Source organism: Micromonospora saelicesensis (assembly GCF_900091575.1).
In the GTDB taxonomy this organism is placed as follows: domain Bacteria; phylum Actinomycetota; class Actinomycetes; order Mycobacteriales; family Micromonosporaceae; genus Micromonospora; species Micromonospora saelicesensis.
Map to the genome: position 1 here is coordinate 453390 of NZ_FMCR01000003.1, position 114141 is coordinate 567530.

Annotated in this window: 100 protein-coding genes and 1 pseudogene (1 of these 101 cut by a window edge); 58 read left to right on the plus strand and 43 right to left on the minus strand. The window is 69.9% G+C overall.

The features are described 5' to 3' along the window. Window positions 1–369, minus strand: the 5' portion of a protein-coding gene (locus GA0070561_RS15190; protein ID WP_091400951.1) for a response regulator transcription factor. It extends 279 nt beyond the left edge of the window; the window shows 369 of its 648 coding nt (coding positions 1–369); the start codon lies at window positions 367–369; its stop codon lies off the left edge, out of view. Beyond that, complete coding sequence (locus tag GA0070561_RS15195) at window positions 366–1472, minus strand: sensor histidine kinase (RefSeq protein WP_141710378.1); 1107 nt, start codon at window positions 1470–1472, stop codon at window positions 366–368. The genes GA0070561_RS15190 and GA0070561_RS15195 overlap by 4 nt, the downstream gene beginning before the upstream one ends. Before the next feature lie 138 nt (window positions 1473–1610). Here GA0070561_RS15195 and GA0070561_RS15200 point away from each other — a divergent pair, with 138 nt between their 5' ends. Together GA0070561_RS15200 and GA0070561_RS33605 are read left to right on the plus strand one after the other, a co-directional pair. Then, window positions 1611–2204: a CDP-alcohol phosphatidyltransferase family protein gene (locus GA0070561_RS15200; protein ID WP_091400957.1), complete on the plus strand. Its 594-nt coding sequence runs from the start codon at window positions 1611–1613 to the stop codon at window positions 2202–2204. Continuing rightward, window positions 2201–2677, plus strand: a complete 477-nt coding sequence (locus tag GA0070561_RS33605) for a hypothetical protein (RefSeq protein ID WP_167362412.1) — start codon at window positions 2201–2203, stop codon at window positions 2675–2677. The genes GA0070561_RS15200 and GA0070561_RS33605 overlap by 4 nt, the downstream gene beginning before the upstream one ends. An 8-nt stretch (window positions 2678–2685) precedes the next feature. Here GA0070561_RS33605 and GA0070561_RS15210 read toward each other — a convergent pair whose 3' ends face one another. Together GA0070561_RS15210 and GA0070561_RS15215 are read right to left on the minus strand one after the other, a co-directional pair. Then, entirely contained in the window at window positions 2686–3348 is a 663-nt protein-coding gene (locus GA0070561_RS15210) for a response regulator (protein ID WP_091402135.1), read from the minus strand. Further along, the gene (locus GA0070561_RS15215) at window positions 3336–4496 is read right to left on the minus strand and encodes a sensor histidine kinase (protein ID WP_244166238.1); all 1161 of its coding nucleotides are present in this window, start codon (window positions 4494–4496) and stop codon (window positions 3336–3338) included. Before GA0070561_RS15215 ends, GA0070561_RS15210 begins: the two co-directional genes overlap by 13 nt. Window positions 4497–4627: 131 nt before the next feature. Between GA0070561_RS15215 and GA0070561_RS34250 the strand changes: the two genes are divergently transcribed. Then, the gene (locus GA0070561_RS34250) at window positions 4628–5029 is read left to right on the plus strand and encodes a DUF6069 family protein (RefSeq protein ID WP_091400959.1); all 402 of its coding nucleotides are present in this window, start codon (window positions 4628–4630) and stop codon (window positions 5027–5029) included. After that, the gene (locus GA0070561_RS15225) at window positions 5026–5481 is read left to right on the plus strand and encodes a hypothetical protein (RefSeq protein WP_091400962.1); all 456 of its coding nucleotides are present in this window, start codon (window positions 5026–5028) and stop codon (window positions 5479–5481) included. Before GA0070561_RS34250 ends, GA0070561_RS15225 begins: the two co-directional genes overlap by 4 nt. A gap of 10 nt (window positions 5482–5491) precedes the next feature. Here GA0070561_RS15225 and GA0070561_RS15230 read toward each other — a convergent pair whose 3' ends face one another. After that, window positions 5492–6754: an MFS transporter gene (locus tag GA0070561_RS15230; RefSeq protein ID WP_091400964.1), complete on the minus strand. Its 1263-nt coding sequence runs from the start codon at window positions 6752–6754 to the stop codon at window positions 5492–5494. Between the two features lie 129 nt (window positions 6755–6883). Next, window positions 6884–7753 carry a fructosamine kinase family protein gene (locus GA0070561_RS15235; RefSeq protein WP_244166239.1) on the minus strand — a complete coding sequence of 290 codons (870 nt, stop codon included), beginning with the start codon at window positions 7751–7753 and terminating at the stop codon, window positions 6884–6886. A 97-nt stretch (window positions 7754–7850) separates the two neighbouring features. On the opposite strand from GA0070561_RS15235, the gene GA0070561_RS15240 reads away from it, so the two are divergent. Together GA0070561_RS15240 and GA0070561_RS15245 are read left to right on the plus strand one after the other, a co-directional pair. Beyond that, a complete protein-coding gene (locus tag GA0070561_RS15240) occupies window positions 7851–8888 on the plus strand; it encodes a serine hydrolase domain-containing protein (RefSeq protein ID WP_091400967.1) in 1038 nt (345 codons plus the stop codon). Window positions 8889–8930: 42 nt separating this feature from the next. After that, on the plus strand, window positions 8931–10343 hold the full coding sequence (locus GA0070561_RS15245) for a serine hydrolase domain-containing protein (protein WP_141710379.1): 1413 nt from the start codon (window positions 8931–8933) through the stop codon (window positions 10341–10343). On the opposite strand, the gene GA0070561_RS15250 is transcribed toward GA0070561_RS15245, so the two are convergent. Together GA0070561_RS15250 and GA0070561_RS15255 are read right to left on the minus strand one after the other, a co-directional pair. Next, complete coding sequence (locus tag GA0070561_RS15250) at window positions 10302–11153, minus strand: DUF4253 domain-containing protein (protein WP_091400971.1); 852 nt, start codon at window positions 11151–11153, stop codon at window positions 10302–10304. The two genes, GA0070561_RS15245 and GA0070561_RS15250, sit on opposite strands and share 42 nt — an antisense overlap. A 17-nt stretch (window positions 11154–11170) precedes the next feature. Further along, window positions 11171–11761, minus strand: coding sequence for a DinB family protein (locus tag GA0070561_RS15255; RefSeq protein ID WP_091400973.1), 591 nt, complete (start codon window positions 11759–11761; stop codon window positions 11171–11173). Between the two features lie 139 nt (window positions 11762–11900). Between GA0070561_RS15255 and GA0070561_RS15260 the strand changes: the two genes are divergently transcribed. Then, window positions 11901–12398, plus strand: coding sequence for a YcxB family protein (locus GA0070561_RS15260; RefSeq protein ID WP_091400975.1), 498 nt, complete (start codon window positions 11901–11903; stop codon window positions 12396–12398). Between the two features lie 32 nt (window positions 12399–12430). On the opposite strand, the gene GA0070561_RS15265 is transcribed toward GA0070561_RS15260, so the two are convergent. Continuing rightward, the gene (locus GA0070561_RS15265; RefSeq protein ID WP_167362413.1) at window positions 12431–12946 is read right to left on the minus strand and encodes a GNAT family N-acetyltransferase; all 516 of its coding nucleotides are present in this window, start codon (window positions 12944–12946) and stop codon (window positions 12431–12433) included. Between the two features lie 187 nt (window positions 12947–13133). Between GA0070561_RS15265 and GA0070561_RS15270 the strand changes: the two genes are divergently transcribed. From GA0070561_RS15270 to GA0070561_RS15280, 3 genes are read left to right on the plus strand one after another with little or no spacing between them, the layout of a single operon-like run. Next, window positions 13134–13508, plus strand: a complete 375-nt coding sequence (locus tag GA0070561_RS15270; RefSeq protein WP_091400980.1) for a cupin domain-containing protein — start codon at window positions 13134–13136, stop codon at window positions 13506–13508. A gap of 18 nt (window positions 13509–13526) precedes the next feature. Then, window positions 13527–13778 carry a CGNR zinc finger domain-containing protein gene (locus GA0070561_RS34735; protein ID WP_244166242.1) on the plus strand — a complete coding sequence of 84 codons (252 nt, stop codon included), beginning with the start codon at window positions 13527–13529 and terminating at the stop codon, window positions 13776–13778. Window positions 13779–13828: 50 nt separating this feature from the next. Further along, window positions 13829–14245: a VOC family protein gene (locus tag GA0070561_RS15280; protein WP_091400983.1), complete on the plus strand. Its 417-nt coding sequence runs from the start codon at window positions 13829–13831 to the stop codon at window positions 14243–14245. Between the two features lie 83 nt (window positions 14246–14328). Here the strand turns inward: GA0070561_RS15280 and GA0070561_RS15285 are convergent, their stop codons facing one another. Then, a complete protein-coding gene (locus GA0070561_RS15285; RefSeq protein WP_091400985.1) occupies window positions 14329–15783 on the minus strand; it encodes an alkaline phosphatase PhoX in 1455 nt (484 codons plus the stop codon). A 179-nt stretch (window positions 15784–15962) separates the two neighbouring features. Here GA0070561_RS15285 and GA0070561_RS15290 point away from each other — a divergent pair, with 179 nt between their 5' ends. Genes GA0070561_RS15290 through GA0070561_RS15300 form a run of 3 tightly spaced genes read left to right on the plus strand, consistent with a single transcriptional unit; the run spans window position 15963 to window position 18344 of the window. Beyond that, the gene (locus GA0070561_RS15290) at window positions 15963–16760 is read left to right on the plus strand and encodes an ABC transporter ATP-binding protein (protein ID WP_091400987.1); all 798 of its coding nucleotides are present in this window, start codon (window positions 15963–15965) and stop codon (window positions 16758–16760) included. Continuing rightward, complete coding sequence (locus GA0070561_RS15295; protein ID WP_091400990.1) at window positions 16757–17518, plus strand: ABC transporter permease; 762 nt, start codon at window positions 16757–16759, stop codon at window positions 17516–17518. Before GA0070561_RS15290 ends, GA0070561_RS15295 begins: the two co-directional genes overlap by 4 nt. Before the next feature lie 46 nt (window positions 17519–17564). Next, a complete protein-coding gene (locus GA0070561_RS15300) occupies window positions 17565–18344 on the plus strand; it encodes a MerR family transcriptional regulator (protein WP_091400993.1) in 780 nt (259 codons plus the stop codon). 36 nt (window positions 18345–18380) lie between these two features. Here GA0070561_RS15300 and GA0070561_RS15305 read toward each other — a convergent pair whose 3' ends face one another. Next, window positions 18381–18977, minus strand: a complete 597-nt coding sequence (locus tag GA0070561_RS15305) for a VanZ family protein (protein WP_091400995.1) — start codon at window positions 18975–18977, stop codon at window positions 18381–18383. A gap of 299 nt (window positions 18978–19276) precedes the next feature. After that, entirely contained in the window at window positions 19277–20752 is a 1476-nt protein-coding gene (locus GA0070561_RS15310; RefSeq protein ID WP_208603773.1) for an arabinofuranosidase catalytic domain-containing protein, read from the minus strand. A 205-nt stretch (window positions 20753–20957) separates the two neighbouring features. On the opposite strand from GA0070561_RS15310, the gene GA0070561_RS15315 reads away from it, so the two are divergent. Beyond that, window positions 20958–21971, plus strand: coding sequence for a LacI family DNA-binding transcriptional regulator (locus GA0070561_RS15315; RefSeq protein WP_091401000.1), 1014 nt, complete (start codon window positions 20958–20960; stop codon window positions 21969–21971). A gap of 10 nt (window positions 21972–21981) precedes the next feature. On the opposite strand, the gene GA0070561_RS15320 is transcribed toward GA0070561_RS15315, so the two are convergent. The 4 genes from GA0070561_RS15320 to GA0070561_RS15335 all read right to left on the minus strand — a co-directional run bounded on the left by GA0070561_RS15320 (window position 21982) and on the right by GA0070561_RS15335 (window position 26797). Next, window positions 21982–23694 carry an amylo-alpha-1,6-glucosidase gene (locus GA0070561_RS15320; protein WP_091401002.1) on the minus strand — a complete coding sequence of 571 codons (1713 nt, stop codon included), beginning with the start codon at window positions 23692–23694 and terminating at the stop codon, window positions 21982–21984. A 56-nt stretch (window positions 23695–23750) separates the two neighbouring features. After that, window positions 23751–24575: a carbohydrate ABC transporter permease gene (locus GA0070561_RS15325; RefSeq protein ID WP_091401005.1), complete on the minus strand. Its 825-nt coding sequence runs from the start codon at window positions 24573–24575 to the stop codon at window positions 23751–23753. Continuing rightward, entirely contained in the window at window positions 24572–25411 is an 840-nt protein-coding gene (locus GA0070561_RS15330) for a carbohydrate ABC transporter permease (protein ID WP_244166244.1), read from the minus strand. The genes GA0070561_RS15325 and GA0070561_RS15330 overlap by 4 nt, the downstream gene beginning before the upstream one ends. Before the next feature lie 147 nt (window positions 25412–25558). Next, window positions 25559–26797, minus strand: coding sequence for a sugar ABC transporter substrate-binding protein (locus GA0070561_RS15335; RefSeq protein WP_091401010.1), 1239 nt, complete (start codon window positions 26795–26797; stop codon window positions 25559–25561). 298 nt (window positions 26798–27095) lie between these two features. Between GA0070561_RS15335 and GA0070561_RS15340 the strand changes: the two genes are divergently transcribed. Beyond that, complete coding sequence (locus tag GA0070561_RS15340; protein WP_091401013.1) at window positions 27096–28931, plus strand: RICIN domain-containing protein; 1836 nt, start codon at window positions 27096–27098, stop codon at window positions 28929–28931. Between the two features lie 184 nt (window positions 28932–29115). After that, window positions 29116–30690, plus strand: a complete 1575-nt coding sequence (locus GA0070561_RS15345) for an arabinofuranosidase catalytic domain-containing protein (RefSeq protein ID WP_208603774.1) — start codon at window positions 29116–29118, stop codon at window positions 30688–30690. Between the two features lie 80 nt (window positions 30691–30770). Here the strand turns inward: GA0070561_RS15345 and GA0070561_RS15350 are convergent, their stop codons facing one another. Further along, window positions 30771–32123, minus strand: coding sequence for an extracellular catalytic domain type 1 short-chain-length polyhydroxyalkanoate depolymerase (locus GA0070561_RS15350; RefSeq protein WP_091401016.1), 1353 nt, complete (start codon window positions 32121–32123; stop codon window positions 30771–30773). 250 nt (window positions 32124–32373) lie between these two features. Between GA0070561_RS15350 and GA0070561_RS15355 the strand changes: the two genes are divergently transcribed. The 3 genes from GA0070561_RS15355 (at window position 32374) to GA0070561_RS15365 (ending at window position 37116) form a co-directional block, all read left to right on the plus strand. After that, a complete protein-coding gene (locus GA0070561_RS15355; protein WP_091401019.1) occupies window positions 32374–33381 on the plus strand; it encodes a PaaX family transcriptional regulator in 1008 nt (335 codons plus the stop codon). Between the two features lie 444 nt (window positions 33382–33825). After that, complete coding sequence (locus GA0070561_RS15360) at window positions 33826–35292, plus strand: endo-1,4-beta-xylanase (RefSeq protein WP_091401021.1); 1467 nt, start codon at window positions 33826–33828, stop codon at window positions 35290–35292. Window positions 35293–35718: 426 nt separating this feature from the next. Next, window positions 35719–37116 (plus strand): RICIN domain-containing protein, encoded by a 1398-nt coding sequence (locus GA0070561_RS15365; protein WP_091401023.1) that lies wholly within the window; start codon window positions 35719–35721, stop codon window positions 37114–37116. A 73-nt stretch (window positions 37117–37189) separates the two neighbouring features. Here GA0070561_RS15365 and GA0070561_RS15370 read toward each other — a convergent pair whose 3' ends face one another. After that, complete coding sequence (locus GA0070561_RS15370) at window positions 37190–37960, minus strand: FadR/GntR family transcriptional regulator (RefSeq protein WP_091401025.1); 771 nt, start codon at window positions 37958–37960, stop codon at window positions 37190–37192. 147 nt (window positions 37961–38107) lie between these two features. On the opposite strand from GA0070561_RS15370, the gene GA0070561_RS15375 reads away from it, so the two are divergent. The 8 genes from GA0070561_RS15375 (at window position 38108) to GA0070561_RS15410 (ending at window position 46161) form a co-directional block, all read left to right on the plus strand. Further along, window positions 38108–39370, plus strand: coding sequence for an ABC transporter substrate-binding protein (locus tag GA0070561_RS15375; RefSeq protein WP_091401027.1), 1263 nt, complete (start codon window positions 38108–38110; stop codon window positions 39368–39370). A gap of 4 nt (window positions 39371–39374) precedes the next feature. Further along, window positions 39375–40355, plus strand: a complete 981-nt coding sequence (locus tag GA0070561_RS15380) for a carbohydrate ABC transporter permease (protein ID WP_181539246.1) — start codon at window positions 39375–39377, stop codon at window positions 40353–40355. Continuing rightward, window positions 40355–41182, plus strand: a complete 828-nt coding sequence (locus tag GA0070561_RS15385; protein ID WP_091401030.1) for a carbohydrate ABC transporter permease — start codon at window positions 40355–40357, stop codon at window positions 41180–41182. The genes GA0070561_RS15380 and GA0070561_RS15385 overlap by 1 nt, the downstream gene beginning before the upstream one ends. A gap of 1 nt (window position 41183) precedes the next feature. Next, window positions 41184–42407, plus strand: coding sequence for a mandelate racemase/muconate lactonizing enzyme family protein (locus GA0070561_RS15390; RefSeq protein ID WP_091401032.1), 1224 nt, complete (start codon window positions 41184–41186; stop codon window positions 42405–42407). A gap of 106 nt (window positions 42408–42513) precedes the next feature. Further along, complete coding sequence (locus tag GA0070561_RS15395; RefSeq protein ID WP_091401035.1) at window positions 42514–43539, plus strand: zinc-dependent alcohol dehydrogenase; 1026 nt, start codon at window positions 42514–42516, stop codon at window positions 43537–43539. A 5-nt stretch (window positions 43540–43544) separates the two neighbouring features. Beyond that, the gene (gene kduD, locus GA0070561_RS15400) at window positions 43545–44297 is read left to right on the plus strand and encodes a 2-dehydro-3-deoxy-D-gluconate 5-dehydrogenase KduD (protein WP_091402145.1); all 753 of its coding nucleotides are present in this window, start codon (window positions 43545–43547) and stop codon (window positions 44295–44297) included. Continuing rightward, entirely contained in the window at window positions 44294–45172 is an 879-nt protein-coding gene (locus GA0070561_RS15405; protein ID WP_091401038.1) for an amidohydrolase family protein, read from the plus strand. The genes kduD and GA0070561_RS15405 overlap by 4 nt, the downstream gene beginning before the upstream one ends. Then, window positions 45169–46161: an aldo/keto reductase gene (locus tag GA0070561_RS15410; protein WP_091401040.1), complete on the plus strand. Its 993-nt coding sequence runs from the start codon at window positions 45169–45171 to the stop codon at window positions 46159–46161. The genes GA0070561_RS15405 and GA0070561_RS15410 overlap by 4 nt, the downstream gene beginning before the upstream one ends. 89 nt (window positions 46162–46250) lie before the next feature. Here GA0070561_RS15410 and GA0070561_RS15415 read toward each other — a convergent pair whose 3' ends face one another. Beyond that, window positions 46251–49799: a ThuA domain-containing protein gene (locus GA0070561_RS15415; RefSeq protein ID WP_091401042.1), complete on the minus strand. Its 3549-nt coding sequence runs from the start codon at window positions 49797–49799 to the stop codon at window positions 46251–46253. A 521-nt stretch (window positions 49800–50320) separates the two neighbouring features. Between GA0070561_RS15415 and GA0070561_RS15420 the strand changes: the two genes are divergently transcribed. The 6 genes from GA0070561_RS15420 (at window position 50321) to GA0070561_RS15445 (ending at window position 58552) form a co-directional block, all read left to right on the plus strand. Continuing rightward, a complete protein-coding gene (locus tag GA0070561_RS15420) occupies window positions 50321–51832 on the plus strand; it encodes a sugar ABC transporter ATP-binding protein (protein ID WP_091401044.1) in 1512 nt (503 codons plus the stop codon). Window positions 51833–52064: 232 nt separating this feature from the next. Next, window positions 52065–53036 (plus strand): ABC transporter permease, encoded by a 972-nt coding sequence (locus tag GA0070561_RS15425; RefSeq protein WP_091401046.1) that lies wholly within the window; start codon window positions 52065–52067, stop codon window positions 53034–53036. A 2-nt stretch (window positions 53037–53038) separates the two neighbouring features. Then, window positions 53039–54022 (plus strand): ABC transporter permease, encoded by a 984-nt coding sequence (locus GA0070561_RS15430; protein ID WP_091401048.1) that lies wholly within the window; start codon window positions 53039–53041, stop codon window positions 54020–54022. Between the two features lie 13 nt (window positions 54023–54035). Next, window positions 54036–55220 (plus strand): substrate-binding domain-containing protein, encoded by a 1185-nt coding sequence (locus tag GA0070561_RS15435; protein ID WP_244166246.1) that lies wholly within the window; start codon window positions 54036–54038, stop codon window positions 55218–55220. 6 nt (window positions 55221–55226) lie between these two features. After that, entirely contained in the window at window positions 55227–56078 is an 852-nt protein-coding gene (locus GA0070561_RS15440; RefSeq protein WP_091401052.1) for a sugar phosphate isomerase/epimerase family protein, read from the plus strand. A gap of 80 nt (window positions 56079–56158) precedes the next feature. Further along, window positions 56159–58552: an RICIN domain-containing protein gene (locus GA0070561_RS15445; protein ID WP_208603775.1), complete on the plus strand. Its 2394-nt coding sequence runs from the start codon at window positions 56159–56161 to the stop codon at window positions 58550–58552. A gap of 63 nt (window positions 58553–58615) precedes the next feature. Here GA0070561_RS15445 and GA0070561_RS15450 read toward each other — a convergent pair. Together GA0070561_RS15450 and GA0070561_RS15455 are read right to left on the minus strand one after the other, a co-directional pair. Then, window positions 58616–59575: pseudogene (locus GA0070561_RS15450) on the minus strand (family 43 glycosylhydrolase); the annotation flags it as partial. Between the two features lie 54 nt (window positions 59576–59629). Further along, window positions 59630–60655 (minus strand): LacI family DNA-binding transcriptional regulator, encoded by a 1026-nt coding sequence (locus GA0070561_RS15455; protein WP_091401056.1) that lies wholly within the window; start codon window positions 60653–60655, stop codon window positions 59630–59632. A 372-nt stretch (window positions 60656–61027) separates the two neighbouring features. Here GA0070561_RS15455 and GA0070561_RS15460 point away from each other — a divergent pair, with 372 nt between their 5' ends. From GA0070561_RS15460 to GA0070561_RS15495, 8 genes are all read left to right on the plus strand, one after another. Beyond that, window positions 61028–62383, plus strand: coding sequence for an ABC transporter substrate-binding protein (locus GA0070561_RS15460; protein WP_091401058.1), 1356 nt, complete (start codon window positions 61028–61030; stop codon window positions 62381–62383). Continuing rightward, on the plus strand, window positions 62380–63333 hold the full coding sequence (locus tag GA0070561_RS15465) for a carbohydrate ABC transporter permease (protein WP_091401060.1): 954 nt from the start codon (window positions 62380–62382) through the stop codon (window positions 63331–63333). Before GA0070561_RS15460 ends, GA0070561_RS15465 begins: the two co-directional genes overlap by 4 nt. Further along, entirely contained in the window at window positions 63330–64154 is an 825-nt protein-coding gene (locus GA0070561_RS15470; protein ID WP_091401063.1) for a carbohydrate ABC transporter permease, read from the plus strand. The genes GA0070561_RS15465 and GA0070561_RS15470 overlap by 4 nt, the downstream gene beginning before the upstream one ends. A gap of 3 nt (window positions 64155–64157) precedes the next feature. Further along, on the plus strand, window positions 64158–65312 hold the full coding sequence (locus GA0070561_RS15475) for a serine hydrolase domain-containing protein (RefSeq protein ID WP_091401065.1): 1155 nt from the start codon (window positions 64158–64160) through the stop codon (window positions 65310–65312). Window positions 65313–65597: 285 nt separating this feature from the next. Further along, entirely contained in the window at window positions 65598–68063 is a 2466-nt protein-coding gene (locus GA0070561_RS15480; RefSeq protein WP_244166248.1) for a glycoside hydrolase family 43 protein, read from the plus strand. A 202-nt stretch (window positions 68064–68265) separates the two neighbouring features. Next, entirely contained in the window at window positions 68266–70686 is a 2421-nt protein-coding gene (locus tag GA0070561_RS15485; protein WP_091401067.1) for a family 43 glycosylhydrolase, read from the plus strand. Window positions 70687–70713: 27 nt separating this feature from the next. Beyond that, window positions 70714–71346, plus strand: a complete 633-nt coding sequence (locus tag GA0070561_RS15490) for a hypothetical protein (protein WP_091401069.1) — start codon at window positions 70714–70716, stop codon at window positions 71344–71346. Between the two features lie 60 nt (window positions 71347–71406). Then, window positions 71407–72486 carry a hypothetical protein gene (locus GA0070561_RS15495; protein ID WP_091401071.1) on the plus strand — a complete coding sequence of 360 codons (1080 nt, stop codon included), beginning with the start codon at window positions 71407–71409 and terminating at the stop codon, window positions 72484–72486. Window positions 72487–72547: 61 nt separating this feature from the next. Here GA0070561_RS15495 and GA0070561_RS15500 read toward each other — a convergent pair whose 3' ends face one another. After that, window positions 72548–73861, minus strand: coding sequence for a hypothetical protein (locus GA0070561_RS15500; protein WP_091401072.1), 1314 nt, complete (start codon window positions 73859–73861; stop codon window positions 72548–72550). A 488-nt stretch (window positions 73862–74349) separates the two neighbouring features. On the opposite strand from GA0070561_RS15500, the gene GA0070561_RS15505 reads away from it, so the two are divergent. After that, the gene (locus GA0070561_RS15505; RefSeq protein WP_091401075.1) at window positions 74350–75912 is read left to right on the plus strand and encodes a pectate lyase family protein; all 1563 of its coding nucleotides are present in this window, start codon (window positions 74350–74352) and stop codon (window positions 75910–75912) included. Between the two features lie 144 nt (window positions 75913–76056). Here GA0070561_RS15505 and GA0070561_RS15510 read toward each other — a convergent pair whose 3' ends face one another. From GA0070561_RS15510 to GA0070561_RS15530, 5 genes are all read right to left on the minus strand, one after another. Next, window positions 76057–77367: a radical SAM protein gene (locus GA0070561_RS15510; RefSeq protein ID WP_091401077.1), complete on the minus strand. Its 1311-nt coding sequence runs from the start codon at window positions 77365–77367 to the stop codon at window positions 76057–76059. 61 nt (window positions 77368–77428) lie between these two features. Continuing rightward, the gene (gene sodN / locus GA0070561_RS15515; RefSeq protein ID WP_091401080.1) at window positions 77429–77833 is read right to left on the minus strand and encodes a superoxide dismutase, Ni; all 405 of its coding nucleotides are present in this window, start codon (window positions 77831–77833) and stop codon (window positions 77429–77431) included. A 100-nt stretch (window positions 77834–77933) separates the two neighbouring features. Continuing rightward, on the minus strand, window positions 77934–78746 hold the full coding sequence (locus tag GA0070561_RS15520) for an inositol monophosphatase family protein (protein WP_091401082.1): 813 nt from the start codon (window positions 78744–78746) through the stop codon (window positions 77934–77936). Between the two features lie 67 nt (window positions 78747–78813). Then, window positions 78814–79329 (minus strand): hypothetical protein, encoded by a 516-nt coding sequence (locus GA0070561_RS15525; RefSeq protein WP_091401085.1) that lies wholly within the window; start codon window positions 79327–79329, stop codon window positions 78814–78816. Window positions 79330–79446: 117 nt separating this feature from the next. Next, the gene (locus GA0070561_RS15530; protein ID WP_091401087.1) at window positions 79447–79893 is read right to left on the minus strand and encodes an iron chaperone; all 447 of its coding nucleotides are present in this window, start codon (window positions 79891–79893) and stop codon (window positions 79447–79449) included. 209 nt (window positions 79894–80102) lie between these two features. Here GA0070561_RS15530 and GA0070561_RS15535 point away from each other — a divergent pair, with 209 nt between their 5' ends. Both GA0070561_RS15535 and GA0070561_RS15540 read left to right on the plus strand, forming a co-directional pair. Further along, window positions 80103–80864 carry a GNAT family N-acetyltransferase gene (locus GA0070561_RS15535; RefSeq protein WP_091401090.1) on the plus strand — a complete coding sequence of 254 codons (762 nt, stop codon included), beginning with the start codon at window positions 80103–80105 and terminating at the stop codon, window positions 80862–80864. Window positions 80865–80904: 40 nt separating this feature from the next. Further along, window positions 80905–81624: a hypothetical protein gene (locus tag GA0070561_RS15540; protein ID WP_091402151.1), complete on the plus strand. Its 720-nt coding sequence runs from the start codon at window positions 80905–80907 to the stop codon at window positions 81622–81624. Here the strand turns inward: GA0070561_RS15540 and GA0070561_RS15545 are convergent. The 3 genes from GA0070561_RS15545 to GA0070561_RS15555 are packed head-to-tail and all read right to left on the minus strand — an operon-like array spanning window position 81621 to window position 84435. After that, window positions 81621–82337, minus strand: coding sequence for an NADPH-dependent F420 reductase (locus tag GA0070561_RS15545; RefSeq protein WP_091401092.1), 717 nt, complete (start codon window positions 82335–82337; stop codon window positions 81621–81623). The genes GA0070561_RS15540 and GA0070561_RS15545 overlap by 4 nt on opposite strands. Before the next feature lie 27 nt (window positions 82338–82364). Beyond that, entirely contained in the window at window positions 82365–83393 is a 1029-nt protein-coding gene (locus GA0070561_RS15550) for an LLM class flavin-dependent oxidoreductase (protein WP_091401095.1), read from the minus strand. Then, on the minus strand, window positions 83386–84435 hold the full coding sequence (locus GA0070561_RS15555; RefSeq protein ID WP_091401097.1) for an LLM class flavin-dependent oxidoreductase: 1050 nt from the start codon (window positions 84433–84435) through the stop codon (window positions 83386–83388). Before GA0070561_RS15555 ends, GA0070561_RS15550 begins: the two co-directional genes overlap by 8 nt. Before the next feature lie 109 nt (window positions 84436–84544). Between GA0070561_RS15555 and GA0070561_RS15560 the strand changes: the two genes are divergently transcribed. After that, a complete protein-coding gene (locus tag GA0070561_RS15560; RefSeq protein WP_091401099.1) occupies window positions 84545–85036 on the plus strand; it encodes a MarR family winged helix-turn-helix transcriptional regulator in 492 nt (163 codons plus the stop codon). A 16-nt stretch (window positions 85037–85052) separates the two neighbouring features. On the opposite strand, the gene GA0070561_RS15565 is transcribed toward GA0070561_RS15560, so the two are convergent. After that, entirely contained in the window at window positions 85053–87485 is a 2433-nt protein-coding gene (locus tag GA0070561_RS15565) for a DUF4132 domain-containing protein (RefSeq protein WP_091401101.1), read from the minus strand. A 1-nt stretch (window position 87486) separates the two neighbouring features. Further along, the gene (locus GA0070561_RS15570; RefSeq protein ID WP_091401103.1) at window positions 87487–87879 is read right to left on the minus strand and encodes a hypothetical protein; all 393 of its coding nucleotides are present in this window, start codon (window positions 87877–87879) and stop codon (window positions 87487–87489) included. Between the two features lie 305 nt (window positions 87880–88184). On the opposite strand from GA0070561_RS15570, the gene GA0070561_RS15575 reads away from it, so the two are divergent. Genes GA0070561_RS15575 through GA0070561_RS15585 form a run of 3 tightly spaced genes read left to right on the plus strand, consistent with a single transcriptional unit; the run spans window position 88185 to window position 91899 of the window. Beyond that, a complete protein-coding gene (locus tag GA0070561_RS15575; RefSeq protein ID WP_091402152.1) occupies window positions 88185–90053 on the plus strand; it encodes an ABC transporter ATP-binding protein in 1869 nt (622 codons plus the stop codon). A gap of 53 nt (window positions 90054–90106) precedes the next feature. Beyond that, on the plus strand, window positions 90107–91240 hold the full coding sequence (locus tag GA0070561_RS15580) for a sensor histidine kinase (RefSeq protein WP_091401106.1): 1134 nt from the start codon (window positions 90107–90109) through the stop codon (window positions 91238–91240). After that, window positions 91237–91899, plus strand: a complete 663-nt coding sequence (locus GA0070561_RS15585) for a response regulator (RefSeq protein WP_091401108.1) — start codon at window positions 91237–91239, stop codon at window positions 91897–91899. Before GA0070561_RS15580 ends, GA0070561_RS15585 begins: the two co-directional genes overlap by 4 nt. A 99-nt stretch (window positions 91900–91998) precedes the next feature. Here GA0070561_RS15585 and GA0070561_RS15590 read toward each other — a convergent pair whose 3' ends face one another. Then, the gene (locus GA0070561_RS15590; RefSeq protein ID WP_244166250.1) at window positions 91999–92316 is read right to left on the minus strand and encodes a DUF6223 family protein; all 318 of its coding nucleotides are present in this window, start codon (window positions 92314–92316) and stop codon (window positions 91999–92001) included. 523 nt (window positions 92317–92839) lie between these two features. Here GA0070561_RS15590 and GA0070561_RS15595 point away from each other — a divergent pair. After that, window positions 92840–93220, plus strand: a complete 381-nt coding sequence (locus tag GA0070561_RS15595; protein WP_141710381.1) for a hypothetical protein — start codon at window positions 92840–92842, stop codon at window positions 93218–93220. Here the strand turns inward: GA0070561_RS15595 and GA0070561_RS15600 are convergent. Together GA0070561_RS15600 and GA0070561_RS15605 are read right to left on the minus strand one after the other, a co-directional pair. After that, window positions 93199–93708 (minus strand): nitroreductase/quinone reductase family protein, encoded by a 510-nt coding sequence (locus tag GA0070561_RS15600; RefSeq protein WP_091401115.1) that lies wholly within the window; start codon window positions 93706–93708, stop codon window positions 93199–93201. The two genes, GA0070561_RS15595 and GA0070561_RS15600, sit on opposite strands and share 22 nt — an antisense overlap. Before the next feature lie 173 nt (window positions 93709–93881). Next, a complete protein-coding gene (locus tag GA0070561_RS15605) occupies window positions 93882–94637 on the minus strand; it encodes a hypothetical protein (RefSeq protein WP_141710382.1) in 756 nt (251 codons plus the stop codon). A gap of 341 nt (window positions 94638–94978) precedes the next feature. Between GA0070561_RS15605 and argS the strand changes: the two genes are divergently transcribed. Continuing rightward, on the plus strand, window positions 94979–96697 hold the full coding sequence (argS, locus tag GA0070561_RS15615) for an arginine--tRNA ligase (protein ID WP_091401122.1): 1719 nt from the start codon (window positions 94979–94981) through the stop codon (window positions 96695–96697). Between the two features lie 21 nt (window positions 96698–96718). On the opposite strand, the gene GA0070561_RS15620 is transcribed toward argS, so the two are convergent. From GA0070561_RS15620 to GA0070561_RS15635, 3 genes are all read right to left on the minus strand, one after another. Then, window positions 96719–97060, minus strand: coding sequence for an ArsR/SmtB family transcription factor (locus tag GA0070561_RS15620; protein ID WP_091401124.1), 342 nt, complete (start codon window positions 97058–97060; stop codon window positions 96719–96721). 189 nt (window positions 97061–97249) lie between these two features. Next, window positions 97250–98443 carry an endo-1,4-beta-xylanase gene (locus tag GA0070561_RS15625; protein WP_091401127.1) on the minus strand — a complete coding sequence of 398 codons (1194 nt, stop codon included), beginning with the start codon at window positions 98441–98443 and terminating at the stop codon, window positions 97250–97252. Window positions 98444–98831: 388 nt separating this feature from the next. Further along, the gene (locus GA0070561_RS15635; RefSeq protein ID WP_091401129.1) at window positions 98832–99668 is read right to left on the minus strand and encodes a PIG-L family deacetylase; all 837 of its coding nucleotides are present in this window, start codon (window positions 99666–99668) and stop codon (window positions 98832–98834) included. A 189-nt stretch (window positions 99669–99857) separates the two neighbouring features. On the opposite strand from GA0070561_RS15635, the gene GA0070561_RS15640 reads away from it, so the two are divergent. After that, window positions 99858–100763 (plus strand): alpha/beta fold hydrolase, encoded by a 906-nt coding sequence (locus GA0070561_RS15640; RefSeq protein WP_091401131.1) that lies wholly within the window; start codon window positions 99858–99860, stop codon window positions 100761–100763. 4 nt (window positions 100764–100767) lie between these two features. Here GA0070561_RS15640 and prfH read toward each other — a convergent pair whose 3' ends face one another. Continuing rightward, window positions 100768–101397 (minus strand): peptide chain release factor H, encoded by a 630-nt coding sequence (gene prfH / locus GA0070561_RS15645; protein ID WP_181541050.1) that lies wholly within the window; start codon window positions 101395–101397, stop codon window positions 100768–100770. Next, on the minus strand, window positions 101394–102581 hold the full coding sequence (locus GA0070561_RS15650; RefSeq protein WP_091401133.1) for an RNA ligase RtcB family protein: 1188 nt from the start codon (window positions 102579–102581) through the stop codon (window positions 101394–101396). The genes prfH and GA0070561_RS15650 overlap by 4 nt, the downstream gene beginning before the upstream one ends. Window positions 102582–102753: 172 nt before the next feature. On the opposite strand from GA0070561_RS15650, the gene GA0070561_RS15655 reads away from it, so the two are divergent. Then, window positions 102754–103284 (plus strand): P-loop NTPase family protein, encoded by a 531-nt coding sequence (locus tag GA0070561_RS15655; RefSeq protein WP_091401135.1) that lies wholly within the window; start codon window positions 102754–102756, stop codon window positions 103282–103284. A 199-nt stretch (window positions 103285–103483) separates the two neighbouring features. On the opposite strand, the gene GA0070561_RS15660 is transcribed toward GA0070561_RS15655, so the two are convergent. Together GA0070561_RS15660 and GA0070561_RS15665 are read right to left on the minus strand one after the other, a co-directional pair. Then, on the minus strand, window positions 103484–104587 hold the full coding sequence (locus tag GA0070561_RS15660) for an ice-binding family protein (RefSeq protein WP_244166252.1): 1104 nt from the start codon (window positions 104585–104587) through the stop codon (window positions 103484–103486). Between the two features lie 316 nt (window positions 104588–104903). Further along, window positions 104904–105557 (minus strand): class I SAM-dependent methyltransferase, encoded by a 654-nt coding sequence (locus GA0070561_RS15665; RefSeq protein WP_244166254.1) that lies wholly within the window; start codon window positions 105555–105557, stop codon window positions 104904–104906. A 119-nt stretch (window positions 105558–105676) separates the two neighbouring features. On the opposite strand from GA0070561_RS15665, the gene GA0070561_RS15670 reads away from it, so the two are divergent. Next, window positions 105677–106432 (plus strand): SDR family oxidoreductase, encoded by a 756-nt coding sequence (locus GA0070561_RS15670; RefSeq protein ID WP_091401139.1) that lies wholly within the window; start codon window positions 105677–105679, stop codon window positions 106430–106432. A gap of 9 nt (window positions 106433–106441) precedes the next feature. Here GA0070561_RS15670 and GA0070561_RS15675 read toward each other — a convergent pair whose 3' ends face one another. After that, complete coding sequence (locus GA0070561_RS15675; RefSeq protein ID WP_091401141.1) at window positions 106442–108667, minus strand: hypothetical protein; 2226 nt, start codon at window positions 108665–108667, stop codon at window positions 106442–106444. 238 nt (window positions 108668–108905) lie between these two features. On the opposite strand from GA0070561_RS15675, the gene GA0070561_RS15680 reads away from it, so the two are divergent. The 5 genes from GA0070561_RS15680 (at window position 108906) to GA0070561_RS15700 (ending at window position 113382) form a co-directional block, all read left to right on the plus strand. Next, complete coding sequence (locus GA0070561_RS15680; RefSeq protein WP_091401142.1) at window positions 108906–110054, plus strand: FUSC family protein; 1149 nt, start codon at window positions 108906–108908, stop codon at window positions 110052–110054. 91 nt (window positions 110055–110145) lie between these two features. After that, entirely contained in the window at window positions 110146–110670 is a 525-nt protein-coding gene (locus tag GA0070561_RS15685) for a hypothetical protein (protein ID WP_091401144.1), read from the plus strand. A gap of 73 nt (window positions 110671–110743) precedes the next feature. Then, a complete protein-coding gene (locus GA0070561_RS15690; protein ID WP_091401146.1) occupies window positions 110744–111586 on the plus strand; it encodes a DUF4097 family beta strand repeat-containing protein in 843 nt (280 codons plus the stop codon). Between the two features lie 33 nt (window positions 111587–111619). Next, window positions 111620–112597, plus strand: a complete 978-nt coding sequence (locus tag GA0070561_RS15695; protein WP_091401148.1) for an ATP-binding cassette domain-containing protein — start codon at window positions 111620–111622, stop codon at window positions 112595–112597. Next, entirely contained in the window at window positions 112594–113382 is a 789-nt protein-coding gene (locus tag GA0070561_RS15700; RefSeq protein WP_091401151.1) for an ABC transporter permease, read from the plus strand. Before GA0070561_RS15695 ends, GA0070561_RS15700 begins: the two co-directional genes overlap by 4 nt. The last annotated feature ends 759 nt before the right edge of the window (window positions 113383–114141 follow it).

Sequence of the window (114141 nt, forward strand, 5' to 3'; positions counted from 1 at the left end):
CTCGCCGGCCGCGACGGTGCGCACCGCGGCGATCAGGTCACGGGCGCTGGAGCGTTTGAGCAGGAACCCTCGTGCGCCGGCGGCGATGGCGTCCAGGACGTAGGCGTCGTCGTCGAAGGTGGTGACGACGATGACGGCCGGGGCGTGCGGGATCGTGGCCAGCTCGCGGGTGGCTTGCAGGCCGTCGAGCACCGGCATCCGGATGTCCACGAGGGCGACGTCGATGCGGGAGTCTCGACGTACGGCGTCGAGGAACTGTCGGCCGTCCGCCGCCTCGGCCGCGACCTGGATGTCGGGTTGGGACCGCAGGATCAGGCTGAAGCCGTCCCGGACCAACTCCTGGTCGTCGGCGATCGCGACGCGGATCATCTGTTCGCCACCGGCAGGTTGGCCTGCACCACGGTGCCGCCGCCGGGGCGCTGGCTCAGCTCCCAGCTCCCGCCGCGCGCGGAAACGCGTTCCCCGATGCCGAGCAGGCCCGAGCCGCTCGTGGGGGCGCGGGGCGGCCCGATGCCGTCGTCGCTGATCCGCAGGTGGGCGTGGTCGCCGACGCGGACCAGTTCGACCCAGGCCGCCGTGGCTTTCGCGTGGCGGGCGATGTTGGTGAGAGCCTCCTGGGCGATGCGGTAGGCGGTCAACACGCCGATCTCGTCCAGGCCCGGCTCGGGGTCCAGCTGGACCCGCACCGTCACGCCCTGCTGGCGCAGCGGCTGGGCGAGCAGCTCGTCGATGTCGGACAGGCGCGGTGGCGCGCTCACCGCGATCGACGCGTCCGGATCGCGCAGGTGCACGACGAGCGTGTCCAGCTCACTCAGTGCGGTGCGGCCACTGCCCGCGATCGCCCGCAGCGCCGCCCCCGGGTCGTCACTGAGCTGGCCCGCCTCGGCCTGCACCACCATCGCTGTGACGTGGTGGCCGACCACGTCATGCAGTTCGCGGGCCAGGTTGGTGCGCTGTTCGAGCCAGGCCGCCTGGCCGCGCAGGTCGTCTGTCTCCCGGGTCAGGGCGCGACCGCGTGACCACGACCGCAACAGGATCGCCAGGAGATAGCCGGCCGTCACGAAGAAGAACGGCTGCTCGTACAGCCCTCGTCCGTTGAGCAGCGCGGTGGTGAGGGCACCGGCCGCGCCGACCAAGCCACCCACCCACCCCAGCCACGGGTGGCGGGCCGGGTCCTCACAGACCGAGACGAACACCAGGCCGGCGGCCGCGAGGCCCAACTGTACCGACTCGCCGGTGCTCACGATCGCCACGAACCCCGCGCAGACCGCGAAGACCAGGGTTCGGTAGCGGGGGCGCAGCGCCGTGGCCCCGAGGCCGACCGGCAGCACCAGCCACGCCCAACCCGACGGCACTGACACGCCGTCCTCGACGGTGGTGACCACCGCGGCGATGATCAAAACCACCGCAGCGTACGCGAGCCGGCGCACTCGCTCGGGGTCGCGCAAACGTTCGCGGATTCCAGTCGTCACCCGCATAGTCTCCGTGACCAGCCGGAAGACCGGCCAGTACCCAGGTACCGGATCGGCCGGCACCCCGGTACCGCCCTCGGGACCAGATCGGCACCCCGGCACGTTCCGCGAAAACGCCCGCCGGACGACTCTGCGGAGGTGACTCTCGTCGACTCCCGCGCCGCCATCACCGTCGGCCCGCTTCGTACGGTTCCCAACTACATCACCGCCGTTCGCACGGTCGCCGCTGTGACCGTCGGTATCGTCGCCCTCGTCTTCGGGTCGGTGGCATTGATGGCGGTATCGTACGGTATCTACTGGATCGGTGACGTGCTCGACGGCTGGGCAGCCCGCCGGCTCGGACAGGAGACCCGGGCCGGGGCCGTCTTCGACATCGTGAGCGACCGCGCGTGCACCGCCGTACTCTGCGTGGGCCTGGTCTCCCTCGTGCCGGACGTCGCGGTCGTGGCAGTGGTCTTCCTGCTTTCGTTCCTGGTGCTGGACACCATGCTGTCGCTGGCGTTCCTGTGCTGGCCGGTGCTGAGCCCCAACTACTTCCACCTGGTCGACCGGCGGGTGTGGGCGTTGAACTGGTCGCCAGTGGCCAAGGTCGCCAACACCGCCGGGGTCATCGGCGCCATCGCGTTCGGGCAGTACCTCCTCGCGCTGGCCGTCGCCGTCGCCGTCGTCGCGGTGAAGCTGTGGTCGGTCGCAGCGGTGGTCCGGCTGCTCGAACGGGACGGCCTGGCATGAGCAGCCTCGCCGAGACCGTGGTGGCGCTCGGCTACGGTGTCGCCTCGGCGCTCGTCCCGATCGTCAACGCCGAGGCCTACGCCGTGGTCGCCGGGCAGCGTGGCGGCGGCCATGCTCTCGTCGCCGTGGTGGTCGCCCTGGCGCTCGGGCAGACCGTCGGCAAGCTGCTGCTGTTCGAGTCGGCGCGTCGCGGGTCGGGGCGACTGGCCCAGAAGGTCGCGAAACCGGGAAAGTCAGGTCGCGCGGCGGCTCGGGCCGCGCGGTGGACCGAGCCGATCCGCCGCTGGCTCTCCCGCCGCCGCACCGCTCTGCCGACCGTGCTGGCCTCCGCCGCGGTCGGGGTTCCACCGTTGGCCGTCGTCAGCCTCGCCGCCGGCACCGCGGGCCTTCGACGCTGGGAGTTCGCCGTCGCCTGCCTCTCCGGGCGGGTGATCCGTTTCGCCCTGCTCGTCCTGCCAGCGGTGCTGGCCTGACCCCGGCGTCAGAGGAGCCGACCGTCGTGGGCGAGCAGGGCGATCTGGGTGCGGTTGTCGAGATCCAGCTTGGTCAGGATGTGCGAGACGTGGGCCTTCACCGTCGTCACGCTCATCAGCAGCTCGCTGGCGATCTCGGCGTTGGAGCGACCCTGCGCGATGGCCAGCACCACGTCGCGTTCCCGGGGTGTGAGCAGGGCCAGCCGCTCGTGCGCCTGCTCGTAGGACTCGGCCCCCGACGCGACCCGCTGCATGAGGCGGCGCGTCACGCCCGGCGACAGCATCGGGTTGCCGGCCGCCACCGAGCGGACCGCCTGACTGATCTGCTCGGGCGGGGTGTCCTTGAGCAGGAAGCCGCTCGCGCCGGCTCGGAGGGCCCGCACCACGTGCTCGTCGGTGTCGAACGTGGTGAGCACGATGATCTCGGGTGGTCGGTGGCGGCGGCGCAGGCGCTCGGTGGCGGTGATGCCGTTGACGCCGGGCATCCTGATATCCATCAGCACCACGTCCGGCAGGTGCCGGTCCACCGCCGTGATCGCCGTGGCGCCGTCGGCGGCCTCGCCCACCACGACGATCCCGTCGGCGCCGTCGAGCATCAGCGTGAGCATTCCCCGTACGAGGGGATCGTCGTCGACGATGACGAGCCGGATCGGACCGGTCACGTCGGCCACGGCAGCCACGCGGTGAGGTGGAACCGGCCCGCGGCGTCGACGTGGTGGGCGACCCGACCGCCGGTGAGCGCAGCCCGTTCGGCGAGGCCGATCAGGCCGGTACCGGCGCTGTCGGTGGCACCGCTGTCGGGCGTGGTCGGGTTGCTCACCGCGATGCTCAGGCCGGAGCCGGGCGCGCCGCCGAGCACCAGCCGGACCGGCTGACCGGCGGCGTGTTTGCGGGCGTTGGTCAGGGCCTCCTGCGCGATCCGGTACGCGGTGCGGCCAACCGTCGCGGGGATCTCGACCGGCGGGCCGAGCGGGTCGTCGACCTCGATCTGCTGCCCGGCGGCCCGCGCCTCGTCGACCAGGCGCGGCAGGTCGGCGAGGGTCTGCCCGGGTGGCGCGTCGGTAGTTGACTCGGCGTCGTCGCTGCGCAGCAGGGTGATGACCTCGCGCAGCTCGTCGAGGGCGTGGTGTGCGCTGGCCCGGATCACTCCGGCGGCGGCGCTGAGCCGCTCGGGCGGCGCGTCCGGCCGGTACTCCATCGCGCCGGCGGCCGCCGCCAGCAGGGACAGCCGGTGGGCCAGCACGTCGTGCATCTCCCGCGCGATCCGGTTGCGCTCCGCCGCCCGCGCTTCGTCGACCCGTCGTTCCTGCTCCTGCTCGGCGCGCCGGGCCCGGTCCCGCAGCGCCGCCAGCAGGGCGTTGCGGGCCTGCGCCCAGGTGCCCCAGCCGAGCAGGGCCGCGTAGGCGATCGTCATCAGCACCAGCCGCCACCCGTACGGCAGGCTCGGCACCGGCCGCCAGAGCGCCTGCACCGCCTCGCCAGCCACGCCGACCGCCGCCACCGCCGCCGCTTGCCGAAACGGCCGGTTGCGGGCGATGAACAGCACCGCGAAGCTGGCCACCGGCGTGGCCACCGGAGACAGCGCGACGAGCAGGCCGGCCAGCACGCCACCGATCCACGGTCGGCGGAGGACCACCGGAACGAGGGCCAGGGCGGCCACCGCCAGCGCGACGTCGACGCCGACCAGGCCGGCGGAGCTGGACCGGGTGGCGGACCACAGCATTGTCGCGATGAGGACGCCGACCGCCACGGTCGTCACGACCACCGGGAGGGAACGCCACGTCCGCGGCGGCTTGACCTCGCACGTCGCCGCATCCACACCGCGCACGCTACTGGGCTCGCGGCCGGCCGGACCACCTCCTTTGGTAGTACGCCGAGCCACCGGCGGACGTACCCGCCGCGGCTTCTGGACCGACGCGTCCGACCCGGCCCGGTCCACAGACTCAGACCATGACGAACAACCTTCTCCTGGGACGGGCCGCGGTGGCGGCCGGCGCGATCGTGGTGGCGGTGGTCGAGTTCGCGCTCCTGCACTCGGCAGCCGGTGTCGACCTGGCGGTCAGGTCCGCAAACTCGACCCGGCAGATCACGGTGGCCGCAGTCATCGTGGCCGCGGCGGTCGCGGCACTGGCCGGCTGGGCGCTGCTCGCGGTGCTGGAACGCCGCACCAACCGCTCCCGCGTCTGGTGGACCTCGATCGCGGGTGCCGTCCTGCTGCTGTCGCTCGTGGTCGGGCCACCGAGTGGCGCCGGCGGGGGAGCGAAGGCCACCCTCGCGCTGCTGCACCTGAGCGTCGGCGTCATCCTCATCCTCGGCCTGCCCCGGTCGCGCCCGGAAGGGGCGAACCGATGACCACGCTGACCGTGCGCAAACAGGACGGAGCCTTCGTCCTCGACTCCGGGGCGCGCGCCTCGCTGCGTACCGGCTGGACCTGGCGGTGCGGCGAGATCCGCACCGGCACCGGCCACTGGACGGTCACACCGACCGACCGCCGACGCATCGGGTTCGCCGCCCGGGGCGAGCACGGCGTGCCGGTACGGCTCGACCCGGGCCGGTCGCACGTGCCGGGGCCGGGCGGGGTGGCCCGCTGGGCGCCCGGTCGCTGCGGCGGTGAGCTGGTACGCGACGGGCACCGCCTCGCGGTACGCCTCCACGGCCGACGCGGCGGGCCGATCCGGGTCGACGTCACCGGCGAGTGGGCCGAGCTGGAGCTGGTGGTGCTCACCGCCTGTTTCGCGCTGATGAGTCAGCGGCGGCGACGCACCCTGATCATGATGGCGGTCGTCAGCGCGGGCAGTGGGTGACCGCTCGGCGTCACGCCGGGCGCGTACCGGAAGGTTTTCCGACCGCAGGCACGTCGGACCGGCGCGTAGCCGGGGGACTGGTGGAGGGGCAGGCGACGGTCGGCTCCGGCGCGACGACGCGGCCGCGACGCGCGTCCACGGCGAGCAGCGTGAGGGCGGCCAGCGTCAGCAGCCCGCCGGCGAGCGCCAGGGGGCGTGCCCCCGAGGTGGGCAGGAGGGCACCGCCGAGCAGTGATCCGCCGGCGATGCCGGCGTTGAAGGCGGTGCTGACCCCGGCCGACGCGATGTCGGTGCTGCCCGGGGCCAGTTGCAGCATCCGGTTCTGCACGGCGGAGCCGAACGCCGCGTAGGCGAGGCCGATCCCGGCGAGCAGCGCGACCACGCCCGGCTTGAGCGCGCCGAGCGCGTAGAGCCCGAGCAGCGAGGCCGTACCGATGGCCAGCGGCGTCAGCAGCGAAGCGATCGGTCGGGTGTCCAGGGTCCGGGCCGCGACCAGGGTGCCGACGACGCCCGCCGCGCCGGAGACGAACAGCAGCGGCGCCAGCACCGCGTCGGCGAAGCCGCTGACGTCGAGCAGGAACGGTGTCACGTAGGTCTGCAGGGTCATGAAGCCGCCGATGCCGAGGGCGGTGGCGATCAGCAGGACGGCGAAGCGCCGCCCGTCCGGTGCACTGCCCCGGGCGGCGCCACCGGCGGCCGGGGGATAGGAGGGGAGAAGGAGCAGCACCGCGGCGGCGATCGCCACACCGATCCCGGCCAGCACCGCGAACGCCGCTCGCCAGCCGGCTTGCTGCCCGAGCCAGGTGCCGAGGGGGACGCCGAGCACCGGGGCGAGCGTCGCCCCGGTCGCGAACAGCGCCACCGCCCGACCGCGCACCGCGACCGGGAACGGCCCGATCACTGTCGCCGTGGCGACGGACCAGAACAGCGCCTGGGCGAGGGCGGTCACCAGGCGGGAGCCGGCCAGCACGGCGTACGTCGGCGCGAGCGCGGCGGCGGCGTTCGCGACGGCGAACAGGAGCATCGTGACGCCGAGCAGGTGCCGCCGGGGGACCCGCTGAGTCAGTCGGGTCAGCGGCACGGACGCCAGCACCACCACCACGGCGTACCCACTGACCAGCAGACCCACCTGTGAGCGGGACCGGTCCAGATCGGGTGCCATGCGGGTCAGCAGACCGACGGGCAGAAGCTCGGTCGTGATGAACGCGAACGCGGCGAGGGAGAGCGTGACCAGCACGGCCCTGGCCCTTCGCGGCGACACCTCCGGTGCCATGGCCCACCCCCATTCCAGTGGGTCACCGTAATCGAGGACCCGACCCTCGCTCCGCGCGCGGGTCTCGGCCGCCGTCAACAGGATCAGCTGGCCGGGCCGTCCTCCGCGCTCGGCGGCCGGCCCTCCGTGTCAGGATCGCGTCCGGAACGGGGCCAGGACGGCGCGGATCTGATCGGCCGCACCCCAGTCGTCGTCGAACTGCGCCAGCACGGCGAGGTGTTGGCGCAGCTGGATGACCGGCATCCGGGCCTCCCAGCCGGCGTCGAGCGAGGTCAGCTCCGCGTAGACCTCGAACATCCGTCGCGCCTCGGGCGGGGGCGAGGTGGACCACACGTGCGCGAGGTCGACCTCGGCCCACAGGTACGACACGGCCGGGTCGATCAGCGCCGGCTCTCCGTCCGCGGTGGCCAGGACGTTCTGTGCCCACAGGTCGCCGTGCGTCAGACACGCCGGACGCTCCGGCAGCAGGTCGGGCAGCCGGTCGCAGAGCCGTTCCAGCGCCGAACGGTCCTGGGCGTCGAGCGCCGCCTCGACGCGGGGCTCGTCGAGCCAACGCAGCAGCCGGTGCTCTGCGAAGAAGGCGAAGCCGTCGTCGTTCCACGTGTTGACCTGGCGGCGACGGCCCAGCCAGTTGTCGTGGTGCCAGCCGAAACGGGGATGGGTCGTATTCAGGTGCAGGCGGGCGAGCAGGTGTGCGAACTGTTCCCAGAAGGCCTCGCTGCGTGGCCTCTCGCTCAACACCGACAACACCAGGACGTCCCGATCCGCCAGGATCACCTCGGGTGTCGCCACACCGCCCAGCTCGCGCAGGGCGGCCAGCCCTTCGGCCTCGGCGGCGAAGACGTCGTCGGCCGGCGGGTCGGCGAATGCCTTGACGAACACCGGCGGGGCATCCTGGCGGGTGGCGATGCCCGCGAGGGCCGCGAGCCCGCCGGTCACCGGCTGCACCGCGACGACCTCGCGCATACCGGCCAGGTGCAGACGCTCCAGCAGGGTCACGGGACACTCCTCAGGTCCGGCGTACGAGGTCGCCCGATCCTATGTGGCTGGTCACGACTCGCCCTGGCGGTAGCGGGGGTGTTGGACACTGCGGGGCATGGGTCACGTGTCGGTGAATCAGCAGCGGCTGGAGCGGACCGTCCAGGAGTTCGGTGCTCGGTGGACCAGAGACGCCGCCGACATCGAGACCTACCTGGCCGCACAGGTCTCCGACGCCAGCCATCGTGAGGTCGTCGGCCCGCTGCGCGCCGCCAGTGGAGCCAGTGGTGTCGTCCGGGTGAGCGGTCGAGAGGTCGCGGCCTGGGGCGACCCGGACGTCCCGGAGATGGCGTTCAGCGTCACCAAGTCGGTCGTGTCGGTGGTGGCCGGCCTCGCCTTCGACGACGGGCTGTTGATGCCGGACCAACCGGTGCACCAGGTCGTCGACGTTCCCGAGCTCCGGGGGCCGCACAACGAGCAGATCACCTGGCGTCATCTGCTGCAGCAGTCGAGCCAGTGGGAGGGCGAGCTGTGGGGCAAGCCGGCGAGCGTCGACGCGCAGAGCTTCCGCGAGCGGACCGAGGTGCACGGCACACCGCCGGGACAGGGGTGGGCGTACAACGACGTACGGATGAACCTGCTCGCGTACGCGCTGACGCTGCTGTTTCGCCGGTCGCTGCCGGAGGTGCTGCGGGAGCGGGTCATGGATCCGCTGGGTGCCTCCGACCGGTGGTCGTGGCACGGGTACCGGACGAGCGTCGTCGACCTCGACGGACGCCGGGTCGAGGTGGTCTCCGGCGGCGCGCACTGGGGCGGCGGACTGATCGTCCCGGCCCGCGACCTGGCCCTGATCGGGCAGCTCTTCCTGGACCGGGGGACCCATGCCGGGACCCGGCTGCTCAGCGCCGAATGGGTTGACCAGTCCTGGGCTCCGTGCCCGGTCAAACGGGAGTACGGCTATCTGTGGTGGCTCAACGACGAGCAGGTGCCGTGGCCCGGAGCGCCGGCGACCGGCCGCAGCGCCCGGGGCAACGGTGGGCGACACCTGCTGTGGGTCGACCCGGCCCGGGAACTCGTCCTCGCCTCCCACTGGACCGAAGAACCGCTCGATCTGATCCGTGAGGTCTCTCGTACCGTCGTGAGTCCCGCCGGTTGACGGGTGTTGATCCACCGGTGGGCGCGGTCGAGAATCGACGTCGTGGATTTGCCTCAGGACTGGGTCTCGCTGCTGGGCGAGCTTGACCGGCAGGTGTCGTCCGGGCTGCTCTCACCGGACACGGCGGCGTTGCCCGAGCTGATGAGCAGCTATGACGTGCCGGGAGTCAGCATCGCCGTCGGCCACGTGAGCGGGCAGGTGTGGGCGGCAGGGTTTGGCGTCATGGCGGTCGGGACGTCGGCTCCGATAACCACGAGCACCGCCTTCGCGGCCTGTTCGATCAGTAAGCACGTCGCGGCGTTCGGTGCACTGCGACTGGTCCAGGCCGGTGTCCTGGACCTTGACGCCGACATCGGCGAGTACCTCACCTCGTGGCACCTGCCCGGCCGCGAAGACCAGCAGGGAGTCACGGTACGACAGCTGCTGGCGCACACTGCCGGGCTGTCCGACACCTGGTACCGCGGCTACGCCGCAGATCGGGCCCCGTCGCTGTTGCAGGTCCTGGAAGGCGGCGGCGCGACGACTACCGCACCGGTTCGGCCGACCCTGTTGCCGGGTAGCCGCTTCCGGTATTCGGGCAGCCACTACTCGGTGCTCCAGCAGCTGATGGTGGACGCGACCGGAGCCCCGTTCGAGGACCTCCTGCGAACTCTGGTGCTGGAACCGCTGGCCATGGCCGACAGCAGCTTCGACCAGCAGTTTCCGCATCAGCGACCGGATCGGGTGGCGCATGGCCACCACGGCGGCGGCACCAGGATTCCTGGCGGCTGGCGAACGCAACCGGAGCTGGCCGCGGCCGGACTGTGGAGCACTCCGACCGACCTGCTCCGGCTCGACCTCGAAATCGCCCGAGCCGTCTCGGGAGGTTCGAAGCTGCTCGACCGGGACCTGGCCACCCAGATGTGTACGCCGCAGATTCCTGGCGGCACCTACGGCCTCGGTACCGAACTCGACGACCGCGCCGAGCGTCGGCGTTTCGGACACACCGGGTTGAACGTCGGCTATACCTGCTTCTCCTACGTGTGGCCCGACAGCGGCACCGCGGTCGCGGCGATGACCAACTCCGAGGATGGCTGGGAGCTGCTGGTCAGCATCCGTGCCGCCGCGGACCGTCGCTACGCCACCACCAGAATCACCGCCGCGCCGCCTGCCGATGTCGCAGGCCGCTACGTGCTGCGCGACGACTACCCGATCGACGTCGCGCTCACCGACGGCCAGCTGACCTTCGCCGCCGCGACCCAGCAACCGGTTGTCCTCCTGGCGGACCCGGACGGTCGCTACCGACACCCGGACCTCGATCTGGAGGTCCGGTTCGTCCGGACCGACGACCAGCCCTACGTCCTCGAACTGCGCCAGGAAGGGGTCACGCAGACCGCGAGGCCGGCAATCCAGCAACCGGAACAGCCAGGTCTGTCAGGGTCGGTTGTGGACGAACCACGCGTCACCGGCGGGTAGGGCGACGGCGACCTCCCATCGGCTCAGTTCGAGGTTCGGAGCGAGCGCCTTGAGTTGACCGGCGGCGGCCCACGCCTCGTCGCCCGGCGTCGGGCGACGATCCACCTGAAACTGGAGCATGGTGCCCCACGATGCGACCAGGCGGGCGTCCCACCGGTGCCGCCACTGCGCCAGCACCTCGGCGAGCTGCTGCCGATCCTCCTCGGTGAGCGCGCCGTAGAAGTCCACCCAGTACGCCGAGCCGCGGACGTCGCTGGTGGGCAGCAGCATGAGCAGGACGCTGTCCGGCGTGTACCAGTAGTCGGTCTGCGTCACGAGCCGCACGTTGCCAAGCACCTGGGCGTGCAGGTCGGCATCGGCGAGCAGCCGGTCGTACAGCGTCCGCTCCAGCACCGGGCGTGGTGTCGGCAGCACCACATCCGGCACCAGGTCGGTCAGGTCGACGCCGGTCGTGCCACGCGCGTAGAACCCGATCTCGTCCTCGTCGACCTGTTGGTCCTCGCTGTAGTGGCGGTGGGCCAGCCAGGGTTCGGAGGATGCTGCCGCCTCGACGAACGCGCGCAGCTCCGACTCCGACGGACCCTGCTCGGGCTCGGACCGGATCGTCAGGTCGTCGAAGTCGTCGGTGACCATGACGGGCCGGCGTCCGATGACCGGCACCAGCGCCTCGGCGGCCTGCCAGACCTCGTGCAGACGGTCGGGGTCGACGTCGGCGACGAGGATGGTGCCCGATGGGCCGTGCCCGATCGGCAGGCCGGCCAGTGGTGTTCCCAGGAAAGCCGCTTCGATCTGGTTGAGGTCGTCTCGCACGTCCGCAGCTTTCCCGGTCACCCGAAGTGGTCGGCCAGCTTCGTCAGCTTGCTGACGTACGCCGGCCAGTCGTAGTCGTCGGGGATGTTGCTGTTGTTCCGCCGGAGGCCGACCGCCGTGTCGTGCTGTTCGCGCATGATGTCGGCGTGCCCGGCGTGCCGGGCGAGATCGCAGGTCACGTGGATGATGATCCGTTGTAGCGTCACGTCCTGCCGACCTGGCTGCCACCACGGCACCTGCCCCGGCGCGTCGAGCGGTAGCTGGTCGATCGTCTGGTCGGCGAACGCGCCGACCCGGCGATACAGGTCGATCAGCCCGTCCTTCGTCTCGTCCTCACGGGCGTACCAGTCTGCCTGCGGGTCCTCGTCGAACGCCGTCAGGGGGACCAGTTCGTCGGGCGTCGGGAATTCGCGGCCGAAGGTGGGCCCGAAGTAGCCGGCTTCGACATTGAGGCAATGCTTGACCGCACCCAGCAGGTTGTTGCCGGTCGCCGTCCGGGGCAGCCTGACCTCCCGCTCGCTGAGCCCGTCGAGCTTCCAGATGAGGTCTTCGCGGTTCTCCCGGAGGTAGTGGTGCAGCGCGGCCTTCGCATCGCTCAGATCAGCCATGCGCGCCAGTCTTCCCTATCCGCCGTGTCTCGGCGGGCCGGTGCCGGGCCGCAGACTGCCGCACCCGGATGCCCGCGGCTTGTCAGGTGGGGCGGGGCAAGGCGACTTCAGGGGCGGCTGGAGGCACTATCGTTCTGGCGTGCACATCCGTTTTGACGTCCCCGCCGATCCCGCCTACCCGAGCCGGGTGGCCGCAGCGCTCGGCAACGTCCGGCTCCGCAGATTCGGCTACATCGGAGCGGTCCTGACGGCGGTCGGTGTCATCGGTCTCGTTGTCTCGCGGGGGTTCGGGTGGGGCGAGCGGAGTTCGCCGCTGTGGACCGCGCTGGTCGTGGCCGGCGTGCTGTCGATGCTGTACCGGCCGTGGGTGCTGGCGCGCGCCCGACGCCGTTCCGGTAGCTACGCCGTCGAGGGTGCCTACGACATCACCGAAGACAACATCATGATGCGCAGCGGCTCGGAGTCCGGCGGCATCGCCTGGGACGGGGTTGCCCAGGTGCGGGACGCCGGAGATTTCTGGGTCGTGTACGTCGGCCGAATGCCGGCGACCGTGATCCCCCGCTGGCTGATGTCCGCCGAGGATGCCGAGGCGTTGCGCGCCCACATGACCGAACGAGGGCTGCTGCCCCGTCGCTGAGCTCGGCTGCCGCAGGCGGCCGGGGGATCGGACTACCGCGTCCGAGTCGGTCGCGAGGGGGCGCCGAGGAGTACCTCGTACTGGTGGAGATCATCGTTGGTGCCGGTGTGCTGGAAGCCGGCACGTTCGAGGGTCCGCCGGGAGGCGACGTTGTCGCCGGTGGTCTCGGCGACGACGCGGGACAGTCCGTGTGCGGTCGCGAGGTCGAGCAGGGCGGCGAGGGCCTCCGCCGCGTAGCCGTTTCCCCGGGCTGACGGGGCGAGGCCGTAACCGACCTCGATGCGTCCGTTCTCCGGCTGACCCTTGAAACCGATTCCTCCGATGGCCTTTCCGTCGGCGGTGCGGGTGATCCGGTAGTGCCCGAATGGACGTCGGTCGCCGTAGGCGGCGGTGGCAGTGAGAAAACCCCGCACGCCGAGGATGTCGCCGTCGAAAGGGAAGTCCTCGGCCCAGTCATCCCCGGCCCCGGCGCGCCGCCCGACGATGCGTTCACCCTCTGCGGTGTCGATGGGGTGCAGGCGCAGTCGCGGCGTACGAAGCTCGGTCACGGGCAAGAGCGAAGCAGCACTCAGGAAACAGCACAAGTGGATTTCCGCGCCCGGCACAGGCCGGCTTCGCCGAATCGAACCTCCGTGTCGGCGTCCCCGCCCCTAATCGTCCGCGGCTACCTATCCTCGACGGGGATGCACCAATTTGAGTAATGGCCGTCGGCCCGACGGCTCACAGGAGGCCGTCATGAGCACCAAGGATCGACCGGAGGGGATCAGCCCCACTGCGGTGGAGTCAGCACCAGGGCTGTGGCGGATCGATCTGCAACGGCACGACCTCAGCATCCCTGGGCGAGAGGTCATTCAGACCCGGGTGGAGTTCACTCCGGATTCGCCACCGTTCAAGCATTTCCACCCCGGCGAGGAGATCATCTGCGTTCTGCAGGGAACGCTCGAATATCGGCTGGAGGGCCAGCCACCCATGGTGTGCAATCCCGGCGACGCGCTCACCGTCCCGTACGGTGTGCACCACCAGGCCCGCAATGTTGGCGACGGTATCGCTGTCGAACTGGCCACGTACGTCGTCGAGAAGGGGAAACCACTTCTCACCAAGGTGGAGTGAGATCTCCACGACCGGCCGTTGATCACCGTCGGCCGGGCTGACAGCGGCGGCCGGGCCCACGCCGCACCGTTTACGCGAGCGCTCGGGCGCAGCGGCGACACCGAGGCCGCGGAGCACGCACTGACGTCCGCGGGGATCATGGTCGCCGGGGTCGACGGCGCCTTCTACGACACGTCGCGCAACGGCACCCGACGCTGGTGCTCGATGGACGGCTGCGGCGCTCGCGCCAAGGCCGCCCGCCACTGCCAACGCCAGCGCGTCACCTCCTAGCGCCTGGGGTGCGACGACAGCGGCGGCAGCGCGACTCATAAGGTGAACGGATGTCGGTCAAGCAGGTCCAAGTGACATTCGACTGCGCCGAGCCTGTGCGCGTCGGTCGTTTCTGGTGTGAGGTGTTGGGGTACGTCCCGCCGCCGCCCCCGGAGGGGTGCGCCACCTGGGACGATGTCAATTTCGAGCAGGGTTCGTGGTTCGCGTGCAGTGACCCGTCGGGGGTGGGCCCGCGGCTGTACTTCCAGCGGGTGCCCGAGGGCAAGGTCGTCAAGAACCGGGTGCACCTCGACGTGCGGGTCGTGACCGGGCTCGTGGGCGAAGAGCGCCTGGCCGCCCTTGAGGCCGAATGCGCGCGGCTGATCCCGCTCGGCGCGGTACGCGGGCAGTTGCTGCTCGCCGACGGTGAGAACGAGTCGTGCCTCAACATGCAGGACGTCGAGGGCAACGAGTTCTGCCTCGACTAGTGCCGCCTGCCGCGCGTCTCCTGAGCGCGGCCGAACCTGATGGGGGCCAGGCGAAATCGCCTGGCCCCCACGTGTGGGCTCGGTCAGCCCAGGTACTTCTCCCACGGGCCGGTGATGGCCAGGGTGAGGCCCGGGTCCTGCATGTTGACGAAGAGCACCTTGCCGTCCGCGCTGAAGGTCGGCCCGCAGAACTCCGAGTCGTTGAGCTGGTTGCGGGCGATCGCGTAGGTAGGCCCGCCCGGGATCGTGCTGAGCACGTGCGAGGCGCCCGTGCCGTCCTCGGCGAGCACGAGGCTTCCCCACGGGGTGACGGTCACGTTGTCCGGGCCGTCGAAGGTGAGGTCGGTGTACTTGACCGGCGCACCCTCCTCGGAGGCGGTCTGGTGCGGGAAGTACGTCACCAGTTGGATGGTCTGGTTGCTGTAGTTGTAGAACCAGACCATTCCGTCGTGCGGCGCCGCGTCCGCCGGCAGGTCACCCTCGTCCCAGGCGTAGGAGTTGACGACGTACACGCCCTCGTCGGTGGCCCACACGCCCTCGAACTTGCGTCCGCGGGTGACCTGGCCGTCGGCGAACTGCTCGCGCACCGACCTGGTGCGCGCGTCGCGGTCCGGCACCTCGATCCACCGGACCGGGAAGGGGCGGCCCAGCTGGGCGGAGGTCAGGTAGGCGACGTCCGGCAGCACCGAACCGTCATCCATGATGATCTGCATCGCGGCGAGGACGCCGGCGTTCGGTGCGAGGCGGGTGAGCACGCCCGGGCCCAGCTTGACGCCGTGTGGCGCCGTCCAGCGGTAGAAGAGGCCGTTGGGCTCGTCGGCGTCCTCGGAGAGGTAGATCCGGGTGCGGTCCTTGTCGACGGCCAGGGCCTCGTGGGAGTAGCGGCCCAGGCACTTGATCGGCTTCGGGTCGGCGCTGCCGTCGGCCCACACCTCGAAGACGTAGCCGTGGTCCTTCTGGTAGACGCCGGACCGGCCGCCCTCTTCCCACGTGTCGCCGGCCCGGTCCTCGGTCTCCTCGCAGGTGAGCCAGGTGCCCCAGGGGGTCGGTCCGCCGGCGCAGTTGGAGATGGTGCCGGAGAGCGCCACGAACTCACCCAGGTTGCGGCCCGCGAGGTCGGTCTTGATCACGGTGCAACCGCCGGCGTCGACGGCGCCCGCGTCGTAGACCGTTCCCTTGACGTGCGGCACGCCGAACTCGGCGCCCGGGTCGATCTCGTGGTTCTGGATCAGGGTGTACCGGCCGTGGCCGGCGTCGTACACGGCCATGCCGTCGTGGTCCGACGGGGTGGTGCCCTGGCCGCGGTCGAGCCGGGTGACACCGGTCCGGGTGATCACGGTGTAGCTGAAGCCCCTGGGCAGGGCCAGGATTCCCTTGGGGTCGTCCACGAGCGGCGGGAAAGGCGCGTTACCGGGCTTCACCGGCGGGTGCGGCCGGGCCGGGCTGGCCTGGGCCAGGGACGGCAGGCCGCCCGCGACGGCAAGGCCGACGCCGGCGGCGGCGCCACTGGCGAGGAAGGTACGACGAGAGGAAGGCACGTGGATCAACTCCTGGTCAAGACAAGTGCGACGACTGGCAGCCAACTCCCTCGGGCGGACAGCGACACGTCACCCGTGGGATCGGGCGGTGACATCGGCGTGAAGAGTCAGGGTCGCGCACGCGTCGCCGAGCCGGTCGGCTTGACCTTGACGCTGCGTCAACCCTCCATGCTGCCGCCATGAGCAATTCGCACACAACAGCTCAGGCCGAGCAACCCGCGATCCACGTGCACGGCCTGGAGAAGTCGTTCAAGCAGCTGAAGGTGCTGCGCGGCGTCGACATCGACGTCGCGCGGGGCAGCATCTTCGCCCTGCTCGGCTCCAACGGTGCCGGCAAGACCACAGTGGTGAGGATCCTGGCCACGCTCCTCAGGGCCGACGGCGGGACGGCCCGGGTCGCCGGCTTCGACGTGGCGACCCAGGCCGCCGACGTACGGCAGTCGATCAGTCTCACCGGGCAGTTCGCGGCGGCCGACGAGATCCTCACCGGGCGGGAGAACCTCGTCCTGGTCGCCCGGCTGCGGCACCTCAAGGAGCCCGGTGCGATCGCGGACGACCTGCTGAGGCGCTTCTCGCTGACCGAGGCGGGCGCCCGGAGGGTGCGGACGTACTCCGGCGGCATGCGTCGCCGTCTCGACATCGCGATGAGCCTGATCGGGGACCCGCCGGTCATCTTCCTCGACGAGCCGACGACCGGGCTGGACCCGGAGGCGCGCATCGAGGTGTGGCAGGCGATCAGGGAACTCGCCCGTGGCGGCACGACGGTGCTGCTCACCACCCAGTACCTCGACGAGGCCGAACAACTCGCCGACCGGATCGCGATCCTCCACGAGGGACGGATCATCGTGAACGGCACCCTCGACGAGCTCAAGCAACTCCTGCCACCCGCCGAGATCGAGTACGTCGAGAAGCAGCCGACCCTCGAGGACGTCTTCCTCACCCTCGTTGGCGCCAAGACCGAGAAGGAACAACGATGAGCAAGCACTTCCTCGGCGACACGACAGTTCTGCTGGGACGCTCACTGCGCCACATCGCCCGCAGCCCGGACACCATCATCACGACCGCCGTCATGCCGATCGCCTTCATGCTGCTGTTCGTCTACGTCTTCGGCGGAGCGATCGAGACCGGCTCCGACTCGTACGTGAACTATCTGCTCCCCGGCATCCTGCTCATCACGATCGCCTCGGGCATCTCGTACACCGCCTTCCGGCTCTTCCTGGACATGCAGGGCGGCATCTTCGAACGGTTCCAGTCCATGCCGATCGCACGATCCTCGGTGCTCTGGGCGCACGTGCTGACCTCGCTGGTCGCCAACCTGGTCTCGTTGGTCGTCGTCGTCCTCGTCGCCCTGCTCATGGGCTTCCGCACCGGCACGAGCGTGCTGGGGTGGCTCGCCGTCGCTGGCATCCTGGTGCTGTTCACCCTGGCGCTGACCTGGATCGCCATCATCCCCGGCCTCACCGCTCAGTCCGTGGACGGCGCGAGCGCCTTCTCGTACCCCCTGGTCTTCCTGCCGTTCGTCAGCTCGGCCTTCGTGCCCACCGCGTCGATGCCCGGCCCGGTGCGCGCCTTCGCCGAGCACCAGCCGGTCACCGCCATCGTCAACGCGATCCGGGACCTCTTCGCGCAGAAGCCGGTCGGATCGGGCATCTGGACCGCCCTCGCCTGGTGCGTCGGCATCCTCGTAGTGGCCTACCTCTTCGCCAACCTGACCTACCGCCGCAAGATCTCCTGAGCTGGATCCGAGTGGGGCCGAGCGTCTCGAGGGGCAGGATCAGGGCATGCTGACGATCAGTCAACTCGCGGCGTACGCCGGCGTCACGGTGCGGGCGGTACGGCACTACCACCAGATCGGTCTGCTGCCGGAGCCCGAGCGGGACGCCTCGGGCTATCGGCGGTACAGCGCGGGGGCGGTGGTGTCCCTCATCAGGATCCGGATTCTCGCCAACGCCGGCGTGCCGCTGTCCCAGATTGGTCAGATGCTGGAGGCCGACGCGTCGACCTTCGCGGCCGCGATCGAGGAGATCGACAGGCAACTGGACGACGAGATCGCACGGCTGGAGGCCAGCCGGAAGCAGATCGCGCAACTCGCGGCCGGGGATCGGCTGGCGCTCGCACCAGAGGTGATCACCTACCTTGACCGGCTCCGGGACATCGGCGTCTCCGAGCGGGTGATTGCGGGTGAGCGGGACAGCTGGATCCTGATGTCGGCTCGCTGGCCCGATCGCGTCCGCGAATGGATGCCCGGCAAGATCGCGCAGCTCGACGACCCGCAGCTCATACGGCTTTACCGGATCCTGTCGGAGATCTTCGAGAGCGACACCAGCGACGACGCGCGTCTGGTGGAGGCCGCCGACATCTTGGCCAGCCTCGCCGAGCAGGCATACCGCTCTGGCGAGATCGACCTCGGTGAGGTGGCGCGGGACGATCTGCCGTTCGACCTGCTGGACGCGCTGGCCGTCGAGGCGGACCCGCGGGTGCAGCGACTGCTGGATCTGATGCGCGAGCGTGGCTGGGATGGTCTGGCGCGGCTGGAGCGGTTGGCAGAGCCGCCCACCTGATCGACTGTCAGCTCTGTTGGTAGTTGACCGCGGCGCTCAGCGTCCCACTGCCGGGGCCGGCTGAGGTCGACGATCCGTGGACGTGTCGGGTGTGTCGCGCCACCAGCGGCGGGACACCAGCGCCGCCAGCCCGGCGCCGGCGGCGTTGAGCAGGACGTCGTCCACCGACGACACCCGGTCCAGCCGCAGGACGTACTGCGCGGTCTCGACCAGGACCGAGCAGCCGGCCGCGAGGACCAGGATCCGCGGCACCGATGCCAGCGCCGGGAACCGCAGCGGCACGAAGAACCCCAGGGCCGCGAAGACCAGCAGGTTGCCGACGACCTGGACCGTCGCCGTCAGCGGCCCTCCGTCGGAGAAGATCGTGAGCAGGTCGCGCAGCGGCACCACTGTCACCCGGCCGGAGACGGCGCCGGCCTGTTCACCCGGCAACATGATCATCCATACCCACGGCACGGTGCCGTAGACGATGCCGACGTCGGCCAGCGACGTCCGCCACGCCGACGTGGTACCGGCGGCACGTCGGCGGCGCGCCAGGGCCCACACCGCCAGCGCGGCCAACGGCAGGACGACCACCGTGATGAGGACGACGCCGTTGAACGTACCGAGCCAGCCGTGCCAACCCCTGACCATGCGACCCCCGCCATTCGCCCGGCCCCGAACCTACCCGGCGTGGGTAGTGGGCAGTCGCCCGTTCGTGGCACCCGCACGTCAGGCACACACGCCGGCGACCGTCGGTCATCTTCGTCAGGGCGGATGCGGTTTGAGCGGTATACCTCAGAGGCATATTTATACCTCTGAGGTATACCGCTCCTCGGCAGATCGACAAGGCAGGCCAGCCGAGCGCAGGGCGCGGGCCGCCAGGTAACTCACGGTCGTGCCGCCCCCGGCGGCGCTGTTGGGGCGGCACGACCACTCGATCGTGCGGTCGGTCAGCTGCGGGTGGACCACCGCTGGTTGGTGCCGCCGTTGCAGGCCCAGAGGATGAGCTTGGTGCCGTTGGCGGTGGCGGCGCCGTTGGCGTCGAGGCAGAGCCCGGCCTGGACGCCGGTGATGGTGCCGTTGGAGTTGAGGTTCCACTGTTGGTTGGTGCCGCCGTGGCAGTCCCAGATGATGGCCTGGGTGCCGTTGGTGGTGCCCTGGCCGGAGGCGTCGAGGCACTTGTTGCCGTACACCTGGAGTTGTTTGCCGGCCGTGTAGGTCCAGCGCTGCGCGGTGTTGCCGGTGCAGTCCCAGAGTTGCACCTGGGTGCCGTTGGTGGTGCTGCCGTTCGGTACGTCGATGCAGCGGCTGGACTGGGCGCCCACGACCTGGACGTTCTGTTGCGGGTTGCCGCCGCCGGCCGGCGCGTAGGCGGCGGCGTTGATGTTGGCCTGGACGGCGTTCTCGGTGGCCGCCGTCGGGTAGCCGGAGGTCAACACACCCTCGAAGAACGTGCCGCGACCGGTGATGCTGTTGTCGCCGCCGATGCCGAGCAGGATGGCGCCTTCCTTCTTCATCGGGTGGTAGCCGTTGGGGCGCGGCCCGTCGAAGTAGGTCGTCAGGCCGCCCGCCTGGGCGTTGCCGCCCCGGATCGCCCAGTGGTTCGGCTCGCCCTTGACCATGGCGGTGACGAAGCGGTGGTTGATCGACGCGATGTTGTTGTAGCCCGCGTTGACTCCGGAGAACAACCCCCACTCCAGGTCGGCCATGATCCAGGGGCCGGCTCCCGCCCCGTAGCCCCACTGCTTGTTGGCGCCGAAGTAGACGGTCTCCATGATGGCGCGTTCGTCGGCGAGGTTGTTGGTCTGCGCGTTGCCGTAGTCGAAGCAGCACCACTGGTTGTAGTGCGTGCCGTCGACGACCGCGTAGATGCCCTCGGGCTGGTCGCCGGTCGCGACACCGTTGGTGTTGTTGTTGCGGTAGCCGGTGCCGGGGGCGATGTAGACGCCGTACGCCTTCTGGCCGCCGACGGTGACCGGTGCCGCCTTCGCGTCGGCGAGGTTGTCGAACCCGCCGGGAGCGGGGCCGACGAAGTAGCCGGGGGGCGCCTGGGTGAGGCGGTTGTTGCGGCCGGACTGGTCGTAGATGATCGTGATGACGCAGGTGGTGTTGGCGCAGAACGTGTCCTGGGTGGCGGCGTTGGCGTAGCCGCCCTCGCTGAGCACACCGACGTCGCGGGTGGTGTTGTCCGACGATCGTCGGACCTGGTAGAGCGGGCCGTTGTACGCGCCGTACAGCGCGCGGGTGGTGCTGTGGGCGGCCACGCACGGGGTGCCGCCGGAGGCGTAGATGTCACACGGACCCGTGCCGGCGGCGTGGGCGACGCCCGGCGCGTCCGAGACCACATAGGCGCCAGCGCCGACGACGAGGACGAACAGGGTCCCGGCGGCGGCCATCAGGCGGCCCAGTTTTCTCTCCACTTTCATCGGATCCTTCCGGGTGCGTGGTGGGGGTGGGGTGCGGCGATGGAATTGACGTAACACGTCATACCTGTGACATTAATGCTCGTCCATCTATTAGCGCTAGTTGGCACGCGTTGGTCATCGATCGATGAGCCTGAGGACAGATATGCTGGTCGGCGGAGCAAGGTGCGTCCCCGTGTCGGGGCAAAAATCGATTCGAGGGCGATTGATGAACATCGGGGAAATCGCTCGCCGGGCGGGGGTGTCCCGCAGCACCGTCTCCTACGTGCTCAGCGGAAAACGCAGCGTGTCGGAGGCGACCCGGCAACGGATCCAGTCGGTCATCGACGAGCTGGACTACCGGCCGAACGCCAGCGCCCGTGCTCTCAAGGAGGGGCGCACCCGCACCCTCGGGCTGGTCATCCCGCCCGCGAGCCAGCGGTTGACCGACATGCAGCTGGGCTTCGTCGCCAGCGTCGTCGAGGCCGCCGCCCGCCACGACCTCGACGTGCTGCTGTCCCCCTCCGGTGGCGACCATGACCGGTCGTTCGAGCGGATCGTCACCGGGCGTCGGGTGGACGGCGTGGTCCTCATGGAGATCCGGTTGGCGGACGACCGGGTGACCCGGCTGACCAAGGCCGGCCTGCCGTTCGTCACCATCGGCCGGACCGCCGAGCCGCACGGGATGAGCTGGATCGACATCGACTACGCCGGGCTGATCGCCCGGTGCGTGCAGCACCTGGCCGACCTGGGGCACCGGCACGTGGCACTCGTGAACCGGTCCGCCGAGTTGGTGGCCGCCGGCTACGGCCCCAGCCATCGCGCGCTGACCGGCTTTCGTGCGGCGGCGGCGGAGCGGGGGTTGACCGGCGTGGAGGTGTGCAGCGGCGACGACACCGCCTCCGGCGAGGCGTGTATGGAGCAACTGCTCGCGACGCACCCGGAGGTCACGGCGGTGGCCACCATCAACGAGGCCGCACTGCCCGGAATGCAGCGTGCGTTGACCGGCGCCGGGCTGTCCGTGCCACGCGACTTCTCCGTCACCGGAGTCGCCGCGCAGCACTGGGCGGAGGATTTCCGCCCGCCGCTGACCGCGGCCGACGTGCCGATGGTCGAGATGGGGGCCGAGGCGGTGTCGCTGCTTCTGGAGATCATCGCGGCTCCCGGCGCCGTGCCCCGACACCGCCTGTACAGCCCGCCCATCTCGTTGCGTTCCAGCACCGGCCCGGTCCGGGGCCGCTGATCCGACAGGGCTACCCGCCCCTGACCCGCCGTTCCTCCTGGGCGGCGGCGAGGATGAGATAGCTGCTGGCGGTCCAGGTGTAGGCGCGGTCCCGTAGCCCGGTGCCGGTCTCGGCGTCGAAGTTCTCCGCGAAGCCGGACTTCTCGCACAGGGCGAGGAACCGCCGGCTGATGTCGTCGGCGATCCTGGTCTGCCCGGCCCGGCGCAGGCCGTCCTCGACCAGGACGGTGGAGGGCGCCCAGATCGGGCCACGCCAGTAGCCGTCGGCGAGGTAGTGAGCCGAGTCCGTCGGCTCGGTGGCCAGCCCGTGCGTGGTCAGGTGGGTTTCGACGCCGCGCGCCAGCGCGGCGGCGACCGGGGCCGGCAGGTCGGCCCCGAGCGCAACGGGCATCAGGTCGAGCAGGCTGCGGCTGGCTCGCCGGTGCCCGGTGTGGGGGTCCCGGGCGCAGAAGCGTTCGCCGTCCCACAGGTCGCGCAGCATGGCCCGATGGATCCGGTCGGCCTCCCGGGACCAGCGGGTGGTGGGCTCACCCAGCTCGGTGGCGAGGTCGGCGAGGCAGCGAAGCTGCGAGACCAGGAACGCGGCGAGGTCAGCCGTCTCGAGGACCCGGTTCTCGTCGAAGGTGGTGGCGTTGTCCCAGCCGCTGTCGTTGCCGTGCTGGTAGTGCGGCAGGTCGTGGCCGGGAGCGCGCCGCGCGTCGAGCCAGAACCCGGTCCAGCGGGCGAGCCGGTCGTACGTCTGCGCCAGCGCCGCCCGGTCCGGCGGCTGGGGAAGGCGCCGGCGCAGGTGCCGGAGGGCCCAGCCGTGGATGGGGGGCTTGACGTAGTTGTGCAGGACCTCCGAGTGGGTGACCGAGTCGGGGAGGGCGCCGGCCTCGTCCTGGTGGTCGAAGGGCAACTGGAACTGGTGCCAGGCCAGCTCCGGCTCGCCGGCCGCCAGGGCGATCGCGTTGAAGCAGTGGTCCCAGCTCCACACCTTGTCCATCCAGTGCTTGGACATCAGGACGGCCGGCCGGGTGACGAAGCCCGCCGGGGCGACAGTGGCCGACCACAGGACGTACGCGGCCAGCTCGGCGGCCGGGGTCTCCGGGCCGCGCCAGGGCGCGATCGCGTCGACGAAGGCGGTGAACTCCGCGAACCGGTCGCGGCACAACTGCTCGAAGGCGACTGCTGCGGCGTACGGGCGGCGGGCGGTGGCGTACTCCTCGATCGCGATCTCCCAGGGCTGGTCGCCGGGAAGGTCCAGCGACCGGTCGGCGGTGCCGAGCGCCTGCGCGCCGTCGGTCCGCAGCAGAGCGCCGGAGAGCACCGTGACGCGGTAGCGGCGACCGGTCTCGTACGAGGTGAACACGTGTGATCCGTCGACCGGATCGGCGTACAGGTAGGTCCCGCTGAACGGGGTGAGGGTGTGCGCGGCAGCGGCCACCCGCAGGCCGAGCCGGTGGCCCCGGATCCGCAGGGTGTCCGGCCCGTCGTAGACGGCCTCGATCCGGTCGGCCCCGTTGCGCCAGGTCAGCAGTGCGGGCGTGGCGACGACGGTGGTGCCGGCGACCGTGGGGGTGAGCCGCAGTACGGGGTGCAGCCCGGTCTGGTGGGAGACCAGGTGCAGGTCGTCGGCGTACGTCTTCTCGGCTACCACCGGGGAGACGTTGAACCAGGATCCGCGGTAGCTGAAGGGGATGTCCTGGATTCCGAACTCCGGACCGGACGGGGCGGCGGTCATGGGTGGCGGGTGCCTTTCTGTGGTGCGGTTGGTCAGTCCTCGACCGCCGCGGATGGTCAGTCCTTGACGGCGCCGGCGGTCACGCCCATCGAGACGTACCGCTGGGCCAGGATCAGCAGCACGGCGGCGGGGATCGAAGCGACGACGGCGGTGGCCATGATCGCGTTCCACTGCTGGTTGTTGTTGCCGATGTAGTGGTAGATGCCGAGGGTGATCGGCTGGTGGTCGCCGCCGCCGGCCAGGGTGGAGGCGAAGATGAAGTCCGACCAGGACCACAGGAACGCGAAGAGCGACACCGTGACGATCGAGTTGCGGCTGACCGGCAGGACGACCGACCAGAAGGTGCGCAGCCGACCGGCGCCGTCGACCACGGCGGCCTGGAGCAGCTCGTCGGGGATGCCGGACATGAAGGCCGTGAAGATCAGGACAGCGAACGGCACCGCGAGTGTCGTGTCGGCCAGGATCAGGCCGGGCAGCGTGTTGAGGACGCCGAGGGTGAGGTAGATGGCGTAGAAGCCCATCGCCATGATGATCCCCGGGATCATCTGCGCGATCAGCAGCAGGAAGCTCAGCGCCGGGCCGCCCGGTGGCCGGAGCTTCGCCAGGGCGTAACCGGCGGGGGCCGCCAGCGCCACGGTCAGTGCCACCGTGCCGAGGCCGACCAGGAAGCTGGTGCCGAGGTACGGCAGCTGCTGGTCGAGCACCGCCCGGTAGCCGTCCAGGGTGCCGTTGGTGGGGAACAGGTGCGGGGGACTGGCCCGCATGTCCTGGTCCCGGGTGACTGACACATTGATCATCCAGTAGACGGGGAAGAGCATCAGCCCGGTCAGCACCAGGCCGACGCCGGTCTTCCACCAGGCCCGAGGCGTCGAGGTGGTCATCGCAGCTGCTGCCTCCGCTCGATCCGGATGTAGACGAGGCCGGCGATCAGGGCCAGCACGATGAGCAGGTTCCCGATGGCCGCTCCCGGGCCGAACTCGGGCAGCAGGTTGCCGAAGCCGAGCCGGTACGACCAGGTGGCGAGCGTTGCCGAGGAGCCGGTCGGGCCGCCCTTCGTCATGATCCAGATGATGTCGAAGACCTTCAGCGTGTAGATCAGCCCCAGCAGCAGCGTGATCAGGGAGACGGGACGCAGCAAGGGGAAGGTGATCCCCCAGAACCGTTGCCACCCGGTCGCGCCGTCGAGCGCGGACGCCTCGTACATCTCGGTCGGGATCGCCTGTAGGCCGCTGTAGAGCACCACCAGGTTGAACGGGATGCCGATCCAGACGTTCGCGATGATCACCGAGGTGAGTGACCAGCCCGGCGAGGTGAGCCAGTTGACCGGGTCGATCCCGACGACGCCGAGCGCCGCGTTGACCAGCCCCGAGTCGCTGTTGAGTAGCCACGACCAGGTCGACGCCGAGACGATCAGTGGCAGCAGCCACGGTACGAGGATCAGCGCCCGCAGCGTGCGCGACAGCGGGAAGTGCTGGTGGAAGAAGAGGGCCAGGGCCATCCCGATGGTGAACTGGAAGGCGAGCGAGGCCGCTGTGAAGACCACTGTGTGCGTCAGCGTCGGCCCGAATGCCAGGTCGGTCAGGACCATCTGGTAGTTGTCGAGGCCGGCGAAGGGCGCCCCGCCCTGCACGAACGAGCGGACGGTGTACTCCCGCAGGCTCAACTCGACGTTGCGGTAGAGCGGGTAGGCATAGAAGGCAGCCAGGTAGATGGTCACGGGTGCCAGGAATCCCCACGCCCACCATCGGCTGGGCCGGCGGGCACGGGACGGGGGAGGCCCGGGTGGGGCGGCGCTCGCCGCCCCACCCGGGTCCCGTACGGCGGTGGTCTCTGTCGTGGAGGGCATGGTGTCGGTTCGGATCGCTTACCTGGTCGCGGCGGCGGTCTGCGCGGCGGCCAGTGCCTCCTGTGGCGACTTTCCGCCGCTGAGGGCCGACTGCACCGCGGTCCACAGCGCTTCGGAGATCTTCGGGTACTTCGTGCCGAGGTCGTCACCGGTGCGGCCCTTGGCCGCCCGGACCGCCTCCACCCAGACCTTGAGCTTGGGGTCCGCGGTGGCCTGTCGCTCCTGTACGGCGGCGACGGGCGCGACGTAGGAGAGCGTGGTGTCCGTGGTGAGGAGGTTGTCGGCGTTGGTCAGGCAGGTGACGAGCTTCTGTGACGTCTCGTACCGGCCGGTCTTCTTCTGCACCGGAATGGAGACGAACTCACCGCCGGTGGGCGCCGGGGCCGGGCCGCCCGCGCTGGCCGGGATCGCGATCGTGCCGTACGAGAAGCCGAGCTTCTCCGCGTTGGCCAGTTGCCAGGTGCCGTTCTCGGCGAACGCGTAGTCGCCGGTGGCGAACTCCTGCCAGCTCGTGGTCTGGGTGTTGTTGATGACGGAGTTCGGGGCAAGGCCCTGCTTGAGCCAGTCGGTCCAGAGCGTCAGCGCGGACACCGCCTGCGGCGAGTCCAGACTGGTCAGTTGGGCACCCGATCCCCAGAACCAGGGCAGGAACTGGAAGCTGCCCTCCTCGGTGCCGATCGCGGAGAAGGTGACGCCCTTCTTCCCCTTGGCCTTGACCTTGGTCAGTGCCGCGGTCAGTGAGGTCCAGTCCTTGACGGCGGCGGGATCGACTCCGGCGGCGGTGAGCAGATCCTTGTTGTAGTAGAGGGCGAGGGTGTTCGCCCCGATCGGCACCCCGTAGGTCTTGCCGTCGCTCTGGCCGGCGCCGAGCAGGTTCTTCTCCATGGCCGAGACGTCCAGCTTGTTGTCGTCGGTGGTGGTGAGCGCACCGGCTTCGGCCAGAGTTGAGATGACCGGGTTGTCCACGATCAGCACGTCCGGCGAGTTTCCCTGCTGGGCGGCGAGCAGCGCCTTGTTGGTCAGGTCGGTGGTGTCGTAGCCGGTCCGCTCGACAGTCACCCCCGCGGAGGTGCCGCACTTCTTGAGCAGCGCGACCCACTCGGAGTCGTCGGCGAACTGCGGATACGGGTCCCAGACGAGGTAGGCGCCACCGTCGGCGGGGCCGTCGGCGGACGACGAGCAGGCGCTGCCCGTCACTGCGGCGAGAGCTATCACGGCGACGGCGGCCAGGCGCCGCCGACGACTGAGTCCGGTCATGTGGTGCCTCACTTCAAATCGATCGTCAGGTGGGGTGTGTCGGTTGATCGTCGCGGTTGGACCAGTCCAACCATGAGGCGAATCGATTCGACGAATCGGTTCGCCCGAAGATAGGTCTGGCCATACCCGGGGGTCAAGGGTCAGTTGGCCGAGCCGGGAGGACCGCTGGGCAACACAGGCGTCACCGCGCCGTCACTTCATTGACATGGTTCAGTTCCCGGTCCTACGATCCGTGCGAATCGATTCGCAAGTGCTGCCCTCCGGAGAGCGTCCCCCGCGCCCCACCAAGGAGCCGCCCGTGAAAACCCCGTCCCGCAGCAGGTCAGGACGAGCCCGCGTGTTCGTGGCCCGACTCGTCGTCGGCCTGCTCGCCGCCGCTGCCGCCGTCACCGTCGTCCCGTCCCCCGCCCAGGCCGCCGACGAGTCGATCAGCGTCAACTTCGCCACCACCAACGGTGCGCCGACCTACCGCGCCTCCGGCTGGATCTACGGCATGACCGAGAACGCCAGCGGTCCGGCCGACCACTTCTACCGGGACGTCAAGTTCCAGTACATGCGCGCCGGCGGCGCGCAGCTCCCTGGCAGTGGCTGGGTCGGCGGAACCTACGACCGTCGCTGGAACTCCACAGTCGCCCAGGCGCGTCGGACCACCGCCCTCGGCGGGAAGTTCATCATCCTGCCGCACGACCTCTGGGGTGCCGACGGCGCCGGAATCTCCCGCTTCCCCGGTGACAACGGCAACTGGACCGACTACGACAACTTCCTGACCCGCCTGATCAACGACGTCCGGGCGTCCGGCCTGTCGGTGCAGTGGGACATCTGGAACGAACCCAACATCACCATCTTCTGGAACCGGCCGATCTCCCAGTACCTCGAACTGTGGCGGCGGACCTACCAGCGCATCCGGACGGAGTTCCCCAGCCAGCTCATCGTCGGGCCGAGCTGCGCCTGCGTACCGTCGACCAACCACGCCTTCTGGAACCAGTACCTGGACTTCGTCCGCTCGACCAACACGGTGCCGGACATCATCAGTTGGCACTCGCTGCCCGGTGACCCGGTCGCGAACGTCGCCGCCGCCAACGCCACCCTCGACCCGCGCGGCATCGCCCACCCGCGTCCGTACCAGATCAACGAGTACGGCGCCCCCGACGAGCAGAACCCGGCCGACGGCGCCTGGTACATCGCGCGCCTGGAGCGGGCCCGGGCCGACGGCCTGCGGGCGAACTGGGCCAGCGGCGGCAGCCTGCACAACGACCTCGGCAACCTGTTGATCCGTAACTCGGCCGGTCAGCACCAGCCCAAGGGGGAGTGGTGGAACTACCGCTACTACGCCTCCCAGGTCGGGGAGATCGTCGCGGTGACCCCCAGCCAGTCGTACGACGCGTACGCCACGAAGGCTGCCGGGGTGGCGAAGGTGCTGGTCGGCGGTGGTCGTACCACCGGGAACCTGACCGTCAACCTGCAGCGCCTGGACACCACCAGCGGCATCGTGCAGAACAACCAGGTCCGGGTCCTCACCCAACGCATCCCGCACAACGGTGGCGGTGCCGTGGCGGGGCCGGTCACGGTCTCGAACAGCGTGGTCGGGGTGTCCAACAACAACGCCTCGGTGACCCTGCCGTACACCAACCAGAACGACACGTACACCGTCACGCTGCTGCCCCCCTCGGACGGTGGCTTCCAGTCGGTGGCGGTGGCCCAACACTCCCAGCAGTGCCTGAACAACGCCGGCCTGAGCACCGCCGACGGCAACGTCCAACAGCAGAACTACTGCGACGGCGGTGACCAGCAGCTCTGGAACTTCCGCCCGGTCGCCGGGGTGGCCAACACCTACACGGTGGTCAACCAGCAGAGCGGCAAGTGCCTCGACGTCAGCGGCGTCTCCACCGCCGACGGCGCGGCCGTGCACCAGTGGACCTGCCTGAACAGCCTCAACCAGCAGTTCACGCTGCGCAAGGTGACCTACTCGGGCAACGACTCGCACGACTACCAACTCGTCGCCCGGCACAGTGGCAAGTGCGTCGATGTCAACGCGGTCTCCACGGCGGCCGGCGCGCTGGTGCACCAGTGGACCTGCCGGGCGGTCAACCAGGGCAGCCCGTTGAACCAGACGTGGCGGCTCCTGGGGCGGTAGGCGTCCCGGGGGAGGTGGTGCGCTGGCGGTCCGCCCAACGGCCAGCGCGCCGCCCCGCTACTGCATTCATTGACATGAATTAAACAAAGGTCATACGATTCGCTGCGAATCGATTCGCCATCGCCACCACCCCCGTGCGCGTCGACACCCCCACCGCGCTTCCACGACTCCGAGGAGCCACCTCGTGCGAACCCCGTCCCCCGCCGGGCCAGGAAAAGCCCGTGAACTCATCCCGAGACGTCATCGCGCCCGACGTCTGACCGCCCTGGCGGGTGCGCTGGTCGGCGTCCTCGTCGGCATCGGCGCCACCCCCGGTGCCCCGTCGCCGGTCGCCGAGGCCGCCGCCGCCCCGTTGGCGGCCGCCATCGCGCCGGGGCAGAGCACCCCGATCGTCGGTACGCCGTCCGGCCGCTGTCTCGAAGTGCCCAACTCCAGCACCACCAACGGCACCCAGACGCAACTCTGGGACTGCAACGGCAGTGCCGGCCAGACCTGGACGTGGACGTCGACCAAGCAACTCCAGGCGTACGGCAACAAGTGCCTGGACGCCTCGGGCCGGGGCACCGCCAACGGCACCCAGGTGATCATCTGGGACTGCAACGGCCAGAACAACCAACAGTGGAACGTCAACAGCAACGGCACCATCACCGGCGTCCAGTCCGGGCTGTGCCTCGACGCCAACGCCGCGGCCACCGCGAACGGCACCAAAATCATCCTCTGGGCCTGTAACGGCGGCGCCAACCAGCAGTGGGCCTCGCCGACCACCACCCCGCCGCCGACCAACCCGCCGACCGGCGCGCGTCCGTGCGACATCTACGCCTCCGGCGGCACCCCGTGCATCGCGGCGCACAGCACCACGCGGGCGCTCTACGAGGCGTACGCCGGCAACCTCTACCAGGTCCGACGCTCGTCGGACAACACGACCCGCAACATCGGGCTCACGGGTGCCGGCGGCACCGCCAACGCGGCGACGCAGGACTCGTTCTGCTCCGGCACGACCTGCGTGGTCACTGTCGTCTTCGACCAGTCCGGGCGCGGCAACGACCTCTGGTACCAGGGGTCGAGCGTCGTTCCGGGCTCTCCGCAGAGCAGGCCGGCGATCGCGACCTCGGAGTCGCTGACCGTGGGCGGCGCGAAGGCGTACTCGCTCTACATCAACCCCGGTAACAGCTACTGGCGCGACGGGCACCTCACCGGCGTGCCGACCGGCGCGGCACCCGAGGGCATGTACATGGTGACCAGCGGGACCCACGTCAACAGCGGCTGCTGCTTCGACTACGGCAACAGCGAGACGACCAGGAAGGCCGACGCCGCCGGGGCGATGGACGCCATCAACTTCGGCAAGCAGTGCTGGTTCGGCGGCTGTTCCGGCAGCGGCCCCTGGGTGCAGGCCGACCTCGAGTGGGGTCTCTTCCCGGGCGGCAGCAGCTCCTGGAACCCGAACCAGCGCGCGTTCACCAGCAAGTTCGTCACCGCGACGCTGAAGAACAACGGAACGACCCGGTTCGCCATCAAGGGCAGCGACGCGCAGGCCGGCAGCCTCTACACGCTGTACGACGGCTCGCTCCCGCCGGGATACAGCCCGATGAAGAAGCAGGGCGCGATCATCCTGGGCAGTGGCGGTGACTGCTGCAAGCCCGACGGCGGCGCGAACCTGAGCGCCGGCACCTTCTACGAGGGGGCGATGGTCGCCGGCTATCCGTCCGACGCGACCGAGAACGCCGTGCAGGCCAGCGTGGTGACCGCCGGTTACCGCTGATCCTGGCACGCCGTACGAGTCGTGCGCCGGTCACCACCAGGTGGTGACCGGCGCACGCGCGGGTGGACGTCGACCCGGTCTCAGGCGACGGTGCAGGCCGCGCCGTTGAGGGTGAACGACGACGGTCGGGCGTTGTTGCCGGTGTGGGTGGCCTGGAAGCCGAAGCTCACCGAGCCGTTGGCCGGGATGCCGCCGTTGTAGGCGACGTTGCGGGCCGTCACCTGCCCCGAGCTGGGCGAGTAGGTGGCGTTCCAGCCCGAGGTGATGGTCTGCCCACCGGGCAGGGTGAAGACCAGGGACCAGCCGTTGACGGCGCTGGTGCCGGTGTTCGTGACGGTGATGTTCTCGGTCAGCCCGGTGTTCCAGGCGTTGACGTCGACCGTCACCCGACAGGCGCCGGACGCCGGCGGCGGGGTGGTCGGCGGTGGCGTGGTGGGGGGCGGTGTGGTCGGCGGTGGCGTGGTCGGGGGCGGCGGTGTGGTCGGGGGCGGCGTCGTGGGGTCGGTCAGCCCGAAGAACGCGATGGCGGACGCGGCCATGCCGCCGGAGGGCAGGCTGTGTCCGGCCCCCTGGATGCTGTAGGCCTCGACCTGGACGGTGCCGCCGCTGTCGGCGTACCGGCGCCGGTTCCAGTTGGCCTGGGGTGTGTCGGTGGAGGTGGGTGTCTGGCTCAGCCCGAACACGTTGGTCCACTGCTCGATCGCCTCTTGCAACAGCGAGTACGGCACGAGCGTGTCGTTGGTGCCGTGCCACAGCTGCACGCGCGGGCGGGGCCCGGAGTAGCCGGGGTACGCCTGGCGGACCGCGTCGCCCCACTGCTGCGGTGTCCGGTTCATGTTTCCGCCGGTGCACTGGCTGCTGGTGGGCGGGAAGTCCGCCGCGTTGGCGAAGCAGTTGAACGGCACGCCCATGAACGCGGCGCCGGCCTTGAACAGGTCGGGATGGAGGGCGAGCATGTGGTTGGTCATCATGCCGCCGGACGAGCTGCCGGTGGCGTAGACCCGCTCCGGATCGGCCGCGTACTGCTGCTGCACGTACCGGACCATCGAGACGATCGACACCGGGTCGCTGCCGCCGCCACGTCGCTTCGCGGCGTCCGACCAGACGTCGAAGCAGTTGCCGAACCCGGCCTGCTGGGTGGCGGACGGGTAGATCACGATGTACCCGTAGCGGTCGGCGAGGCTGGCGAATTCGCTCCCGGAGTAGAAGCCGGGGCCGGACCCGCCGCAGCCGTGCATCGCCACCACGACCGCCGGGCGAGTCGGGCGGTTGTCCGGCACGTAGACGTGCATGCGCATCCGGCCCGGGTTGTCACCGAAGCTGGTCACCTCGGTCAGTGACGCCGCGTACGCGGGCCCGACCGTGGGGGCCACCAGGCCGGCCGCCACCAGTGATGCGGCCAGGGCGAGTAGCAGTTTCCTTCTGATTCTCAACGGACGACTCCTTCGATTGCCTGTGCAGGCTGGATTGGCCGTGCCATCCCGTCGCGGTCTGCCCGACTCCCGCGGTGATCGCACGATGCCCGCTACCTGTGGCTCGCCCAGCCCGGCTCCGGATGGCGTCGCGTGGCAGTTAGTGTTCCCTCCGGGCCAGGAAGTGTCAATCGAAGGCGCTCGATTTATGAGGGAGTGGGAGGGGTCCGTCTACAGTCGTCATGCCGTCCCCGAGGAGCACGGAGCGCCTGTGGCAAGCCCTTTCGACATCGACGAGATCTATCCGGACGACGGAGACCAGCCACTCCGGCTGCCCCGCCGGCAGGTCGGCAACTCACCCCAGGGTGTCGCGGTGACCCTGATGGCGGACTACACGCTGCGAACCCGGGTCGCCCTCCCGTCGGCGGCCATCGTCGCGCTGCTCGGGGAGACCGGCGTGACGACGGCCGGAGCGCGGACCGCGATCAGTCGGTTGGCCCGCCGTGGCGTGTTGGAGGGCAGTCGACTGGGGCGGCGCAGCTCCTACCGGCTCAGCCGCGCGGCCGCCGTCAACCTCTCCGCCGGCGGGCAGTGGATTCTCGCCTCCACCACCTCGACGGCGCGGTGGGACGGGTGTTGGACGATCGTCGCCTTCTCGCTGCCGCAGGATCGCAGTACGCAGCGCCGGGCCCTGCGGGCGCAACTCCGGTGGCTCGGTTACGCGCCGCTGTACGACGGTTTGTGGATCTCGCCGCAGGAGCTGACTCCCGCGGCTCGGGCCGAGCTCGACCGGCTCACCCTCGGCGCGGTGACGGTGTTTCGCGGGCGGCAGAGCGCGCTCGCCTCGGCCATTCACCGCGCGCCGATCGAGGCCTGGGACATCGAGGCGATCGGTCGGAGCTACGACGCGTTCCTCCGGCGGTGGACGCCGCTGTTGCCCGGGGTGCGGTCCGGGCAGATCGACGGCGCCGCTGCGGTGCGGGCCCGTACCGAGGTGATGGACACCTTTCGGCGTTTTCCCGTCCTCGACCCGCAGTTGCCCGTGGAGCTGCTTCCACCGGACTGGCACAGGCACCTGGCGCGGGAGTTGTTCGCGGCCGTCTACGACGGCCTCGCCGCACCCGCCGAGCGACACGTCCGGGCGGTCGTCGAGCGGTTCGCCGACGCCGCGCAGCCCGGCATCGCGGCCCACACCACCGCCGACCTGGTCGCCGGAGTACGCGCCGACGTGGACCCGGCGCAGCCGTCTCCGAGTGGCTCGGCCTCCGGGTGCTCGTGAACGGCCAGGGGCCGCGGCCACGACTGTGAGCGATAACAGGGTTGCCCTCCGGCGTGGCCCGAGCGGTGCGGTGGTACGACTCGTCCGCTGGTCGCGCCGCGGCTGACCACTGTTGCTCTGGGCGTTTGGTACCGGGCGAAACGCGGCGTTCCGGGAGATCGGCGTGAACGGCCCGTTACGTCTTGACGAACGGCATGTTATCGCTCACTCTCGATATAGAGGACGATCGTTCCCGTGGCTCACCGGGCGAGCCGCACGGGTCGTACCTCCGATCACGACGTCCGCAAGGGCATGCGGCCGTCACCTCGGGACCGGCAGTTGCCGGCGACAGCCCTCTCGGACCGTACGTGCTGATGCCGGGGGGCCAGGAAGACCGTCCCGATCGGTCGCCCCGAGCGAAGTGGCACATCACCACCACCGATGCAACCACTGAAAAGGAACGCCATGAAACCCATGAGAACGATGCTGGCGGCGGCGACAATCGCCGTCGCCCTCACCACCGGTATGACGGTGGCGCTGACTCCCGCATCCGGTGCCGGCACGACCCTGAAGGCGGCCGCCGCCGAGAAGGGTCGCTACTTCGGTGCCGCCGTCGCGACGGGCAAGCTGTCCACCGGCGCGTACACGACGATTCTGAACCGTGAGTTCAACAGTGTCGTGGCCGAGAACGAGATGAAGTGGGCATCCAACGAGCCGTCGCAGGGCCAGTTCAACCACTCCGGTGGTGATCGTCTGGTCAGCCATGCGCAGGCCAACGGGATGAGCGTGCGGGGTCATACCCTGCTGTGGCACGCACAGCAGCCGGGTTGGGCGCAGGGCATGTCCGGCACCGCGTTGCGGAACGCGGCGATCAACCACGTCACGCAGGTGGCGACGCACTACCGGGGCAAGATCTATGCCTGGGATGTGGTGAACGAGGCGTTCGCTGACGGTGGTAGCGGTGGGCGTCGGGACTCGAACCTGCAGCGCACCGGTAACGACTGGATCGAGGCGGCGTTCCGGGCGGCGCGGGCTGCGGATCCGGGTGCGAAGTTGTGTTACAACGACTACAACACCGACGGGATCAACGCGAAGTCGACGGGCATCTACAACATGGTGCGGGACTTCAAGTCCCGTGGCGTGCCGATCGACTGCGTGGGCTTCCAGTCGCACCTGGGCACCTCGCTGGCCAGTGACTACCAGGCCAACCTCCAGCGGTTCGCCGATCTCGGTGTGGATGTGCAGATCACCGAGCTGGACGTGATGACCGGCGGCAACCAGGCAAACATCTATGGCGCCGTCACCCGCGCCTGCCTGGCCGTCTCGCGCTGCACCGGCATCACCACCTGGGGTGTGCGCGACTGCGACTCGTGGCGTGGCTCGGACAACGCCCTGCTGTTCGACTGCAACGGCAACAAGAAGGCCGCGTACACCGCCGTCCTGGACGCCCTCAACGGCGGCTCGACCCCGCCCACCACGCCCCCGCCGGGCTCCGGGGTGGACACCAGCGCCTGGTACGTGTTGCTGAACCGCAACAGCGGCAAGGCGCTGGACGTGTACGCGTCGGCCACCAGCGACGGCGCACGGATCAGCCAGTGGTCGCGCAACAACGGCGTCAACCAGCAGTGGCAGTTCGTCGACTCGGGTGGTGGCTACTACCGGGTGAAGTCCCGCAACTCCAGCAAGGTGCTCGACGTCAGCGGCTTCTCCACCGCCGACGGCGGCGCGATCGTGCAGTGGTCCGACCTCAACGGCACGAACCAGCAATTCCGACTCGCGAACTCGGCCGACGGCTACGTACGCCTGATCAACCGCAACAGCAACAAGGCCGTCGAGGTGCAGGGCGCGTCCACCGCCGACGGTGGGAACGTCGTCCAGTACGCCGACTGGGGCGGCAACAACCAGCAGTGGCAACTGGTCCGAATCGGCTGACGACCGCCGTCATCGACTGGGGGAGCGGAAAGTTGCCGGCCGTACGGGATCCGGCCGGCGCCCGCCCAGGCGAGGCGTGACCAGTGCGGCCCGCCCCATCCGGGGCGGGCCGCCGTGGCCGCCAGGTCGCGGCTGGCTGCGATCGCGCGAATCGATACCAATCGTTTGACGTATGACGTTTCACCCGCTAATTTTCACCCCGCGGGCCACCCGGCCACCGGGAGCCAGGACGTTGCGCCGCGGGGTTCGGCGCGGGCCTGCCACGAAGCCCGGATCGTGGCATTCCATCGACGTACGCCGTTGGCCGCGGGTTGCCCGCACACAACACCCCAGACGTGCTGACGCCACCACCAGGACGCCGGCACGCACGCCAGGGCACGCGCGGGCGCTCCCGCTCGTGGGTGACCCCGATCGAAGGAGTGGACCATGAAAGCCCTCGGTGAGGCTCGTCCCGCCTCTCGACAGAGATCTGGCTGGCGGTCAGGGTTGGCCGCGGCGGCGGCCGCGGTCATGGCGACCAGCACACTCGTCGCGGTCAACGCGGCGCCCGCGACGGCAGCGACAGTGGACACCAATGCCTCCTACGTGCTGGTGAATCGCAACAGCGGTAAGGCGTTGGACCTGTACGCCTCGGCCACCAACGACGGGGCGCGGATCAGTCAGTGGACGCGTAACAACGGGGTCAATCAGCAGTGGCAGTTCGTGGACTCCGGGGGTGGCTACTACCGGATCAAGTCGCGGCACTCGGGCAAGGTGCTCGACGTCAGCGGCTTCTCCACCGCCGACGGCGGCGCGATCGTGCAGTGGTCCGACCTCAACGGCACGAACCAGCAGTTCCGGCTGGCCGACTCGGACGGTGGCTACGTTCGGCTGATCAACCGCAACAGCAACAAGGCCATCGAGGTGCAGGGCGCGTCCACCGCCGACGGCGGGAACGTGGTGCAGTACGCCGACTGGAACGGCACCAACCAGCAGTGGCAGCTCGTCCGCGTCGACGGCGGGACCGACCCCACGACGCCACCCCCGTCGGGTGGCAGCGGGTGCGGCAAGGCACCGGCGCTGGCCAGCGGCACGCACACGATCCAGAGCAACGGCAAGACCCGGACCTTCATCCTGCGGGTGCCCGCCAACTACAACAACAGCAACCCCTACCGACTGATCTTCGCCTTCCACTGGCGGGGCGGCACCATGCAGGAGATCTCCTCCGGCGGCACCAGCGGGACCCCGTGGTCCTACTACGGGCAGCAGGAGCAGTCGAACAACACCGCGATCCTGGTGGCGCCCCAGGGATTCGGCAACGGCTGGGGCAACTCCGGCGGTGAGGACATCACCTTCGTCGACGACATGATCAGCCGGATCGAGAGCAGCCTCTGCGTCAACCCGAGGCAGCGGTTCGCGCTCGGCTTCAGCTGGGGTGGCGGCATGAGCTACGCCGTCGCCTGTGCGCGGGCCAATGCCTTCCGCGCGGTCGCCGTCATCTCCGGCGGGCAGATCAGCGGCTGCAGTGGCGGTACGCAGCCCATCGCGTACTTCGGACTGCACGGCATCTCGGACAACGTCCTGGGCATCTCGGGTGGCCGGGCGTTGCGCGACACGTTCGTCCGGAACAACGGCTGCACCGCGCAGAGCCCGCGCGAGCCGGCGGCCGGCAGCCGCACGCACGTCACGACCACCTACTCGGGTTGCCGGGCCGGATACCCGGTGCAGTGGGCCGCGTACGACAACGGCCACATGCCCGGCCCGGTGGACGGCACCTATGCCGAGAGCGGCATCACCACCTGGACCAAGGGTGAGATCTGGAGGTTCTTCGCCCAGTTCTCGTGACTCTTGTCGGGCACAGCTGGCGGCGCCTGCTCCCGTACCTCGGGGGGCGGGCGCCGTCCGTTGTCAGTGACGGTCAGCGTTCGAGGCGGACCGGGCTCCCCGAGCCACTGCGACGGACCAGCCAGGCCTCGGTGATGTGGGTGAACATCGCTTCGGCGGCGCCGTTGGGATCGTGGGCCGCGATGCGTTCGTAGATGCGTCGGTGCCCCTGGTTGGACGCCACGCACAACGCCCGTTCGGTCCGGCCCATGTACCGGGCGGTGTTGATGACCTGGCTCTCCAGCGCGCGTACGACGCCACGGGCGATACGGTTCCCGGATGCCTGCATGATCGTGTCGTGGAAGGCCCGGTCGTGGTCGTGGTAGGTGACGTGGTCGTCGACGAGCTCGTCCATCCGGTCGACCATGGCCCGCAGTCGATCGACGGTCTCGCTGTCGGCGAGACGGGCGGCGACGTTCGCCATGTCGGACTCCAGCACCCGCCGGGTGACGACCAGGTCGTCGAGGATGGCGAGGCTGTCGTCCACCGCGATGGTGGCCGCGAGGACGAGTTCGTCGAGCATGTCCCAGTGTGACGGTGGGGTGACCATGGTGCCGGCCCCCTGACGGACCTGCACCAGCCCCTTCTCCTGAAGGATCTTCACTGCTTCCCGGACGACGGTCCGGCTCACGCCGAAGGTCTCGCAGAGGATCGGCTCGGGAGGCAGGGATGTCCCGGACGGGTGTACGCCGCGGACGATGCGCTCCACCAGCTCGGCGGTGACCGCCCTGGCGAGGTTGGTCGGCCGACGCACCCACGCCGGGGTCGCCGGGCTGTTCAGGGCTGTCTCCTGCGGTGGCGTCATGTCCCCCTCCGAATGGCTCGCCGTGGCACGACGTCTGGGTCAGTGTACGGCCGACTGTTGACGTCACACGTCATACGAGTTACCTTCCGGTCAACATTTGGCTCGCGGGGCACCCGCCGGCCACCCCCCATACAGAGGTGACAATCGATGAGACAGCGCGCAATATGGTCGGCCGTCCTCGTTGTGGGCCTGGCCCTGGCCGGTTGTGGAAGTGCTAGCGATTCGGGCAAGTCAACCAGTTCGGACGGCAAGTTGGTCGTTTGGGACTGGAAGTCCGGCGAGCCGTTCGCCAAATCCTATCTGGACAAGGCCAAGGCCGACTTCAAGAAGAAGCACCCCGACGTCGAGGTGGAGTTCGTCGCACAGCCCTTCGACCAGTACTACACCCTGCTCGGTGCGGCGATCCAGTCCGGCAAGGGCCCGGACGTCATGCTGTTCAACGGTGGCGGTCAGATCCGCGACCGGGTGGACGCGCTGGTGCCCCTCGACGACTACGTGGCAGAGGACAAGCAGCGGCTGGCCGGCTGGGAGGCATTCGCCAAGGACGGCAAGACCTACGCCGCCCCGGTGACGCTGCAGGGTTACCCCATTTACTACAACAAGGCGATCTACCAGAAGGCGAACCTCGACCCGGCGAGCCCGGCCACCACGTGGGACAAGTTCGTCGCCGACTGCGCCGCCATCGCCAAGGCCGGCTCCAAGTGCTTCGCCCTCGGCAACAAGGAGGGCGTCGGCATTCAGTTCTGGCTCTCCAGCATGGGCTCGACCACCCTCACCGCCGCGGAGTACGACGCCTGGATCGCCGGCAAGCGCGACTGGAACTCGGCCAACGTCAAGCGGCTCTTCCAGACCTGGAAGGAGACCGGCGACAAGAAGATGAACAGCGACGGGGCCAACTCGACAGCCATGTTCAACGACTCCTTCGCGCTCTTCCAGTCCGGTAAGGCCGCGCACGTGATGGGTCTGATGTCGGACGTGGGTCACTGGCAGGACTTCAACGAGTTCCTGACCCCGGAGAAGCTCGGCGTCATGAAGGCCCCGATCGTCACCGCCGGCACCACGCCGACCCTCCCGTACGACGGTGGCATCGGCTACGCGGTCGCCAAGTGGACGAAGGACCCGAAGGTGGCCGCCGACCTGGCGCGCTCCCTGAGCTCGGCCGACGCCTTGAAGGCCTTCTACGCCGACGCCGGCGCGATCGCCGCCGACACCACCATCGACGTGTCGCAGGCCGGGCCGGCCGTCGCCACGATCGTCGGCGAGCTGAAGACCGGCAAGCCCGCTCTGCACGTGGCGCTCTCCTCGAAGACGCTGGACCTGATGGGGCGCCTCTCCCAGCAGCTGCTCAGCGGATCGGTCACCGTCGACGAGGTGGTGAAGCAGTTGGCCGCTTCCGACCAGGCGGGCTGACCTCGTGCCGATCGGAAACACGCAACCGTCGGTCCGTCCGGCTTCGGCCGGACGGGCCGGCGGGGCGGCGGTCACCCCCGCCGCGCATCGGAGTGGGGCCCGACCCCGTCGCACCCGTGGCGGCCTGGGGGCCGAGCGCTACGCCCCCTACATCCTGGTCCTTCCGGCCGTTCTGATCATCGTGCTGCTGCGGCTCTACCCGCTGTTGCTGGGCGTCAACTTCTCCTTCACCGGTGACGGCGAGCAGAACGGGACGGCGGTCGGGTTCGGCAACTACCGCGAGCTGTTCGCGGATCCGCTGTTCCAGACCGCGCTGAGCAACGTCGGGCTGCTGGTGCTCCTGCTGCCGGTGGCGGTGGCGATCCCCGGACTGCTCGCGACGTTCATCTACCTCCGGGTGCCGGGCCACCGCTTCTACCGCAGCGTCTACTTCTTTCCGGCGGTGCTCTCACCGGTCATCGTGGGTGCGATCTTCAACCTGTTGCTCGCCTTCGACGGCCCGCTCAACGCCGTGCTCGGGTCGTTCGGCGTCGGTCCGGTGGACTGGCTCGGGGACCCGGACATCGCCATGTTCATGGTGGTGGGTGTGCACATCTGGGCCACCTTCGGGATGGCCCTGGTGGTGTTCCTCGCCGGCTTCGCCACGCTGGACGCCGCGCTCCTGGACGCCGCCCGGGTGGACGGGGCGACGCTGCGCCAAGTCGTCTGGCACGTCATCATCCCGGCCCTCTCGCGCACCATCCAGTTCGTCTTCGTGACCACGATGATCGGGATGCTGACCTCCATGTTCGGGCTGCTCTACATCATGACCAGCGGTGGGCCGGAGGGGTCGACGTACCTGCCGGAGTTCTACATCTGGAAGCAGCAGGGTCAGATGAACCGTCCGGCTCTCGCGTCGGCGGCCTCGACGATCCTCTTCATGATCATGCTCGTCGTGGGGCTGTTGCAGATCAAGCTGCTCGAACGCTCCGGAAAGGAGGACTGATGTCTCGCCTCCGCCTGGGACGGTGGCTGATCGCCATCCCCATGTCGCTGCTCGCCCTGGCGACGATCTACCCCCTGCTGTTCACCGCCAACGTCGCGATGAAGACCCGGCGTGACTACATCCTCGACCGGTTCGGCCTGACCGACGCTCTGCGCTGGGAGAACATCAGCACGGCGTGGACCAGCGTCGGCATGGGCCGTTACTTCGTCAACTCGCTGTTCGTGGTGACGGTGTCGGTGCTCCTGCTGCTGCTGTTCGGGTCGATGGCCGGCTTCGCCCTGAGCCAGCTACGGTTCCGCGGCTCGTCGGCGTTGTTCCTGGGTTGCCTCGCGGGGCTCTTCATCCCGTTCCAGGTGATCATGGTGCCGCTCGCCCGGATCATGGCCGACACCGCGCTCATCGACACGTACCCTGGCCTGATCCTGGTCTACGTGGCCCAGTTCCTGCCCTTCACGGTCTTTCTCATGACGAGCTACTACAAGGGCATTCCCCCGGAGATCGTCGACGCCGCGCGGATCGACGGCAGCACGGTGTACGGCGTGTACCGCCGGATCATGCTGCCGCTGGGCACCCCGGCGCTGCTGTCGGTCGGCATCCTCAACGCCCTGTTCTGTTGGAACGACGTACTCATGGCGCTGGTGATGATGCCCTCGGCGGAACACCGGACGCTCATGATCGGCGTGACCTCGCTGCGCGGGCAGTACTCCGACAACATCCCCACCTTCGCGTCCGGGGTGCTGATCGCCGCGATACCCGTCCTGTTGGTCTACCTGTTCCTCCAGCGCCAAATTGCCGACGGCGTGGCCGCCGGTTCCACGAAGGGTTGACATGCGGATCACGGGATATCGGACGCTCTCCACGGTTCAGGAATGGGGCCGACCAGTCGGCGACGCCAACGGGGTCTTCTCCGACGGGGTGGTCCCGGTCTCGATCGTCGTCGTCGACACCGACGAGGGCATCTCGGGAGTCGGCCTCGGGCCGCACGTCGAGATCGAGCGGATCTTCCCAGCCATCGAGGGCGAAGACCCCCGGGCCGTGACGTCCCTGTACGACCGCATGTTGCGGCACACGTTCAAGGCGGGTCACGCCGGGCCGGTGTTCGGCACCATCGGTGCTCTGGACACCGCACTGTGGGACATCAAGGCGCAGGCCGCCGGCGAACCGCTGTGGCGGTTGCTGGGCGGGCGGGACCGACGGGTCACCGCCTACGCGTCCGGGCTGGACATCGGGCTCACCGACGACGAACTCGTCGCGGAGTACGAGGTCTACGCGAGCCGCGGCCTGCGAGCGGCCAAGCTCAAGGGCGGCCTCGACATCGAGCGCGATCGGCACCGCCTGAGCCTGGTCAGGGATGTCCTGACCGAGGCCGGGCACGGTCGACGGCCGGGCCTGATGCTCGACGTCAACGAGGCGTGGACCCGCAAGCAGGCGGTCCGGCATGTCTGCGAACTGGAACGCACACTGGACCTCATCTGGATCGAGGAACCGGTCCGGCGCTGGGACGCCGAGGGTCTCGCCGCGGTCAGCCGAGGCGTGTCCGCGTCGGTCGCGACCGGTGAGAACCTCACCGGGCTCGAACAGTACCGTCCGCTGATCGCCGCCGGTGCTGTCGACATCGTCCAGATGGCGGCCGTCTGGGGGGTCACCCACTTCCTGCGGGCGTCCGCCCTGGCCCACGCCCACGACCTGCCGGTCAGCCCGATCGGCAACAGCCCGGTCGGGCTGCTGCACGCCGCGACCTCGGTGCCAAACCACCTGACCAGCGAGTTGCAGGACCTGCACACACCCGTTGGTGTCTCCATCGACCTGCACGTCGAGGATGGCGCCTTCATCCTCGGCGACGCACCCGGGCTAGGGGTCCGGGTGGACGAGGAGCGGATCCGGGCGGTCAACCGCCGCCCGCAGGCGCAGACGGCCGACAGCCCCAACGTCCGGCCGGAACGGGCCGGACGACGGCTGCTGGCCGGAGTCGACGGGGTGATCCCCACCGGCCAGGTGCCTGTCGTGTCGCTGAACTCCCGCAACGAGGTGTCGCCGACCGCACGGCACTGAGCTGACCACCAGAACAGGAAAGGCGTGGGTGCATCGCGACGGCGATGCACCCACGACCATGCCCGGTCGGCACGACCGACGTACCGACCGTCGAGACGGAGGAACGATGAAGGCAGTCGTCTACCGGGGAGCGCGAGACCTCGGAATCGAGAACCGGGACCCGGAGCCACCGGGTCCCGGCCAGGTACGGATCGAGGTGGCGTACACCGGCATCTGCGGTACGGATCTGCACATCTACCACGGGGACATGGACGCCCGGGTTGGTGACTCCGCGATCATCGGGCACGAGATGTCCGGGCGGATCGCGGCCGTCGGCGAGGGCGTGACCGGCTGGAACATCGGCCAGGCCGTCACCGTGATGCCGACCCGGCCCTGCGGACGCTGCGCCGCCTGCCAGCGGGGCAACTCCCACGTCTGCCACGCGATGAACTTCCTCGGCATCGACTCACCGGGTTCCATGCAGTCCTCCTGGACGGTGCCGGTGGAGCTGGTTCTGCCGCTTCCGGAGGAGTTGCCGCTCGACCACGCGGCGCTCGTCGAGCCGGTGGCGGTCGCCGTGCACGACGTACGCCGGGGGAACGTGACCGCCGACGACCAGGTGGTAGTGGTCGGTGGTGGGCCGGTCGGCGTCCTCATCGCCACCGTCGCGCGGGGCCGTGGCGCGCGGGTGCTCCTCGTCGAGCCGGACCCGTTCCGACGCGAGGTGGCGGAGGGGATCGGGATCGAGGCCGTCGACCCGCGAGCGACCGACGTCGTGGCGCTGGTCAACGACCGTACCGATGGCGCGGGCGCCGACATCGCCTTCGAGGTGTCCGGCTCCCCGGCCGGCGTCACCACGGCGGTCGACGTCCTCACCACTCGCGGGCGGCTGGTCATGGTGGCGATCCATCCTCAGCCCCGCGAGGTCAACCTGCACCGGTTCTTCTGGCGTGAGCTGGAACTCCTGGGTGCCCGGCTGTATCAGCGCGACGACATGGTGGAGGCGATCCGGTTGGTCGCCTCGGGTGCGATCCCGGCACAGCAGCTGATCTCCCGGGTCGAGCCGGTCGAGGCGGCCAGCGCGGCCTTCGAGGCGCTGGAGGGTGGCGGCGTCATGAAGGTGCTGCTCGATGTGCGGGAGGGTAACCAGTGACGGCGATGTTCGACCTGTCCGGCCAGACGGCCGTCGTGACCGGGGCGCGGCGCGGTATCGGCCTTGCCATGGCCGAGGCCCTGGCCCTGGCCGGCGCCGACATCGTGGGCGTCTCCGCCCAGCTCGAAGCGGAGGGCAGCGAGGTCGAACGCCGGGTGCGCGCCACCGGCCGCCGGTTCACCGCGCTGCGGGCGGACCTCGGCGACCGGGCGGCCGTGCACCGGTTGGCCAGCGACATCATCGCTCTCGGGCCGGTCGACATCCTGGTGAACAACGGCGGCACGATCGCTCGGACCCCGGCCGCGGAGCACCCGGACGAGATGTGGGACCACGTGATCGAGGTGAACCTCAGCAGCCAGTTCATCCTCAGCCGGGAGATCGGCCGGACGATGGTCGAGCGCGGCCGAGGGAAGATCATTTTCACCGCGTCGCTGTTGAGTTTCCAGGGCGGAATCACCGTCCCCGGTTACGCCGCGTCGAAGTCGGGCGTGGCCGGCCTCACCAAGGCGCTGGCGAACGAGTGGGCAGCCCGCGGGGTCAACGTCAACGCCATCGCGCCCGGCTACATCGCCACCGACAACACGCAGGCGCTGCGCGACGACCCCGACCGCAACGAGGCGATCCTCGGCCGGATCCCGGCCGGGCGGTGGGGCCGGGCCGACGATCTCGGCGGTGCCACGGTTTTCCTGGCGTCGACCGCGTCGGACTACGTCAACGGCGTCGTGCTGCCCGTCGACGGCGGCTGGTTGGGCCGATGACGGGCGCACAGGAGCCCGGGCGCGCCGGGATCGTCGACGCGCATCACCACCTCTGGGTCCGCGCCCGGCACCCGCAGCCGTGGATCGACCCGGTGACCATGGCGGCCATCGACGCCGACTTCGAACCCGCCGATCTCGCGCCGCTGGCCCGGGCGGCCGGGGTCACCGCGACCGTGGTGGTGCAGTCCGTCGCCTCCGACACGGAAACCGTCGACCTGTTGGGAGTGGCGGCCGAGGACACAGTGGTCAGTGGAGTCGTCGGCTGGGTGGACCTGACCGCCGACGACGTTGCGGAGCGCCTCGACGGTCTGCGGGCCGCCCGAGGTGGGGAACGCCTCGTCGGCATCCGCCACCTCGTGCAGTCCGAGAGCGACCCGGCGTACCTGGACCGTCCCGACGTCCGTCGGGGGATCGCGGCGGTGGGTGCCGCCGGCCTCGTCTTCGACCTGCTGGTACGCCAACACCAACTCCCCATGGCCGCGCGTCTCACGCGCGACCTGCCGGAGGTGAGCTTCGTCCTCGACCACCTGGGCAAGCCCGCGCTCGGCAGCCCGGAGATGGCCGGGTGGAGCCGGGACCTGCGGTCGTTGGCGGCCTCGCCCAACACGACGGCGAAGCTCTCCGGGCTGGTGACGGAGGTGCCGCTCCCGCACTGGACGCCGGCCGACCTTCGACAGGCCGTCGACGACGCCCTCGACGCGTTCGGGCCGGACCGACTGATGTTCGGCTCGGACTGGCCGGTCTGTCTGCTCGCCAGTTCGTACCAGCGGTGGGTCGACACCCTGGCGGAGCTGCTGGAGGGCCAGGACGGGACCGGCCGGGCGTCGGTCTGGGGCGAGACGGCACGCCGCGTCTACGGGCTGGAGCCGTCATGATGGCGCGCGCACTGCCGCGCCGCCCTCAGCTACGGCTCACCGAGCTGGGGTTCGGCGCGGCCCAGGGCGGCAACCTGTACCGGACGACGACGGACGAGGAGTTCGCCTCGGCGGTCGACGCCGCGTGGAAGGCGGGTGTCCGGTATTTCGACACCGCGCCGCACTACGGCCTCGGGCTGTCCGAGCGCCGCCTCGGCGCCGCGCTGCGCCAACGGCCGCGCGACGAGTACGTGGTGTCGACGAAGGTCGGGCGACTCCTGGTGCCGTCGCCCCAGGACGCGCATCTGCGGGACTCCGACGGGTTCGATGTGCCCGCGACCCACCGCCGGGTGTGGGACTTCAGCCGCGACGGCGTGCTCCGCTCCATCGAGGCCAGCCTCGAGCGGACCGGGCTGGACCGGATCGACATCGTCTACCTGCACGACCCGGACGACCACTGGGAGCAGGCCGCACACGAGGCCGTACCCGCCCTGATCGACCTGCGGGACCAGGGCGTCGTGGGTGCCATCGGCGCCGGCATGAACCAGTCGGCGATGCTGGCTCGGTTCGTCCGGGAGACCGACGTCGACGTGATGATGTGCGCCGGGCGGTACACACTGCTCGAACAGGGTGCGGCCGCTGACCTGCTGCCGGCCGCCGAGAACCGGGGGGTGGGCGTGGTCATCGCGGGCGTCTACAACTCGGGGCTGCTCTCGCGGGACCGGCCGCCGGCCGACGCCGTCTACAACTACCAGCAGGCCCCGGCCGTGCTGATCGAGCGGGCGCGGCGGATCGCCACTGTCTGCGAGACGTACGGGGTGACCCTGCCGCAGGCGGCCCTCGCCTTCGTCCGCCGGCACCCGGCCGTGGTGTCGACGGTGGTCGGCGTCCGCAACGAGGCGCAGGCGGTCGAGACGGTGCGACGGTCCGGGATCGTCGTGCCGGAGGAGTTGTGGGACGACCTGGCGGCGGCCGGGCTGCTCGCCGTGCCGCCCGGTCGGCCTGCCTGACCAACGACGACGTCCCGGCCGGGACCGGCTCCGTTACTCGGACACCGGTCCCGACCGGGACGTCATCTGTTACCGCGACAGTCGCGGGGTCACACCGCGGTGAACCGCCACTGCTGGTTGGCGGCGCTGTGGCAGGTCCACTGCAACAGCCGGGCGCCGTCGGTGGTGGCGGCACCGTTGACGTCCACGCAGAGCCCGCTCAGCACGTTGCGCACCGTGTAGACGCCGGAGGTTCCCGTCGCCGTGGCGGTGAACTTCTGCTGGTTGCCGTTGTTGCAGGTGGCCTGCTGGAGGAAGGCACCCGCCGCGGTGGAGCTGCCGACCACCTCGACGCACTTGCCGCTGTGCACCGCCTTCAGGTAGACCGCGCCGCTGCCGGCGTCGACGGCCTGCCACTTCTGGTTGTTGCCACCGGTGGAAGCCCACTGGGTGATCTGGGCGCCGTCGGCGGTGGAGACACCGCTGACGTCCATCAGCTTGTTGCTGTGCTGCGCCGTGACCGTCCAGGTCTTGCCCGCCAGGCCACCGCCGGTGCCGGTGCCGGGTGTCCCGACGCCGTTTCCGCCGAAGGTGTGCGAGTCCAGATCGAACGAGTTGTTGCTGTTCTTGAACACCATGTAGAGCGTCTGTGTCCCGCTGAGCGCGGCGACGCTCACCGGAGTCGTGGACTGGTAGTTGTCCCAGCCGCCCGTGCTGGGCACCGTGGTGGTGGCCAGCAGCGTGCCGGTCGGCGAGCCGGCGCGCAGCTCGATCGAACCGCCGCCGGAGGGCGACGACACCCGGTAGCTGACCGTCGAGATGCCGGACAGGTTCATCGGGCTGAACGCGATCCAGTCGTTGGTGGAGATGTCACCGACGCGCTTGGTGCTCTCCGCCGCAGCCTGGTCGACGACCCGGATGCCGGACTGGCTGCTGAAGTACTCGGACTGCTTGTGCTTCGGTTGCAGAATCGCCTGCGCGGTGCCGGTGAGCGGGGACCCGCCCCCCGAGCCGCCGTTGTCGGTGTACCGCGCGTTCAGCACGTAGAACAGGTTGGCGCCATCGGGGTGCCCACCGAGCAGGTCGGTGGAGATGGTGCCCGAGCAGCCCGGGTACTCAGTGGTCTCGTGCGCGTGGTCGTCGTGACCCAGCGCCGGGTTGAGGATGACCTTCGAACAGTCGACGGTGCCGCCGTCCGGATCGGTCACGGTGATCTGGTACGGCACCTTGTCGCCGAAGGTCAGCATGCCTCCGTTGCCCGGTGTGGTGATGGTGACCACCGGGGCGCTGTTGCCGACGGTGATCGGGACGTTGGCGAAGCCGGTCTTACCGGTGCTGTCGGTGACCTTCAACTGGGCCGTGTAGTTGCCGTTGGAGGTGTACGTCTTCGACGGGTTGGCCGCCGTCGAGGTGGTGCCGTCGCCGAACGTCCACAGGTAGCTCAGCGTGTTGCCGTCCGGGTCGGACGTGCCCGCGCTGCTGAACTGGACGGTGAGCGGTGCGGTGCCGCTGGTGGGTGTGCCGGTGGCCTTGACGATCGGTGACCGGCCGCCCTGGATGTAGTCGATCCGGTAGAGCCCGGAGTCGCTGTTGCCGCCACCGAAGTTGGTGCCCCACTCCAGCAGGTAGAGCGAGCCGTCCTTGCCGAACTCCATGTCCATCGGCTTGTTGAACCCACCGCCGGGCAGGAACGGGTTGGTGCGGGTCACCGCCGTGGAGGAGTCGAAGTGCACCTCCTTGATGTAGTTGCGCGACCACTCGTAGAAGAAGTGCACCCCGTCGTAGTAGGGCGGGAACTTCGTCGCGGACGGGTTCGACGCGTCGTACCGGTAGACCGGGCCGCCCATCGGCGCGGAGCCGCCGGAGCCGAGCTCCGGGAAGGTCGTCGAGGCGGGGTAGCCGTACCAGATGTTGGGCATGACGACCGGCTTCAGGCTGGTCAGCCCGGTGTTGTTGGGCGAGTTGTTGACCGGCGCGGAGCAGTTGAACTTCGCGCCGACGACGCCGGTGTCGGGGTTGTACGGCGCGTAGGGCTGGTTGTTGCCGTGGCAGAACGGCCAGCCGTAGTTGCCGGGCGTCTTGATCACGTTCAGCTCGACCAGGCCCTCAGGGCCCCGGTTGGTGGTGGGCGGGTTGCGGTCCGGCCCGTAGTCGGCCAGGTAGACCCAGCCGGTGGCCGCGTCGATCGAAAACCGGAACGGGTTGCGGAAGCCCATGGCGTAGATTTCCGGCTTGGTCTGCGCCGTGCCCTGGGGGTAGAGGTTGCCGGACGGAATGGTGTAGCTGCCGCTGGCTCCGGGACGGATACGCAGCAGCTTGCCGCGCAGGTCGTTGGTATTGCCCGCGGTCCGGGCAGCGTCCAGGTTGGACTTGCCCGAGCGCCAGTCCAACGGGGCGTAGCCCTGCCAGTTGGGGTCGAGGTTCGGCGGCGTGTCGTCGCCGGTGCCGATGTAGAGGTTGCCGTCCGGACCGAACTCGATGTAACCGCCGGTGTGGCCGGGCTCCGGGAAGGTCCGGTCCCGGTACGCCGGGATGTCGATGATCGTCACGCCGCTGGACGTGTTCAGCGTGTCGCCGCTCATCGTGAAGCGGGAGACCCGGTTGACGTCGGTCGAGCTGCTCGCCGGCGAGTGGTACAGGTACACGTACCCGTTGGTGGCGAAGTTGGGGTCCAGCGCCATGCCGGTGAGGCCGTCCTCACCGCCGGTGTAGACGCTCAGCGTGCCGGCGGTCACCGTGCTGTTGGTGGAGGGCTTGAAGATCTTCAGCTGCCCGCCGCGCTGGGCGTAGAACACGCGTCCATCCGGGGCCACGGCCATCGCCATCGGGTCGACCGTATTGTCGTCCAGGGTGCGCTTCTCGAAGTTGCCCCAGACGGTGCCGCCGCAGTCGCCGGCAGCGTTACCGGCGGCCCACTTGATGCCACCGAGGACGTGGTTCTGGAAGTTCGTCTCGCTGTAGGAGGCGATCGCGTGGCCCATCGCGGTGGCCCACACCCGCCCGCCTCCGGTGTCCCGACACCAGGAGATCGGGTGGTCCGGGCCCATCGCCCGGGATCCCGGGTTGTAGGTGCGCTCGTCGGCGGTCACCAGGACGTGCACCTTGCCGCGCGGGTTGGAGTCGAAGTTGTACCACTCCTCGCTGCGGTTCCACCGATCCGGCAGAGAGGCCGTCGACGGGTGCTTCTTGTCGGCGACGATCGCGGTGCCGGGCAGCACGCCAGGGGAGTGCTCGGGCATGTGGGCGCCGCCGTTGATGGTCTGGTCCCACCACGGGTACTCGGACTCGATGCCCATGTCGGTGGCGTTGTGGATGGCGACGATGCCCTTGCCACTGGCGAGGTACCCCTCCACCGCTTGGCGCTGCGCCGCCGAGGTCCAGACCATGCCGGAGGTCTGGAGCATGACGATCACGTCGAAGGTAGCCAGGTTGGCAGCGGTGAAGACGCTCGAGTCCTCGGTCGCCACCACCTCGAAGTTGTTCGCCGCAGCCTGCTGCTGGAGCATGGAGATCCCGGCGGGGATCGAGTCGTGCCGGTAGCCGGTGGTCTTGCTGAACACCAGGGCGCGGAAGGCCGGGGCCGCTGATGCGGGTGGGGCGAGTCCGAGCGCCAGTAACAGGCCGGCGATCACTGAGATGAGCAATGTGTTACGACGCATGCCGTCTCCTAGGTTGGGCGGGCGTAGGGAATGCGGCCACGGGTCCCACGACGTGTCAGGTTGACCTGGACACGCGAGAGACACGGGGCGCGCTGGCCTGTCCTCATGCCGTTCGCCGCAACGGCAGTCAGACCTGCAGGACGTCACACAGCGTGATGGTGGCCGTGGTTCTCGTCCCGTGGTCCACGAGGTCAGGATGAGCTAGAGATCGAAGACTGTCAATGCACGAAGTAACATCCGACGTCCTGCCCGGTGGACGGCGGTCGCGCTCGGCCCCTTTGCTGCGGTACCGCCTGTCAATCGCGACCCGGCCTGGCGGTCGGGCTTGATCGAGGATTGCGGACCCGCATCCAAACATCTATCTTCATACGTGTGATGTTTCGCGGATGTCAAGGGAATGTTTGCACCGCAAGAACGTAAGTCCTCGCTGTTGGCACGAAAGCTTGTTGTCCAGCGCCTCGAAGCCGCCGTAGTGTGGCATTTAATCTTGTCGATGACTACTGTCTGTGAGGGCTTTCGGGATGTCAGATCCGCCGCCGACGCCGCTTCTCACCCTTCGGGGCATCGGCAAGTCGTTCCTCGGAGTCCGCGTTCTCGACGATGTCGACCTCGATGTCGCACCGGGCGAGGTGCACGCCGTGGTCGGTGAGAACGGTGCCGGGAAGTCGACCCTCATGAAGATCGTCTCGGGCGGGTACGCCCCGGACAGGGGCACTGTCGAGTTCGCCGGTGCGACGCGCACGTTCCGTGGCCCGCGCGACGCGCAGCGGGCCGGCATCGGCATCATCCACCAGGAGTTCAACCTGCTCCCGGAGCGCACCGTCGCGGAGAACGTCTACCTGGGGCACGAGCCGGTCCGACGCGGGCTCGTCGATCGTCGGGGAATGGTCGACCGCACCACGCGGCTGCTCGCCTCGATCGGTGAGACCACGTTGCCGGCCGACGCCCGGGTGGGGCAGCTGGGCGTCGCGCAGCAGCAGGTCGTCGAGATCGCCAAGGCGCTCGCCCTGGACGCGCGGCTGCTCATCATGGACGAGCCGACCGCCGCCCTGGCCGACCACGAGGTCGAGTTGCTCTACGGGCTGGTGCGCCGGCTCCAGGAGCGGGGCATCGGGCTGCTGTACGTCTCGCACCGGCTCGCCGAGGTCTTCGACCTGTCCGGTCGGATCACCGTCCTCAAGGACGGCCGTCGCGTGACCACAGTGGACACCGCCGACACCACCGCCGACGAGTTGGTGCGGCACATGGTCGGCCGGGAACTGTCCACCTACTACCCGGACCGGGCCGCCCCGGAGGACCGGGGCCCGGTGCGGCTCAACCTTCGCGACGCGGGAAACCGGAAGCTGCGGGACGTCAACCTCCAGTTGCGCGCCGGCGAGGTGCTGGGCATCGGCGGCCTCCAGGGCTCCGGGCGCTCGGCGCTGGCCCGCGCGATCTTCGGGGTGTCGCCGTTCACGACCGGCGACGTCACGCTCGACGACCGGCCGGTCCGACTGCGCTCACCCCGCACCGCGATGCGGGCCGGCATCGCCTACGTCACCGAGGACCGCAAGGGCGAGGGGATCGTCCCCCGGCAGTCGGTGCTGGACAACGCGCTGCTCGCCAGCCGGGCCGTCTTCGCCGCCCGGTCCGGCAGGGCGGCGAGGACCACCCGGGTACGCGAGTTGCTGGCCGCCGTGGAGATCCGCGGCGCCGGCGACGACCAGGAGATCCGCTTTCTGTCCGGCGGCAACCAGCAGAAGGTCGTGCTGGCCCGATGGCTCGCGCTCAACCCGCGAATCCTGCTCTTCGACGAGCCGACCCGGGGCATCGACGTGGGCGCGAAGTCAGCCATTCACGACCTCGTCCGCCGCCTCGCCCGTGATGGCGCGGCCGTGCTGATGATCTCGTCCGATCTACCGGAGCTGCTGGGGATGAGTGACCGGATCGTCGTCATGCGGGACGGCCACGTCGCGGGCGAGCTGCCCGCCGGCGCGACCGAGGAGGAGGTCGTCGCGTTGGCGGTCGGCACCGTGCGGGAGCCGGCCCAGTGAGCGCGAGGAGTGAGCCGGGTCTGCGAGCCCCGCAGTCGCGAACCGAGGTGACCCAGTGAGCGCGAGGAGTGAGCCGGGTCTGCGAGCCCCGCAGTCGCGAACCGAGGTGACCCAGTGAGCGCGAGGAGTGAGCCGGGTCTGCGAGCCCCGCAGTCGCGAACCGAGGTGACCCAGTGAGCGCGAGGAGTGAGCCGGGTCTGCGAGCCCCGCAGTCGCGAGCCGAGGTGACCCAGTGAGCGCTCTGTCCTTGTCGCCGGCCCGGCGTTCCGTGCCGGGCGTGTTCGTGGCCCTGACCCTGACCCTGACGATCGGCTGGCTGGTCGTCCTGCTCGACGGTGGTCAGCTCTTCAACCAGTCCACGACGGTGAGTCTGTTGCATGTCGCCGCCGGCCTCGGGCTGGTCGCGGTGGGCCAGACCCTTGTCATCCTGGGAGGCTCGCTCGACCTCTCGGTGGCGTACGTGATCAGCCTCAGCACCCTCGTCGCGGCCGAGACGATGAACGGCAGCGACGGCGCGGTGCTGCCGGCGATCGGCCTGGTGCTCGTCGTCAGCGCCGGCGTCGGGCTGCTCAACGGGCTCCTCGTCACCAGGTTCCGGGTCAACGCGTTCATCGCGACCCTCGGCGTCGGGCTGCTGCTCAAGGGTTACCTCGACAACGGCTACGACGGCCCGGCAGGCACCACCGCACCCTCGCTGGTGCAGGCGCTCGGCTACCAGCGCGTCGGTCCGGTGCCGGTGTCGTTCCTGCTGCTGATAGCGGTCACCGCCGCGGCCTGGTTCGCGCTCTCGCGGACCCGCTTCGGCCATCACCTGGTCGCTGTCGGCGGGGATCCGGAGGTGGCCCGGCTCTCCGGCGTCCGCAACGACCGGGTCCTCGTCACCGCCCACGTGCTGTGCTCGATGTGCGCGGGGCTCGCCGGCATCTACCTCGCCAGTCGGCTCGGCTCGGGCGCCCCACGCGTCGGCACCGAGGGCCTCTACGACCTGGAGTCGATCGCCGCTGTGGTGATCGGCGGTACCGCCCTCGCCGGTGGGCGCGGCGGCGTCATCGGCACTGTCGGCGGCGTCCTGCTGCTGGCCAGCATCGACGCCATCTTCAACCAGCTCGAGGTCGACGCCTTCTTCAAGCAGGTGATCCGGGGCGTCATCATCATCGCCGCGGTCGCCGTCTACGCCCGCCGGGCCATGCGAAAGGCGGCCTAGCCATGCAGACCGTCCAGCCCCGCTCCCTGCCGCTGCGTCTGCCGCGGGTGCGTCCCGGTGGTGTCCTGCCAATCCTCGCGATCCTCGCGGTGCTGTTGGTGCTCGTCGGCATCCGGCAGCCCGACTTCCTGGCCCCGCAGTCGCTGATGTCCTTCCTCGGTCGTTCGGCGCCGATCATCCTGCTCGCCGCCGGCCAGTACTTCGTGATCGTGTCCGGCGAGTTCGACCTCTCGGTCGGTTCCCTGGTCACGGCTCAGGTGGTGGTCGCCGCCCGGCTGATCGACAGCGACCCGGCGCGTACCTGGCCGGTGGTGCTGCTCCTGCTCGCCTTCGGCGCACTGGTCGGGCTGGTCAACGGCCTGATCACGACACGCCTGCGGGTGCCGTCGTTCATCACCACCCTCGGCATGTTCCTGATCCTCGTCGGCGCGGTCTACCTCTGGTCCGACGGCGCCCCGAAGGGTGGGCTCTCCGAGGAGTTCCGGCGGTTCGGCCGGCGAGCCTTCGAGGACGTGCCGGTGCTGGGCCGCGTGCCGTACGCGCTGCTGGTCCTGGTGGTCCTGGCGGTGGCGGCCGTGCTGCTGATGCGCTCCGACTTCGGCCGGACGCTGGTCGCCGTCGGCGACAACCCGCGCACCGCCGAGCTCAGCGGCGTACGCGTGTGGCGTACCCGGACCTTCGCCTTCATCCTCAGCGGGCTCGCGGCGGCGGTGGCGGCCATCCTCCTGGGCGGCTACAGCGGCGTGTCGTTCCAGGCCGGAGCAGGTCTGGAGTTCGGTGCGATCACCGCTGTCGTCCTCGGTGGGGTGGCGCTCGGCGGGGGGCGCGGCGCGGTCGTCGGAGCGATGCTCGGCGCGCTGACCCTCGAACTGCTGTTCGCCCTCATGAATTTCTACGGCGTCTCCGGCGCCCTCAGGTCGACCGTCCAGGGCGGGATCATCCTGCTCGCCGTGGCGGTCTCGGCAACGCGTTCTTCGTCGAGATAAAGGGGAAACCATAGTGCGACGTTCCATGGCGGCGATTGCCGCTGTAACCCTGCTGTCCCTCACCGCCTGTGCCACCGACGAGCCGGCCGCGAGCCCGTCGGGGAGTGCATCCGCCGCCACTGGGTCCGGCACCGGAGACCAGTCGAAGTTCTTCGTGCAGGCCGACTACGACGCCGAGTTGGCGCTGCTCGACGCGGCACCGACAGGCCCGGCCGACAAGCCGTGGGAGCAGGTGCTCAACCCGACGATGGTCGACACCGCCAAGTTCAAGAAGAACGGCCCACACAAGATCTGCTTCTCGAACGCGGCCCTGAACAACCCCTGGCGGCAGGTCGGGTTCAAGACCATGCAGGCCGAGGTCGAGGCGCAGAAGAGCCGCATCAAGGAGTTCGTGCACGTCGACGCCGAGGGCAAGGACCAGAAGCAGATCGCTGACATCAACGATCTGCTCGGCAAGGGCTGCGACGCGCTCATCGTCTCGCCGAACACCACCGCCACGCTCACCCCGGCCGTCGAGGCGGCCTGCAAGGCCGGGCTGCCGGTCGTCGTCTTCGACCGTGGCGTCAACACGAAGTGCCCGGTGACGTTCATCAACCCCATCGGCGGTTACGGGTTCGGCCACGTCGGGGCCGAGTTCGTCAGCCAGAAGATGAAGCCCGGCGGCAAGGTCCTCGCCCTGCGGATCCTGCCCGGCGTCGACGTCCTGGAGACCCGCTGGTCGGCGGCGAAGGTGGCGTTCGACAAGGCGAAGGTCGACGTCGTCGGTGTCGAGTTCACCGATGGTGATCCGGCCAAGACCAAGAAGATCGTCGACGACTACATCCAGCGGTACGGCACGATCGACGGGGTCTGGATGGACGCCGGAGCGGTGGCCGTCGCGGCGGTCGAGGCGTTCCAGGACGCGGGCAAGCCCGTTCCGCCGATGAACGGTGAGGACCAACTCGACTTCCTGAAGATCTGGAAGGACAAGAAGCTCACCGCTATCGCGCCGACCTACCCGACCTACCAGTGGCGTACGCCGATCATCGCGGCGCTGCGGATCCTCGACGGCCAGCAGGTGTCCAGCCCGTGGAAGCTGCCGCAGCCGACCGTCACCCAGGACAACCTGGACCAGTACCTCGACGCGGGCATGCCGCCGCTGCACTACGCGATGTGCGGCTGCACCGACCTGCCCGGTTACCCGCAGCGCTGGAAGTAGGGCCCGATGTACGCCATCGGCGTCAACCCCTGGGTCTGGGCCTCGCCGGTCGACGACAAGGCCCTGGCCCAGCTGATCCCGCGGATCGCCGCGTTCGGCTTCGACGCGGTCGAGTTGCCCATCGAGCAGCCCGGCGACTGGGACCCGATCCGTACCCGGGACCTGTTGGCGGCGCACGGCCTCGTCGCCGCCGGCGTCTGCGCGGTCACCCCGCCGGGGCGGGAACTGGTCGACGCCGCACCAGCGGTCGTCGAGTCGACGGTGGCGTACCTCTTGGGCTGCGTGGCGAGCGCGGCGGCCGTCGGCGCTGGATGCGTCGGCGGTCCCGCGTACGCCTCGGTCGGCCGCACCTGGCGGATGTCGGCAGCGGCTCGCGCGGCCTGCTACGCGGATTTCCGGCGGGCCCTGGCGCCGGTGGCCGAGCAGGCCGGCGAGGTGGGCGTGAGCATCGGTGTCGAGGCGTTGAACCGCTATGAGACGAGCGTCGTCAACACGATCGAGCAGACGGTCGAGTTGATCGACGGGCTACCGCCGAACGTCGGCATCATGATCGATACCTACCACATGAACATCGAGGAAGCCGACCCCTACGCGGCCCTCGCGCTCGCCGGCCGGCACATCAAGCACGTCCAGGTCAGCGGCACCAACCGGGGCGCTCCCGGCGCCGACCACTTCGACTGGCCCCGCTTCTTCACCGTCCTGCGGGAAACCGGCTACCAGGGCGCGATCTGCATCGAGTCGTTCACGGCGGAGAACGAGGCCATCGCCACCGCCGCGGCGATCTGGCGTCCGTTGGCCCCCTCGCAGGACCGTCTCGCCACGGACGGCCTGCGCTATCTCCGGGAGATCCTCGGATGACCGCCCCGACCGGCCACCCCCGCGCTGGTCGAGGCCGTTCCGCCACCCCCACCCCGTTCTCACGTCAGGAGCACCATCCCGTGTCCTCGTCCCTTTCGTCGCTGCGCCGACTGCTGGCCGGCGCCGCCGCGACAGCGGTGACCGCCCTGGTCGCGGTAACCGCCTCGGCGTCTCCGGCCCTCGCTGCCACCACCACCCTCTACGCGTCGCCCTCCGGCACCGGCACCGCATGTTCGGCCAGCCAACCGTGTTCGCTGACCGCCGCCCAGACCGCGGTGCGGGCGATCAACAGCGCGATGTCCGGTGACATCGTGGTGGAGTTGGCCAACGGCGCGTACCGGCTCTCGTCGCCGCTGCGGTTCACCGCGGCCGACTCGGGCAACAACGGCTATCAGGTCATCTGGCGGGCGGCCTCCGGCGCACGTCCGACGATCACCGGTGCCCGGGCGGTCACCGGCTGGTCGCTCGTCGACTCCGGGAAGAACATCTGGCGGGCCAACGTTCCCGCCGGGCTCGACTCCCGTCAGCTCTACGTCAATGGCGCCATCGCCACCCGGGCACGCACCGCCGTGAACCGCGCTGACTTCACCTTCACCACGTCCGGCATGCGGTTCACCAACGGCGCGCTCAGCTACCTCAACAACCTCGGCAACCAGAACCGGGTCGAGGTGGAGAGCGTCGGCTCGTTCACCGACCGGTACTCGCCGGTGCAGAGCATCAGCGGAAACTTCCTGACGATGCAGCAGCCCGCGTGGAACAACAACACCTTCGGGTTCGACACCCTCTCCAGCCCGCACCGCGCCGGCCCGTTCTACCTGACCAACGCGTACGAGTTCCTGGACTCGGCGGGGGAGTGGTACCTCAATCCCAGCAACGGCCAGCTCAACTACATCCCGCTCAGCGGACAGAACATGAGCTCGGTCAGCGTGGAGCTGCCGCAGTTGCAGTCCCTGGTGAACGTCGGCGGCACCTACGACGCGCCCGCGCACCACATCTCGTTCAGCGGGATCACCTTCACCGGCACCAGCTGGCTCGGCCCGAGCAGCAGCAACGGCTTCGCCGACCAGCAGACCGGCGCCCACATCACCGGCACCTGGTCCCGTCCGTCCGACGCGCTGACCTCCTGCCAGGCCGGCTGCCCCCAGTTCGAGGCCACCCGGCCGAACTGGAACCAGATGCCCGCCGCCGTGCAGGTCTCCGCGGCCAACACCATCACCTTCAGCGACTCCCAGTTCGTCAACCTCGGGCAGACCGCGATCGGCATCGGCAACGACGCCAACGCCCACGCCAGCGGTGTCGGCCTGGGGGCCAACAACATCACCGTCACCCGCTCCGAGATCGCCCGTAACTCCGCCGGTGGCGTCGTGGTCGGCGGCGTACGCGCCGACGCCCACCACCCCAGTGACCAGCGCATGGTCAACCGCAACATCACCATCAGCAACAACCGGGTGCACGATCTCGGCCTGGAGTACCGGGGCGTGGTCTCGATCCTGACCACCTACGTGAACACCTCGCTGGTCTCGCACAACGAGGTCTACAACATGCCGTACACCGGCCTGTCGGTCGGCTACGGCTGGGGCGCCAACGACGCCGGCGGCAGCCAGCACTACGCCAACCGTGGCCTGTACAACTACCAGCCGCGGTACTCCACGGCGACCACCGCGGCCAACAACCAGGTCATCGGCAACTACGTGCACGACGTCATGCAGCAGATGACCGACGGCGGGTGCATCTACTCGTTGTCGGCGAACCCGGGCGGGTTGATCGCCGAGAACTACTGCCTGCGCACCAACGGCTGGTTCGGGCTCTACTTCGACGAGGGCTCGCGCTACTACACCGCCCGCAACAACGTGTTCTCCTCCACCGGCACCTGGGCCACCGCCAATTACTGGTACGCGGAGAACATGGGCAACTTCACCGTCACCAACAACTGGTCGACGAACAACTCCACGAACGTGACGAACGGTGACCGCGGCAACGTGGTCAACGGCAACGTCACGGTCAGCAACGGCAACTGGCCGTCGGGCGCGCAGACTGTGATCAACACGGCCGGCGTGCAGAGCGGTGGCAGCACCAACCCGACGAACGTGCAGATCGTGGGCGCCCAGTCGGGCCGCTGTGCCGAGATCGGCAACTCCAGCACGACCAACGGCACGCAGGCCCAGATCTGGGACTGCATCAGCAACGTCGCCAACCAGCGGTGGACCCACACCGCGAGCCGGCAGCTCATGGTCTACGGCACCAAGTGCCTGGACGCCTCCGGCCAGGGCACCGTCAACGGCACGAAGGTGGTGATCTGGGACTGCAACGGCGGCGCCAACCAGCAGTGGAACATCAACGCCAACGGCACGATCACGGGCGTGCAGTCGGGTCTCTGCCTGGACGCCAACGGTGCCGCGACGGCGAACGGCACGAAGCTGATCCTCTGGGCCTGCTCCGGCGGCACCAACCAGCAGTGGCAGCTGCGCAGCTGATCCAGTAGCTGGACACCGACAGGTCCGGGCCGGGGCGGGACGCCTCGGCCCGGACCTGTCCGGTTACGGCGCTTCGACCACTGTCAGCCCGGTCGCGGCCTGGTAGCGGACCGGGATGGGGTCGGTGAGTTCCCCGACGAACGTCTCGTCGACGTGGTCGAGGAAGCCGATGAGGGACCAGTCGTCGGTGGGTCCGGGGACCAGCCGGGGCGCGTACAGGTGTGGGTGGGCGAACGGTTGGGCGGACGCTATGTCCCACGGCCCGAGGGTGGTCTCGCCGGTCGCCACCCAGATCCGGTGGTCGCCGCGCCGAGCGCTGCCGGTGGCCTCGGCGGAGAAGAGCAGCAGCGGTTGCCCGTCGAGGACCGCCACCTGGGGCACCTCCAGGTGACCGAAGCCGGCCGGAGTCGACAGCGGCGGCGCGACGGTCCAGGTGACGAGGTCGGTGGAGGTGGCGTGGCCGACGACGCCACGGGTGTTCGCCGGACCGGTGTTGGCGCGGGCGGTGATGAGCATGTGCCAACCCTCGCCGTCGGGGTCGGGGAACACCCATGGGTCACGCCACGCCTGCTCGTACCACAGCTCCTTGTCCAGCAGCTCGTACCAGGTGGGGTCGGCCTGGACGATCGGTTCGGTGCCGTGCCGGTGCCAGGTCATGAGGTCGTCGGAGACGGCCAGTCCGATGCGTTGGACGAGCCCGTCCTCCGCACGACCGACCCCGGTGTAGAACAGGTACCACCGTCCGTCCGGCCCGCGGACCGTGCAGCCCGTCCAGGTCGCCAGGTCGTCCCAGCTGGGCGCGTCGGCGGGGACCACGGCGTCGGCGACCAGGCGCCACGAGCGCAGGTCCGCCGAGACGGCGTGGCCGATGGTGGCCCGGCGGTGGCGGCGGTGCGGGTCGTGCAGGGCGCGGGACGCGCGCAGGAAGAACACGTGCCAGAGGCCGTTGTCGTCCCGCGCGTACCAGCTGTCCCACACCCAGTGGTCGGGTAGACGAAGCATGGTCGGAAACCTAGCACTAAACCGTTTTAGCGTCGGTCAAGGCCAAACCGCCGGCACGGATCGGAGGGCCGGTGGTCAGCCGGCCGGAGGCGCGAGGGACCGGCGTCGGCGCAGGGGCATCGGAACGAGCGAGGGCTCGGCGGCGCCCCCGTCCAGGAGCAGCTCGACCGCTCGCCGTCCCATCTGCTCGTGCGGCAGCGCCGTGGTGGCCAGACTCGGACGCAACCAGGCGGCGATCGGGTCGTCGTCGAACGAGATGACCGAGATGTCCTCCGGGACGGTCAGCCCCGCCTCGCCGAGTGCCTGGTAGGCGCCGAAGGCCAGCCGGTCGTTCATGCAGATGATCGCGCTGGGTCGCTTCGGCTTGCTCAGCAGGCTGCGCATGGCGGCGTACCCGTGCTCGGGCAACCACTCGGTGCAGAAACACTCGGCCAGGAGGCCGACCTTTGCCTCGTCCAGCGTCTGCCGGATGCCGTGCAGTCGGGCGCGGGCGGCGAGCGAGACCTCCGGGTCGTCCTCCTTGAGTCGGTTGCGGCCGATGAGCGCGATCGCGTCGCGGTGGCCTAGCTCCAGCAGGGCCGTGGCGACGGAGCGGCCGGCCCCCTCGTCGTCGGGGACCACGCTGGGCAGGCCGTCGGGGCTGGTGGCGTTGAGCAGCACCACTGGGCCCCCGAGGATGGCCGCGGGCACCGTCAGCCGTCGGGTCGCCATCGCCGCGTAGATCACGCCGTCGACCTGCCGGTCCAGGACGGCCTCGATGGCGTACTGCTCGAAGGTGGCGTCGCCCTGCGTCTCGGTGATGAGCAGGACGTGGTCCCGTTCGCGGGCCGCGTCGAGGGCGCCGCGGATGAGGTCGCCGGCGAACCGGGTGGTGGCCACGATGTCGGAGACGAACGCGATGGTGGCCGTCTTGCGGGTGCGCAGGCTGCGCGCGGCGAGGTTGGGTCGGTAGCCGAGTTCCTCGGCGGCGGCGAACACCCGCTGGTGCGCCTCGGCCGAGAGCCGGGTGCCCTCCCTGCCGTTGAGCACCATCGACGCGGCGGTCTTGGACAGCCCGGCTCTCCGCGCGACGTCGGCGAGTGTTGCTCTGTTGCGGCCCATCAGTCCTCCGAATCAGGCGCGGTGCCACAGGCGCCGCTCCCGCCCATCATGATGCGTCGCCGCCGGGGATCGAGCGCCGGTCACGTCGGCAAGGTGTGAACCCGACGTTTCCGCACCGTTGCCAAGTTGTCCTTGACAGCTCCCCGTGCCGCGCGCATGCTCTGCTAAATCAGTTTAGCGACCACTTCTGGTGCATCCAGAGGCGCCTTCGGTGGCCGTGCCGGGTTCTTTTCTGCTGACGGTACGGGTGCTGCGCTCGGGCGACAGGTCACGGCGTACGTGTCGTGGCGGCCGCGCGGTCGCGGTGGTCCCGGTGGAGCCGTCGCGCGGCCATGGGTCGCGGGACGCGTGGAGATGTCAAGGAGTCATGAAATGGCAGAATTGCTGACAAAGTTTCCGCGACGGAGAACGGTGCTCCTCGCGTCGCTGCTGGCGGTCGGGATGACCGCGACGGCCTGCAGCGCCCCGGGCGAGGACCGGTCGTCGACCCAGAAGCCCGATGCCGCCGTCAAGACGGAGCTGGGCACCGACCCGATCACCCTGGACATGTACGCGGAGACCGGCTTCCCACTGGCCAAGGCGTTGGCCGACGAGTTCTCCAAGCAGCACTCGAACGTCAAGTTCAACATCCGCGAGGACCAGTTCACGGTGATCGTGGAGAACGCACCCCGGGTGATGGCCTCGGACAACTCGCCCGACATCATCCGGCTCCCGACCATGGTCGACCTGGTCAAGGACGACCTGCTCAAGAACCTCGACCCGTACTTCACCGCGTACGGCTGGGACAAGTTCCCCGCCTCCCAGCTCATGCAGCTGCGCGTCGGCGAGAACACCCGGGGCACCGGCTCGCTGTACGGGATGGGGCTGGGCTACAGCGTCACCGGCGTCTTCTACAACAAGAAGCTGGCCAGCCAGATCGGCATGACCCAGCCGCCGGCCACTGTCGCCGAGTTCGAAGAGCTGCTGGCCAAGGCGAAGACCGGCGGGGTCCAGCCGATCATGCAGTTCAACAAGAACACCGCGGGCATCAACTTCCCGCACCAGGCGCTACAGAACCAGTTCGGCGACCCGACCCAGGTCGCCGACTGGATCTTCCAGAAGCCGGGGGCCACGTTCGACACCCCGGCCGCCCTGAAGGCCACCCAGACCATCCAGAAGTGGGCCCAGGCCGGCTACTTCACCAAGGACGCCAACGCCCTGGACTACGCGGGCATGGTGGGGGAGTTCCAGAAGGGCAACGGCCTGTTCATGTTCAACGGCGACTGGGAGTCGGCCAACCTCGACAAGTCGATGCCCGGCAACGTGGGCTTCTTCCTCTTCCCGACCGAGTCTCCCGGTGGAAAGCACGTGGCGATGTCCGCCCCCAACACCTTCGGCGTCTCCGCCAAGGCCAAGAACCCGGATGCCGCCGCGTACTTCCTGAACTGGGTGCACACCAACGCCAAGGCCCGCGAGATCTCGGTGACCGTCGGCGGCTCCAGCCCCGGTGGCCCGAGTGACCTGCCGGTGCCGAGCGCCGCCCCGAACACGGTGCTGGCCGAGACCCTGAAGGCGTCGCAGCAGCTCGGTGCGGAGAACGGCGCTGTGGACTTCACCGCGAACGCGACCGGCGGCATCTTCGCCGCCGCGATCACGCCGGAGATGCAGAAGCTGATCGCCGGTCAGCAGACGCCCGAGGGGTACGTGAAGGCGGTCCAGGCCGAGTATCAGAAGGAACTGTCCCGATGACGTCTGCCCTCGGCAGCGCACCAACCGGGCGCGACGATCGTCGCACCCGCACGACCCCGACGCGGGCTCACCGATTCCGGTGGGCCCGCGCGGCCGGGACCGGCTGGTTGTACGTCCTGCCCGCCCTGGTGATGTACGCGGTGTTCGTCCTGCGCCCGCTCGTCCTGACGCTCCAGTACTCGCTCTACGACTGGAACGGCATCGGGGTGGCCCGCTGGGTGGGCCTGGACAACTACCTGACCGTCTTCACCGACAGCGATCTGCTGAAAATCATCGGCAACGCGATCGTGCTGATCGTCTTCTTCAGCTTCATCCCCGTCGCGCTCGGGCTGTTGGTGGCGAGCATGGTTCGCCGGATCACCACCGGCGCGTTCGGCACCGTCGTCCGGACCATCCTGTTCCTGCCGCAGGTCATCCCCCTGGTGGCGGCGGGCATCGCGTGGAGCTGGCTGCTCTCGTCGAACGGTCTGGTCAACCAGGCGCTGCGCGCGGTCGGGCTGGGTGGCGTCGCCCGCGCCTGGCTCGGCGACTTCGACACGGCGCTGCCCGCCGTCGGCGTCATCGGGGCCTGGGTCCTGCTCGGCCTCTGCACGATTCTGCTGGTCACCGGCATGAGCAAGATCGATCCGGCGCTGTACGAGGCCGCCCGCCTCGACGGTGCCGGCCCGGTCCGCGAGTTCCTCGCCGTGACCCTGCCCAGCCTGCGCCAGGAGATCGGCGTCTGCCTCACCGTGACGATCATCGCGGCGCTGGCGAGCTTCGACATCGTCTACATCTCCACCAGCGGCGGCCCCGGCCTCCAGACCACAGTGCCGGGCCTGGAGATCTACCGGCTGGCCTTCTCGCAGCGGCAGGTGGGGCTGGCCTCGGCGCTCGCCGTCGTACTCATGCTGCTCGTGCTGGCGTGTGTGCTGCCGATCCAGCGCCTGAGCCGAGGGGAGAAGCCGTGAACCTGAGCCGACGCGAACAGTTGACCGGCCGGGTGTTCCTGATCGCCCTGATCGTCGTCACCCTGCTGCCGTTCGTGAGCATGCTCTCGGCGGCGTTGCAGCCCCGGGGCACCGTGCCCAACGGGCTCGAGTGGCCGTCCGACCCGCAGTGGGGGAACTTCGCCGACGCCTTCACCGCCGCGAACATGGGCGCCCTGCTCCGCTCCAGCCTGCTGATCGTGGCCGGTGTCGTACCGGTGTCGGTGCTCATCGCGACCATGGCCGGCTTCGGGCTCGGTCAGCTGCGGGTCCCCGGTGGCCGGCTCGTCTTCGGTCTCTTCCTGCTGGGTCTGACCCTGCCGTTCGAGGCCGTGGTCACGCCGCTCTACTACCAGATGCAGGACCTCGGGCTGCTCAACACCCGCTGGGCCATCATCCTGCCGCTGATCGGGCTGTACATGCCGTTCGCGGTGTTCTGGATGCGGGCACACTTCACCAACGTGCCGGTCGAGTTGTCCGAGGCGGCCCGGGTGGACGGCAGCAGCACGTGGCAGCTGTTCTGGCGGGTCCAGGTGCCGCTCGCCCGGCCGGCGATCGCCTCGCTGACGATCCTGATGTTCCTCTGGACGTGGAACCAGTTCCTGCTCGCCATCGTCCTCGTGGACGACGCCACCAAACGCACAATGGCCGGGGCGCTCGGAGCGTTCCAGGGCCAGTGGGGCACCGACCTGGTGCTGCTGTGTGCCGGGTCGCTGCTGATCCTCACCCCGACCCTCATCGTGTTCCTGATCTTCCAGCGACAGTTCATCAAGGCCCTGATCCAAGGGTCAGTGAAGGGGTAGGCAGTGGTCACACAGCCGCAGATCCACGGCGACGTCGACGATCGCTTCGGGCGCGTCGCCGACGTCTTCCGCGACAACTTCACCTCCCGGGGAGAGGTCGGCGCCGCGGTCACCGTCTATGTGCGGGGCCGCAAGGTCGTCGACCTGTACGGCGGGGTGGCCGACACCCGTACCGGGCGGCAGTGGGACGCGCACACGCCGGTCGTCGTCTTCTCCTGCACCAAGGGGATCCTGGCGATCTGCGCCTACCTGCTGGCCCAACAGGGCCGGCTCGACCTCGACGCTCCCGTGACGCGCTACTGGCCGGAGTTCGGACAGCACGGCAAGGCGGACATCCCGGTGCGCTGGCTGCTCACGCACCAGGCAGGTCTGCCCGCGGTGGACCGCTCCCTGACCCTCGACGAGGTGCTGGCGTGGGATCCGGTCATCAAGGCGATCGAGGCGCAGGCCCCGCTGTGGAAACCGGGTACGGCGCACGGCTACCACTCGATGACCTACGGCTGGCTGGTCGGAGAGGTGATCCACCGCATCACCGGCCAACTGCCCGGCGCGTTCTTCGCCGACACCGTCGCGGGCCCGCTCGGCCTGCACACCTGGCTGGGGCTCCCGGCCGCCGAGAGCGACACCGTCGCCTGGGGCCTGGCACCGCCCCCGGACCCTGACCCGTTCGTGGACCCGGTCGCCGAACGGGGCATCACCATGGGAGGCGCTTTCGCCTTCCCCGCCGACGCCGACGGCCTGGTCAGCTTCAACGACGACGCCATCCGGGCCGCCGGTGTTCCCGGCGCGGGCGCGGTGAGCACCGCCGAGGGCCTCGCGCGGCTCTACGCCGCCTGTGTGTCGGAACTCCACCGTGGACCGCTGCTCACGGCGGCGTCGGTGGACGACGCGGTAGTGGTTCGCTCGCGTGGTCAGCAGCGGCACGGCCCGCCGGACACCGGGCAGCGCTGGGGCACCGGCTTCCTGCTGCACTCCCCACCGGCCCGGCCCCTGCTGGGTGAGCGCAGCTTCGGCCACGACGGCGCGGGCGGGAACCTGGCCTTCGCCGACGCCGAGCATCAGGTGGGCTTCGGCTACGTGGTCAACCAGATGCGTGGGATGGGCGACGAGCGCGCCAACCAATTGACCGCCGCCCTCCGCGCCTGCCTGAACGCCTAACGGCCCCCAGGGCCCCGGCGTGCTCTCGGTGATCATGAAGTTATTGCCGCCAATGACGGCGTGTCAGGGCAATAACTTCATGATCACCGGGGTTGGAGCTGGGAACCGTCCGTCCACTGTGGTTGGTGGACGGTGTTACGGGGATACTTCGGGCACGTTTCATCGATAGTCTTGACAGGGGTTGTTAGCGATAACACCATGGCCTTCACGCCGCTCTCGCGTTTGGAGCTCGCCTTGGTCGTGTCGGTCCGCTCGCGTGTCCTGAACATCGCCCGCGCATCCGCTGTGAACAGCCTGAACGCCGCCGCTCGCCACACCACCACCACGTTGACCCGACTGGCCTCCACAGTGCGCCCGGATCGCCTCCGTTCACTGTGTGCGCTCGCATCGGCGGCCGTTTTCGTCGGCGCGAGCCTGGTTGCCACACCCGCTGGCGCGCACGACGGCGACGGATGGTCGCCTCGATCGTCGTACACCTCGACCGACACCGGCGCCGGCACCTACTCGGTGCCGCTGCTCAACGCCGACGTGCCGGACATCAGCGTCGAGCGGGTGCCAGCCGCCGAGAACGACGAGGGCCGCGACCTCTACTACATGATCAGCACGACAATGCACCTGAGCCCGGGTGCGCCGATCATGAAGTCGTACGACCTCGTCAACTGGGAGATCGTCAACTACGTCTTCGACCGGGCGAGCATCGGCGACTCCTTCTCACTGCGCAACGGCCAGAACTCGTACGGCCAGGGCCAGTGGGCGTCGTCGCTGCGCTACCACGACGGCACGTTCTACGCCGTCTTCAACACCAACAACCTCGGCGGCGCGTACCTCTACCGCACCGACGACATCGAGAACGGCCCGTGGCAGCGCACCGCCCTCGGCCGTGGCCTGCACGACCCGTCGCTCTTCTTCGACGTCGACGGCACGCCGTACATCTTCTACGGCTCCGGCGGCACCAGCGCCGTACGCCTCAACGCCGACCTGACCGCCATCGCGCAGGACTACCCGAACATCTTCACCGCCAACAACTACGCCGGGCAGCCGTTCATCGGCGGCCTGTTCGAGGGCGCGCAGGTCTACCACATCGACGGCTGGTACTACGCCGTCATCATCACCTGGCCGTCCGGGCAGGGGCGCCAGGTGGTGATGTTCCGGTCGAAGGACCTGCTCGGGCGCTACACCTCGGCCGGCGGGGTCAACACCTACGAGGCGCGCGGAGTGCTCAACTCCAACGGCTTCGCGCAGGGCAGCCTGGTGCCGATCAGCCGCGCGGGCGGCGGGACCGACTGGCACGGCATGTTCTTCCGGGACACGTTCCCGATCGGCCGGATCCCGGCGCTCATCCCCGCCACCTGGCAGAACGGGTGGCCGACCTTCGGCACCAACGGGGTGGTGCCGGTCAACGGCCTGTTCGACAAGCCGATCCGGCTCAGCCCGGCCGAGGAACTGTTCGAGCGGCAGAAGAGCATCGTCGCCTCGGACGACTTCGCCAACGACGCGCCGCACAAGGCGTACCAGGACGAGCAGTGGACGGTCCCCGCCCCGCTCGATCCGGCGGAGATCGCCCCCAACGGCTCACGGCTGGACCTGGCGTGGGAGTGGAACCACGCCCCGGACAACCGGTACTGGTCACTGACCGACCGCGACGGCTGGCTGCGGTTGACGGCCGGCACTGTGGTCACCGGCCAGTACGTCTACACGAAGCTGTCCAACCGGGCCGAGCTGGCGTGGTTCGAGGAGGCACGCAACACCCTCTCGCAGCGGACGTTCGGGCCACGACAGTCGGTCCAGACCCGGATGGACATCTCCGGGATGAAGAACGGCGACGTCGCGGGCCTGGCCGCCTACAACCGCGGATTCTCGTACGTGGCGGTCAAGCGCGTCGGTGACGTCAACACCCTCGGCGTGGTGAACCGGTCGCAGCCGTTCGCTGTCGACCTCGACCAGTCGACGCTGGAGAGCTTCGTCTCCGGCACGACGGTGTCGCTGGGCGACGCGACCGAGGTGCACGTGAAGGCGGACCTCGACTTCTCCGCGCCGGTCGGCCAGCTGTGGACGACGTTCTACTACAGCCTGGACGGGGTCCAGTGGACCCGGCTGGGCAACCGCGTGGGCCCGCAGGCGCTCGACGGCAGCCTCGCCCACTTCATGGGTCACCGGGTGGGCCTGTTCAACTACGCGACCCAGGAGACCGGCGGCCACGTCGACTTCGACGACTACCTGCTCAGCGACGTGCTGACCGCGCAGGCCCGGCCACTGGACACCACCGCCCTCGACGCGGCCATCGCCCACGCGCAGACACTCGACCCGCGGTACTACCCGGCCGACGCCTGGGCCGCGACGCGGTCCGCGCTCGCGGCGGCGACGTCGGCACGGGCCGGCCAGCTCGGCACACAGAACCAGATCGACGCACCGGAGCGGGCACTCAGCTACCACTTGGCCCGACTCGGAGTACTGGCGGCGCTGCCCGTGACGGCCACCGCCCAGGTGCGCTGCCTGAGCGGCAAGGCGTACCTGGCGGTGCAGGTGCGCAACGACTCGGACGAGCCCGTCGAGATCGCCGTCGACACCCCGTACGGGAACCGGTCGTTCGCCGCCGTCGCGCCGGGGGCGAACGTCTACCAGTCGTTCAACACCCGCGCGTCGTCGGTGGCGGCCGGCTCGGCGACGGTCCGGGCCACCGGGGCGGTCGCCGGCCGGGACGTGACCACCGTCCACGCCGCCCAGCACCCCGCCAACGCCTGCGGCGGATAGCCCCACCACGAGCCCTCGGCCCGCCGACCAGCACCACCGGCGACCGGCCCGGCGGCACGGAACAGCGGACCTGTCCCGTGCCGCCGGCCACGGCCGGACCGGTGGCGGCAGTCGACCCTGATGTCCGGACCACCCACGGAAGCGCACCCACCGATCCCCCGTACACCGATGACCGCACGTCAGAGATGAAGGAGGATGTCTCGTGGAACAACGAATGCGACGGGCGACCCGAGGACGGGTCGCAGCGCTCGCGACAGTCGGCCTGATGCTGGCCACGGGGTTCGTCGCCCCGGCGGCGCCGGTCCAGGCCGCCGACACGAACCTCGTCGTCAACGGCGGGTTCGAGGACGGCCTGACCAACTGGTTCGTCAACAACGGAAACGCCTCCGACGGCGCCCAGTTGTCGGCCACGTCGGACGCCTACGCCGGCGCGAACGCGGCGCTCGTCACCAGCCGGACGACCACCGGGTCCGGCCCGATGCAGGACCTCAGCGGCAAGGTGCAGGCCGGCCAGGCCTACACCCTCACGGCCCGCATCAAGTACGAGAACGAGAGCGGACCGGCGACGAAGCAGTTCTTCGCCACCATGCACTACGGCGGTGCCACCTACACCAACCTCGTCAGCGTGACGGCGACGAAGGGCCAGTGGGCGCAGTTCAACGGAACGTTCACGATCCCGACGGCGCAGAGCGTGTCGACGGCGCGCCTGTTCTTCGAGACCCCCTGGACGAGCACACCGTCCACCGACCCGGCTCTGCACCTGATGGACTTCAAGCTCGACGACGTGTCAGTGGTCGGCGCCGCGCCACCCGCGCCCGCGTCGAAGACCATCGAGGTGGTCGGCAAGCTGCCCGGGGAGCACAACCCGTTGATCGGGCACAAGTTCGGGGCTGACGGTTTCGGCCTCGTGCACGACGGCCGGGTCTACATGTACATGACCAACGACACCCAGGGTTACGCCCCGAACCCGACCACTGGCGTCTCGCCGGGGATCAACTACGGCGACATCAACCAGATCACGGTGATCTCCTCGGAGGACCTCGTGAACTGGACGGACCACGGTGAGATCCAGGTCGCCGGCCCCAACGGGGTGGCCCCGTTCACCGCCAACTCGTGGGCTCCTGGCATCACCAAGAAGGTGGTGAACGGAGTGGAGAAGTTCTTCCTCTACTACGCCAACGGCGGTGGCTCCAGCAACGTGATCACGGGTGCGTCGCCGCTCGGCCCGTGGACCAGCGAGCGCACGAGCACGCTGATCGACGGCCGTACCCCCGGCGCCGAGGCCGTCGCGTGGAAGTTCGACCCGGCCCCGTTCGTCGACGACGACGGCCAGCCGTACCTCTACTTCGGTGGTGGTCCCGCGTCGACGAGCATGCCGCCGGCCGAGCGCTTCAACAACCCGAAGAACATCCGGTCGATCGAACTCGGCGACGACATGGTCTCCACCGAGGGAACGGCCGCGGTGGTCGACGCCCCGGTCGCCTTCGAGGCGGGCCACGTCTTCAAGCGCCAGGGTAAGTACTACTTCTCGTACTCCTCGCACTTCGGCGGGAACGACTTCGGTGGCAGCCAGCAGCCGCTCCCCGGTTACCCAGGGGGTGGCCAGATCGGCTACATGATCTCCGACGGGCCGATGTCGTGGCCGAAGGAGACCTACGCCGGTGTGCTCTTCCCGAACCAGTCGCAGTTCTTCGGGGCCGGCACCGGTGGCAACAACCACCAGTCGGTGTTCGAGTTCGGGGGTAAGTACTACTTCACGTACCACGCCCCGACGCTGAACAAGCGCATCAACGGCAACACCACGCAGGGGTACCGCAGCCCGCACATCCAGGAACTGACCTTCAACCCGGACGGCACCATCCAGCAGGTCGTCGGCACCTACGCCGGCGTGGACCAGGTCCGCGACTTCGACCCGTACCGCGTCTTCGAGGCCGAGACCTTCGGCTGGAGCAAGGGCGTCGCGACCACGAAGGTCGACGGCAGCTCGGCCCAGTTCGGTGGCGCGGCACCCAACCTCGTGGTCCGCGACATCGACAACGGGGACTGGACGGCGCTGTCCTCGGTGAACTTCGGGGACAACGGCGCGCAGAGCCTGACGGCGCGGGTGCGTGCGCTCGCCGCCGGAGGGCAGATCCAGGTCCGGCTGGACGACGTCAACGGTCCCGTCGTCGGCACTGTCGCCGTGGACACGCCGGTCGGACAGTGGGCCGAGGTGACCGCCGAACTTGACGGCGTCAGCGGCGTGCACGACGTCTACTTCACCTACACCGACCCGGCCGGCGTCGACCTCTTCGAGATCGACAACTGGGCCTTCGCGGCGGACAGCCTCGACCTGCCCGTCACGCTCAGCGCGTCCACGCGGTGCGTGGGCGGCAAGGCGTACGTGGCGGTGCAGGCGCGCAACGACCACGACGCGCCGGTGGGCATCACCCTCGAGACGCCGTACGGCGAGCGCTCGTTCACGGCCGTCGCGCCGGGCGCGAACGCCTACCAGTCCTTCAACACCCGCGCCGAGTCGGTGCCGGCGGGTTCGGCGACGGTCCGGGTGACCGGGGCGATCGGCGGACACGACGTGACGACCGTCCGCACCGTGCAACACCCCGCCGGCACCTGCGGCGGATAACCCCTCATAGCGGAGAACGGAGATCACATGAACACATACAAACGGCGGCAGACACTCGCGGCCGGCGTCGTCGGCGCCGTGCTGACCGGAGCGGCGGTGCTGCCGTCGCCCGCACTGGCCGAGCCCGGTGACGACGCCAGCGTGCGGGTCACTGTCGACATCGACGAGATCAGGGAACCGGGCGTGCTCGCCCTGTCGATCGCCGGCGACGCCGTCGCGCTGTCCGAGGACGGCTCGACGCTGCTGGTACGCCAGTTCGTCGGCACGCTGCCGACGGTGACGGTCACCGACACCCGCGTCGCCGACGAGGTGCCCGACGGCGCCAACTGGGCGGTGCTCGGCAGCGCGACCGACTTCGCCGGCGCCGCCGGCCAGGCGCCGATCACCGCCGACCACTTCGGCTGGAAGCCCCGCCTGCTCGACGGCGGGGAGACCGGCCTGGTCACCGAGGGCGAGGAGGTGGTGACCAGCCTGGACGAGCCGACCCAGCCGGGCAACAATGTCGGCCTCGTCGACCAGGAGCTGTTGGTCTCGGCCTTCGACTCCGAGGCCGTCGCCAGCGACTCGTACTCGGTCAATGCCGACCTGTACCTGCGGACCCCCGCGGAGGTCGCCGCCGGCGCGTACAGCTCCACGCTCACGCTCTCACTGTTCGAGTAGTGGCCTGGGCGGGGGTCCCGGACCGGGCCCCCGCCCAGCCCCGTGCCGAAGGGCCGATTCATGACCGTCACCCCGCTGCACCGGGCGCTCGTCGTCCTCGCCGTCGCGTCCCTCGCGGTTGCGGCCGCGCCGACCGCGGCGGCGGCGGAACCGGACCCGAAGGCCCTGACGTGGACGGTCCAACCGGCCACCGCGACCGGGCCGGACCAACGCCGATGGATCAACGCCAGCCTCGACCCGGGGCAGGCCGTGACCGAGCACCTGGCGGTACGGAACTTCAGCCGTACCGCCGTCGCCTTCTCCCTGAAGGCCGCCGACGGCTACCTCACCGACAAGGGCCGCTTCAACATGCTGTCGTCCGACCGTCCCTCGGTCGACGGCGGCACCTGGATCGACGTGCAGGAGAAGGTCACCGTCGGCCCCAACGAGACACGGGTGGTGCCGTTCACGATCACGGTGCCCCCGGGCGCCACGCCGGGTGACCACCCGGCCGGCATCGCCGCGACCGTCACCAGCACCGGCGGCACTGTCAACGTCGAGAGCCGTGTCGGCTTCCGGGTGATGCTGCGGGTGAACGGCTCCGCGCAGGCCGCCCTGGCCGTCCGGGGCCTCCGCGCGACGTACTCCCCGTCGTGGAACCCCTTCGCCGGTGGCACGGTACGGGTCCGCTACACCGTCGAGAACGACGGCAACGTCTGGGTCGGCGGAACGAGTCGGGTGGCGATGTCCGACCTCCTGGGCCGGAGCAGCCACGAGGCCACCAGTGCCGTCGAGGAGTTGCTGCCCGGCGGCGTTCGGACGGTGGAGACCCGGGCCGACGGCGTCTGGGCCATGGTCCGCCTCCGCACGACAGTCAGCACCTCGCCGACGCTGCTCGGCGACGGCCAGGCCGGGGCCGACCTCCGACCGGCCTCGGCCACCGTCACCACCTGGGTCGTCCCGTGGGCTCAGCTCGCACTGTTGGGTCTGCTTGCCGGCCTGCTCGTGGGGCTGCGAGCGGCGGCCCGGCACCGGCGGCGTCGGCTGGCCGGGCTGCTGGCCCGTGCGAGGCAGGAGGGCCGGCAGGAGGGTCAGGAGTCCGTGCTCGTCGGGGGCGCGCCCGCTGCTGCCGAGCCCGACGCGGGCGACGCCCGCCGGTGACCCGTCGGCGCGAGGGAATCACGCTGCCGGATCGCGGCGAGGCGCCGCCCGGTCCGCGGCCTCAGGGCTTGGACCGGCCCAGCAGCCAGCGCAGGATGCTGGCGTCCTCGTAGGTCGGCCCGAACGCCGCGTGGTAGTCCGGCAACGAGAACGCGGCGTCGGCGTACTCGGTGTAGCGCACCAGGTCGGCGGCCTGCTCCGGCGTCTTACCCCGGGCGGCGTACGCCTGCCGCAGCACGGCCGTGGAGTTACGCGCGCCCGAGACGTTGAGCAGGTGGTCGTGCTCGCCGTGGGTGATCCACACCGGCACCTCGGCCGCCGCGATGGCGGTCGCCTGGGTGGCGTTGACCGGGAAACCACCGGTCACCAACCCGCCGGCGAACAGGTCCGGACGCTTGGCGAACGCCTCCCAGAGCAGTTGGGAACCGTACGACACCGTGGTCGCGTACACCCGACGGGTGTCCACCGCGAACTGGCCGACGAACTGGTCGAGCAGCTTGACCAGCAGGTCCGCCTCGGCAGCCCCACCGACCCGCTGGTGCTGGGGCGCCAGGACGATGACGTCCTCGGCGGTGCCGGTCCACCGCGGTTGGAGCCACGCGGTCGCCGGGATGTCGGCGGCGAGTTGGACGCCGAGGTTGTCACCGTCCCAGCCCATCCCGTGACCGGGCAGGACGACCATCAGTGGGTACTTGCGGCCCGGCTGGTAGTTCTTCGGCAGGTGGTAGTGGTACGGCAGCACCATTCCGCCACTCAGGAACGAGCCGTAGGTGAACTCGTCGACCAGTTGGTTGACAGGCTTCTCGGTGACCGGTCGGGAGTCGCGCGGGGTGGCCCGGGCGAGCACCGGCCCCTTGCCGGCCCCGCGGCCGGGCTGGCCGTGCACGTCCTTGCGCTGCACGACCCGGGTCGGCAGCTCGGGATTGACCTTCACGGTGCAGAGGAAGGTCGGGCACTTGGAGACGATGACCGTCGAGCCGCCGGTGTCGGCGGGGTCGAGTTCGACGATGACGTACCTGCCCGGCGCCGATCGGTGGTCGGCGCGGGTGCCCGGCGTCCCGTTGGTGTAGGTGTGGGTGACGGTCCGGTCGGCGAGCTTCGGCAGGTCCTCGATGGGGTTGAAGCGGAAGTTGTAGATGGTGTCGGTCACCGAGAACGTGGCGGTGTCGAGGGTGCGGGGGTTGACCGTGGCCCCGTACTCGATCGCCACCGCCGAGACCTTCTGGCCGTACGTGTAGACGGTGGTGATCGGGGTGATGCTGCGGATTCCGTCCGTGGCGCCCCGGCTGCCGCTCGCGCTGCCGTACGCCGTGCCGGAGGCGCCGGCCAGGACGAGGGTGGCAGCGAGCGGGATCAGTCCTTTTCGCAGTCTCATGCGGGTCCTTTCTCGGGGGTGGTGCGCTCAGTCAGCGATCCCGCCCGGGACCGGGAGTGGGACGGGTCGGAGGCGAGCCGGTCGCTAAACTGATTTAGCAGAGCATCGATGGCGGGCCCGGCGGTGTCAATACCGAGCGCGCAACAAGCCGGGAGCCCGTGCCACCGACGGCCCGGACCACGCTGGCCCGCGCGCCCGATCTCTCTCGCGAGCACTGCAACAAACCTGCAAGCGTCAGCTATTGCCTTCAGGGAAACCGCTTTCCTACGATTGCGTTGCATCGATGTTTCATTTGACGGTCGGGCGAGCGGCGTTACCGGGCACACCCCGTTCGCACGACACGTCCCTGCTTCTACCAGGGCGCGAGAGACCTCGATGAAATCCTCGCGATTGACTGTCGCCAATTTGAATGATGTTCGTCGGCAGGTGCGGTCGCGATGTCCGTCGGGGCGAAGCCTGGAACGAGACGAATGAGAAGGTGAGGCGACATGAGACGACCAGTCGTGTTGCGACGTCAGGCGGTATTGGCCGGAGCGGCTGCGGCGGCCGTGGTGATCGCGGCCGGGGTGGTGCTGCCGGCCCCGCAGGCATCGGCGGCGGTCGGTAACGCCACCGGCTACGCCACCCAGAACGGCGGGACCACCGGCGGTGCGGGCGGGCAGACGGTGCGGGCCAGCACGGGCACGGCGATCCACGCGGCACTGTGCGGTCGGACCAGCAGCAGCACCCCGATCACCATCGAGGTGACCGGGACCATCAACCACGGCAACACCAGCAAGGTGTCCGGGTCGAGCTGCAACACCGCAGCGGGCGTGATCGAGCTCAAGCAGATCAGCAACGTCACCATCATCGGGGTCGGCAGCGGCGCCGTCTTCGACCAGCTCGGCATCCACATCCGCGACTCCAGCAACATCATCATCCAGAACGTGACGGTGCGGAACGTCAAGAAGTCGGGCTCGCCCACCTCCAACGGTGGGGATGCCATCGGCATGGAGAGCACGGTCCGCAACGTCTGGGTCGACCACGTCACCCTGGAAGCCTCGGGCGGGGAGTCCGAGGGGTACGACGGCCTCTTCGACATGAAGGACAACACCCAGTACGTGACGTTGTCCTACAGCATCCTGCGCAACTCCGGTCGTGGCGGTCTCGTCGGGTCCAGCGAGAGCGACCTGTCGAACGGCTTCATCACGTACCACCACAACCTCTACGAGAACATCGACTCCCGCACACCGTTGCTGCGCGGCGGGGTCGCCCACATCTACAACAACCACTACGTGAGCCTGCATGAATCCGGGATCAACTCCCGGGCGGGAGCCAGGGCCAAAGTGGAGAACAACTACTTCCGCGACTCCAAGGATGTCCTGGGCACCTTCTACACCAACGAGCGCGGCTACTGGCAGGTCGCCGGCAACGTCTTCGACAACGTGACCTGGTCCAGCGCCGGCAGCGAGAACTACCCCGCCGGCCCCAACCCGACCTCCAACACCACGGTCAGCATCCCGTACCCGTACAGCCTCGACGGGGCGAGCTGCGTGCCGGACATCGTCCGTCAGACGGTCGGCGCCAACACGGGCCTGAAGGTGTCCAACGGCAGTTGCTCGCCGCAGACACCGCCGCCCACCACCCCGCCGCCGACCACGCCTCCGCCCACGACGCCCCCGCCCACCACGCCCCCGCCCACGGGTGGGACCAACCTCAGCCTGGGCGCCGGTGCTGACGGCTCCAGCAAGGCCAGCGGGACCAGCTACGGCAACGTGCGCGACGGCAGCCTGAGCACCTACTGGTCGCCGGCCGGGTCGACCGGCACGATCTCGATCAAGTGGGGCTCGGCGACCCAGGTGTCCCGGGTGGTGATCCGCGAGCCGTCCGGCACCCAGGGCTCCATCGGGTCCTGGCAGCTGATCAACAACGACAACGGAGCCGTCCTGGCTTCCGGTAGCGGGGCCGGTTCGATCACCTTCCCGGCCGCCGCGATGAGCAAGATCAACTTCAAGATCAACAGCTCCAGCGGTACGCCACGGGTCGGCGAGTTCGAGACGTACGCCAGCTAGACGAGTGTCGCTCGGCCGATCGCCGTCGGAACCTTCGTCGGGGCGGATGCGGTTCTGAGCGGTATACCTCAGAGGCATATTTATACCTCTGAGGTATACCGCTCCTCGGCGGATCCACCTGGGCGGGTCAGCCGAGCGCGTCCGTCACGAATCCGTGGACGGCAGGGTGTCCATGAAGGAGCTGACCGAGAAGACCGCTCGCCCGGGGCCGGCGGGGCCGTACCCGGGCGGGCTGGACAGGCCGTGGGCGTCCATGGTCGCCCGGTAGGCCTCCAGCAGGCGGACGTGGTATTCGAGCGGCGCGCCCTGCGGGTTCGTCCGGCCCAGCGGTGTGGTGGGCTCCGGGCACCAGGTGGTGAACCGGGGCGTGATCCCCCGGGACATGAAGTAGTCAAGCCCCTCGGTGGTGGAGGCGATCGCCTCGTCGACGCTCGTGAAGCCGTGCGGGGCGGCCATCTCGACGCCCGCCACGAAGTTCGGGATCACGTTGCGCGGGCCGAAAATCTCGGCGGAGTCGAGGATGCGCCGGTGCCACTCCTCCCGGCCGACGTACCGCTCCTTGCCCGGGCAGTACAACTCGAACAGCCGCTTGTCCCACACCTCGTAGTTGGGGTGGTAGATGCGGATTCCGTAGTCGTGGAACCGCTGCACATCGGCTCGGGGCAGCGCCTGGGCCACGACCTTGCCGATCCACCGTCCGGGAAACCGCTCCTCGATCGCCTGCGCGTACTGGCCGTAGAAGTCGGCCTCGGCCAGCCCGTTGACCTGTGAGGTGATGCTGCCACCGGTGAGCGTGTACGCCTGCGACGCGCGGTCGACGTCGTGCCGGTTGATGATCTCCAGGGCTTCGAGGACCTCGTCGACGGGCTTGACCCCGGTGTAGGGCCGGCCGGCCTGCTTGTGCTGCCGCCAGTTGTGGTTGATGTCGCAGTACTGGCACTCCTCCTTTGCGCCGAAGTACTGGCAGACCCGGAACGCGGTGAGGTAGATGAGGTAGCCCCACTGGATCGTCGGTGCGACCTCCATCACCGACTTGCCGTTGGCGAGCGTGTGGCGGTAGTACGCCGGCATGGGGGGCAGCCCGACATCGGCGATCGGCCGCCCGTCCAGGAACAGGCGCAGTCGACCGTCGCTGTCGGTGCCGACGCGGTACGGCGAGCTGGGGTTGATGCGGACCGAAACGACGGTACGACGCAGCTCGTACGGACCCCCGGTGAGCACGATCTCCTCCGGTGGCCGGCGCAGCGCCGCCGTCCCCAACTCCGGCAGCGTCCGGTGATCGAAGGAGAAGATGAAGTACGACTTCGGCTTGACGTCGCCGTGCTCGTTGTCGGTCAGTGCCGCGTCGTCGAAGGCGAGCCCGCCCCGCAGCAGGTCCTCCTTGAGGACCGCCTCCCGAGGCACGTGTGGAAAACGGCCCATCAACTCTTCGACGAGGTCGGTGCGCGACGTCATGCGGTTCCTCCCGAACGCGGTACGCCGAACCGGGTGGCCGGTGCCACCCGGTGCCGGCTGATCAGCCCTGCTTGGTCTCCCAGAAGATCTTCGAGATCTCCTCGATCTTGCCGAGGAGCTGCTCGGCGACCGCCGGGTCCGCGGCGCCCTTCGCGCCGCCGGCACCTGCCAGCTTGGTCGCCTCGTTGAAGAGGCCGTGCAGCTGGGGGTACTTCTCGAAGTGCGGCTGCTTGAAGTAGTCGGTCCACAGGACCCAGAGGTGGTGCTTCACCAGCTCGGCTCGCTGCTCCTTGATGAGCAGCGCGCGGGTGCGAAACTCCGGGTCGTCGCTGGCCTGGTACTTCTCGGAGATCGCCTTGATCGACTCGGCCTCGATGCGAGCCTGCGCCGGGTCGTAGACGCCGCAGGGGAGGTCGCAGTGCGCGCTCGCGACGGTACGCGGGCGGAGAAGGCGGGACAGGAACATCGGAATCCCTTCGACGGTGGTCGTTCAGCTGACGTACGTCCGGGCGCGGCGGCCCTGACGTGATCATCTAGGGACGCTAGAACCTCAACCGCGCTTCATGTCAAGGTCGAGTCGATCGCGAGGCCTGTTTCCGGATGAGCGTCAGCAGGGCGGCGTGCGTCCGCTCGTCCGCTGCCGCGACGAGACCGTCCCCACCGGCGTGCAGCGGCTGGCCGTCGAGCCCGGTGACCACGCAGCCGGCCGCCTGGCAGAGCGCGATTCCGGCCGCGAAGTGGACGCTGTTGCCCAGGTCGTGGCGGTCCGTCACGTAGGCGGCGCGGCGACCGGCGGCCACCCAGGCCACGGCGAGGCTGGTGGAGACCACCCGCGGCCGGAACTGTTCCTGGAAGCCCTCGTCGGCGAGCATGCGGGCGGCCAGGAAGACGTCCCGGTTGGGGAAGGGCGGGTCGAGGTTGAGGTCGACCAGCGTCGACTCGGCCGACGGGAACAGTCGCTCGTCCGTCCCCGCACCCCGGACGTACGCGGCGGTGCCGTCGGTCCAGAACACCTCATCGGCGAACGGGTCCGCCGAGGCTGCCACGGTGACGTCCGGCCCGGTGCGCAGGGCGACGTTGACCGAGGCCAGCATGGTCCGCGCGGCAAAGTTCAACGTGCCGCACAGCGGGTCGACCAGCCAGGTGCGTCCGTTGTCGCCCGTACCCGTGCGCCCGCTCTCCTCGGCCACCACGGCGTCGTCCGGACGCGCCGCGCGCAGGACGTCGAGGATGGCCTGCTCGGCCTCGACGTCGGCGGCGGTGGCGAAGTCACCGCCGGTCTTCATGATGCGCGTCAGTGCTGAGCCGTACCGGGAGCGGACAACTGCGGCTCCAGCTTCGGCCGCCTCGACAACCAGCGCTTGGTCTGTGATCGACATGCACGAACCATAGGAGCTGTGGGCAACGTCGATGACTGCCCGTACCGGGGCGTGGGCGCCGAGCGGGTCAGTCCGACAGTTCGATGATCGGTAGCTGACTGACAACCGCCGTCATGATCATCGGAGCGTCGCCGTCACACTGGTTGACCGAGACCGCGATCCACCGACCCCCGGTCACCGTCGGCCCCCAGACCGCCAGGTCGCCGTAACAGTCCAGGTCGCAGAGCGACTGGAACAGCGCCGGCATGGGTTCACCGGCCTGATCCCGAAACAGCGGCACCCGCATGGAGACCTTGCGGTGCGCGCCCCACCTCTGGTCCAACTCCGCTACGACCAGGGCAAGGTTCGCCTCGGCGGCATCCTCGGCCTCGTTCCATTCGGGACCGTACACACCCGTCAGGGCTTCGCTCTCCCAGAGCGGGACGATCCGAAAGCCCTCGCCTCGGGTGCCCGTCCACTCACCGGTGACCGGGTCCCCCTCGCTGACCGGCACGCCGCCCGTGGGCAGGTCCGCGGCGAGCAACGACTCGATGTCGGACACTGTCCGACCGGTGTCGAACACCTCACCGGCCCGGCCGGTCATCGGGGGACTCGTCGTACCGCCGGCGGCCCATACCGCATCGTCCGCACCACCTGTCTCCGTCGGCTCCGGCCCTCGATCATCGCACCGTGAGCGAGTCAGCGAGGGGGCGGGCGTCGGTCAGGAGACCGCCGTCTGCACCAGCTCGGTGATCTTCTTCTCCACGGCCGGGCCCCACTGCTGCAACGCGTACGCCACCGGCCAGAGGTCCCCGTCGTCGAGGTTGGCCGGGTCCTGGAAGCCCAGCGTCGAGTACCGGTAGTTGAACTTGCCGGAGTCCTGGAAGAAGACGACGATCTTGCCGTCCTCGTTCGCGTAGGCGGGCATCCCGTACCAGGTCTTCGGCGTCAGGCCCGGGGCGGCGGCGGTCACCGTCACGTGCACCCGCTCGGCGAGCGCGCGGTCCTCCGGCTCCATCTGCGCGATCCGGTCGAGGACCGCTTGCAGCCCGTCCGCCTTCTTGGCGCCCTTCTTGCCCTCGGCGCGCAGCTCGTCGGCGCGCTCCTTCATCGCGGCCCGCTCCTCGGGGCTGAAGCCGTCGGACACCTTCGTGGTCTTCGCGGACATTCTCGGGCTCCCTCTCGTCGTCCAGGTCGGCGTGCTGCCGTTCACCTGGGGAAAGGCTAGGCCGCTCGGGCTCTGTCGGGCTTCTCGATTCCTGATCGGTTCGAAGCCGGACAGCAGGTGGCGGTCGTCGTACCCGTGATTTGCTGGTCAGCGTGATCGGTGGCTAGGTTGTCGACCGAAGCAGAACGACCGGTCTAGGGAGTCCCGTCATGAACATCACCGCCGATCGGATGGCGGCGGCGTACTTCGACGCCTTCGAGACGCTGTGCACTGTGACTCCGAAGGGCGGGTACGCCGAGCGGGGCACCGCCCGCGCGGGGGTGACGCAGGCCGGCGTCGCGACGCTCAACGCGGCCTACGACAGGTCCACCGAGCCCGACCTCGGGTCGCTCGACGAGATGGCGACCGAGGTCGGCGGGCAGGCCGCGCACTGGTCGATCATCGTTCGGGGCGAGGCGGACGACCAGGTCGCTGACCTCGCGGCCCGGCACGGCCTCCTCGAACGCGCCGAGCTGCCCCTGCTGGCCTGCGCGGCGGACGACCTCACCTTCCGTGCCGGCTCGACAGAGCGCCCCTCGGTGCGTCAGGTCGGCGCCGCCGAGAACGACCTCTACACCGACGCCCTCACCCGGAGCTTCGAGGTTCCCGAGGGCCTCTTCGGATCGCTGATGGGTGGTGCGGTGCTCGACGCCGACCCCATCACCGGCTACCTGGCCGAGGAGTCCGGCCGGCCCGTCGGCACCGGACTCGGGATGCGGACCTCCGGGGTTGTCGGCGTGTTCAACATCGCCGTCGTTCCGTCCGCCCGGGGTCGTGGCCTGGGCCGGGTGATCACCGAGACGGTTCTGCGGGACGGCATCGCGGCCGGCGCGGACGCCGCCTACCTGCACACCAGCGTGATGGGTCGGCCACTCTACGAGTCGATGGGCTTCACGCTCGTGGAGACCTGGACCATGTTCCACGCGCGGTGACGGACGATGTCGACCGGTGTCAGTGATGGGGGAGAAGGCCATGACCTTCAGTGAGAGCGTGCGCTCGGCGTTTCGCCGAGGCGAGACCGACGCCGTGGTGCGGATGAGCGAGGCCGAGATCGAGCGGGCCCAGGCCGCCGGTGACCTGGCGGGCGAGGTGGAGGCCCGGTACAGCCTCGCCCGGGTCGCCATTCGTGGCGGTGACCTGCCGGGGGGAGAGGCACGGGCCCGGGAAGCTCTCGCGGTGGCGCTGCGCTCCGGCGACCGGGCCCTGGAGGAACGACCGAGGCACGTGCTGGCCGGCGTGGCGAGGATGTCCGGTGACCTGCTCCGCGCTCGGGACCTGTACCGCGAGAGCATCGCGCTCAACGAGGTGCTCGGCCAACCCAAGACGGTCAACTCCGAATTCCACAACCTCGCGTTCTGCGAGTTGGGGCTGGGCAACCTGGACGTGGCCCGGACGCTGTTCGCCGAGAACCGCGAGCGGGTGTTCCACAACGGCTGGGCCGACTTCGTGCCGTACGTCTGCGTCGCTGGCGCCGCGCTCGCGACCGCCGAGGGGGACCACTCCCGCGCGGCCAGGATGATCGGTGTCGCCGATGCCGCGTTCGCGGCACTCGGCCAGGTGCCGGACCCGGACGACGCGGCGGACCTCGCCAGGATGCGCGCCGCCGCGACCGAGGCGCTGGGCCCGGGCGACTTCGACGAGCAGTACGCCGTGGGCCAGCACCTCGAACCGCGGGCGGCGTTCGACGCCTAGGCCGCGTCGGGCGAGGTCGAGGCTCGGGCGGCGGTGATGATCCGTCCCCGCTCCGAGTCGGGGAAGCGGTCGAGCATGGCGCGTACCTCGTCGGCGCTCACGTTGGCGCCGAACAACTCGCTGCCCGGTTCGAGTCGTACCCCCTCGGCCAACGGGCCGGCGACGACCGGATCGAAGCCGAGCGCGTCCACCAGGCCCGCGACCTCGGTGAGGTCGGCGTCGTCGTCGCCGGCGATCGCGATGGCCTTGCGGCCGGTCGCCCCCGCCGGCCGGGCCTCGTCCTCCAGGTCGTGATAGCCCATGTGGTTGAACGCCTTCACGACGCGTGAGCCGGACAGGAACGCCTGGACGGTCTCGCTCGACGAGGTACGCGGGTTGGTGAGGTCGTCGCGGATGCCGTCGATCTCCCACCAGTAGTTCATGGCATCGACGACCAGCTTGCCGCGCAACGCCTCGGCGGGAACGCCGCGGTACTTGCCCAGAGGCAGGGCGAGGATGACGACGTCGGCGTCTGCCGCCGCGTCGACCGCCGTGGTGGCCTCGGCCCCCGGGGCGAGGACCTCGACGGTGAGGGCGATCTTCGCCGGGTCGCCGGAGCCGGCCACCCGTACCCGGTAGCCGGCGGCGACGGCGAGCCGGGCGAGCACCGTGCCCACCTTGCCGGCCCCGAGGATGCCGAGGGTCGCCGGCCGGCTCCGGTCGATGTCGTTCATGTCGTCCTCTCGCTTGGAAAGTGCTGATCAGGCCAGCAGTTCGCGGACCATGGGGATCACCTTCGAGCCGTAGAGTTCCACGGCGCGCATCCGGGCGCTGGCCGGCTGCGCTCCGGCCGAGTAGATGAGGTCGAACCGGCCGACGCCGAGGCTGCGGATCGCACGGGCCATCCGGCGGGCCACCGTCTCCGGTGAACCGATGTAGAGGGAGCCGTTCTCCACCTCGGAGTCGAACTCCTGACGGCGGATCGGGGGCCAACCCCGCAGTTTGCCGATCCGGTCTCGCATGATCCGGTAGTGCGGCCAGTAGATCTCCTTGGCCTGCTCGTCGGTGTCGGCGATGAACCCCGGCGAGTGCATGCCGACCGGATGCGCGGTGGTACCGAGCTGATCGGCCGCCCGGCGGTACAGGTCGATGTAGGGCGCGAAGCGCTCGGGGGCGCCGCCGATGATGGCGAGCATGAGTGGCAGCCCGTACTGGGCGGTGCGGACGACCGACTGCGGCGAGCCACCCACACCGACCCAGGTGTCCAGGTGACCCGATTCGGTCTTCGGGAACACGTCGGCGTTCTCCAGTGGGGCACGCAGGGTGCCGCTCCAGGTGACCGGCTTCTCGTCCAGCAACTTGACGAACAGTTCGATCTTCTCCTCGAACAGCGTGTCGTAGTCGCGCAGGTCGTAGCCGAAGAGCGGGAACGACTCGGTGAACGAGCCGCGACCGAGGATGACCTCGGCTCGGCCGTTCGACAGCGCGTCCACTGTGGCGAAGCGCTGGAACACCCGTACCGGGTCGTCCGAACTCAGCACTGTCACACCGGAGGCCAACCGGATCCGCGAGGTGCGGGTGGCGATTCCGGCCAGCACCGTCTCCGGCGTGGAGACCGAGTACTCCGGCCGGTGGTGCTCGCCGAGGGCGATGACGTCGACCCCGAGTTGGTCGGCGAGCACGGCCTCGTCGACGACCTGCCGGATCGCCGCCGCGTGGGAGACGAGCTTGCCGGCGTCGTCCTGCGGTACGTCGCCGAAGGTGTCCAGGCCGAACAGCAGATCAGACATGGTTGGGCTCCTTAGCCAGCAGCTCCCGGACCCGCGGCGCGACCTCACTGCCCAGCAGTTGGATGGTGCGCGCGCGTGCCTCACGGGGCAGGTGCATGATGTCGTACTTCAGGTCGAAGCGGCTCAGTCGCAGGTCGCGAGCGACCTTGGCGATCTTCTGCGCCACCGTCTCGGGCGAACCGACGAAGAGCGCCCCGTGGTCGATCTCGGCCTCGTAGCGCGCGCGGTCCGGTTTGTAGAAGCCGCGTTCGGCGGCCAGGGCCGCCACGACCGGCTGCCAGTATCGCCACCACGTCTCCACCGCCTCCTCGTCGGTGTCTGCGACAAGGCCGAGTGAGTGCTGCCCGATTGGCTGCAGGGTATGCCCGAATTGTTCGAGCGCCCTGGTGTAGAGGTCGACGTGGCCGGCGAAGCGCTGGGGGCGCCCGCCGATGATCGCGAGCATCAGTGGAAGTCCGTGCCGGGCGGCGCGGATGACCGAATTGGGGCTTCCCCCGACACCGATCCAGGTCGGGATACCGCCGGGCTGCATCCGTGGGTGCAGCCGCTGCGCTGTCAGTGGGGTTCGTACCGTGCCGGACCAGGTGACCGGTTCGTCCTGCTGAAGCCGCAGGAAGAGGTCGAGCTTCTCCTCGAACAACCGCTCGTAGTCGGCCAGGTCGTAACCGAACAGCGGAAACGACTCGGTAGCGGATGCGCGCCCGAGGACAATCTGGGCGCGGCCGTCGGAGACGGCGTCGAGGGTGGAGAACTCGTGGTAGAGCCGTACCGGGTCGTTGGTGCTGAGCACGGTGACCGAGGTGCCGAGGCGAATTCGCTCGGTCGCCGTCGCGGCCGCGGCCAGCAGCACGGGTGTGGCCGAGTCGTTGTGGCCCTCGCGGTAGTGCTCACCGACGCTGAACACGTCGAGCCCGGCCGACTCGGCGAGCCGTGCCTCGTCCACGAGTAGCCGTACGGTCTCGGCGTCGCTCAGGACCCGGTCGCCGTCGGTGGCCACCTCCCCGAACGAGTTGAGCCCCAGCTCGAAGTCTGCAGCTGCCATCGTCTCCTCCTCGGTGCAATCCGCCGGTGACCCACGGGAGCGGACCTACCGGTTGACGTGTCAATGATGCTAACTTGGCGATTGACACGTCAATTCCCAGGAGAGTGAGATGACGGAGGCCACACCCGGCCGGCGGGGCGGACGCCAGCTCCCGACCGCCGACGAGCTGCGAATCTGGCGGGACTTCATCGAGACGACGGCAGCGCTCGGCTCCCGGCTCGAGTCCCGACTACAGGGCGACTCCTCGCTCTCGACCGGGGACTACTCCGTGCTCCTCGCCCTCAGCGAGGCGGAGGGCCAGGCGATGCGGTCGTCCGAACTCGCCTCGCACATCGGGTGGGAGCGGAGCCGGCTCTCCCACCATCTCGGGCGGATGGAGCGGCGCGGCCTGATCCGCCGCCAGGAGTGCGCCACAGTTCCTCGCGGTGCGGAGGTGCTGCTCACGACGGCCGGCGCCGAGGCGTTCAGGGGAGCCACCTTTCCCCACCTGCGCGCCATCCGGGAGCTCTTCGTCGACGCACTCACCCCGGATCAGATCGTCGCGGCGGGCGAGATCGCCACGGCGCTGCGAGCGCAGCTCGACGTCCTGGGGAAGGACTGACCACTGGGCTTCCCGGTCATCTGGCGAGCTGCCCGAGCACCGTGGTGTCGGTGATCGTGTCGTCGGCGGCCAGCATGAACGCCTTGGACAGGATCGTCGACAACATGGGGTCGTCGTCGAAGGGCAGGTGCAGCCGGCCCGTGCGGTCGCGTGCCGCGACGATGCAGAGATAGGCGTCGTCGGGCTCCATCATGATGTTGCCGGACCCGAGGTGGATCCGGTAACTGCGGATGGTGCCGCGGACGTGTAGGTACCGCTCGGAGAGGCGCACCCGATCGGCGATGTTCGTGCGGGGCAGCAGCCGAGCCAGTGCGTCCTTGCGCACCTGCGCCGACGGGGTCAGCTCCGCGATGGCCGTGCTGTGCCAGTAGGCGTGGAAGCGATCGTCGCCGCGATCGGCCCACTGCGGGTCACTGGCGATCGAGGTGACGCCGACGAACAGGTCCACGTCCCGCATGGCCTCGCTGAACACCAGCGGTGGCACGTCGACGACCGGCGTCGGTTGCCAGGTCGCGCCGTCGCGTTGGGCGAAGCGGACCTGGTCGGTGGAGCAGAACTCGACGTCGTAGCGGCGTTCATCAGTGTTGGCGACCAGTTGGTGGTGGAACGACGCCCGCCACATACCACCGCCGAAGGGCTTGGTGGCTTCGCTCTCGTAGCCGCCGTCCCAGGTGCCGAGGTATCCGGCCTGCCAGCCCCGGGCGCGGACGAGCGCGTTCGCCTGCCGGTACCGCAGGATGTGGGCGGCGAACCGGTTGGAATAGGTGTGCGTCCGCTCCTCGGCGGGCGTGAGCAGGTAGACCTCTCGGAAGGCCTGCTTGAACGGCTGCGTCAGACCGGTGGCGAGGACGTGCTCCCGCCAGGCGAGGACCTCGTCCGTCGTCGCGCGGACGGGATGCCAGAGCCTGACCTGATCCCCCGGGGCGGCCCGACCCTCCCGGTCGGCGATCGTCCAACCGTCGCTGTCGCGTCGGGGCAGGCCCGCCGTCCACCGGTGGCCGTCGCTGCTGGTCTCCCACACCAACCGCCGCCCGTAGGTCGCGGTGATCGGGTGTTCGAGGTATCGGGCCGACCAGTCCGAGTACGACCAGGTGCGCTCCTCGGACAGCAGGCCCTCCACCCGCTGGCGCTCGCCGGACAGCGTCGCGCCGACGCTCTTGACGAGGTCACGCAGTTGCCGGAGTTCGCCACCGTACGCCTGCTTCACCGCGGCCGGAACGCCCTTGAGCGGGACGGCGTCACGCGAGAAGGTCAGGCGCGCCTTTTCGCCGATCACCTCGACCGCCGCCTCGTACGGCCCGACCGCTGTGCACAGTCGACCGTCGGGGGTGAGCCCGTGGTCGTCGACGGCGAGTTCCATCACCTCGTTGAGCGACCATCCGCGCAGCGCCCCGAGGCTGGCCAGTGCGGTCTGGACACGGCTCTGCACCGCCTTGTTCCGGACCGTGACCGCCAGTCTCGCCAGCGTGCGTACCGGCGCCTCGCCGTCGCGTCCCGCGAGCAGCTGAATGGCCGCCACCGCCGTCTTCTGGGCATGGGGGAAGCCCGGCGACTGTCGCGGCGCCGCCGCCGCGGTGGCGGTGACCCGCGCCAACAGGTCCGTCGCCCGCTCGTCCGGCTGGCGCGACAGCGCCCAGACCAGGCCGCGCAGGAGGCGGTCGGTGTCGTCGTGCAGGGGCAGACTGTAGGCGGCGAATGCTTCCAGGATCGATTGCACGACCGCGGTGCCGTCCGGCGCGGTGGCGAGGAGGTCGTCGACGCGGCGCTGCCACTTCGCTGGCGCTGTCGGCTTCTCCAACGAGGCGCAGTGCGCCAGCAACTCCGGCACGCCTGGCGCGGCGAGGACGACACCCAGCTCGGCGCGGGCGAGCGGCCCGAACCCGTCTCCGTCGTGGAGCAGCCAGGACGGCACACTCCGGCCGGTGGCACGATCGAGGCCCGCGCCGATCATTAGGACGGCGCGTCGTCGAGGCTCCGCTGCGAGGAAATGGTCACCGACCAGTTCGCTGACGAGGGCGTCGAGGGCCGGCACCAGGTCGGCCAACTCGGCCGGCGCCAGGCGCGCGGCGACCACGGCTGGCAACTCCAGGTGCGCCCCGTTGTCGTAGGACTCGCCGCGCGCGCAGACCTCCAGGCACCAGACGAGATCCTCCCGCGTCCAGGGCAGGTCGCCGTCGGCGAGGCTCCGCACCACATCATTGAGCGCGGTGGGAGTCGAACTCGTCGCCGACTCCAGATGCATGGCCAGGGCGGCGCTACGGCGCAGCTCGACGGGCCACGTCTCGACAGCGCTCCACTCCGGCACGTTGGTCACCGAGAACCGCCAGTGGTAAGTGCTGGCGGCGTGCAGGACGGCCCTGATTCGAGCGTCCGCCTCGGCGAGACCGAGTTCCACCCGACGTCGGTCCGCATCGGTCAAGACGGGGAGGAGCGCTGCCCAGTCGGCCATGTCAGCCACCCACCAGCGGGACGAGCCGTACGAACGCCACGTCCGGGTCGGCCAGCAGGTCGATCTCCTCGTCGAGGTCCTCGATCTGGCGGTGCCCGACGAGCAGCAGGAAGCCGTTGCGGGCGAAGGCCTTACAGGCGGCGTCCGCCTGCTGCTCCCAGTCGAGCCGCCTGCCCGAGGTGACCCGGTAGCCGTTCAGGGTGGCCTCCGTGTCGGTTGGCTGAACCAACCCCCGGAAGTGCTCGGACTGCTGGGCGTTGAACCGGGCAACCTCCTCGCGGACGCGTAGCCGGACCAGCTCCCGAGCGGAGATGCGCTCCGGCAGCCCGGTCAACGGCCAGTGGTCGATGGCCTTCCCTGTCGCTGTCTCGTCCCGAACGATCGCCGTGGCCATGCCGCCATGCTCCTTGCTGTGAGGTGAGCGCGATCATGGCACGGGCGTCTGACGCGATGGAGGAGCGCCGCATCCGGCCACCACCTCATCCATGACAATTAGTGATCGGTCAATTGCTAAGGGCTATGCCCGGGTGGTCCAATCCTCCAGGAACCCGCCAATCCGCCTGCCCTGGCTGAGACGGCGACGGCTGCCGCCCCGGGAGGTACGACATGTTCGAGACCGCCACCGCAGAGGCCCGCCGTGTTCGACCGGGCCAACCCGGCCCTGGGCGCACGGAGTCGGTGCTGCCGGAGCTGCGGGAGATGTGGTGGGAGACCGGGGTCCGGGCGCGCGCGGAGGCCGGCGTCTTCGCCGTCTTCGCGGAGCTGCCCAGGCTCGTCTGGACGGCCATCGGTATCAGTTGGCGCGCGGACCGGATCCGTACCGGTGTGGTGGCCGCGGCCACTGTCGGCGCGGGGGTGATGGCCGCCTTCGGCCTGTTGGCCACGCAGCGGGTGTTGGTGGAACTGTTCGCCGGCGGACCGACCGCGGACAAGGTACGGGCGGCGCTGCCCGCGTTGGCCGTGCTGGCGGCGACGGTCGCGCTCCGCGCCGGGATGGGCATCGCCACCGGGTACGCGCAGAACGGGTTGACGCCCCGGGTGAGCCGTGAGGTGGAGCGGGGCCTGTTCGAGGTGTCCACAGCGGTCCGGTTGGAGGCGTTCGACGCCGACGCGTTCGCCGATGACATGGAACGCGCCTCGCGCGGCACCGAGTCGACGATCGGGCTGGTGCAGGCGTCGATGAACCTGCTCGCCGGGTTGGCCGGGCTGCTCGCCGTGGCGGCCGCCGTCGTCATCATTCATCCGCTGCTGCTGCTGGCGCTGCTGGTCGCCACCGTGCCCAACGCGTGGGCGTCATTGCGGGCCGGGCATCTGCGCTACCAGACGTACACCGCCGGATCGGTGCGTCGACGTCGACTGTGGCTGCTGCACAAGTTGATGGCCGAACGTGCCTCGGCCCCGGAGTTGCGCTCCTACGGGCTGCGCCGGTTCCTGCTCGACCAGTACGACCGGGTGATGCAGGTGGAGACTGACATCCAGCTCGCCCTCGCCCGGCGGGTCACCACGACCACCACGGTCGGAGCCATCGTCGGCGGTCTCGCGACCGGCACCGTCTACGCCCTGCTCGGGTTGCTGCTCCTCGACGGGCAGATCCCGCTCGCCGCCGCGGCGACCTGCGTCATCGCGGTGCAGTCCGCGCAGCGGTCCCTGGCCATCGCCACCTTTCAGGTCGACCACGTCTACACCGAGGGGCAGCACTTCGGCGACTACACCGGGTTCATGACCCGCGCCGACGCCTACCTGCCGACCAGCACCGGACCCGTTGCCGCGGCCGATCCTGATCGGCTGCGGGAGTTGACCGTCAACGAGGTGAGCCTGCGCTACCCCGATCGGGACGACCGCGCCGTCGACGGCGTGACGTTGACGATCACCGCCGGGCAGACTGTCGCGTTCGTCGGGGAGAACGGCTCGGGCAAGACGACCCTCGCCGCGATGATCGCCGGCCTTCGCGCCCCCAGCGAGGGCAGCATCGAGTGGAACGGCCGCCCGTTGGCGGACTGGAACGTCGAGGGGCTGCGCGCCCGGATCGCGGTGGTGACGCAGGAATACCACAAGTGGCCGTTCACCGCGGCCACGAACATCGCCATCGGCGACGTCGACAGCGAGGCCCGGCAGGATCGCATCGAGGCCGCCGCCGGCCGCGCCGTCGCCCACGACATGATCAATGAACTTCCGCACGGGTACGAGACGCTGCTCGACCGGACCTTCGCGCGAGGCCAGGACCTCTCCGGTGGGCAGTGGCAGCGCATCACGGCGGCTCGCGGGTTCCTGCGCGACGCCGAACTGCTGATCATGGATGAGCCGTCCTCCGCGCTCGACCCCCGCGCCGAGGACGCCCTGTTCCAGACCATCCGGGACCGGAGAGGTCGTGCCACAACGATCCTCATCACGCACCGGCTCGCCAACGTCCGGCACGCCGACCGGATCTTCGTCCTGCACCACGGTCGGCTCGTCGAGGCCGGCACGCACGCCGACCTCGTCGCCACCGGCGGTCGGTACGCCGAGCTGTTCGCCCTCCAGGCCGCCGGCTACGACGCGAACCTGGCCGAGGGCCACCGGCACACCTGAACCGTCCAGTCGGACCTTCTCCCACTGGATCGCGGGAGGCTAGGCTTCGGCCCATGTCAGGGTGGCGGGGCCGGACGGCGGACGCGGCCCTGGTGCCCGCCGTGGGTCTGGTCGCCGTCACGGGCCTGGTGGTGCAGTCGCGCGGCATCGACACCGCCGCCGAATGGGCGGCGCTGCTGGCGGTGCTGCTCTCCACCGGCGCGCTGTACGTCCGCCGCCGTCACCCGGTGCCGGTGGGCGTCGTGGCGCTGGCTGCCATCGGCGCGTACGGAGCTTTGCTGCACCGTCCCGGTCCGATCATGTTGGTGTTCGTCGTGGCGCTCTACACCGTCGTCGACGAGGGGTATCTCGCGGTCGCCATCGGGCTCGGTCTCGCCTCGGTGATCGCCTTCGCCGTGGCGGACAGCTACAACCGGTCCCCGAACACCACGAACGGGGCGACGCTGCTGCACGCCGGTTGGCTCGTCGCGGTCATCGTCGGCGTGACCCGCAACCGCCGTGCCTACCTCGCCGAGGCGCAGGCCCGAGCGGTCGTCGCCGAGCAGCGGATGGAGGAGGAAGCCCGGCGACGGGCCACCGAGGAGCGGCTGCGCATTGCCCGGGAGTTGCACGACGTGCTCGGCCACCACCTGTCGTTGATCAACGTGCAGGCCAGCGCCGCGTTGCACCGACCCGACCCGGTCCGTTCCGAGCAGGCCCTCACCGCTATCAAACAGACCAGCAAGGAGACGTTGAGTGAGTTGCGCGCGACGCTCGGCGCACTGCGGCAGGCCCCGGCGGTCGTGCCCGCACCCGGTCTGAACCGCCTCGGTGATCTGATCAGGACGGCCGCCCGGCCGGAGTTGGAGATCCGCACCGAGCTGGCCGAGACGCGGTCGCTACCGCCGGAGGTCGATCTGGCGGTGTACCGGATCGTCCAGGAGGCGCTCACCAACGTGGCGCGCCACGCGCGTGCCACCACCGCGGTGGTCCGCGTGCGGCCCGATCACGACGACGTGCTCGTGGAGGTCGAGGACGACGGCACCGGCCAGCCGGGTTCGCCGGGCAGCGGGATCCGCGGAATGCGGGAGCGGGCACGGGCACTCGGCGGTTCGTTGACCACTGGCGCGCAGCCGGACGGGGGCTTCCGGGTCAGCGCCCGTCTGCCGATGCGAGCCGACGTGGCGCCGGTGGGGGAGCAGACGTGATCCGGCTGCTCATCGTCGACGACCAGACCCTCGTACGCGCCGGCTTCCGGTCCATTCTCGACGGTGAGGACGGTCTCGAGGTGGTCGGCGAGGCTGCCGACGGATTCGAGGCGGTGCGGCTGGCCCGGCAACTGCGACCCGATGTCGTCCTCATGGACATCCGGATGCCCGGGCTCGACGGCCTGGCCGCCACTGGTGAGATCGTCGCGAACTGCGATGCTCGCGTCATCATCCTGACCACGTTCGACCTGGACGATTACGTCTACGCCGCGCTGCGGGCCGGTGCCAGCGGCTTCCTGGTCAAGGACACCGAGCCAGCGGAGTTGATCCACGGAGTGCGGGTGGTGGCCCGGGGTGACGCGCTGATCGCGCCGTCGATCACCCGGCGGTTGATCGCCGAGTTCGCGGCCCGGGCCAAACATCCCGACCCCGGGCCGCGACTGAGCGTGCTCACCGAGCGGGAGCGTGAAGTGCTGACGCTGGTCGCCGCCGGCCTCTCCAACGACGAGATCGCGGCGCGGTTGGTGCTGAGCCCGGCGACCGCCAAGACACATGTCAGCCGGATCATGACCAAGGCCCAGGCCCGGGACCGAGCCCAGTTGGTGATCCTCGCCTACGAGTCCGGTCTGACCGTGCCTGGTTGGCTCGCTCGCTCCTGACCACCACGACGGGCTGGTCGGCCGGAACGACCACCGGCGGGCCAGCCTCCGGATGGAACGAGATCAGCCAGGCCGATTCCACGCCGGGACCGGTCAGGGTCAGCCCGCCAGGCGGCCGGTGCGGCGCGCCCGAAGCAGGGCCAGCCCGCCGAGCACCACGCCGGCCAGTCCGACCGCCAGCGCCACATAGGCCCCGCCTCGCCCGTTGCCCGTGCCGATGCCACTGTCGGAGGTGGCCACCACCAACCCGCCGAGCGCCATGCCGATCAGCCCCATCGCCAGGGCCAGGACCGCTCCGAGACTCCCCGAGCCGGTACCGAGCCGACTGGCGGGGCGGGCCAGGGCCAGTCCTCCGATGACGGTGCCGACCAGCCCCAACAGGACGGCCGCGCTGGCGCCGAGACGCCCGGAACTCATGGAAAGAGCAGTGGCTGCGGTTGGCTGGGCCGCGACGTGCGCCGCTGCCGGTGCGGCCAGCTCGATCCCTCCCAGCGGGGCGGCTACGGCGGTGGCAAGCAGGTGACGAACGGACATCGTGGATCCCCTCGGTCGCGTGACGGGTACGGGTGGCAGCCTAGGAAGCAAACCGCTGGTGAGTCGTCATGCCGGAGTTGCCGGTGGGCCTACCACCCGGGGTGTACGCCCTCGGGACGTCGTACCGCCGCAGTTGTCTCCAGGCCACCGTCAGGCACCTGTTACTGACGCGCGTGCCAGCCGCCAATGCGCCTCTGACCTGCGGTTTTGTCGGATCAGAGCAGTGGCGTTCGGGGCCTGGGAGTGGTACGACTGATACCCGGACCAGGTGGTGCGGGGTCAGTAGGAGGTGGCGGATGCATCTCACGAGCACCACGCCCCGGCGGCGGCCCTTCCGAAGGACGGCTACCGCGGTCCTGCCCGCATGCGAGATCGGGGCCGCGTCCTCGTGGCTGACGGACCCACGATGACAAGACCGGAAGACGCGGAGAGGGCGGCCGCCTACGCCCGCGGTCTGGACGCGGGCCGGATCGAGCAACGTCTACAGGGGCACGATGAGCACCTGCGAAGGATCAACGGCTCGATCGACGCGATGACGCAGGCGCTCCGGTCTCTCACCGAGGAACTCCGCGGCAACGTCACTCTGTTCAGCGCCAACGTGACAGCGGACCGCCGTGACGCCAGTGAGCGGGACAGGATCGCGGCAGTTCGAGTGGAGGAGGCGGGCATCGTCGAGTCCCAGCGGACGGTCCGGTGGACGGCATGGCAGCGCTGGTTCGCCGTCATCGGCGCGATCGTCCTGGTCGTGAACTTCGGCCTGGGTCTCTACCTCGCGTTCGGCCGTTGACCCGATGTCGGGGAGTCGCCATCCGATCTGGGCTCCAGCACCACCACTGCGGTCTCGGAGAGCCGCCGCGCCGCGTGGGCCTCGAAGTTCTTGTCCGCCTCGCGCCAGCGGGGCCACAGCCGTGACCGCTCGTCGTCGGTGGCGACGCGGCCGCGCACCAGCCGCCGTCCGTCGACCAGATCGACTGACGCGTCCGGGTGCGCCCGGAGGTTGAGCCACCAGGCGGGGGCACCCTCACCCCAGCCGTTCATCGCCACCCCGACCAGGTTCGGGCCATCCTCGAAGTACGCGAGAATGACGCTGCGCTGCTGGCCGGTGCGGCGGCCGGTCGTGGTCAGCCGCAGCGTGCCCCACCGGTTCTCGCGCGGTCGCCACAGCCCGATCCGGCTGCCGGTGACCCGGTACAGGCCCCGGTGCACCGACCAGGCCAGTCGGATGAACCACCTCGGCGGGAGCCATGGTGCCTTCGTTTCCTGACCGTCCGACATGACGACCTCCTCCGCCGATCAACGCTGATGGCCCGGGTGGCTGCGTCACGCGGTTGCGGCCGCCACAGTGGACCGAGATCCTCAAGTCTTCCGGCGCGAGCGCGACTCGCGTCCGGGTGTCCATGATTCGACCGAGGATCGAACCGATCGGTGGAAGCCCGCGTCGGGGTGTGCTACCGGTGCCAGGCGTCGATGGTGCGGACGCCGTCGCGGACGACCCGGTCCAGGATGGCGGGGTTGCCGCTGGTGCCCTCCCATCCCTGGTCGTCGAAGACCGTCACCGCGTTGTCGACGCGGGCCACCGCGATCTGGCTGGACGCGGTGTCGCCGGTGCGTTCGCCGTTCAGGCTCGTCTCGGGCCAGGTCCGGGTCATCAGCAACGACTCGTCGCCGACCCCGGGCAGTGCCTGACTCTTGACGGTGACGCGGATTCCGGACTGGTCGTACGAGGGGCACGCCTGCACGGCGGTGCGGAGACGGCCCAGGTAACCCGAGGCGCCGTCGCCGTCGAAGGTGAAGATGGTCTGGTGGATCATCCCCTGCGGCACGTTGCTGGAGGGCTCGCCGGCCTTCTGGTAGGTGACGGTCATCGCGGCGCTCGCGGTGACCTGCCGGCCGCCGGTGCCGAACTCGTTGCCGCACAGCTTCGGCAGGGCCTCCTCGACGGGCGTCGTCCGTCGGGGAGACTTCCGCAGCTCGGCGGGCAACTCGACGAAGGCCGAGGTCGGGATGGTCACCGGGGTGCTCGCGCTCGGCGATGGTGGCTCTGTCGGGGGCGCCGACGCCGACGCGGTGGCCGGTGCGGTGGTCGCCGGGGCCGAGCCGGGCGGATCCTCGGTGGTGGTGCAGCCAGCGGCGAGCGTGACGGCGCCGAGCAGCGCGAGCGCGCGTCGCGTACGGGTCACCGGCAGTGGTGTGTATCGGCTCATCGTCACCCCTCGTCTGTCAGTGGGCAGTTCCCTGCCCGGTGTCCAACGAAACGACCACGCCCCGGGCACCGACCGGACCACCGGAATCGAGGTGTCGTCGCGTCGGCCGGGCCGCTAAGCTGCCCCGCATGACCAGCGTGATCGCTCAGTGCACCGGACTGTCGTGTGACGTCCAGGTCGGCGCGGGGCGACGCCGGCGATCCGTCGCCCGCCCGCGCTGACCTGTTTCCTGCGACCGGCGGATCGAGCCGCCGGTCGTTCGCTGGTCGTCCTCGGTCCGCCCGTATCTCCCCGTCAACGGCTCGCGTGACAGCGCGGGTCCGAGCGAGATCGGCGTACTCATGGATCTTGAAAAGTTGTTGTCCGACCGGCTGGCACCGGCGTTCGCGGCGGTGGCCGGCGGCCCGGTCGACCCGCTCGTGCGGCGGTCTCCGCGTGCGGACTTCCAGTCCGACGCGGCGCTGGCACTGGCCCGGCGGCTCGGTCGCCCGCCGCGCGACATCGCCGCGGCGGTTCTGGCGCACGCGGTGCTCGACGACGTCGGCGTGTCGGCGGAGGTCTCCGGGCCGGGTTTCCTCAACCTGAGGGTTACCGATGGGGCCCTGGCCGACCTGGTCGCCGGGCTGGCCGGTGACGCCCGGCTCGGCGTGCCACCGACGGCGACGCCGCAGACCGTGGTGGTCGACTACTCGGCGCCCAACGTGGCGAAGGAGATGCACGTCGGTCATCTCCGCTCCACAGTCATCGGTGATGCGGCGGTCCGGCTGCTGGACTGGCTCGGGCACCGGGTGGTGCGGGTCAACCACCTGGGTGACTGGGGGACACCGTTCGGCATGCTGATCGAGCACCTGATCGACCTCGGTGAGGCCGACGCCGCGCAGAACCTGTCGATGGGGGACCTGGACACCTTCTACCGGGCGGCCCGGGTGAAGTTCGACGCCGACGAGGCGTTCCAGGAACGGTCGCGGCTGCGGGTGGTCGCGTTGCAGGGCGGTGACGAACGGACCCGCCGGTTGTGGCGGCTGCTGGTGACGCAGTCCGAGCGGTACTTCCTGACCGTGTACGACCTGCTCGACGTGACGTTGTCCGCTGCCGACTTTCGGGGCGAGAGCGCCTACAACGACCTGCTCGCGGGCGTCGTCGACGACCTGGACCGGCTAGGGCTGCTGCTGCCCAGCGGTGGGGCCGGGTGCGTCTTTCCGCCCGGGTTCACCGGCCGGGACGGCGAGCCGTTGCCGCTGATCGTGCGCAAGAGTGACGGTGGGTACGGCTATCCGGCCACCGACCTGGCCGCACTGCGGCAGCGCGTCGGCGAGCTGGGCGCTACCCGGCTGCTGTACGTCGTCGGCCTACCGCAGCGGCAGCACTTCGCGATGGTGTTCGCCGTCGCTGAGGCGGCCGGCTGGCTCTGCCCGACGGCCCGGGCCGAGCACCTGGGCTTCGGGTCCATCCTCGGCACCGACGGGCGGATGCTGCGAAGCCGGGCCGGGGAGTCGGTGAAGCTGGTCGGGCTGTTGGAGGAGGCGGTCGCCCGGGCCACCGACCTGGCCCGGAGCAGGAACCCGGAGCTGGACGCCGGGACCGCCGACGAGATCGGCCGCGCGGTGGGCATCGGTGCCATCAAGTACGCCGACCTGTCCGTCGACCGGACCAAGGACTACGTCCTGGACTGGGAACGGATGTTGGCGCTGGACGGCAACACCGCGCCCTACCTTCAGTACGCGTACGCCCGGATCCGGTCCGTGCTGCGGCGGGCCGGGACCGCCGTGCGGCCGGACGCGCCCATCGTGGTGGCGCAGCCGGCGGAGCGGGCGCTCGCGGTCGAGTTGCTCGGCTTCGCCGGGGTGGTCGGCGAGCTGGAGCGGAGCCTCGAGTTTCACCAGCTCGCCGGTTACCTGCACCGACTCGCGACCGCGTTCAACGCGTTCTACGAGCGCTGCCCGGTGTTGCGTGCCACGGATGAGCTGCGGGAGAGCCGGCTGCTGCTGGCCGAGCTGACCGCCCGGACCCTGCGGCAGGGGCTGCACCTGCTCGGCATCCGCACGCTGGAGCGGATGTGACGAGCCAGCCTTCCGCCCCGGTCAGCGGGCCCTCTTCGTCGCCCGCTTCCGGGGCGGCGTCAACAGGTCGGCGATCTGCGCGATCGCGGCGGGCACCAGGCGGTAGTACGCCCAGACCCCGCGCTTGTCGCGTTCGAGTAGGCCGGCCTCGGTGAGGATCCGAAGGTGATGACTCACCGTCGGCTGGGAGAGATTGAGCGCCGCGGTGAGGTCAGTCACTGACGCCTCACCTTCCGGCGCGGACTGGATCAGGCTGAGCAACCGGAGTCGCGCCGGATCGGCGAAGGCCTTCAGCACCCCCGCTAGCCGCTCGGCATCGGCCCGCTTGATGGGATCGCCGGTGAGCGGCGAGATCGCAGGCATGGCAGTTTTCGCAGTTCCCACGCCTGCCATAGTGACACCAACACCATCAATAAACCGGCAGATCCGGCACCAGCCCTCCGATGGCGTCCGGATGGCGCAACGGAACCACCGAATGTGAGTCGAACGTCGACGTCCGTGGTGGCACACGGGCCGTGTGGAGCTTCGGGAAGCTCCACACGGCCCCGGGCGTCAACGGCGGGGTTTGGGTGCGATGCGGGGCAGGACGTACGGCGGCCCTGCGAAGATCAGGTCCGACTTCAACTCCTGGTACGCCCGCTTGGGCTGGTAGTTCTCGTCGTAGATGGTGGCCAGGCCCTCCGGCGGGTCGTCGAACCAGCCCGGCACCCACGAATGGTTGTCACTGAAACCCCAGACCGTGTACGACAGGCAGCTCCGCACGGCGAGGCACGCCTTCATCAGCACGCTGAAGTTTGCGGCCGACGCCTGTAGCCGGGGGTTGATCTCCTCCGAGTTGCCGGCCTGGACGCCCTCCGTCAGCTGGCTGCGGACGTCGACCTCGGTGAACGCGGTCGCGACGCCGAGCCCGCTGAACTTCTTCAGCGCGGCGGTCACCTGGAGGGTGTCGAAGTTGCCGTACTGGGTGCCGAGGTGCCCCTGGGAGCCGACGCCGTCGATCGGGACGCCCTGGGCGCGCAGGCTCTTGGTCATGTCGTACACGAACTGGGTCTTGTCGTCCGCCGGGTTGCCCGAGCCGAACGCCTCGATGTTGTAGTCGTTGTAGAACAGCAGGGCCTTGGGGTCGGCGGCCCGAGCCCAGCGGAACGCGTCGGCTATGTAGCCGGGCCCGAGGTTCTGCGCCCAGAATCCCTTGTAGTGCAGGGTCGACGGGGTGTCCCACGGGTCGCTGACGGCCTCGTTGACAACGTCCCACTGCCAGATCTTGCCCTTGTAGCGGTTCACGACGGTGGTGATGTGCTTGCGCAGCAGCTCGCGCAGCTCCTGCTTGCTGATGGAGCCGTCGGCGACGCCGCTGGTCAACCAGGCGGGCAGCTGGTTGTGCCAGACCAGCACGTGACCGCGCACGCTCTGCCGGTTGCGCTTGGCGAAGTCGACGAACTGGTCGGCCGGCCCCCAGTTGTAGGCGCCGCGGGTGGGCTCCAGGCTCTCCCACTTCATGACGTTCTCGGCGGTGACCGAGGCGAACTCCGAGGAGACCAGCTTGCGGTACTGCGGGTCGCTGGCGTCGTTGAGGGCATCCATGCTGACCGCGGTGCCGACGTGCAGGCCATGGCGCAGGCCGAGGGTGCCGAGGCTCTGCGTCGTGGGGTCGTACGGTCGACTCGCGGTCGCCGGCACCGTGTTCAGCGTGGCGATGGTCGCGACGGCGACCAGGCCGACGGTCGACCACTGTCTTAACTTCATGTGCCTTCCCTTCCAGACGATCAATAGATAGACGTCGATCTAGGAGGTGAGGGTTCGGTGTTGACGGGCGGGAAGCCGATCGGGTCGGGTGGCGCCGGTAGTTCCGGCCGGAAACCGGAAACTTGCTCGAAACGTTAAGCCGATCTATGTCTGGGCGTCAACGCTGAAAACTTCCGGAAATTCATCACATGACCTGCCCAGCGCTGAGTGGCCAGCGGTCGAAACTTTCGGCGACCGGCGACCGGCGACCGGCGACCGGCGACCGGCGACCGGCGACCGGCGACCGGCGACCGGCGACCGGTTCGCGTGGTGAGGTCATCGCGGCGCACTCCACCAGGCATCGTCGACCCGGTGGCCGACGATGCCTGGTGGCGCTACGGAAGGGTGATCAGCGCAGACCGGCGAAGAGGTCGTCCTCGGGGGTCGGCGCGCCCGTCCGGTCGCGGACCCGCACCCGCACGAAGGTCTCCACGCCCATCAGCTCGGTGAACCGCTCCTGGCCCAGTTGCAGGAAGAAGATGTTCTCGGTCTGACTGGCGTGCGTGGCCAGCGCGTCGAACTTCTGGGCGCCGTACTTGCTCGTGTCGACCCAGGTGGTGATCTCGTCGTCGGGCAGGCCGAGCTGCGGCCCCGGCTCCGTCGCCGCGTCCGGCTCGGCCCACTCGACGCCGAGCTCCTTCATGATCCGGCCGAACTCCGCGAACGCCGTACGCGGCACCGTGGTCCAGTAGACCTTCGCCGGGACGTCCGTCTGCTCGACGGCGGCCATGGTGATCCGATGGGCCTGGATGTGGTCCGGGTGGCCGTAGAAACCGTTCTCGTCGTACGTGACGATCACGTCCGGCTGGTACCGCCGAATCAGCTCGGCGAGCCGGGCCGCCGCCTCGGACACCGGTGTCGTCCAGAACGCGCCGGGCAGGTCGTTGGTGGGCCAGCCCATCATCCCGGAGTCGGCGTAGCCGAGCGTCTCCAGGTGGGTGACGTTCAGCGTGGCGCAGCTGGCCTCCAGCTCGGCCTGGCGCATCGCCACCACGGCCGCCGGGTCGTGCCCCTCCTCGCCCGGCTTGACCCCACCCGGGCCGTCCCCACATCGCCCGTCGGTGCAGGTAACCAGCACTGTGGTGACCCCCTCGGCGGCATAGCGGGCAAGGACGCCGCCGGTGCTCGTCGCCTCGTCGTCGGGGTGGGCGTGAACCGCCATCAGGGTCAGAGGTCGCTCAGCCATGCCATCACCCTACGGTCATCCGGCTACGGCCCCACGACCTCCATCCCGACGATCTGCGGGAGCGGGCATCTTACCCAGTGCGGCATCCGTCGAGCGGTCCTTGTGCGATCGGCGCTCAGGCTCAGGGCAGGTCGCTAGATTCGGGCCTGATCGGCACATCCGAGCAGGTCCGGACGCGGGGAGAAGTCGATGGCAAGGGCCACTGGCGGGTTCACCGACCTGCGACAGGTCGAGGCCGGTGTCCTGAACGTCGGATACGTGGACGCCGGGCCGCCCGACGGGGACGCGGTGATCCTCCTGCACGGGTGGCCCTACGACATCCACAGCTTCGCCGACGTCGTGCCGCTGCTCACCGCCGCCGGTCAGCGGGTCGTCGTCCCGTACCTGCGGGGCTACGGCACGACCCGGTTCCTGTCCGCCGACACCATGCGAAACGGTGAACCGGCGGCCATGGGGCTCGACCTCATCGCCCTGATGGACGCCCTGAACATCGACACCGCGAAGCTCGCCGGGTTCGACTGGGGCGCGCGGACCGCCGATGTCGTCGCCGCGCTGTGGCCCGAACGCTGCCGGGGTCTGGTCTCGGTGAGCGGCTACCTGATCGACGGGCAGAAGTCGGGCACGGTCCCGTTGCCGCCGAAGGCGGAGTTCGCGTGGTGGTACCAGTACTACTTCGCCACCGAGCGCGGTCGGGAAGGGTACGACAAGAACCGGCGCGACTTCGCCAAGCTGATCTGGCACACCGCGTCCCCCAGATGGACGTTCGACGACGCGACGTTCGACCGCAGTGCGGTGGCGCTCGACAACCCCGATCACGTCGACATCGTCATCCACAACTACCGCTGGCGGCTGGCCCTCGCCGACGGCGAGCCGCAGTACGCGGAGATCGAGGAGCGCCTGGCCGCGAAGCCGAAGATCACGGTGCCCAGCATCTCGCTGGAGGGCGATGCCAACGGTGCGCCGCACCTGGAGCCCACCGTCTACGGCAAGCAGTTCGCCGGCCCGTACGAGCACCGGACCGTCGGGGGCGGTGTCGGGCACAACCTGCCGCAGGAGGCACCGCAGGCATTCGCGGACGCGGTGCTGGAAGTCTGAGTCGCTAGCCTCCCGTTCGTCGGGGCGTTGGACGTTCCACCCGCACCGGATCGCCGCGAACCAGCCCGTCGTGGATGCGCCACCGGGCGGTGGTGACGGCACGCCGCGCCGCCTCGTCGCCCTGCTCGATGCGTTGGCGCAGCAGGTCGAGGGCGATCCGGCGGTTGAGGCTGAACTGCCGCTCCTCGTCCACCACGACCACCAGGCCCGAGGGGCGGTGCCTTGCGCGTACCGCCGTGCTGGCTTTGTTCCGGTGCTGACCACCCGGCCCGCCGGTGCGGCAGGCGACGATGTCGACGTCCGCCTCGCGAAACGTCGTCGGCGGGGCGTCCCGTTCGGGCGGCTGGGCGGTGACGTACCAGTTCTTCCGGCCGGTGCCCGACCGGTACGGGCTCGGGGCCTGCCAGCACAGCGTTCCGGTCCACGAGGCCGCGAACGCCTCGGCGTCGACGCCGGAGATCCGGATCAGGACCGACCGGTAGGTGCCGGTGCGGTCACCGGGAATCGCCTCGACCTGCTGGATCGTCAGACCTCGGCGGACGCCCTCGCCCCGCAGACGGTGCAGCAGTTGATTCAGTGCCCAGGCGCACTCCTGCGGCCCACGCCCGGCCGACATCAGCAGGAACGTGGTCACGAGCGGCCTCGCCGACCGCGGTGGCCCCGCCGCTCCGAACGTGGGGCGGACCCGAGGTCGGGCGTCTTGTAGGTGACCACTGGCGTCGTGCTGACCACCGGTGTGGCCAGCCGGTGCTCGACCAGGTCGGCGATCACCTGCTCGACGCGCTTGTACGCCGTGGGCGCCTCCTCGAAGAGCAGTTGCCGGTCACCGCACACCACCAGCGAACCCACCGGGGTACGGCGTAGCTCCTCGACCGTGTGCTTGGCCCGGCCCCGCCGCAGGGCGTCGGCGCGCGACATCTTGCGCCCAGCGCCGTGGGCCACCGAATGGTTGGCCTCCGGCCCGGCGTGCGCGGCCACCAGGTAGGACGCCGTTCCCCGGGTGCCGGCGATCAGAACATCGCGCCCGTCACCCGGAGCCGCGCCCTTGCGGTGCAGGTAGATCCCGTCCCGGACCTCGACCAGGTTGTGGCACTGGTCGACGATCGGCGCGGTGGGGTCGGCCCCCAACGCGTGCGCCACCCGGGCGGCCAGCACCCGGCGGTTGAGCGAACCCCAACGCACTGCGTCGTCGTGCATGCCCAGGTAGGCGGCGGGGTCGGGCGCCGGCCCGGCGCCGTGGACCTCGGTGTGCGCCCGCAGGATCCGCTCGCCCAGGCCACGGGAACCGCTGTGCACGATCAGCACGAGATCGCCCGCGTCGAGCCCGAGCCGGCCCGCGTGCCGTACGTCGAAGACGGTGTCGACGCGGGCCAGCTCCACGAAGTGGTTGCCCCGGCCCACCGTCCCGAGGCCGTCCAGGTGACCGGCCGGAACGTCACCGTCGACTTCGGCCCAGGCCGGGTCGTCGGCGTCGCGCACCGGGTCGAGCGCCTGGTCGAGGTCGGGGAACCGGGCGGCGAGCCGTTCCGGTACGGCCCGCTTGAGCTTGATCGGAAACACGGCGATGCCGCAGCCGATGTCGGAGCCAACCAGGAACGGGTACAGCACTGTCGACGCCATGGCCGCGCCGATGGGCGCGCCCTTGCCGGGATGCAGGTCCGGCATCGCCGCGACGTGCCGCATGCCGTGAAGGGTGGCGACCTGTTGGCACTGTGCGAGCGCGTCGGACTCGATCCAGCTCGCGGGAGAGGCGAACACCGTGACGGTGGCCGGGGCGGACGGGGGCAGGGGCTCCCGAGGGAGGTGGTGCTGGGACAAGGAGGCTCATCTCTGGCTGCGAACGTGAAAGCGGACGGCGTCACGGCCCCCGGGAGGCATCACCGGTGGCGCGGAGCAGGGGGTGGAGTCCGTCAGTACGTCATGGACGTCACTCTGGCCGAGGCGCGCCAGGCACGACAACTGATTTTCCTTCACGACGTACGCTGCCGCGATGAGCGCACCGCGTCGCATCCTGGTCTACGGGGTGTACGGCTCCGGCAAGTCCACTCTCGCGGCGCGGTTGGCCGAACACCTCGGACTGCCCTGGTATCCGGTGGACGATCTGCTCTGGCAACCGGGCTGGGTCGAGGTGCCGGTCACCCAGCAGCGCAGCCGGATCGAGGAGATCTGCCGACGGGACCGCTGGATCATCGACGGGGCGTACCACGGCTGGCGCGACGTCCCGATGGCCCGCGCCGACCTGGTCGTCGGCCTGGACTATCCACGATGGCGTTCGTTCGGGCGGTTGCTCCGCCGCACCGTCCGCCGGGTGGTCACCGGCGAGGTGATCTGCAACGGCAACCGTGAGTCGCTGAGCAGTGTGCTGTCCCCGGACTCGATCCTGGTGTGGCACGTCACCGCGTTCGGCCGGGCCCGACGGCGGATGCGGGCCTGGCAGGCCGACCCGTCCGCGCCGCCCGTGGTGTTACTGCGCTCCCCGGCGGAGCTGGACGTCTGGCTGGCCGGGCTGCCCCGCCGCTGAGGCCGCGCGGACCTACCTGGTGCGCCTCGGCGACCCCCGGCCACGGATCCTGCTTCTACCTCTCGCACGAGCGCGAGGACGACGCCATGCGCGAGCTGGGGGCTCGTCCGTGGCGAACGCGTCGTCGGCCCGCTCCCGGTGAGGAGTGGGCCGACGACGTGACGTGGCCCGGCCGGGATCACACCGGCCGGGCCGCCGATCAGGACTCCAGGCGTCGCCGCCGGGCCAGGAAGAACGCGACCGCGCCCAGCACGACCAGCACACTTCCGACGCCGGTCATGGCCGGGACCGCACCGCCGCCGGTGACCGGCAGGATGGGTTGCTTGCCGCCGCCACCAGGTTGACCGGGTGCGCCAGGGCTGCCAGGTGCACCGGGGCTGCCAGGCGCTCCGGGAGGTCCGGACGGACCAGGTGCACCGGGGCTACCGGGGGCTCCGGGGGCTCCGGGGCTGCCGGGTGCGCCAGGCGCTCCCGGGCTACCGGGCGCTCCGGGGCTGCCGGGTGCGCCGGGACTACCGGGTGCTCCGGGGCTGCCAGGTGCACCGGGGCTACCGGGTGCTCCGGGGCTGCCGGGCGGACCGGACGGGCCGGGCGGACCGGTGGGCCCGGGTGGGCCGGTCGGTCCGGGCGGGCCCGTCGGCCCGGCGCAGTTCGGCGCGGTGATGACGTTGGTGTCGAGGGTGACGGCGGCGGTACGCGCCAGCGCTCGGCCCTGGAGGGTCGCGCCCGTGGCCATCGTGATCGCGGCCTGAGCCATGATGGTGCCCACGAAGGTGGTGCCGGTGCCGATCGTCGCCGAGCTGCCGATCTTCCAGAACACGTTGCAGGCCGAAGCCCCGTTGATCAGGACGACGCTGCTGTTCGACGCCGTCGTCAGCGAGGAGTCGACCTGGAAGATGAACACGGCCGACGGGTCGCCCTGGCCGTTGAGCGTCAACGGTCCGGTCAGTTGGGCGGCTCCGATCCGGTAGACCCCTTCGTTGAGCGTGTTGCCACCCAGCTCGGCCGGCAGGATGGTGAACGGGGTCCGGCCGGCGGCGTCGTTGAAGGCGATGGTCAAATCGCTCTGGGCCTGTAGTGCGACCGCGTCACCGAGGTGTACCTCGCCGCCGATGGTTGCCGTTTCGAATCCGGACTGGGTGTTTCCGGGGAACCGCCCGAGGCTCTGGGCCAGGAAGCTGGGGCCGGTGTTTGTGGGCTCCGCTCCAGCCAGGACGGAGAAGTCGGCCGCCGTCCCCAGGTTGACCGGTGCTTCCTGCGCGTTTGCGGCGGTCGAGCTGAAGAGCAGCAGGCTGGCCGCCACTGTGGCGGCTGCGCCAGCCGCGAGCGACGGCAGGACAACTCGCCGCCGTAGCCAATTTTTGGGTTCAGCTGTCACAGAACACCCTCCGTGGGTACTACTCGCAGGAGACGTCCGAGCGAGCGGCGTCCTGCGTGATACGGCCTGTATGGCGCCGATAAGCGCGCTGACCACCACATCACGTCAGGTGTTCAAATGAGGGCAAATTGGGACAATAGCCGAAGTGAATCTATCTGAATTGGACTAACCTTCGCGTTCTTGTTTGCCGCTTCCGCGACAGGCGGGCGGGTGCGGCCAAGCGGTCGAGCCGAACCTCGGCCTACCGCCGGCCCGTTGGGAGCGGCCTGACCGCGCGGCCGAGGACGCAGGGGGAGGAGGGGCTGTTGCTGGTGGCCGGGAAACGGAATTTGCGCAGCTCCTGCACCTCGAAGCCGGCCGCCACGATGGCGGCGACGGTGTCGCGATTGGTGTGGCAACCGGCGAACAGCTTCGGCCAGAGTGTGGCGTCGAGGAGTCGTTGGGCGCGGTGCAGACCGGTGGCCTCCTCGGCGGCCACGTGCTCGAAGAACCGCACCTGGCCTCCGGGACGCAGCACCCGGCTGATCTCGGCCAACGCGCTCACCTGATCGGGCACGGTGCACAACACCAACGCGACCACCGCCGCGTCGAACTCGCCGTCCCCGGTGGGCAGCGCCTCGGCCAGACCGTCGACGACCGTGACCGGAACCGGCGCGGCAGACGCGGCGCGCTCGGCAGCGGCACGCAGACGCCGCTCCGGTTCGACCGCGAGGACCTGGGTCACCCCCGGCGGATAGTGGGCGAACATCCGCCCGTTGCCCGCGCCGATCTCGATCACCCGGCCGGAGAGACCGGCGACCAGGTCCCGCCGGAACGCCGCAGTGCCGGCGCGGTCCATGGCGACGCTGAGCCGCTCGTAGACCCGAGCGAACACCGGATGGGACACCTTGGCCACGTCGACCTCCTGATCTCCGTCGAACTGTTCTCCCGCGATTGTCCTGCATCCGTGCACGCTTTCCGTCTTACTGGTTTGCAGCACGATTCAACCCAGTGCAGACAGGACGTGGTGCGGCCATGAAGATCGTCGTCATCGGGGGCAGCGGCCTCATCGGTTCCAAGCTCGTGGACCGCCTCGGCGCCCAGGGCCACGAGGCGGTGCCGGCATCGCCGAAGACCGGGGTGAACACCCTTACCGGCGAGGGAGTGGCCGATGCGCTCACCAACGCCGAGGTCGTCGTCGACGTGTCGAACTCGCCGTCGTTCGAGGACGCCGCCGTACTGGAGTTCTTCGAGACCTCGACCCGGACACTCCTCGCCGCCGCGTCGGACGCCGGGGTGAACCACTACGTGGCGCTTTCCATCGTGGGCTGCGACCGGATCCCGGACAGCGGGTACATGCGCGCGAAGGTCGCCCAGGAGAAGCTCATCGTCGCGTCCGGACTCCCGTACTCGGTGGTGCACGCCACCCAGTTCTTCGAGTTCCTTCAGGGCATCATCGACACCGCCACGGACGGCGACACCGTGCACCTCGCGCCGGTACTCATTCAACCGATGGCCGCGGACGACGTCGCGGCCGCGGTAGCCGAGGTCGCGCTCGGCGCGCCGACGAACTCCGTGGTCGAGGTCGCCGGGCCGGAGCAGTTCCGCCTCGACGAACTGGGCCGGTCCCTCCTCGCCGACCAACAGGATCCTCGTTCGGTGGTGGCCGACCCCGACGCCCGCTACTTCGGTGCCAAGCTGGGCGAACGCTCGCTCGTCCCGGCCGACGGTGCCAGCCTCGCCGGCACCGCCCTGGACGACTGGCGTGCCCGGGCGGGCCGGGGACACTGAGCCGGCCCGCTACCGCGGCGTCCTGGGCGGGCCGGCCCGCCCACCCAGGCGCTGCACCAACTCCCGTACCGCCTCGGTGAACGGCTCGTCCGACTCGCCCGGCCAGTGCCCGTGGATGGGTGGGGCGACGCTGTCCCCGGGGGGTGTCACCACGTCACGGGGATCACGTTGTCGACGATCCACCGCGGCGGCCGGGTCACCGGTGGGCGCGGGTGCGGGACGTGGCGAGAAGATCCAGCCACCGATGGGGTCGGTGTCGCGCCACAGGTTCACCCAGCGCCAACCCACCCGCCGGCCGATCTCGTGCAGTGCCGCGTCGTCGACGTACGCGGGGAAGAGCCGTGCGTAGAGGCGGCGCAGCGGGGATCCGTGGGTGAGCAGGGCGACCCGGTCGCCGACCTTCGGCGGCAGTTGGAGCACCGTGGCGGCGAGCAGAACCGAGCCGTGGCTGTGCCCGGTGAGCAGCACCGCGTCGCCGCGCTCGACCAGATAGGTGATCCGGCGGGCCAACTCCGGCACCGCCCGCTCGGAGTAGCAGGGCGGTGCGAACGGATGGGCGGCCCGGGGCCAGAAGGTGCCGAGGTCCCAGAGGACACCGATGTGCCGGCGGTACGGCTCGGTGCGGTACGCGAAGATGCCGCCGATGATCAGACCGAGGATGATCGCCGCGATCACCCAGCTACCGAACGCGATGACGAACGTGATCGCGCCCGCCGGGAATCCGATGTTCCGCTCGATGACGTCGCCCGGGACCTGCCCCAGCAGGCCGATGGTGGTGGTGGCCGTGCCAAGTCCGGCGAGGCAACCGTAGAGCACTGCCAACGGCACCAGCTTCTCGGTGAAGCGAGCCCGGGCTATCGCGTCTCGGACCTGCCGCAGTCGGGGCCCTGCCTCGGCCGGCGGGTTCGGGAAGTCGCGCGCGACTATCGCCGCGGCGGCCCGCCGTCGACCGCGGCGGGAGATCAGGATGACGAGGCCGGCGACGATCGCGGTGAAGAGCACCGCGCGGAAGAAGCCGTAGATCGCCCAGGTGTAGGCGCGGGGTGGGCCGGAGGCGATGCCCGCTCCGGTGGACACGCCGCGGTCCAGGAAGTCCGCCACCCGGTAGACCAGTTCGGCGGAGTACGCCACCGCCATGCTGATCCCGGTGGCGGCGACAACGAGAGCGCCCAGCCCGAACAGCGGGGTGGCGCCGTGGTCCCGGCGCCGGTGCCAGAGCAGCACCACGCCCAGGGCGGCCAACAGCGTCGTCTGCGCCACGAACAGACCGGCCAGGGTCGGGTCGTAGCCGGGGAGCCCGTGCTCCTGCGGCCACGGCTGCGAGCTGGTCGGCACGTGTGCCACGACGACCACGGTCAGGACGATGGCAGCGCTCCGGAGGGTGCGGGTGACCCGGTCGAGCCGCTGGTCGCCGGGGGCCCTGTCCATCATCGGCGGTGTGCAGAGCAGTCCCACGCAGCCCGTCAGGATCACCCCCGTGATCGCCGTCAGCGCGATCGTGGCCGGCGAGGCGTCACTGGCGCCCCGGGCCAGAAGCAGGACGAGGTCCAGCGTCGCGAAGGCGGCCGCGACGTGGATGGCGCGCAACCGGCCCACCAGTGGCTCGGCGTCCCACTGGCCGACCGTGCCGAGCCGAGACGCGGAGGTGCCCTGATCAGGCGCCCGGAACGCCTCGAAGGTCCGCCCCGGACGGCAGCTGACCCGCCAGATCAGACCGACCGCGGCGGCCGGGACCAGCGCGAGCACCGCCAGCCGCAGTCCGACCGGGCGTCCACCCAACCAGGACAACCAACTGCGTCCCGCCAGGCAGTCCGGCGCGGCCAGGCACTTCCAACCGACGAGGTCCAGGGCGACCCCGGCGATGGCGAGCACGTACAACACGGTGAGCGTGAGTGCCAGCACCCGGCACAGGGACTTGACCGTCGCCTCGGAACGTGGGTTCGCCGGGCGCATCCAGATCGCGACGTTCACCAGCATGAACGGGAGCAGGAAGACCACCGCCAGGGTGCGGGCCACGGTCCCGGAGGGCAGGTCACCCCAGCGGTACGCCTCAAGCGTCACGCCGTGCACGCCAGCGCTGTCTGAGTTCCGGGGGCGCGGCCGGTAGAACCCGCCACTGCGGTCACCGGCTACCTGCCCGGTCTGTTGCAGGTCCAGCACCTGTGCGGCGCTCGCGCCGGAGACTCCGTGCACCCGTAGCTCCACGACGTCACCGGAGTCGTCCAGCCCGCTCAACCGCGCTGATCCATCCTTCGTCCTCCCGAGGCGTCTCGCAGCCCTTGTCCCGCGACCCAGCCCGACGTCACGCGCCGGGCCGCCGACCGCGGTGACGGCAGAGCCGGGTCTACCCGATCCGGACGCCCTCAATCTCGGCCGGCCGGGGCGCTACCCGCCCAGGCCGGGCCCGACCGGCGGTCACCGGCCGGGCCATGCCGGCGAGGATTGATCCGGCCGTGGCGGGGTAGGTGCCGCCATGGTCGCTGCCGGTCGGCGCGGAGCGGACGCGGGCCCGTCGACCGTCGCCCGGTGGTGGGACCGCCTGGTGGCCGCGTTGCGCGACCGGGTCCGTCGGGTACGAACCATCGGCGGCCTGGCCCTGCAGGCCGGCCTGGCCGCGGCGCTGTCCTGGCTGGTGGCGCATTCGCTACTCCAGGTGTCGCAGCCGGTCTTCGCGCCGATCTCCGCCGTCTCGACGCTCGCCGCATCGGTCGGCCAGCGGTTGCGTCGCACCGTCGAGCTGATCATCGGGGTCACCGTCGGAGTGCTGATCGGCGACCTGCTCCTCCTGGTGATCGGCACCGGGTGGTGGCAGCTCGCCCTGATCGTCGTGCTGGCGATCGTCGTCGCGCTCTTCCTCGTGGGTAGCGCGGCGGTGGTGATCCAGGCCGGGGCGACGGCGGTGCTCATCGCCACGCTCAGCCCGGCCGTCCGGGATCTGGAGATTCCCCGGTTCGTGGATGCGCTCGTCGGGGGAGGGGTGGCGCTGCTGGTCACCGCCGTGTTGCTGCCGTTGAACCCGCTGCGGGTGCTCAACCGGGCCGCGCGGCCGGCGTTGGATCTTCTCGCGACCCAGCTTGACGCCACCGCCGAGGCGCTGGCCGAGCGGGATGCCGCTCTGGCCCGTACCGCCCGGGGTGAGCTGCGGCAGAGCGCGAGCCGGTTGAAGGCGTTCGTCGAGGCGACCCAGGGCGCCCAGGAGGCGAGCACCCTGTCACCGGTGTACTGGCATCAACGGCACGGGCCGGTGGGCCGCTACGCGCAGGCGGCGGAGCCGATCGACCGGGCGATGCGCAACAGCGGCACCCTGATCCGACGATCGGTGACGCTCATCGAGGACGGCGAGCCGGTGCCGGAGTCGCTGCCGACGGCGGTGGCCGATCTCGCCGAGGCGGTCCGCCTGCTCAAGCGGCAGTTCGCCGTTGGCGCCGAGCCGAACCGGGCCCGGGAGCAGGCGCTACGAGCGGTCCGGACGGCCGGCCACGCCTATCGGGACGGCGTTGGCTTCTCCGGTGCGGTGGTGGTGGCACAGGTCCGGACGACAGTCAGTGACCTCCTGGTCGCCTCCGGCCTGAGCCAGGAGGACGCGAACCACCTGGTCAGGAGGCTTTTCGGCGACGTCTGAGAGTCAGGTGAACCCCGGCGGAGCCAGGCGGCGGCATCTTCCTGAGCCATGCCTGTTGCACTCTGAGCCAAAGTGGTGCCATGATGGTGCCATGGAGCTGAGGTCATACGTCGAGAACCTTCGTAACGAGTTCGCCGTGGCCGCGGAGGGCGTGGACCCGGAGGCCCGAGCGCTGGCCGAACGACTCTTCGCGCAATTGGAGGCGGCCACCCGTCTCACGCTGCTCGAAGCGCTGTCGGACGCGGCCGACGAGATCACCCGCGACCTCGCACCGGGCTCGGTGCACGTTCGGTTGCGCGGGCGCGAGCCCGACTTCGTGGTGACGCCGGCCAGCCCGCCGGTCGCGGTGGCGAGCGAGCCCAGCGGCCCGCCACCGCTGTCGGTGCCGGTGTCCGCGCCCGACGGTGACGAGGGCGGCACCTCGCGGATCAACCTGCGGCTCCCCGATCACCTGAAGGCCAGCGTCGAGGACGCCGCCGGCCGCGCCGGGCTCTCGGTCAACGCCTGGCTGGTGCGCGCCGTCGCCGGTGCCATCGGGGCGGGCGATACGCAGCGTCGTCCACCCCGCCGGGTGGAGCCGACCTCCGGCCAGCACTTCACCGGCTGGGCCCGCTAACTTCCCGTACCCCTTCCACCACCACGCCGCCGACCAGCGGCGACCTCCGCCGACCACAGTTCGGGAGACCACCATGCCTGTTTTCGAGACGCCAGAACCGATTTCCGTCCAGATCGACCTGCCGATCGGCGATGCCTGGATCGCCGCGAGCGACCGCACCGACACGGTCGTGACGGTGCGGCCCCGCGACCCGTCGAGCAAGGCCGACGTGAGCGCCGCCGAACAGAGCACCGTCGAGTTCACCGCCGGGCGACTGGTGATCCGGGTGCCGAAGAGCTGGCGCCGCTACGGGTTCGGTCCCGGCCCGTCGGTCGACGTCCAGATCGAGCTGCCGACCGGGTCACGGGTGTACGCCGAGGCGGCGTGGGCGGCGTTCCGCTGCGAGGGTCGGCTCGGCGAGTGTCGGATCAAGACCGGCAGCGGCATCCGACTCGACGAGACCGGGCCGTTGGAGATCGACAGCAGCCACGGCGAGGTCGCGGTCGAGCGTGTGCTGGGTTCCGCCCGGGTGAAGGCCTCGTCCGGCAAGGTGCGCATCGGCACGGTCGACGGCACCGCCGAGATCAAGAACTCGTCCGGCGACTGCTGGATCGGCCACAGCGGTGGCGACGTGCGGATCAACACGGCCTACGGGGACATCACAGTGGACGCCTCGCAGGCCTCGGTGACGGCGCGCACCGCCTACGGCAACCTGCGGCTCGGTGCGGTCACCCGCGGCGCGATCGACGCACAGACCTCCTTCGGCGCGATCGAGGTCGGCATCCGTCGCGGGACCGCCGCCTGGCTCGACGTGAGTTCCAAGCACGGCCGCGTGCACAACGCGCTGGAGTCGACCGACAGCCCGGCGCAGACCGACGAGACGGTCGAGGTCCGGGCGAACACGTCCTACGGCGACATCATGATCCGCCGCGCCTGACCCACCGCCCCGCCGACCACAGATGAGGAGACCATGACCAGCTCCATGAACCCCGCGATCGTCGCCACCGACCTGCGCAAGTCCTACGGCGACAAGGTCGTGCTGAACGGCATCGACCTGATGATCACCGAGGGCACCATCTTCGCGTTGCTCGGTCCGAACGGCGCCGGCAAGACGACCACCGTGCAGATCCTCTCCACCCTGATCGACGCCGACGGCGGTAACGCCCGCATCTTCGGCCACGACCTGACCCGGGAACCCGACGCGGTACGCGCGCTGATCGGCGTCACCGGCCAGTTCTCCGCCGTCGACAACCTGCTCACCGGTCGGGAGAACCTGATCCTGATGGCCGACCTGTGCCACCTGGACAGGGCCGCCGGTCGGCGGCGGATCGGCGACCTGCTCGACCAGTTCGACCTGACCGAGGCGGCGGGCAAGCCGGTGTCGACGTACTCCGGTGGCATGCGCCGACGGCTCGACCTCGCGATGACCCTGGTCGGCGAGCCCCGGGTCATCTTCCTCGACGAGCCGACCACCGGCCTCGACCCGCGCAGCCGCCGGGCCATGTGGCACATCATCCGCGCGCTCGCCGCCGAGGGCGTGACCATCCTGCTCACCACGCAGTACCTGGAGGAGGCCGACCAACTCGCCGACCGGGTGGCGTTCCTCGACCACGGCCGACTGATCGCCGAGGGCACGCCACGCGAACTCAAGCGTCTCATCCCGGGCGGTCACGTCGTGTTGCAGTTCGCCGACCAGGAAGGGCTCGACTCGGCGGCCCGGACGTTCGACGCCGCCACCCGGGACGACGCGGCGCTCACCCTCCAGGTGCCGAGTGACGGCGGGGTCGGGTCGCTGCGATCCCTGCTCGACCAGCTCGACCGCGCCTCGATCAGCGTGGCGGGGCTCTCCGTGCACACCCCCGACCTCGACGACGTCTTCCTCACCCTCACCGGTCAGCCCGACACCCGGGCCAGCCGAACCGACCACGAAAGGGCTCCCGCGCGATGAGCACCCTCTCCCTCGCCGTCCGCGACTCGAGCACCATGCTGCGGCGAAACCTGCTGCACATGCGGCGGTATCCGTCGATGACGTTCCTGCTCATCGGCATCCCGATCATCATCCTGCTGCTCTTCGTCTACGTCTTCGGCGGCACGCTCGGCGCCGGTCTCGGCCCGTCCGGGGACCGGTCCCAGTACGCCAACTACGTCACCCCCGGCATCCTGCTCATCACTGTGGTCAGCGCTGCGCAGGGCACCGCCATCTCGGTCGCGATGGACATGACCGAGGGGATCATCGCCCGGTTCCGCACAATGTCGATCTTCCGACCGTCGGTCCTGACGGGTCATGTACTGGGCAGCCTGGTGCAGACCATGCTCAGCCTCGTGGCCGTCATCCTCGTGGCGCTGCTGGTCGGGTTCCGGCCCAACGCCAACGCTGTCGAGTGGCTCGCGGCGATCGGCGTGCTCGCCATGGTCACCTTTGCGCTCACCTGGCTGTCCGTCGCCCTCGGCCTGGTCAGTGACAGCGTCGAGACGGCCAGCAACCTCCCCATGCCGCTGATCCTCCTGCCGTTCCTCGGCAGCGGGTTCGTCCCCACCGACTCCATGCCGACCGCGGTGCGGTGGTTCGCGGACTACCAGCCCTTCACGCCCGTCATGGAGACCCTTCGCGGCCTGCTGCTGGGTACCGGGATCGGCGCCAACGGGATCATCGCGGTCGTCTGGTGCGCCGTCATCACAGTGGGCTGCTTCCTCTGGGCCAAGGCCCTGTACAACCGCAACCGGACGGCCTGATCCGTCCGGAGCGCTCGGTCCCGCCAACGCAGGCGGAGAGCCGGCGGCTCGGCCCACAGGGGTCGGGCCGCCGGCTCGTGGCGTAGTGCGACCGGCGGGTCGGCGACCGCGAGTGCGTGATCGGGCGTCGGGCCGCCGACGCGAGTGCGTGATCGGGCGGCGGAGCGCCGACGTGAGTGCGTGATCAGCTCGGCTTTCGTGAATTCGGCCGATCACGCCGCCACGGGCCCCGCGACTTCAAGAAGCGCGAGTGGATCTTGCTTTCCGGGGCCGCCCGACGCGCCGTTGGGCGCGGGCGCCGACCGGGGGACGCGGGCACACCAAGACGTTGAATGTTATCGATAACACAGGCATGCCGTCCGGCTTTGCGGTGGGTGGGTCGCCCTCCGGAGCGCTCAGTCATGAGCCCGCATGGTCGTCGATGGCTGTCGGGCAGATCCGGGCACGCGACCGCGACGCCCTGGGAATGTTATCGCTGCCATCATCGCCGTGGGGAGAAGTGGTCGCTATCGGACGGCAACGCCACGGTGCGCGGCGCACTGGACCTGTCGCGCCGCCGGTCGACGGGTCTCCGGGTGGCACTCGTGCCGGAGGCGGGCCCCATTCGTCGGATGGCTGTCGCAGTTGAGGGTGGAATCTTGGGGTTTGCACCGGTCCGCTATCTACCCTCCCGAGTCGGTCCGCCTTCCGCGTTCCGTTACGGAGCTGTTGCGGGTAGATGTCTTGACGAGCCTGGATGTGAGCGTTAACACTATCCCC

What these genes read in the sequence shown, in the direction of transcription:
- GA0070561_RS15525 (WP_091401085.1), bottom strand. Translation starts at nt 79,329, where the DNA reads ATGACCGGCCGGGCCGGTGAGGTGTTCGACACCGGTCGGACAGTGTCC.
- GA0070561_RS15700 (WP_091401151.1), top strand. Translation starts at nt 112,594, where the DNA reads ATGAGCACCCTCTCCCTCGCCGTCCGCGACTCGAGCACCATGCTGCGG.
- GA0070561_RS15505 (WP_091401075.1), top strand. Translation starts at nt 74,350, where the DNA reads ATGAGACGACCAGTCGTGTTGCGACGTCAGGCGGTATTGGCCGGAGCG.
- GA0070561_RS15370 (WP_091401025.1), bottom strand. Translation starts at nt 37,960, where the DNA reads ATGACGCCACCGCAGGAGACAGCCCTGAACAGCCCGGCGACCCCGGCG.
- GA0070561_RS15620 (WP_091401124.1), bottom strand. Translation starts at nt 97,060, where the DNA reads ATGCCTGCGATCTCGCCGCTCACCGGCGATCCCATCAAGCGGGCCGAT.
- GA0070561_RS15410 (WP_091401040.1), top strand. Translation starts at nt 45,169, where the DNA reads ATGATGGCGCGCGCACTGCCGCGCCGCCCTCAGCTACGGCTCACCGAG.
- GA0070561_RS15580 (WP_091401106.1), top strand. Translation starts at nt 90,107, where the DNA reads ATGTCAGGGTGGCGGGGCCGGACGGCGGACGCGGCCCTGGTGCCCGCC.
- GA0070561_RS15590 (WP_244166250.1), bottom strand. Translation starts at nt 92,316, where the DNA reads ATGAGTTCCGGGCGTCTCGGCGCCAGCGCGGCCGTCCTGTTGGGGCTG.
- GA0070561_RS15290 (WP_091400987.1), top strand. Translation starts at nt 15,963, where the DNA reads ATGAGCAATTCGCACACAACAGCTCAGGCCGAGCAACCCGCGATCCAC.
- GA0070561_RS15360 (WP_091401021.1), top strand. Translation starts at nt 33,826, where the DNA reads ATGAAACCCATGAGAACGATGCTGGCGGCGGCGACAATCGCCGTCGCC.
- GA0070561_RS15225 (WP_091400962.1), top strand. Translation starts at nt 5,026, where the DNA reads ATGACCACGCTGACCGTGCGCAAACAGGACGGAGCCTTCGTCCTCGAC.
- GA0070561_RS15405 (WP_091401038.1), top strand. Translation starts at nt 44,294, where the DNA reads ATGACGGGCGCACAGGAGCCCGGGCGCGCCGGGATCGTCGACGCGCAT.
- GA0070561_RS15530 (WP_091401087.1), bottom strand. Translation starts at nt 79,893, where the DNA reads ATGTCCGCGAAGACCACGAAGGTGTCCGACGGCTTCAGCCCCGAGGAG.
- GA0070561_RS15325 (WP_091401005.1), bottom strand. Translation starts at nt 24,575, where the DNA reads ATGACCACCTCGACGCCTCGGGCCTGGTGGAAGACCGGCGTCGGCCTG.
- GA0070561_RS15540 (WP_091402151.1), top strand. Translation starts at nt 80,905, where the DNA reads ATGACCTTCAGTGAGAGCGTGCGCTCGGCGTTTCGCCGAGGCGAGACC.
- GA0070561_RS15315 (WP_091401000.1), top strand. Translation starts at nt 20,958, where the DNA reads ATGAACATCGGGGAAATCGCTCGCCGGGCGGGGGTGTCCCGCAGCACC.
- kduD (WP_091402145.1), top strand. Translation starts at nt 43,545, where the DNA reads ATGTTCGACCTGTCCGGCCAGACGGCCGTCGTGACCGGGGCGCGGCGC.
- GA0070561_RS15565 (WP_091401101.1), bottom strand. Translation starts at nt 87,485, where the DNA reads ATGGCCGACTGGGCAGCGCTCCTCCCCGTCTTGACCGATGCGGACCGA.
- GA0070561_RS15390 (WP_091401032.1), top strand. Translation starts at nt 41,184, where the DNA reads ATGCGGATCACGGGATATCGGACGCTCTCCACGGTTCAGGAATGGGGC.
- GA0070561_RS15545 (WP_091401092.1), bottom strand. Translation starts at nt 82,337, where the DNA reads ATGAACGACATCGACCGGAGCCGGCCGGCGACCCTCGGCATCCTCGGG.
- GA0070561_RS15495 (WP_091401071.1), top strand. Translation starts at nt 71,407, where the DNA reads ATGACCGTCACCCCGCTGCACCGGGCGCTCGTCGTCCTCGCCGTCGCG.
- GA0070561_RS15690 (WP_091401146.1), top strand. Translation starts at nt 110,744, where the DNA reads ATGCCTGTTTTCGAGACGCCAGAACCGATTTCCGTCCAGATCGACCTG.
- GA0070561_RS15555 (WP_091401097.1), bottom strand. Translation starts at nt 84,435, where the DNA reads ATGGCAGCTGCAGACTTCGAGCTGGGGCTCAACTCGTTCGGGGAGGTG.
- GA0070561_RS15500 (WP_091401072.1), bottom strand. Translation starts at nt 73,861, where the DNA reads ATGAGACTGCGAAAAGGACTGATCCCGCTCGCTGCCACCCTCGTCCTG.
- GA0070561_RS15560 (WP_091401099.1), top strand. Translation starts at nt 84,545, where the DNA reads ATGACGGAGGCCACACCCGGCCGGCGGGGCGGACGCCAGCTCCCGACC.
- GA0070561_RS15520 (WP_091401082.1), bottom strand. Translation starts at nt 78,746, where the DNA reads ATGTCGATCACAGACCAAGCGCTGGTTGTCGAGGCGGCCGAAGCTGGA.
- GA0070561_RS15365 (WP_091401023.1), top strand. Translation starts at nt 35,719, where the DNA reads ATGAAAGCCCTCGGTGAGGCTCGTCCCGCCTCTCGACAGAGATCTGGC.
- GA0070561_RS15395 (WP_091401035.1), top strand. Translation starts at nt 42,514, where the DNA reads ATGAAGGCAGTCGTCTACCGGGGAGCGCGAGACCTCGGAATCGAGAAC.
- sodN (WP_091401080.1), bottom strand. Translation starts at nt 77,833, where the DNA reads ATGTTCCTGTCCCGCCTTCTCCGCCCGCGTACCGTCGCGAGCGCGCAC.
- GA0070561_RS15455 (WP_091401056.1), bottom strand. Translation starts at nt 60,655, where the DNA reads ATGGGCCGCAACAGAGCAACACTCGCCGACGTCGCGCGGAGAGCCGGG.
- GA0070561_RS15490 (WP_091401069.1), top strand. Translation starts at nt 70,714, where the DNA reads ATGAACACATACAAACGGCGGCAGACACTCGCGGCCGGCGTCGTCGGC.
- GA0070561_RS15375 (WP_091401027.1), top strand. Translation starts at nt 38,108, where the DNA reads ATGAGACAGCGCGCAATATGGTCGGCCGTCCTCGTTGTGGGCCTGGCC.
- GA0070561_RS15460 (WP_091401058.1), top strand. Translation starts at nt 61,028, where the DNA reads ATGGCAGAATTGCTGACAAAGTTTCCGCGACGGAGAACGGTGCTCCTC.
- GA0070561_RS15695 (WP_091401148.1), top strand. Translation starts at nt 111,620, where the DNA reads ATGACCAGCTCCATGAACCCCGCGATCGTCGCCACCGACCTGCGCAAG.
- GA0070561_RS15270 (WP_091400980.1), top strand. Translation starts at nt 13,134, where the DNA reads ATGAGCACCAAGGATCGACCGGAGGGGATCAGCCCCACTGCGGTGGAG.
- GA0070561_RS15605 (WP_141710382.1), bottom strand. Translation starts at nt 94,637, where the DNA reads ATGAGCCGATACACACCACTGCCGGTGACCCGTACGCGACGCGCGCTC.
- GA0070561_RS15535 (WP_091401090.1), top strand. Translation starts at nt 80,103, where the DNA reads ATGAACATCACCGCCGATCGGATGGCGGCGGCGTACTTCGACGCCTTC.
- GA0070561_RS15305 (WP_091400995.1), bottom strand. Translation starts at nt 18,977, where the DNA reads ATGGTCAGGGGTTGGCACGGCTGGCTCGGTACGTTCAACGGCGTCGTC.
- GA0070561_RS15420 (WP_091401044.1), top strand. Translation starts at nt 50,321, where the DNA reads ATGTCAGATCCGCCGCCGACGCCGCTTCTCACCCTTCGGGGCATCGGC.
- GA0070561_RS33605 (WP_167362412.1), top strand. Translation starts at nt 2,201, where the DNA reads ATGAGCAGCCTCGCCGAGACCGTGGTGGCGCTCGGCTACGGTGTCGCC.
- argS (WP_091401122.1), top strand. Translation starts at nt 94,979, where the DNA reads ATGGATCTTGAAAAGTTGTTGTCCGACCGGCTGGCACCGGCGTTCGCG.
- GA0070561_RS15415 (WP_091401042.1), bottom strand. Translation starts at nt 49,799, where the DNA reads ATGCGTCGTAACACATTGCTCATCTCAGTGATCGCCGGCCTGTTACTG.
- GA0070561_RS15680 (WP_091401142.1), top strand. Translation starts at nt 108,906, where the DNA reads ATGGTCGCTGCCGGTCGGCGCGGAGCGGACGCGGGCCCGTCGACCGTC.
- GA0070561_RS15335 (WP_091401010.1), bottom strand. Translation starts at nt 26,797, where the DNA reads ATGACCGGACTCAGTCGTCGGCGGCGCCTGGCCGCCGTCGCCGTGATA.
- GA0070561_RS15595 (WP_141710381.1), top strand. Translation starts at nt 92,840, where the DNA reads ATGACAAGACCGGAAGACGCGGAGAGGGCGGCCGCCTACGCCCGCGGT.
- GA0070561_RS15550 (WP_091401095.1), bottom strand. Translation starts at nt 83,393, where the DNA reads ATGTCTGATCTGCTGTTCGGCCTGGACACCTTCGGCGACGTACCGCAG.
- GA0070561_RS15280 (WP_091400983.1), top strand. Translation starts at nt 13,829, where the DNA reads ATGTCGGTCAAGCAGGTCCAAGTGACATTCGACTGCGCCGAGCCTGTG.
- GA0070561_RS15240 (WP_091400967.1), top strand. Translation starts at nt 7,851, where the DNA reads ATGGGTCACGTGTCGGTGAATCAGCAGCGGCTGGAGCGGACCGTCCAG.
- GA0070561_RS15440 (WP_091401052.1), top strand. Translation starts at nt 55,227, where the DNA reads ATGTACGCCATCGGCGTCAACCCCTGGGTCTGGGCCTCGCCGGTCGAC.
- GA0070561_RS15300 (WP_091400993.1), top strand. Translation starts at nt 17,565, where the DNA reads ATGCTGACGATCAGTCAACTCGCGGCGTACGCCGGCGTCACGGTGCGG.
- GA0070561_RS15295 (WP_091400990.1), top strand. Translation starts at nt 16,757, where the DNA reads ATGAGCAAGCACTTCCTCGGCGACACGACAGTTCTGCTGGGACGCTCA.
- GA0070561_RS15510 (WP_091401077.1), bottom strand. Translation starts at nt 77,367, where the DNA reads ATGACGTCGCGCACCGACCTCGTCGAAGAGTTGATGGGCCGTTTTCCA.
- GA0070561_RS15685 (WP_091401144.1), top strand. Translation starts at nt 110,146, where the DNA reads ATGGAGCTGAGGTCATACGTCGAGAACCTTCGTAACGAGTTCGCCGTG.
- GA0070561_RS15230 (WP_091400964.1), bottom strand. Translation starts at nt 6,754, where the DNA reads ATGGCACCGGAGGTGTCGCCGCGAAGGGCCAGGGCCGTGCTGGTCACG.
- GA0070561_RS15465 (WP_091401060.1), top strand. Translation starts at nt 62,380, where the DNA reads ATGACGTCTGCCCTCGGCAGCGCACCAACCGGGCGCGACGATCGTCGC.
- GA0070561_RS15670 (WP_091401139.1), top strand. Translation starts at nt 105,677, where the DNA reads ATGAAGATCGTCGTCATCGGGGGCAGCGGCCTCATCGGTTCCAAGCTC.
- GA0070561_RS15310 (WP_208603773.1), bottom strand. Translation starts at nt 20,752, where the DNA reads ATGAAAGTGGAGAGAAAACTGGGCCGCCTGATGGCCGCCGCCGGGACC.
- GA0070561_RS15640 (WP_091401131.1), top strand. Translation starts at nt 99,858, where the DNA reads ATGGCAAGGGCCACTGGCGGGTTCACCGACCTGCGACAGGTCGAGGCC.
- GA0070561_RS15430 (WP_091401048.1), top strand. Translation starts at nt 53,039, where the DNA reads ATGCAGACCGTCCAGCCCCGCTCCCTGCCGCTGCGTCTGCCGCGGGTG.
- GA0070561_RS34250 (WP_091400959.1), top strand. Translation starts at nt 4,628, where the DNA reads ATGACGAACAACCTTCTCCTGGGACGGGCCGCGGTGGCGGCCGGCGCG.
- GA0070561_RS15635 (WP_091401129.1), bottom strand. Translation starts at nt 99,668, where the DNA reads ATGGCTGAGCGACCTCTGACCCTGATGGCGGTTCACGCCCACCCCGAC.
- GA0070561_RS15320 (WP_091401002.1), bottom strand. Translation starts at nt 23,694, where the DNA reads ATGACCGCCGCCCCGTCCGGTCCGGAGTTCGGAATCCAGGACATCCCC.
- GA0070561_RS15655 (WP_091401135.1), top strand. Translation starts at nt 102,754, where the DNA reads ATGAGCGCACCGCGTCGCATCCTGGTCTACGGGGTGTACGGCTCCGGC.
- GA0070561_RS15575 (WP_091402152.1), top strand. Translation starts at nt 88,185, where the DNA reads ATGTGGTGGGAGACCGGGGTCCGGGCGCGCGCGGAGGCCGGCGTCTTC.
- GA0070561_RS15600 (WP_091401115.1), bottom strand. Translation starts at nt 93,708, where the DNA reads ATGTCGGACGGTCAGGAAACGAAGGCACCATGGCTCCCGCCGAGGTGG.
- GA0070561_RS15385 (WP_091401030.1), top strand. Translation starts at nt 40,355, where the DNA reads ATGTCTCGCCTCCGCCTGGGACGGTGGCTGATCGCCATCCCCATGTCG.
- GA0070561_RS15255 (WP_091400973.1), bottom strand. Translation starts at nt 11,761, where the DNA reads ATGGCTGATCTGAGCGATGCGAAGGCCGCGCTGCACCACTACCTCCGG.
- GA0070561_RS15625 (WP_091401127.1), bottom strand. Translation starts at nt 98,443, where the DNA reads ATGAAGTTAAGACAGTGGTCGACCGTCGGCCTGGTCGCCGTCGCGACC.
- GA0070561_RS15570 (WP_091401103.1), bottom strand. Translation starts at nt 87,879, where the DNA reads ATGGCCACGGCGATCGTTCGGGACGAGACAGCGACAGGGAAGGCCATC.